General features: G+C 46.5%; 100 protein-coding genes, 1 tRNA gene and 1 pseudogene (2 of these 102 only partly in view). 24 read left to right on the top strand and 78 right to left on the bottom strand.

Translation table 11 applies throughout. From position 1 onward, the window contains the following. From ACJJIB_RS05685 to ACJJIB_RS05550, 28 genes are all read right to left on the bottom strand, one after another. Positions 1 to 876, bottom strand: the start of a protein-coding gene (locus ACJJIB_RS05685; protein ID WP_444888146.1) for a glycosyltransferase family protein. 1,281 nt of this gene lie to the left of the window's left edge; the window shows 876 of its 2,157 coding nt (coding positions 1-876); its start codon is at positions 874 to 876; its stop codon lies beyond the left edge, outside the window. Positions 877 to 878: 2 nt separating this feature from the next. Beyond that, positions 879 to 4,274, bottom strand: coding sequence for a glycosyltransferase (locus ACJJIB_RS05680; protein WP_444888145.1), 3,396 nt, complete (start codon positions 4,272 to 4,274; stop codon positions 879 to 881). A 70-nt stretch (positions 4,275 to 4,344) separates the two neighbouring features. After that, on the bottom strand, positions 4,345 to 5,625 hold the full coding sequence (wecC, locus tag ACJJIB_RS05675; protein WP_444888144.1) for a UDP-N-acetyl-D-mannosamine dehydrogenase: 1,281 nt from the start codon (positions 5,623 to 5,625) through the stop codon (positions 4,345 to 4,347). Between the two features lie 50 nt (positions 5,626 to 5,675). Next, on the bottom strand, positions 5,676 to 6,821 hold the full coding sequence (wecB, locus tag ACJJIB_RS05670) for a non-hydrolyzing UDP-N-acetylglucosamine 2-epimerase (protein WP_444888143.1): 1,146 nt from the start codon (positions 6,819 to 6,821) through the stop codon (positions 5,676 to 5,678). Positions 6,822 to 6,847: 26 nt separating this feature from the next. After that, positions 6,848 to 7,303, bottom strand: coding sequence for a hypothetical protein (locus ACJJIB_RS05665; protein ID WP_444888142.1), 456 nt, complete (start codon positions 7,301 to 7,303; stop codon positions 6,848 to 6,850). A gap of 633 nt (positions 7,304 to 7,936) precedes the next feature. Next, positions 7,937 to 8,845 (bottom strand): glucose-1-phosphate thymidylyltransferase RfbA, encoded by a 909-nt coding sequence (rfbA, locus tag ACJJIB_RS05660; RefSeq protein WP_444888141.1) that lies wholly within the window; start codon positions 8,843 to 8,845, stop codon positions 7,937 to 7,939. A 141-nt stretch (positions 8,846 to 8,986) separates the two neighbouring features. Then, positions 8,987 to 10,624: a polysaccharide biosynthesis/export family protein gene (locus ACJJIB_RS05655; RefSeq protein ID WP_444888140.1), complete on the bottom strand. Its 1,638-nt coding sequence runs from the start codon at positions 10,622 to 10,624 to the stop codon at positions 8,987 to 8,989. Positions 10,625 to 10,703: 79 nt separating this feature from the next. Continuing rightward, positions 10,704 to 11,939: a KpsE/RkpR family capsule polysaccharide export protein gene (locus tag ACJJIB_RS05650; protein ID WP_444888139.1), complete on the bottom strand. Its 1,236-nt coding sequence runs from the start codon at positions 11,937 to 11,939 to the stop codon at positions 10,704 to 10,706. Positions 11,940 to 11,950: 11 nt separating this feature from the next. Further along, positions 11,951 to 12,637 (bottom strand): ABC transporter ATP-binding protein, encoded by a 687-nt coding sequence (locus ACJJIB_RS05645; protein WP_444888138.1) that lies wholly within the window; start codon positions 12,635 to 12,637, stop codon positions 11,951 to 11,953. Beyond that, a complete protein-coding gene (locus ACJJIB_RS05640) occupies positions 12,634 to 13,425 on the bottom strand; it encodes an ABC transporter permease (protein ID WP_444888137.1) in 792 nt (263 codons plus the stop codon). The genes ACJJIB_RS05645 and ACJJIB_RS05640 overlap by 4 nt, the downstream gene beginning before the upstream one ends. A gap of 1,285 nt (positions 13,426 to 14,710) precedes the next feature. After that, positions 14,711 to 16,978: a glycosyltransferase family 2 protein gene (locus tag ACJJIB_RS05635; protein ID WP_444888136.1), complete on the bottom strand. Its 2,268-nt coding sequence runs from the start codon at positions 16,976 to 16,978 to the stop codon at positions 14,711 to 14,713. Between the two features lie 118 nt (positions 16,979 to 17,096). Next, positions 17,097 to 18,224 carry a glycosyltransferase family 2 protein gene (locus ACJJIB_RS05630; RefSeq protein ID WP_444888135.1) on the bottom strand — a complete coding sequence of 376 codons (1,128 nt, stop codon included), beginning with the start codon at positions 18,222 to 18,224 and terminating at the stop codon, positions 17,097 to 17,099. Between the two features lie 81 nt (positions 18,225 to 18,305). Further along, on the bottom strand, positions 18,306 to 19,247 hold the full coding sequence (locus ACJJIB_RS05625; protein WP_444888134.1) for a sulfotransferase family 2 domain-containing protein: 942 nt from the start codon (positions 19,245 to 19,247) through the stop codon (positions 18,306 to 18,308). A 517-nt stretch (positions 19,248 to 19,764) separates the two neighbouring features. Continuing rightward, the gene (galE, locus tag ACJJIB_RS05620; RefSeq protein WP_444888133.1) at positions 19,765 to 20,802 is read right to left on the bottom strand and encodes a UDP-glucose 4-epimerase GalE; all 1,038 of its coding nucleotides are present in this window, start codon (positions 20,800 to 20,802) and stop codon (positions 19,765 to 19,767) included. 17 nt (positions 20,803 to 20,819) lie between these two features. Continuing rightward, a complete protein-coding gene (gene galU, locus ACJJIB_RS05615) occupies positions 20,820 to 21,716 on the bottom strand; it encodes a UTP--glucose-1-phosphate uridylyltransferase GalU (protein ID WP_444888132.1) in 897 nt (298 codons plus the stop codon). An 84-nt stretch (positions 21,717 to 21,800) separates the two neighbouring features. Beyond that, positions 21,801 to 22,808, bottom strand: a complete 1,008-nt coding sequence (locus tag ACJJIB_RS05610) for a hypothetical protein (protein WP_444888131.1) — start codon at positions 22,806 to 22,808, stop codon at positions 21,801 to 21,803. 17 nt (positions 22,809 to 22,825) lie between these two features. Further along, positions 22,826 to 23,956: a polysaccharide pyruvyl transferase family protein gene (locus ACJJIB_RS05605; RefSeq protein ID WP_444888130.1), complete on the bottom strand. Its 1,131-nt coding sequence runs from the start codon at positions 23,954 to 23,956 to the stop codon at positions 22,826 to 22,828. A 220-nt stretch (positions 23,957 to 24,176) separates the two neighbouring features. Further along, positions 24,177 to 25,349: a glycosyltransferase gene (locus tag ACJJIB_RS05600; protein WP_444888129.1), complete on the bottom strand. Its 1,173-nt coding sequence runs from the start codon at positions 25,347 to 25,349 to the stop codon at positions 24,177 to 24,179. 76 nt (positions 25,350 to 25,425) lie between these two features. Further along, a complete protein-coding gene (locus ACJJIB_RS05595) occupies positions 25,426 to 27,294 on the bottom strand; it encodes a glycosyltransferase family 2 protein (RefSeq protein WP_444888128.1) in 1,869 nt (622 codons plus the stop codon). Continuing rightward, the gene (gene rfbB / locus ACJJIB_RS05590) at positions 27,294 to 28,418 is read right to left on the bottom strand and encodes a dTDP-glucose 4,6-dehydratase (RefSeq protein WP_444888127.1); all 1,125 of its coding nucleotides are present in this window, start codon (positions 28,416 to 28,418) and stop codon (positions 27,294 to 27,296) included. Before rfbB ends, ACJJIB_RS05595 begins: the two co-directional genes overlap by 1 nt. 175 nt (positions 28,419 to 28,593) lie before the next feature. Then, positions 28,594 to 29,466 (bottom strand): dTDP-4-dehydrorhamnose reductase, encoded by an 873-nt coding sequence (gene rfbD, locus ACJJIB_RS05585; RefSeq protein WP_444888126.1) that lies wholly within the window; start codon positions 29,464 to 29,466, stop codon positions 28,594 to 28,596. Positions 29,467 to 29,621: 155 nt separating this feature from the next. Further along, positions 29,622 to 30,170 carry a dTDP-4-dehydrorhamnose 3,5-epimerase gene (gene rfbC, locus ACJJIB_RS05580; RefSeq protein WP_444888125.1) on the bottom strand — a complete coding sequence of 183 codons (549 nt, stop codon included), beginning with the start codon at positions 30,168 to 30,170 and terminating at the stop codon, positions 29,622 to 29,624. A gap of 49 nt (positions 30,171 to 30,219) precedes the next feature. Continuing rightward, on the bottom strand, positions 30,220 to 31,158 hold the full coding sequence (rfbA, locus tag ACJJIB_RS05575; protein ID WP_444888124.1) for a glucose-1-phosphate thymidylyltransferase RfbA: 939 nt from the start codon (positions 31,156 to 31,158) through the stop codon (positions 30,220 to 30,222). Between the two features lie 98 nt (positions 31,159 to 31,256). Next, positions 31,257 to 32,891 carry a polysaccharide biosynthesis/export family protein gene (locus tag ACJJIB_RS05570; RefSeq protein WP_444888123.1) on the bottom strand — a complete coding sequence of 545 codons (1,635 nt, stop codon included), beginning with the start codon at positions 32,889 to 32,891 and terminating at the stop codon, positions 31,257 to 31,259. Positions 32,892 to 33,000: 109 nt separating this feature from the next. After that, complete coding sequence (locus ACJJIB_RS05565; protein ID WP_444888122.1) at positions 33,001 to 34,227, bottom strand: KpsE/RkpR family capsule polysaccharide export protein; 1,227 nt, start codon at positions 34,225 to 34,227, stop codon at positions 33,001 to 33,003. Between the two features lie 15 nt (positions 34,228 to 34,242). Further along, positions 34,243 to 34,953, bottom strand: a complete 711-nt coding sequence (locus ACJJIB_RS05560) for an ABC transporter ATP-binding protein (protein WP_444882629.1) — start codon at positions 34,951 to 34,953, stop codon at positions 34,243 to 34,245. Then, a complete protein-coding gene (locus tag ACJJIB_RS05555; protein ID WP_444882630.1) occupies positions 34,950 to 35,741 on the bottom strand; it encodes an ABC transporter permease in 792 nt (263 codons plus the stop codon). Before ACJJIB_RS05555 ends, ACJJIB_RS05560 begins: the two co-directional genes overlap by 4 nt. Positions 35,742 to 36,714: 973 nt before the next feature. Further along, a complete protein-coding gene (locus ACJJIB_RS05550) occupies positions 36,715 to 36,900 on the bottom strand; it encodes a hypothetical protein (RefSeq protein ID WP_444888121.1) in 186 nt (61 codons plus the stop codon). Positions 36,901 to 37,005: 105 nt separating this feature from the next. Between ACJJIB_RS05550 and ACJJIB_RS05545 the strand changes: the two genes are divergently transcribed. Continuing rightward, entirely contained in the window at positions 37,006 to 37,164 is a 159-nt protein-coding gene (locus ACJJIB_RS05545) for a hypothetical protein (RefSeq protein WP_444888120.1), read from the top strand. A gap of 596 nt (positions 37,165 to 37,760) precedes the next feature. Next, entirely contained in the window at positions 37,761 to 37,928 is a 168-nt protein-coding gene (locus ACJJIB_RS05540) for a hypothetical protein (protein ID WP_444888119.1), read from the top strand. A 929-nt stretch (positions 37,929 to 38,857) separates the two neighbouring features. On the opposite strand, the gene ACJJIB_RS05535 is transcribed toward ACJJIB_RS05540, so the two are convergent. Together ACJJIB_RS05535 and ACJJIB_RS05530 are read right to left on the bottom strand one after the other, a co-directional pair. Further along, positions 38,858 to 39,247: a LexA family protein gene (locus ACJJIB_RS05535; RefSeq protein WP_444888118.1), complete on the bottom strand. Its 390-nt coding sequence runs from the start codon at positions 39,245 to 39,247 to the stop codon at positions 38,858 to 38,860. Positions 39,248 to 39,364: 117 nt separating this feature from the next. Then, a complete protein-coding gene (locus ACJJIB_RS05530; RefSeq protein ID WP_444888117.1) occupies positions 39,365 to 39,562 on the bottom strand; it encodes a hypothetical protein in 198 nt (65 codons plus the stop codon). Positions 39,563 to 39,776: 214 nt separating this feature from the next. On the opposite strand from ACJJIB_RS05530, the gene ACJJIB_RS05525 reads away from it, so the two are divergent. Further along, positions 39,777 to 40,106: a helix-turn-helix domain-containing protein gene (locus ACJJIB_RS05525; RefSeq protein ID WP_444888116.1), complete on the top strand. Its 330-nt coding sequence runs from the start codon at positions 39,777 to 39,779 to the stop codon at positions 40,104 to 40,106. 82 nt (positions 40,107 to 40,188) lie between these two features. Here ACJJIB_RS05525 and ACJJIB_RS05520 read toward each other — a convergent pair whose 3' ends face one another. The 6 genes and pseudogenes from ACJJIB_RS05520 to ACJJIB_RS05495 all read right to left on the bottom strand — a co-directional run bounded on the left by ACJJIB_RS05520 (position 40,189) and on the right by ACJJIB_RS05495 (position 44,844). Further along, a complete protein-coding gene (locus tag ACJJIB_RS05520) occupies positions 40,189 to 40,689 on the bottom strand; it encodes a hypothetical protein (RefSeq protein WP_444888115.1) in 501 nt (166 codons plus the stop codon). A gap of 99 nt (positions 40,690 to 40,788) precedes the next feature. Next, complete coding sequence (locus ACJJIB_RS05515; RefSeq protein ID WP_444888114.1) at positions 40,789 to 41,412, bottom strand: LysE family translocator; 624 nt, start codon at positions 41,410 to 41,412, stop codon at positions 40,789 to 40,791. A gap of 91 nt (positions 41,413 to 41,503) precedes the next feature. After that, the gene (locus ACJJIB_RS05510) at positions 41,504 to 41,947 is read right to left on the bottom strand and encodes a hypothetical protein (protein ID WP_444888113.1); all 444 of its coding nucleotides are present in this window, start codon (positions 41,945 to 41,947) and stop codon (positions 41,504 to 41,506) included. Positions 41,948 to 42,036: 89 nt separating this feature from the next. Continuing rightward, complete coding sequence (locus tag ACJJIB_RS05505) at positions 42,037 to 42,270, bottom strand: hypothetical protein (RefSeq protein ID WP_444888112.1); 234 nt, start codon at positions 42,268 to 42,270, stop codon at positions 42,037 to 42,039. Between the two features lie 115 nt (positions 42,271 to 42,385). After that, a complete protein-coding gene (locus ACJJIB_RS05500) occupies positions 42,386 to 43,153 on the bottom strand; it encodes a hypothetical protein (protein WP_444888111.1) in 768 nt (255 codons plus the stop codon). A gap of 507 nt (positions 43,154 to 43,660) precedes the next feature. Beyond that, positions 43,661 to 44,844, bottom strand: a pseudogene (locus tag ACJJIB_RS05495) (IS3 family transposase). A gap of 296 nt (positions 44,845 to 45,140) precedes the next feature. On the opposite strand from ACJJIB_RS05495, the gene ACJJIB_RS05490 reads away from it, so the two are divergent. Beyond that, complete coding sequence (locus ACJJIB_RS05490) at positions 45,141 to 46,082, top strand: IS110 family RNA-guided transposase (protein ID WP_444888110.1); 942 nt, start codon at positions 45,141 to 45,143, stop codon at positions 46,080 to 46,082. Between the two features lie 21 nt (positions 46,083 to 46,103). On the opposite strand, the gene ACJJIB_RS05485 is transcribed toward ACJJIB_RS05490, so the two are convergent. The 6 genes from ACJJIB_RS05485 to ACJJIB_RS05460 all read right to left on the bottom strand — a co-directional run bounded on the left by ACJJIB_RS05485 (position 46,104) and on the right by ACJJIB_RS05460 (position 49,569). Beyond that, on the bottom strand, positions 46,104 to 46,484 hold the full coding sequence (locus ACJJIB_RS05485; RefSeq protein ID WP_444888109.1) for a hypothetical protein: 381 nt from the start codon (positions 46,482 to 46,484) through the stop codon (positions 46,104 to 46,106). 454 nt (positions 46,485 to 46,938) lie between these two features. Continuing rightward, positions 46,939 to 47,667, bottom strand: coding sequence for a hypothetical protein (locus ACJJIB_RS05480; protein ID WP_444888108.1), 729 nt, complete (start codon positions 47,665 to 47,667; stop codon positions 46,939 to 46,941). A 118-nt stretch (positions 47,668 to 47,785) separates the two neighbouring features. Next, positions 47,786 to 48,052 carry a hypothetical protein gene (locus ACJJIB_RS05475; protein ID WP_444888107.1) on the bottom strand — a complete coding sequence of 89 codons (267 nt, stop codon included), beginning with the start codon at positions 48,050 to 48,052 and terminating at the stop codon, positions 47,786 to 47,788. 119 nt (positions 48,053 to 48,171) lie between these two features. Further along, the gene (locus tag ACJJIB_RS05470) at positions 48,172 to 48,417 is read right to left on the bottom strand and encodes a hypothetical protein (RefSeq protein ID WP_252085005.1); all 246 of its coding nucleotides are present in this window, start codon (positions 48,415 to 48,417) and stop codon (positions 48,172 to 48,174) included. Positions 48,418 to 48,518: 101 nt separating this feature from the next. Next, the gene (locus ACJJIB_RS05465) at positions 48,519 to 48,854 is read right to left on the bottom strand and encodes a hypothetical protein (protein WP_444888106.1); all 336 of its coding nucleotides are present in this window, start codon (positions 48,852 to 48,854) and stop codon (positions 48,519 to 48,521) included. A gap of 121 nt (positions 48,855 to 48,975) precedes the next feature. Then, entirely contained in the window at positions 48,976 to 49,569 is a 594-nt protein-coding gene (locus ACJJIB_RS05460) for a hypothetical protein (protein WP_444888105.1), read from the bottom strand. Between the two features lie 340 nt (positions 49,570 to 49,909). On the opposite strand from ACJJIB_RS05460, the gene ACJJIB_RS05455 reads away from it, so the two are divergent. Further along, complete coding sequence (locus ACJJIB_RS05455; RefSeq protein ID WP_444886394.1) at positions 49,910 to 50,851, top strand: IS110 family RNA-guided transposase; 942 nt, start codon at positions 49,910 to 49,912, stop codon at positions 50,849 to 50,851. Positions 50,852 to 50,879: 28 nt separating this feature from the next. Here ACJJIB_RS05455 and ACJJIB_RS05450 read toward each other — a convergent pair whose 3' ends face one another. From ACJJIB_RS05450 to ACJJIB_RS05440, 3 genes are all read right to left on the bottom strand, one after another. After that, positions 50,880 to 51,188: an immunity 53 family protein gene (locus ACJJIB_RS05450; RefSeq protein ID WP_444888104.1), complete on the bottom strand. Its 309-nt coding sequence runs from the start codon at positions 51,186 to 51,188 to the stop codon at positions 50,880 to 50,882. Between the two features lie 750 nt (positions 51,189 to 51,938). Beyond that, a complete protein-coding gene (locus tag ACJJIB_RS05445) occupies positions 51,939 to 52,235 on the bottom strand; it encodes a head-tail joining protein (protein ID WP_444888103.1) in 297 nt (98 codons plus the stop codon). A gap of 7 nt (positions 52,236 to 52,242) precedes the next feature. Beyond that, positions 52,243 to 52,377 carry a hypothetical protein gene (locus tag ACJJIB_RS05440; RefSeq protein WP_444888102.1) on the bottom strand — a complete coding sequence of 45 codons (135 nt, stop codon included), beginning with the start codon at positions 52,375 to 52,377 and terminating at the stop codon, positions 52,243 to 52,245. A 233-nt stretch (positions 52,378 to 52,610) separates the two neighbouring features. On the opposite strand from ACJJIB_RS05440, the gene ACJJIB_RS05435 reads away from it, so the two are divergent. Continuing rightward, positions 52,611 to 53,459: a tyrosine-type recombinase/integrase gene (locus ACJJIB_RS05435; RefSeq protein WP_444888101.1), complete on the top strand. Its 849-nt coding sequence runs from the start codon at positions 52,611 to 52,613 to the stop codon at positions 53,457 to 53,459. 94 nt (positions 53,460 to 53,553) lie between these two features. Here ACJJIB_RS05435 and ACJJIB_RS05430 read toward each other — a convergent pair whose 3' ends face one another. The 3 genes from ACJJIB_RS05430 to gltX form a co-directional block, all read right to left on the bottom strand. After that, the gene (locus ACJJIB_RS05430; protein WP_444888100.1) at positions 53,554 to 54,306 is read right to left on the bottom strand and encodes a hypothetical protein; all 753 of its coding nucleotides are present in this window, start codon (positions 54,304 to 54,306) and stop codon (positions 53,554 to 53,556) included. A gap of 228 nt (positions 54,307 to 54,534) precedes the next feature. Then, positions 54,535 to 54,610 (bottom strand) — tRNA-Ala (locus ACJJIB_RS05425). 142 nt (positions 54,611 to 54,752) lie between these two features. Then, on the bottom strand, positions 54,753 to 56,228 hold the full coding sequence (gene gltX, locus ACJJIB_RS05420; protein ID WP_444883879.1) for a glutamate--tRNA ligase: 1,476 nt from the start codon (positions 56,226 to 56,228) through the stop codon (positions 54,753 to 54,755). Positions 56,229 to 56,503: 275 nt separating this feature from the next. Between gltX and ACJJIB_RS05415 the strand changes: the two genes are divergently transcribed. The 6 genes from ACJJIB_RS05415 to ACJJIB_RS05390 all read left to right on the top strand — a co-directional run bounded on the left by ACJJIB_RS05415 (position 56,504) and on the right by ACJJIB_RS05390 (position 64,950). After that, positions 56,504 to 57,031, top strand: coding sequence for a hypothetical protein (locus ACJJIB_RS05415; protein WP_444888099.1), 528 nt, complete (start codon positions 56,504 to 56,506; stop codon positions 57,029 to 57,031). Between the two features lie 48 nt (positions 57,032 to 57,079). Beyond that, entirely contained in the window at positions 57,080 to 59,596 is a 2,517-nt protein-coding gene (locus tag ACJJIB_RS05410) for a TcfC E-set like domain-containing protein (protein ID WP_444888098.1), read from the top strand. Continuing rightward, positions 59,583 to 60,533, top strand: a complete 951-nt coding sequence (locus tag ACJJIB_RS05405) for a hypothetical protein (protein WP_444888097.1) — start codon at positions 59,583 to 59,585, stop codon at positions 60,531 to 60,533. Before ACJJIB_RS05410 ends, ACJJIB_RS05405 begins: the two co-directional genes overlap by 14 nt. Positions 60,534 to 60,939: 406 nt before the next feature. After that, the gene (locus tag ACJJIB_RS05400; RefSeq protein ID WP_444888096.1) at positions 60,940 to 61,467 is read left to right on the top strand and encodes a hypothetical protein; all 528 of its coding nucleotides are present in this window, start codon (positions 60,940 to 60,942) and stop codon (positions 61,465 to 61,467) included. A 140-nt stretch (positions 61,468 to 61,607) separates the two neighbouring features. Further along, on the top strand, positions 61,608 to 64,037 hold the full coding sequence (locus tag ACJJIB_RS05395) for a TcfC E-set like domain-containing protein (protein ID WP_444888095.1): 2,430 nt from the start codon (positions 61,608 to 61,610) through the stop codon (positions 64,035 to 64,037). Next, entirely contained in the window at positions 63,979 to 64,950 is a 972-nt protein-coding gene (locus ACJJIB_RS05390; protein ID WP_444888094.1) for a hypothetical protein, read from the top strand. Before ACJJIB_RS05395 ends, ACJJIB_RS05390 begins: the two co-directional genes overlap by 59 nt. A gap of 273 nt (positions 64,951 to 65,223) precedes the next feature. Here the strand turns inward: ACJJIB_RS05390 and ACJJIB_RS05385 are convergent, their stop codons facing one another. Both ACJJIB_RS05385 and ACJJIB_RS05380 read right to left on the bottom strand, forming a co-directional pair. Beyond that, positions 65,224 to 65,907 (bottom strand): fimbria/pilus periplasmic chaperone, encoded by a 684-nt coding sequence (locus ACJJIB_RS05385; RefSeq protein WP_444888093.1) that lies wholly within the window; start codon positions 65,905 to 65,907, stop codon positions 65,224 to 65,226. Between the two features lie 182 nt (positions 65,908 to 66,089). Next, the gene (locus ACJJIB_RS05380; protein WP_444883871.1) at positions 66,090 to 66,413 is read right to left on the bottom strand and encodes a hypothetical protein; all 324 of its coding nucleotides are present in this window, start codon (positions 66,411 to 66,413) and stop codon (positions 66,090 to 66,092) included. A gap of 271 nt (positions 66,414 to 66,684) precedes the next feature. Here ACJJIB_RS05380 and ACJJIB_RS05375 point away from each other — a divergent pair, with 271 nt between their 5' ends. Both ACJJIB_RS05375 and ACJJIB_RS05370 read left to right on the top strand, forming a co-directional pair. Next, entirely contained in the window at positions 66,685 to 67,377 is a 693-nt protein-coding gene (locus ACJJIB_RS05375; protein ID WP_444883870.1) for a glycerophosphodiester phosphodiesterase family protein, read from the top strand. After that, the gene (locus tag ACJJIB_RS05370) at positions 67,361 to 68,569 is read left to right on the top strand and encodes a glycerol-3-phosphate dehydrogenase/oxidase (protein ID WP_444883869.1); all 1,209 of its coding nucleotides are present in this window, start codon (positions 67,361 to 67,363) and stop codon (positions 68,567 to 68,569) included. The genes ACJJIB_RS05375 and ACJJIB_RS05370 overlap by 17 nt, the downstream gene beginning before the upstream one ends. Before the next feature lie 45 nt (positions 68,570 to 68,614). Here ACJJIB_RS05370 and ACJJIB_RS05365 read toward each other — a convergent pair whose 3' ends face one another. Beyond that, the gene (locus ACJJIB_RS05365) at positions 68,615 to 69,043 is read right to left on the bottom strand and encodes a GNAT family N-acetyltransferase (protein ID WP_444888092.1); all 429 of its coding nucleotides are present in this window, start codon (positions 69,041 to 69,043) and stop codon (positions 68,615 to 68,617) included. A gap of 654 nt (positions 69,044 to 69,697) precedes the next feature. Here ACJJIB_RS05365 and dusA point away from each other — a divergent pair. The 3 genes from dusA to ACJJIB_RS05350 are packed head-to-tail and all read left to right on the top strand — an operon-like array spanning position 69,698 to position 72,165. After that, positions 69,698 to 70,675, top strand: a complete 978-nt coding sequence (dusA, locus tag ACJJIB_RS05360; protein ID WP_444888091.1) for a tRNA dihydrouridine(20/20a) synthase DusA — start codon at positions 69,698 to 69,700, stop codon at positions 70,673 to 70,675. A 55-nt stretch (positions 70,676 to 70,730) separates the two neighbouring features. Continuing rightward, positions 70,731 to 71,726, top strand: a complete 996-nt coding sequence (gene tal / locus ACJJIB_RS05355; RefSeq protein WP_444888090.1) for a transaldolase — start codon at positions 70,731 to 70,733, stop codon at positions 71,724 to 71,726. Then, the gene (locus ACJJIB_RS05350; RefSeq protein WP_252084695.1) at positions 71,707 to 72,165 is read left to right on the top strand and encodes a tellurite resistance TerB family protein; all 459 of its coding nucleotides are present in this window, start codon (positions 71,707 to 71,709) and stop codon (positions 72,163 to 72,165) included. Before tal ends, ACJJIB_RS05350 begins: the two co-directional genes overlap by 20 nt. A gap of 49 nt (positions 72,166 to 72,214) precedes the next feature. Here ACJJIB_RS05350 and ACJJIB_RS05345 read toward each other — a convergent pair whose 3' ends face one another. The 7 genes from ACJJIB_RS05345 to hrpA form a co-directional block, all read right to left on the bottom strand. Further along, positions 72,215 to 72,733: an STAS domain-containing protein gene (locus tag ACJJIB_RS05345; RefSeq protein ID WP_252084694.1), complete on the bottom strand. Its 519-nt coding sequence runs from the start codon at positions 72,731 to 72,733 to the stop codon at positions 72,215 to 72,217. A 205-nt stretch (positions 72,734 to 72,938) separates the two neighbouring features. Then, a complete protein-coding gene (locus ACJJIB_RS05340) occupies positions 72,939 to 74,117 on the bottom strand; it encodes a PP2C family protein-serine/threonine phosphatase (RefSeq protein ID WP_444888089.1) in 1,179 nt (392 codons plus the stop codon). Positions 74,118 to 74,155: 38 nt separating this feature from the next. Further along, positions 74,156 to 75,055 carry an MlaA family lipoprotein gene (locus ACJJIB_RS05335; protein ID WP_444883863.1) on the bottom strand — a complete coding sequence of 300 codons (900 nt, stop codon included), beginning with the start codon at positions 75,053 to 75,055 and terminating at the stop codon, positions 74,156 to 74,158. 173 nt (positions 75,056 to 75,228) lie between these two features. Continuing rightward, positions 75,229 to 76,011, bottom strand: coding sequence for an HvfC family RiPP maturation protein (locus ACJJIB_RS05330; RefSeq protein ID WP_444888088.1), 783 nt, complete (start codon positions 76,009 to 76,011; stop codon positions 75,229 to 75,231). Then, positions 75,992 to 76,837 carry an HvfB family MNIO-type RiPP peptide maturase gene (locus ACJJIB_RS05325; protein WP_444888087.1) on the bottom strand — a complete coding sequence of 282 codons (846 nt, stop codon included), beginning with the start codon at positions 76,835 to 76,837 and terminating at the stop codon, positions 75,992 to 75,994. The genes ACJJIB_RS05330 and ACJJIB_RS05325 overlap by 20 nt, the downstream gene beginning before the upstream one ends. 81 nt (positions 76,838 to 76,918) lie before the next feature. Further along, a complete protein-coding gene (locus tag ACJJIB_RS05320) occupies positions 76,919 to 77,257 on the bottom strand; it encodes an HvfA family oxazolone/thioamide-modified RiPP metallophore (protein ID WP_252084690.1) in 339 nt (112 codons plus the stop codon). Between the two features lie 233 nt (positions 77,258 to 77,490). Next, a complete protein-coding gene (hrpA, locus tag ACJJIB_RS05315; RefSeq protein ID WP_444888086.1) occupies positions 77,491 to 81,405 on the bottom strand; it encodes an ATP-dependent RNA helicase HrpA in 3,915 nt (1,304 codons plus the stop codon). A 167-nt stretch (positions 81,406 to 81,572) separates the two neighbouring features. Here hrpA and ACJJIB_RS05310 point away from each other — a divergent pair, with 167 nt between their 5' ends. Then, positions 81,573 to 83,066, top strand: coding sequence for a peptide MFS transporter (locus ACJJIB_RS05310; RefSeq protein WP_444888085.1), 1,494 nt, complete (start codon positions 81,573 to 81,575; stop codon positions 83,064 to 83,066). Positions 83,067 to 83,192: 126 nt separating this feature from the next. Here the strand turns inward: ACJJIB_RS05310 and ACJJIB_RS05305 are convergent, their stop codons facing one another. The 10 genes from ACJJIB_RS05305 to dnaX form a co-directional block, all read right to left on the bottom strand. After that, the gene (locus ACJJIB_RS05305; protein WP_444888084.1) at positions 83,193 to 84,374 is read right to left on the bottom strand and encodes a vWA domain-containing protein; all 1,182 of its coding nucleotides are present in this window, start codon (positions 84,372 to 84,374) and stop codon (positions 83,193 to 83,195) included. 100 nt (positions 84,375 to 84,474) lie between these two features. After that, a complete protein-coding gene (locus ACJJIB_RS05300) occupies positions 84,475 to 85,320 on the bottom strand; it encodes an AAA family ATPase (RefSeq protein WP_252084686.1) in 846 nt (281 codons plus the stop codon). 141 nt (positions 85,321 to 85,461) lie between these two features. Further along, the gene (locus tag ACJJIB_RS05295) at positions 85,462 to 86,142 is read right to left on the bottom strand and encodes a YEATS-associated helix-containing protein (RefSeq protein WP_252084685.1); all 681 of its coding nucleotides are present in this window, start codon (positions 86,140 to 86,142) and stop codon (positions 85,462 to 85,464) included. 363 nt (positions 86,143 to 86,505) lie between these two features. Next, positions 86,506 to 86,886, bottom strand: a complete 381-nt coding sequence (locus tag ACJJIB_RS05290) for a hypothetical protein (protein ID WP_252084684.1) — start codon at positions 86,884 to 86,886, stop codon at positions 86,506 to 86,508. 59 nt (positions 86,887 to 86,945) lie between these two features. Beyond that, positions 86,946 to 87,395, bottom strand: coding sequence for a YcgN family cysteine cluster protein (locus ACJJIB_RS05285; protein ID WP_252084683.1), 450 nt, complete (start codon positions 87,393 to 87,395; stop codon positions 86,946 to 86,948). Between the two features lie 9 nt (positions 87,396 to 87,404). Next, the gene (locus ACJJIB_RS05280) at positions 87,405 to 87,692 is read right to left on the bottom strand and encodes a YcgL domain-containing protein (protein ID WP_252084682.1); all 288 of its coding nucleotides are present in this window, start codon (positions 87,690 to 87,692) and stop codon (positions 87,405 to 87,407) included. Then, a complete protein-coding gene (gene rnd, locus ACJJIB_RS05275; RefSeq protein WP_444888083.1) occupies positions 87,689 to 88,819 on the bottom strand; it encodes a ribonuclease D in 1,131 nt (376 codons plus the stop codon). The genes ACJJIB_RS05280 and rnd overlap by 4 nt, the downstream gene beginning before the upstream one ends. Positions 88,820 to 88,824: 5 nt before the next feature. Next, on the bottom strand, positions 88,825 to 89,433 hold the full coding sequence (gene recR, locus ACJJIB_RS05270) for a recombination mediator RecR (RefSeq protein ID WP_444888082.1): 609 nt from the start codon (positions 89,431 to 89,433) through the stop codon (positions 88,825 to 88,827). A 28-nt stretch (positions 89,434 to 89,461) separates the two neighbouring features. Continuing rightward, positions 89,462 to 89,806: a YbaB/EbfC family nucleoid-associated protein gene (locus tag ACJJIB_RS05265; protein ID WP_152451685.1), complete on the bottom strand. Its 345-nt coding sequence runs from the start codon at positions 89,804 to 89,806 to the stop codon at positions 89,462 to 89,464. A gap of 61 nt (positions 89,807 to 89,867) precedes the next feature. After that, positions 89,868 to 91,862, bottom strand: a complete 1,995-nt coding sequence (dnaX, locus tag ACJJIB_RS05260) for a DNA polymerase III subunit gamma/tau (protein ID WP_444888081.1) — start codon at positions 91,860 to 91,862, stop codon at positions 89,868 to 89,870. Positions 91,863 to 92,097: 235 nt separating this feature from the next. Between dnaX and ACJJIB_RS05255 the strand changes: the two genes are divergently transcribed. The 5 genes from ACJJIB_RS05255 to ACJJIB_RS05235 all read left to right on the top strand — a co-directional run bounded on the left by ACJJIB_RS05255 (position 92,098) and on the right by ACJJIB_RS05235 (position 103,549). Beyond that, the gene (locus tag ACJJIB_RS05255) at positions 92,098 to 92,625 is read left to right on the top strand and encodes an RNA polymerase sigma factor (protein WP_252084678.1); all 528 of its coding nucleotides are present in this window, start codon (positions 92,098 to 92,100) and stop codon (positions 92,623 to 92,625) included. Between the two features lie 289 nt (positions 92,626 to 92,914). Then, positions 92,915 to 93,958, top strand: a complete 1,044-nt coding sequence (locus tag ACJJIB_RS05250) for a FecR domain-containing protein (RefSeq protein ID WP_444888080.1) — start codon at positions 92,915 to 92,917, stop codon at positions 93,956 to 93,958. A 112-nt stretch (positions 93,959 to 94,070) separates the two neighbouring features. Then, entirely contained in the window at positions 94,071 to 96,980 is a 2,910-nt protein-coding gene (locus ACJJIB_RS05245; protein WP_444888079.1) for a TonB-dependent receptor, read from the top strand. Between the two features lie 337 nt (positions 96,981 to 97,317). Then, on the top strand, positions 97,318 to 100,311 hold the full coding sequence (locus tag ACJJIB_RS05240) for a TonB-dependent receptor plug domain-containing protein (RefSeq protein WP_252084675.1): 2,994 nt from the start codon (positions 97,318 to 97,320) through the stop codon (positions 100,309 to 100,311). Positions 100,312 to 100,837: 526 nt separating this feature from the next. Then, positions 100,838 to 103,549, top strand: a complete 2,712-nt coding sequence (locus tag ACJJIB_RS05235) for a TonB-dependent receptor plug domain-containing protein (RefSeq protein ID WP_252084674.1) — start codon at positions 100,838 to 100,840, stop codon at positions 103,547 to 103,549. Between the two features lie 134 nt (positions 103,550 to 103,683). Here the strand turns inward: ACJJIB_RS05235 and ACJJIB_RS05230 are convergent, their stop codons facing one another. Further along, positions 103,684 to 104,817, bottom strand: coding sequence for a tetratricopeptide repeat protein (locus ACJJIB_RS05230; protein WP_444888078.1), 1,134 nt, complete (start codon positions 104,815 to 104,817; stop codon positions 103,684 to 103,686). A 241-nt stretch (positions 104,818 to 105,058) separates the two neighbouring features. On the opposite strand from ACJJIB_RS05230, the gene ACJJIB_RS05225 reads away from it, so the two are divergent. Continuing rightward, positions 105,059 to 106,840: a peptide MFS transporter gene (locus tag ACJJIB_RS05225; protein WP_252084672.1), complete on the top strand. Its 1,782-nt coding sequence runs from the start codon at positions 105,059 to 105,061 to the stop codon at positions 106,838 to 106,840. A 137-nt stretch (positions 106,841 to 106,977) separates the two neighbouring features. Here ACJJIB_RS05225 and ACJJIB_RS05220 read toward each other — a convergent pair whose 3' ends face one another. From ACJJIB_RS05220 to fabV, 9 genes are all read right to left on the bottom strand, one after another. After that, positions 106,978 to 107,802, bottom strand: coding sequence for a sulfite exporter TauE/SafE family protein (locus ACJJIB_RS05220; protein WP_444888077.1), 825 nt, complete (start codon positions 107,800 to 107,802; stop codon positions 106,978 to 106,980). A 132-nt stretch (positions 107,803 to 107,934) separates the two neighbouring features. Further along, positions 107,935 to 108,759 carry a sulfite exporter TauE/SafE family protein gene (locus ACJJIB_RS05215; RefSeq protein WP_444888076.1) on the bottom strand — a complete coding sequence of 275 codons (825 nt, stop codon included), beginning with the start codon at positions 108,757 to 108,759 and terminating at the stop codon, positions 107,935 to 107,937. Positions 108,760 to 108,865: 106 nt separating this feature from the next. Further along, positions 108,866 to 109,639 (bottom strand): MBL fold metallo-hydrolase, encoded by a 774-nt coding sequence (locus tag ACJJIB_RS05210; RefSeq protein ID WP_444883845.1) that lies wholly within the window; start codon positions 109,637 to 109,639, stop codon positions 108,866 to 108,868. A 2-nt stretch (positions 109,640 to 109,641) separates the two neighbouring features. Beyond that, positions 109,642 to 110,835, bottom strand: a complete 1,194-nt coding sequence (locus tag ACJJIB_RS05205; protein WP_252084668.1) for an NlpB/DapX family lipoprotein — start codon at positions 110,833 to 110,835, stop codon at positions 109,642 to 109,644. A 34-nt stretch (positions 110,836 to 110,869) separates the two neighbouring features. Then, entirely contained in the window at positions 110,870 to 111,745 is an 876-nt protein-coding gene (dapA, locus tag ACJJIB_RS05200) for a 4-hydroxy-tetrahydrodipicolinate synthase (protein ID WP_252084667.1), read from the bottom strand. A 92-nt stretch (positions 111,746 to 111,837) separates the two neighbouring features. Continuing rightward, the gene (gene lpxL, locus ACJJIB_RS05195; protein ID WP_252084666.1) at positions 111,838 to 112,803 is read right to left on the bottom strand and encodes an LpxL/LpxP family Kdo(2)-lipid IV(A) lauroyl/palmitoleoyl acyltransferase; all 966 of its coding nucleotides are present in this window, start codon (positions 112,801 to 112,803) and stop codon (positions 111,838 to 111,840) included. A 113-nt stretch (positions 112,804 to 112,916) separates the two neighbouring features. Further along, complete coding sequence (locus tag ACJJIB_RS05190) at positions 112,917 to 113,150, bottom strand: DUF2789 family protein (protein WP_252084665.1); 234 nt, start codon at positions 113,148 to 113,150, stop codon at positions 112,917 to 112,919. A 73-nt stretch (positions 113,151 to 113,223) separates the two neighbouring features. Next, positions 113,224 to 114,267 carry an NADP(H)-dependent aldo-keto reductase gene (locus ACJJIB_RS05185; RefSeq protein WP_444888075.1) on the bottom strand — a complete coding sequence of 348 codons (1,044 nt, stop codon included), beginning with the start codon at positions 114,265 to 114,267 and terminating at the stop codon, positions 113,224 to 113,226. Positions 114,268 to 114,452: 185 nt separating this feature from the next. Further along, positions 114,453 to 115,343 carry the 3' portion of an enoyl-ACP reductase FabV gene (gene fabV / locus ACJJIB_RS05180; RefSeq protein ID WP_444888074.1) on the bottom strand. The gene runs 288 nt beyond the window's last position, so the window shows 891 of its 1,179 coding nt (coding positions 289-1,179); the start codon falls outside the window, past its right edge — the gene reads right to left on this strand; the stop codon is at positions 114,453 to 114,455.

Below are 115,343 nucleotides of genomic sequence, written 5' to 3'. Positions count from 1 at the left end.
TGCCTCAGTCATTTTTCTTAAGCTTTCCAAGTAGCTTATAGTTCCATTGAAACTAACTACCCCCTCCAGTCCATAATCTTCTGCGGCTTCAATATAACGATCATTTGCACCATAGAACTCTAAAGCAAAACGACCTCTAAGTTCAGGATGCTTTAGCAGCAGACGTTGTGCACCAAGTATAAATGGCTCAGAAGTACGTTTGAATTTATACAACATCCCAACATGCATAAATTTGAATACTTTAGATTCACTTTTTCTATAGTGAATTAAGTCAGCTTGGTACATACGCTCATCATAACAGTGAGGCAATACATAAAATTTTTCATCATCTAACGGATTTTCTAATGATCTATTTACTAATTTTTTTTGGTAAGAATTAGTGATAACAATGCGGTCTGCCTGTTGTAAGACGAGCGCCTCTATTTGACTATCTTCTTTAAGTAGAGGGAACTGATAAAACTCATTATAAGGATTAGCAGCAATAGGGTCGCCAAAAGAAGCGACCCAGCGTAATTTTGGATTTAACTTCTTGATTGCCATCGCAGCCATATGTGAAGCAATCTCATGCGAATGAGAAACCATTACTGAGTAATGATTATGACATTTTAAACAATTGTAGTAATCGAGTACTTTTTCAACATACAGAGTTCGTGCTTCTCCATCACGAGCGTTTTCAATAGGTACCTCAATTTCATAACGATTAAACTTACTCGCTGCATACTTAAACATACCTACGTTATCAGGTTGTTGCTTTCTTTTGATCTGAAGCACATCGTATTCATACCCAGTATCTTTTAATCTCTTGAACAAATTAAATGCAGATGAACTCTTGTATGGTGGGAAATGCCAGGATACTAATAAGACTTTCTTATTCATGGTTATTCATCTCCCCAATAAATAAAATCTTCTAATGCTTCATCATATAGATCATCATTAATTTTGCATTTTAAAACTCTTTCGTCACCATAATATTCTTTCTTGTTCTTATAAAATTCTTTAGCTATTTCCATACCAAAAGTGATGTCACTGTTGGATTCATTTAAAAACTTGTAGGCTGTACTAAAATTTCTTAATTCAATGAATAGATGTTTTTTTTCTGCTGTTTGTATACTATAAATATGCTTAGCTCTTTGAATATCCTCTTCAGTGTTAGCAGTTATTGCAAGGGTTGCGCCAGGTAAAGCTATATCTATCTCAATACCTAATAGATGACAAAGTGTCTTTAATCTATGGCCATAAGTATGTGCACGCATTACTTTCCTAACACCACGACGCGCAAGCGTTTGATAGTCAGAAGGAGAGTTCTCTAAATCTCTTATTCTATCAGCAATACAATTTTTATCTTCTGGCATGATTACAACATCACCAAATAATTCCTTCATTCCTTTTGAAGCATTACTGATAATAGGCGTTCCAGAAGCTAGTGACTCATATACTCTCCTTGCAAACATGGTTGAGGAATTCTGTACAGAATTCATATTGATCTGATATTTATAACCTCGATGTACTTTCCAGATATCTTTTGCAGGAAGATTACCAACAATATCAGCTTGATAATTTTCTGGGAAATTAAACTTTTCAATACCCTTTTTATAGTTACGATCAAAAATATCATATTTTAATCCGGCTTGATCAAGCTGATTCATAACAAAGTTAAAGTCTATGCAACGTTTTGGCTTGTCGCCATAATAAGACCCTGCGAACACCGCTTTGTCAGAACGAGGAAAGATTAATGATGGATTATGGATTTTTGGTTGGGCTGCAAAAGAAAGTGGATAAGCATCAATTCCAAAATCCTTTTTGTACCGGGGAACCATGTTAACGTCACTAGTTATTGCTAAATCAAAAAGTTTTGCGATAGGTCCAAATTTTTCGTAGTGTGGAGGGTCTTCCTTGTTCCAGAAAACTGTCGGAATAGCTTCTCTTTTACAGTATTTTATGAGCCCTCCTAGCTTTCTTCCACCACCACTACCTTTACTTATTGCTCCCCAGCTTCCATCATTTCCATTCCAACAACTTTCAACTAATAGAAAGTCTGGTTTGATTTTATCTAATTCAAAATGCCAATTTTCTTGAGTCAACTTTACTAAAGTTACTTCATGTGAAAGACATTCAGATGTAAATTCATCTAATATACATGCAATTGTTAAGTCTGAAGTTAATCGACGCTTACTATTATCATGTACTAAGGCAGTTGGCAGTGGCTTATACTTGAGTAACTCAAGTTTATGAATTCTTTCAGATTCCTCATCAAAACAACGGCCTGAAATAACCAGTTTAACCTGTTCTTCTGGCATTAGACCGAGTCCGGCAACTTCAATTACAACATCTGTGACATCTTTGGGTAGCTTTAACTTGAAGATTTCTTTCAGCTCACCATTTAGCGTTTTGCTATTTTCATTTAGATATCTAAAATGCTTTTTGAACGTTGCAGCAACCCCTATTCCAGAAACTGTATTTTTTTTCCTACCGAGCTTGTCCAAGAAATCAAATAGAACAACAGCTTTCCGAGCACTATGTGAATTGTTTAACTCATAAACAATCAAAGAGGAAAGCTCTAGAGTGGCTCCAGATGTTGGGACTTTAAACTTCGTATAACTCAGTTTATTACTTCCTTTTATAGTGAGATTTTTTCGCTCCAAGAAATCTTCTTTTAGTTGTTGATTTAAAGATGATTGCTGCTCAAAATTTTTATTTTTGTTAGAAATTATCTTATTTGCACTCTCAATTTTGTCATTTTTATATTTTTTTTGCTCTATTGGTTTTTTCTCATCTATGAGAACTTCATCTTCAATGGTAACATTCTTTAATTCTGTTAATGGTTTTTTATTTCGGATATCAGTATCTATGTTATTCAGAAGCCAAGGTATATTTGTTACAGAATGTTCAGATTTGTTTTTCCATATGTTTTCGGCCCAACTTTCTGAAATCTTCGTTTCGGCGCCGCTGTTTACACTACCCTTAGCATTGTCAAATAAATTCCCGGAACTTTCCAAGGTCTTTTTAGTAATTTTATTATAGTCTATTGATTTTCCATACAGAACTTCTATCAATTCATTTACACAATCCTTCATTTGTATTATTTTATTTTCGCTCCTCGCAACAATATTGAGCGAGACTGAAATACAGTTCATAAGATCATCGGAATCTTCACTTTTAAAAGTAGTGACATTTTTATATTCACTGGAAATCTCCACTAGTGGAACAACATCTGAGACAATCAATTTTTTCCCATATGCTAGTGCTTCAACAGCCTTCATTGGTGAAACTAGTTCGCACACTGATTGTTTCTTACGAGGAATTACTACTGTATCAATCAGAGCATAGTAATCAGCAACCTGTTCATGTGGGACGCGTCCTAATTGGACTAACCAAGGCTGATCCGTAAGCTTCTTTTCTGGATGCATTAACCTATTAACCGGTTGATCATCTCCCACTAGTAGTAACTTAAAGTTTTTTATACCCTCGCTTAGCTTTGTACATGCATCAATAAGAGTATCTAATCCTTCATAGGGTGTGAAGCTACCGATATATCCCACTACTCGGTCTTCAGGATTAATACCAAGCTTTTGCCTTAATATCGATTCAATACATTTTGCCTTTGGTAGTTCACCGACACCATTTGGTATAATACTAATCTTATTAATATTTAATCCTCGATTCACCAGCTCATTCTTCATTTGTTGGCTAAGGGTAAATACTTTTAATGCTTGCTTACTAACAAATGTGTTACGGTTCGCTTCCAACTTATAGGCTTTTGTTTTTTCGTAACCTGGCTCTCGTGCTTCTCGAGAAAGTTCCCAGAAACCACGGACCTCACTATAAAAAGGTAAACCCAGAGCTTTTGCAGCAACAAATGCAGGTAGTCCAATCGTGTAATCTGATGCTGCTAATACAACTGCGGGGCGATATATTTTAAAAAGCTCAATAAAGCGTGCGGCACATATTTCTAAATTGGCTCTCTCTCCATCAGGCGGTGAATCATTTAACCAGCGGCTATGGATATATCTAACACCATTAACTACTTCCTCAGGGTGTACGCTATTTTTTTTTATACCTAATTCCCAAGGTCTACCAGGTCGAACAAAACAAAGGGTATCGAATCCATATTCATTAAGTGCTTTGGCTATTGCTTGTGTTCTTATCGAATAACCATTACTTGCATAACTTTGTCCGTGACATACCATGTAAGCTATACGTTCACGAATCGGGGAATACACATCATTTACGGAATGATCGACAAGATCTTCTACGTGTTTTAACAAAACATCCATAGTAAGCTCTGCCTAGTAATTAAATATTATCGATTATAAGTTAATATAAACAACACTCAAGATATTCAAGTTAGCCAAGGAGACCTACGGAATCAATGACAATATTTTTAGACTGAATTAATCGTATCTTATTAGAAAATTCGTTGTGTTTAACCAATACACAAACTATATCTGATTTTTCTAATGCCTTTTCCAAAGGGACAAGATTAACGTTTATATCATCAAGTGTGTTTGGTAGCGAATCAATGTTCGGTTCAACAACTTGTACTTGACAACCAAGTCCAGAAATTGCTGTTGCAATATTTAAAGCAGGACTTTCTCTTAGATCATCAATATTCGGCTTAAAGGAAATTCCCAAGCAGGCTATAGTGATGTCACGACTAGTGTAACCAGGAGTTTCATCACAAATCTGCTTTAGAGACTCCTTAACCTGATCTAATATCCATTCAGGTTTGTGATCGTTGACTTCACGAGCTTTACTAATTAATTGTGCTTCACCTGGACATGAATCAACAATAAACCATGGATCTACTGCAATACAATGACCGCCTACACCCGCCCCTGGCTGTAGGATGTCAACACGTGGATGACGATTGGAAAGAGAAATGAGTTCCCAGACGTTAATGCCTAGCTTGTTACAAATCATAGACAGCTCATTTGCAAAGGCGATATTAACATCCCGAAAACTATTTTCGGTAAGTTTTGTCATTTCTGCTGTCCGTGTAGTGGTCACTAAGCATTCACCCTCAACAAATACTTGATAGAGAGATTTCGCAAAGTCTGAGCATTTCCGTGTCATTCCTCCAATCACACGGTCATTTTCAACGAGCTCTCGAATGACATGTCCAGGGAGAACCCGTTCAGGGCAATAAGCAATACGTATATCAGAAAGCTCTCCATGTGTTTGCGGAAAAGTCAAATCAGGACGAGTATCAGCAAGCCACTCCGACATTTTTTCTGTAGTTCCTACAGGTGATGTAGATTCAAGTACAACGAGATTGCCTGGCTTTAATACTGGTGCTAAAGATTTACATGCAGTCTGAATAAAATCTAAATTAGCCTTAGGGTATTTTCCCTGCTCTCCTGTTGTGAAAGGGGTAGGAACTGCTATCATAAAAGCATCTGCAGGTTGTGGATTAGTTGTTGCTTGTAGATAACCTTCCGTTACTGCTGCATGTACAATTATATCTAATTCGGGCTCCACTATATGTATATTGCCCTTGTTTATCGTCTCAACAGCTTCCTTGTTTACATCTACACCGATTACCTTTTTTCGTCTTGAAGCGATTACAGCAGCTGTCGGTAATCCAATATAGCCTAATCCAATAACAGAAATAGTTTCAAGCTTCATAAATATCCCTATCTACTCTTTAAACTTATCCCAAAAAAGATTAATAATGTTTATATATTTTTAATACCTTTTAGGTCTTGAAAACTGACTAAAGCATTTAATATCCTGTCACATGCTTCACCATCACCATAGGGATTATGTGCATAGCTCATATTCTTATAAGCCTCATTTTCTGTAAGTAAAGTAGTTAATTCTTTGGTAATCCTATCAACTTCGGTTCCTACTAATTTTACTGTCCCAGCTGAGACTGCTTCGGGTCGCTCGGTAGTATCCCGCATCACAAGTACAGGCTTTCCTAATGAAGGAGCTTCTTCTTGTATACCACCTGAATCAGTCAAAATTACATTAGATTTGTTCATCAAGTATACAAATGGAAGATAATCCAGAGGATCGATAAGATAAATATTGCTTATATTTTTTAAAAGACTATTCACTGGATCCTGGACATTAGGATTTAAATGAACAGGATATATAATTTGGCAATTTGGATGGGCTTTTGCGATAACAGCTAGAGCTTGACAAATTCGTTTAAAACCATCCCCGAAACTTTCTCTTCTATGCCCTGTCACTAAAATTAATTTCTTACTCTTATCAATGAAGGAAAATTTTTCATCTAATTTTTTGAAAAGTAACTCATCGTTATCCAGTTTACGTACTACTCCCAATAGAGCATCTATTACAGTGTTCCCTGTAACAAAAACCCTATCTTCACTTACTCCCTCTTCTAGCAAGTTTTTTTTAGAAGTCTCAGTAGGTGAAAAATGAAGGGTAGCCAGCGCTCCTGTTAGCTTCCTATTTGCTTCTTCAGGCCAAGGTGAATATAAGTTACCGGTACGTAATCCAGCCTCTACATGACCAATAGGGATTTGTTTATAATAAGAAGCTAAAGTTGCAGCAAACGTTGTTGCTGTATCACCATGTACCAAAACAATATCTGGTTTCGCCTCTTCGAGAATCTCACGCATTCCCCTCAATATAGCTACGCTTATATCTGTTAGGTCCTGGCCAGGCTTCATTAGATTTAAATCATAAGTAGGAACCAAGTTAAAAAGAGTTAGTACCTGATCTAACATTTCCCTATGTTGTGCCGTTACACAGACTTGTACAGAAAATCTAAGGTCTCCCTGTAGTTTCAAAACCAAAGGAGCCATTTTTATTGCTTCAGGACGAGTACCAAATACAACGAGCACATTCATATAATGTATTCCTTTACAAAAAAAACCTATCCTTTTTTATCCATAATTTGATATTCAAATTCATGGCAACGGCGAACATACTTTTCTAGAAGACGCTGTGTCTCATCTAGTTGTTTAACTATAGTATTGGTCACTTTTACATCATCAACATCATAAGAGAGTAAAGTTTCGAAAAAAATCTTCTTCGAGATATTTATATTTTTATTTTTGACCGGCTTTATTACACGTCCTTCACGTCTACCAAAAAGCAAATAATGCACAAGAGGATTTACCTTACTCTGCTTCACATCAGGATATCTTTCTAGATAACTATCACCACAAAATAATTCTGAAGGACCTCTTCCCATCCTCCATCCATAGCGAAGGTAATGTTGTTCGGGAGAGAGCTTTACAGCTTCTACATCAGAATGCTGAGAAAGATACCAATCTGCATCAAACAGAGAGGATTCCTTAATCAATTGAACTTGATATTTCTCATCCATTACAGTTCACGCCGCGAGTTAAAAGAGTAATTTTGATCCTACTTGCAAAGTAGAAAACAGTGTCTGCTATGAGTTAATTCACTATTTTCCTAACCGCCATTTTAATCAGTATAAGTCAATTGATTTTCATTCTTTTGGCATTCATAATCACTTCTTTTCAATATTAATCTTATATATGCCATTTTGTATGCACATTCAATTATTGGTATATAGCTTTTACTTTACACCAAGTAAGAAAAATTGGATTCTTCTACTTCTTAATCAAAAGGACCACTAATTTAAAACTACCAATTTTTGGCGGCTAAGTCAGTCGTAATTGTTTTGCCTGTAAATATAATTATTAATCTCAGGAAATCTTTTCAATTCATACAGATAATTTAATTTGACAGTAAACCAATTTGAATCAAAAATTCCAAGGTAAAAATGCGCCAATTCAAACTTATTTCCGGCAGCGGTCAAATTTTATGCAAGTTAAAAATGTCAGATCAATATCGTTAGAAAATCGCACTAGTAAATTTTATTACCAAGAAAGAAATATTCTGCTTTCATGTCTCTTTGGAGTCTGAGCTTGTAATGAAAGATTTAAACGATACCGATTAAATATTAGTAATTTTTCAGTATATTATATTGTTATCAGCGCTCAAATACATGATCTCTAACAGATTCGTCAAGCAGCCTCATCAAGTATTCTCCATAGCCACTTTTCAGCAAAAGCCTTGCTTGGACCTCGAGCTCATCTTCAGTAATAAATCCTTTACGAAAAGCAACTTCTTCAGGGCATGCAATTTTTAAACCCTGACGTCTTTCTATTGTTTGTACGAAATGCGCAGCAGCTAATAAGTTATCATGGGTGCCAGTATCAAGCCAAGTAGATCCACGTCCCATTAGCTCAAGATTAAGTTCACCCCGATCGAGATATATTCGATTCAGATCGGTAATTTCTAATTCACCTCGACTACTTGACCTGATTTCCCTAACTAGTTCACAGACTTGGTTATCATAAAAGTATAAACCTGTAATCGCATAGTTAGATTTTGGCTCCAGTGGTTTTTCTTCGACACTGATAACTTTACCATCAGTATTAAACTCTGCTACACCATATGCCCCAGGATCAGCAACTCTATAGCCAAAAATTGTTGCACCCTGCAGCCTTGCATTAGCTCTTTTTAACAAATCACTAAATTGGTGAGCATAAAAAATATTATCGCCTAAAATCAGGGCACTTGAATAATTACCAATATGGTTTCGTCCAATAATAAATGCCTCAGCTAAACCATTTGGGGAGGTCTGTTTTGCATAAGTGAGGTTTACGCCCCATTGAGAACCATCTCTTAATAGTGTCTGAAATAGACATTGATCTTGTGGTGTGGTGATAATGAGAATGTCTCGAATCCCCGCCAACATCAAAGTAGTTAGAGGGTAATAAATCATTGGCTTATCATAAACTGGTACCAGCTGTTTACATACGGCTTTTGTCAATGGATATAGCCGTGTACCAGTTCCACCAGCAAGAATGATTCCTCTACGACCCGTATCAGACATACCCTCAATTCCTCCCTGGGCTTACGTGAGTAGCTAAATTAGTCTAAGGCAATCCATAGTTAAAATATTTTAAAATCAATGTACATTTAAATTGTAAATCCTCTAGCATTTTGGGATCACATTTCAATTAATAATCCTATTTTAAAAAGAAAGAACTGCTGCAGCTCCTATGGCTATACGATATAAAATTTCCGTAACATCTTTAGTTACCTGAAGTTCACTAGAATTAAATTCTGGCATTACCATAATTTCATCGCCTGGACGAAGTTCATCTCCTAATCGAGTATCAAAGTCTTTTTTATTAATACGATTGATGGTTCCATCGAGATGCAATATAACTAGTTCATCTTGATTGGCATTGTTAGCAAAACCTCCTGCTAACTCAATATAATTCTCTAAAGTAAGTTTTTTGTTATAAACTAAAGATGTAGGAAATATTACTTCTCCGACTACAGAGACTGTCGAAGATTTTACTGGCACTACTAATTTATCACCATCTTCAAGTAGCATTTCTGATGAGTTAGGATTATTAGCAATCACCACCTGCCCCCTAGGTTCTACTTTACGGGCCTGCTTAATAAAACTTTGAATCATAATGGCACTATCTTTCTGTGTGCTTTTTTCTAAGTCTGTATTTGGTTGACGCGTTAATACCTCCATCTGAAGCGCGTCTAATGAACGATCAAGTGCCGTACGCTGTTTTTCAGCTACACTTTTACGGTATAGCTGTATCGACTCTTGATCAGCATCTTTCCTATAACGTAATTGAGCTAATAAATCGTTCAATTTTGAGCCGAAAGGTAGTATGTATGTTTCCGGGCCATCTAATTCACCAACAACTTGAACAGAAATGCTATGTACATCGTTATCGCGGACTAGTTCAATCATCGCCCCAGGATATAGTTGAGTTGTCATTGCCTCATCTAGGGGTAAGTAACTTGCTTCTTGAATGCCATCTTTAACTTGAGTTATACGGGCAAAATTTGCTTGTGGGTCAGGTTTACTTACAAGTAACATTTCACCCAGTTGGGTATAAGGGCCTGTAAACTCCATTTGAGCTGCCTTTTGAACAGCCCCTTCAACTGTTACTGATCCTTTGCGTGCACCTACCACAATTACATCTCCACTACGCAGTTGCAGTGCAGGCATTATCCCATCTACTAAAAAGTTATAAAGGTTTACATCCTGTATTAAGTTTCCTTGACGAGTAACTTTAATATCAACAAAACTTCCACTTTTTGGATCAATACCATCTGCACTATCTAAGTAGTAAAGTATAGAATCAGAACTATATCCATTATACAGACCTGGATTATTTACATATCCTGTGACAAAAACCTTAACCGGCTGACTGGCCTCTAGATTTGCATACGCGCGCACATTATTTTTAAAGACTCTTTTAACTTGATTCAATACAACGTCATTCAACTCTCCATTCTTGACACCAGCAATATGTACTGGACCAACTTCAGGAATGAAAATATTTCCTTTAGGATCAACAGGCAAAGTGGCACTGAAACTGTAAGCGCCCCAAAGCTGTAAATTAATCTGATCACCTATTGTTATACGATAATCCGGATTAAACCCATTAAATGGTTGATCTTTAAAAGCACCCTGAAATAATGACTGTCCAAATACCGGTACTGTGGGCTGAATCCTATCAATAGAGGAATCGACATTTTCTAAAATCTGTGTTTCCAACGTTAAAGCTTCACTACAGAAGAATATTGATAGCAGGCAAATTTTTAGTACTAGTCTTCTTATGGTTCCAGTATTCATAATTAAATTTTGACTAAGTAAAATGTCTGGATAAGGTTTTTAATGTCACATTGGTTGAGTAAGTTCAAAATATTGAATTTCATGCTCGATGATCTCGAATACTTGCATCTAGCATCACCCCAATGCCGTACAACAATAACAAGACAATGGTTAAGCTGATCAGATTATAGAGCCTATGTGGATATTCGGCCTCCTCAGCTAAAGAAGGTTGTGTAACAACCATAAGATGTTTTAACTGCCCTGATGCTTCCATTCGTGCTGTTTCCAATGCTTTAAGGGACGCTGCATAAGCGTCTGTAGCAAATTGCAAATCTAGCTCAAGATTCTGGAAGCGTGATCCTAAAGTATTGAGACGCTGTTCACCTTCTTCATCACCAATGCCTACCAGCCTGATTTTTTCTTGTTCAATTTGTTTTTGTAAAGCACCTATTTCAGCTTGCATAGAGACTATTTGAGAAGAATCTGCATTTAAATAACTTTTGGCAGCCGTAAGCTTTGCACGTTGCTCAGCCAAACGAGCCTCTAAATTTTGAATAATACTACTTATCCCTTTTGTTAACTCTTCAGGACTAACTACATTATTATTGTTTTGAAAGTCTAGGATAGATTGTTTTGTAACGCGTAGCTTTTCCTGTGCGATATCAACTTCACTCTTAACAAATGCAACCTGTTTTTCTGCGAGCTGGTTACTTACCGAATTTACAAAATCCTCTGCTTTTTGAGTCACAGTCTCAACAAGTAAACGTGCAAAAGAAGGGTCAAAAGCTTGCATTTCTATAGTGATAATTCCAGTTGTTTCATCATGTGCAACCACTATATGCTCTCGATAATATTTAAGATAATCCTCTTGAGTAGCATCTTTATCTAAACGAGAAAACATATCAAGATGAGCACCCTGATAGTAATCCACTAATTTTAACTCTCTATTCAAATATTGGGCCATATCTAATGACTGAATATAATTCACCACCAAAAAAGTATCCTGATTATCAACTTTCATTCCAGGAATTAAAAAACTCATTGATGAAGAGGAAACTTGGGAAGATGCAGTATCTTTAACAATTAGTTGTGTATTACTTACATAACGTTCTGAAACGAAAAATATGTAATATATGCCAACAAGCGATAGTGGAAAAATTACAAAAATTAGGAACAAAAGATACCGTTTAAAAAATGGCAGTAAACGGTTCACATTTATGAAGCTTGCCGTAAAGGGAATTACATTTCTTATCCAACTGGATATGGCCAATATAGAAGAAATCCAAATTTGATTCTTTTTTAACATAATTGAATTGCTTATAGCATCAATATTCATAGTTAACACATTCACTTCGATTTTATATTTGTTAAGTTTGGCATCGAAGATTGGTACAAGTTAATAGCTTCGTGAATCGACTGGCAGACTCTTACCTGACCATTTTCTATATGGATACCTGCATCACAGTTTTTTTCTAAGATAGGCATTGTATGAGCCACAATAATGAAATTAGACGTTCTGCGTTTTTCTGCAATAATCGCTTCACATTTTTTACGAAAATGTGCATCTCCAACTGACATTACTTCATCTACCAAATAAACATCGAAATCAACCGCAACACTTAGACCAAATGCCAACCTCGATCTCATTCCAGAGGAATAATCTTTAATTGGTAAATCAAAGTTGTCATTAATTTCAGAGAATTCTCTTACCCGATCCATTACCTTACGTTTGCTTGCTCCCCAAATACCATGTATTCCGCAAACAAATGCGACATTTTCTCTTCCTGTCATACTTCCCTGGAAACCTCCTGACAGCCCCATAGGCCAGGATATTCTTTGATCTGTTTCAACTCTTCCTGTATCTGGATAATCAATACCTCCCATAATTTTTAAAAGAGTAGATTTTCCAGCGCCATTACGGCCTAAAATACCGATATTTTTACCTTCGGGAAATATAGCACTCACATTTTCGAATAGTATCTTACGTCCATTAGGAGTACGAAAAGACTTAGTTAGAGCTTCAAGTTTAATCATTGACTGCGTATCAAATCTCGCCAATTAGCACGGTAAACTAAAAGTCCGAGAGCAAGCATCCCTATCGATGTAAATATGAAATATTTAAAATCGGAGAACTTCCCCTCATAACTTGCGAATAGACCTTCCCTAGTTAATTCAATAACATGTACCAATGGATTCCAGATTAAATATTTATGATATTCAGTCGGTATTTGCTCTAATGAATAAAACACTCCAGAAATAAAATATAAAGGCCTCACACTTAGTGAGAGAACTTTTGAAAATTCGGGAAGTCTCTCACCTACAACACACATAGCCAGGCTAAGACCAAATGCAAAACAAAAGAAAAGTATATTTACTTTAACAAGTAATAAAAAATCTCCAAAAGCTACTTTGACATCGAACCAAGCTAAAATAGCCAACAGCGTTATCATGCACAATATATAGATAAAGAATTCTAATAACACCCTACTAAGAACAGCATCAAAAGGGCGTAACTGACGATAATTAAACAAACCACGATTAGATGATACTGCTGCCAAACCTTTTTGAAAGCAATGACTAAAAAATAAGAATGGTGCTATTCCACCCAACATAAATAACGTGGTTGGAATTCCAGGATAAAATTCTCTGCCACGAAAATTGAAAATCATCGCCAGCATCATTATGTGTAATGCTGGCTCAAGCAATACCCACGCATATCCTAACCGCCACTTACCGAAACGGGTCTTCATCTCACGCACAAGTAATGCATAGATGACATCTCTTTGTATTTGCCAAATAGTGCGTGTAACTGAGGGTCTCATAGTAACATCTTATTAATTATTCACTTTTTTATTGAAAACGATGCTAAAGCTAGCATTAGTTATAGCTAATTTTATTGGTAATGCCACATTATTCTCAAAATGGCGCAATTTCTCCCCATACTATGTCGTGTAATTTAACCCATAGCTTTATGATTTAATCTTAAGGACCATATTTCTTTTTCATTCCTTTTTTACTTGGTACGATATTAACATTTTTAATGATTTGCCTAACCTAGTACTTGAATTACATTCTCAAGTTCGCTTCATGAAAATGACTGTACAATTGGCGCCACAATCATGCTCAAGGCACTGAACCGTCCTATATGCTGCTTAGAGGTTATCTCTAAAAAATCGTTTATTTCGATCTGGCCTAAGAATGTTTTCTACGCCTAATAATATATGAACCCAATTCATCCTCGTACATAACACATCTCCTTTTCAACTCCAGATATACTTCTTGTCATTTTTTGGGAATAGGTTTTTCAAAATTTTCATATGAAATAATAGAGGATAGATCGGCAATAGTAGGTCGATTAAAGCCTTAATAAACTTGTGATCAATTGAAGTTGATCGAGCTATGTCTTTCAAATCTAAGACGAAGAATAGAAGTTCAAACACCAATTAATAATCTAATATACTTTGAAAGTATTAAATATATTTTGCAAACCGGATCAGGATTGAAATATTTTACGTCACACTTACCTTTATTAGCTTTTTATTGAAAAGACTTTGATTTCAGGAGGTTGGATCCAAGGAACCTCATTGCAAGTATATAGAAAATTTCTAGTGTAACTAGAATACAGACCTTTCAGGTTTCATCTACGAATTAAATACAAAAGGGTCTTTGAGCGAAAAACCTAAGTCACTTAAAGAATCAAAGCGGGAGGTGGTAATAGATGTGAACAAATGTCAATTAGAAACACTACTGCCTAGGATCCCCTGTGAAAGTAGAATTATCTTACTTACTAATATTTAGCATGCATAATATTTAAAGATTTAGCGTATGACAATATAATTAACTATGACCTCTAAAAGATACCATGGAAAGTTGAAAACCCTTTTCAATTTTTGCATAAGAATAAAAGCCTTAGAGAAGAATAGTAGAAAGCACAGAGAGTATACTCTGTGCAAGATTGGCAAACTGAATTACATATATCTTTAAAGTTTCTATCCTTTGATAATTAGGTTAAGCAGCATGTTAGTTCGAGCCCAACTAATTTAATTATTCCTTATAAATAATTGGTGTTAAATTTTTAACTAATATCAGATCCTGATACTGCTAAATTTAGGCTAACGAAAAATCTTCATGCACAAGCGTCAGGTTTGGGTTGTAGGCCGGATCTGTATCCAATTGATCTCCCCAGCGATCACGCATATATTCCGCTTCTTTCTGGGCTCGACGCCGCTTAGTGAGCGTGTTGTCCGCTCCACGGGATACTGACTCATGATGATAGAGTTCTGCATAAGGAGTCCACAAATTCCTATAACCTGCTTCTCGAACCTTTAAACATAAATCTACATCATTAAAGGATACCGCCAGATTTTTTTCATCTAACCCACCGACTTGCTCAAATACTTCTTTACGCAGAAGAAGACAAGCCGCTGTTACCGCTGAAAGGTTTTGTACCAAATGCAAGCGTGAAAAGTAACCATATTCATTGCGACTGAAATATTTATGTGAGTGACCAGCCACACCACCAATTCCCAGAATTACACCGGCATGTTGAATCGTATCGTTAGGGTAATAGAGTTTGGCACCTACACAACCAATTTCAGGCCTCACTGCCTGACTCACCATCTCAGTCAACCAAAGGACATTGATAGGCTCTATATCATTATTGATTAATCCTATAATTTCCCCTTTAGCTAAACTTACACCATAATTATTAATGGCTGAATAATTAAATGGGTGATCCCACCGATGAACAGATACACGTGAATCTGTGTTTCTGATTTCATCAAGGAATTGTAACGTTTCCTTGCAGCGACTTTGGTTATCTAAAATGATTAGTTCAAAATTGGAGTAATTGGTTTTGCAAAGAATTGCCTCAACACAAGGCCTAAGGATATCAATGCCGTCTCTTGTCGGTACCAGAAGACTCACTAACGGAGCTGGCTCAGGAATAGACCAGCGGACCCGATAGCTATTTGGTGCAGTTCCAGGCTCGGCCGTTGCACTTAGCTTTTCTCGTTTTAGGTAATCAGAGACGGCTTGTAAACCCGCAGTAGCTGCATAACCTTTTGCATTACTTTCTTGTGCTGTTGATCCGCTAATGGCTCTCCAGTGGTAGAGTATCTCTGGGATATGTACCACATTGCTGGAATCAAGATGTGGCATACAACGCAACAGTAGATCATGATCCTGACTGCCTTCCACACCTACCCGATAGCCACCAATTTGATTTATAAAGCCCGTCTTGAGCACAGTAAGATGGCAAATATAATTCTGTGAAAGTAAAAGATCAGGATTCCAACCTGGTTTTAGGTGAGGATCAAAACGTTCACCATATTCATCAATTTTGTCTTCATCACTATAAAACAGTAGAGCCTGTGGATTTTGCGAAATCGCTTCTACTATCCTTTGTAAAGCATTAGACGCCAGAACATCATCATGATCAAGCAATGCAATATAGTCTCCCTTCACTAAAGATAAAGCACTATTACTCGCTGCAGAAATATGTCCATTTTCGGTTCGGAAGGAGACTCTAATACGATTATCTTGTTGTTGATAACTCTCTAAGCACTCCTTTACTTCTTTTTTCCGAGAAGAATCATCGGCAATACATAGCTGCCAGTTGTTATAACTTTGCCCAATTACGGATTCAATACAGTCCCTCAATAGGCGAATATCAGTATCGTAGACAGGAAGTATGATTGAGATCAAGGGATGATTGGCATCTACCGTTACATTGTGAAAATTTTCACATGAATGAAGATTTTTTATTTCTTTTTTTTCAATCCACTCGGAATAATCATAAGTCTGACGTTTTTTAATAAATGTTTTTTCATAGTAGTTGAGAGCAATATCCTGCCAGGTGCAAGACTTCTCACGGGCTTCAGCATTAATCTTCTTTAGGACATCACTCTTATTTATATTCCTGAATTTAAAGTGCATGTTCGCTAAGCGTTGTGACAGCCTGTCTTTTGCAAATTGAGGGAAGAGTTTTACCAAATGAAAATGCCTCACAGAAAACATTCCCGTGCTTTCCAGCGGATCAAATCTGAGAGCGCGTGTGCGCGACGTGAAATATATGAGTCGCTTCGTAATCCGTCCAAATTTTATCGGGATGAAAAAGCTATCTGCCTCATTAAATCCATTTCCATAATCAACATATAATTTGGAATCTATGCTAGCCTGGTTATGGCTCAGTACAATTTCGACCATGTACCAACCAGAGCTCAGCGTAGAGCCTTCGATAAAAAATTGTGGGTCGTTATTTATAGATTGCCACTCAAAATTTTTATCCGATTTTTTAATACACTCAATCCCTATTCCAGGCTTAAGCTTAGGAGCCAAATCAGAATGAAACCACGATTTAATTAACTTGAGCACCACAAATAATCCACTTAGACAACTGAGTAACTTATAATTTGAATATTCAGTATTCAATTAGCAGTTCAGCGAGAATAATTTTTAGAACCGACTTTTACATCAATTCTTCCCAAAAGACTCAATGAAAGTTAACTTTTGCTTCTACATTTGTTCCATAGATGTATGCTTCAATCTTATCTTCTGAAGTAATAACTTTAGCGGGTTTATAACTGAAGCCACATTGCAATTTTTTAGAAAGCCCTTTACGGACAACATCTGGACGACTTCGATTTACCTCTACAAGGTATTCCACACCATTGATCAATAAACGAATCTTTATCGGGCCATCATATTCAGTAACAGCCCATCCGGTAATCAACTCTGGCTTTACATCAACAAAAGCTTTTCCGTAACAGAGAAATGGTGTCTCTGTAGTAATACGGCCCCTAAGCTCTGCAATACCTTTTTTTACATCACTCGCATAACTGAGTAGTGCTTCGTCAACTACATCATTTAAGTCATGTGCATTGAAATAGGCTTCCCCTTTCTTTCTACCCGCACTACCTGCTCCGGAACCCTTATGTTCTTTCTTCATAATATGTTCATGACGGGACTTAACAACATAGTGGTTAATTCTAATTCCACTATATGAAACCTTATTGGTTCTGGGCTCACATGGCTCACCATTTTCAAATACAGCGGGTCTGAGATCCCCGGTGTAATAGCGGCCTGATTTTAAAATGCACTCATGAACATGCATTCTATCCACCATATTGGGCTTCAGGATAGTCTTAATATGCCGATTGAAATCATGGTCTTGTATAGAGGCACAAGTGAATCGTTCTATTACCAAGCCCTCTTCTTTAAACTTATAACCTGAGGAACCGAAATTTCGCCAATTTAATGCAAGTGCACCCGCATCTTCGAGCTTATGAAAATCAGATAAAATACTTTTTAATTCGCAGTTATTCTCACTAACAAGAAATTCATCGGCGTCGATAAAACACAATAAATCAACTTCAGCACCGAAGTCGTTTAAAATATAATTATATGCTGGCATCTGTGGCCCACAGTCACCCCTTCTGGGGAAGTGCACTCTATTGATCACTCCCAGGCTATCTAGTGCCTCTAATAGCTGGGAAGAGCCATCATCACTGATATTATCCGCGATATAAAAAGCATCTACACCAATTATTTGATGGTATACGATCCACTCAAGAATATAGTCATATTCATTTTTAAAAATTGCGGCAATTCCAAACTTCACATGCACTTCCAAAAACTAATCGCAAACTCTAAATAATTAGACATTCTGTATAGACCCAAAGGCCCGTGCTAGCTCTAACCTTTAACTAACATTATTTAATAAAGGCTGCCCGGTAGCTGCCACAACACACTCTACAGTATTTATTTTTATGTCTCTATCTATCTCTAGAGAGAAACCAACAAAGCCGCCTCGCCCCTGTTCTTGAGCTTTAAAGTAGGGGCGGTATTCATTGGCTTTACATTCGGCAATCACATTACCTCCCATCCTTGCTTGTATTAATACTGCTTCATGCAAATTCTCTGCAATAGCCCAACCTTTTAGCTTACCAGCCTCAAAACTAGTTACAGAACCAGAAACATAACCTACTTTGGCATTAATAAGACGAAGACGCCAATCAAACTGAAATCTAGCACGATTATAAAACTCTAGTTCTTCGGCATTGAGGCTATTTAACTCTTCTATTTGTCCTATGGATAACATGCATGATTCCACAGTCTTATTCTTATTGATATTTTTATGTAGATAAGGAATATTAATGTTAAACTTTCTATTGAGCAAACGAAGAGATTCCTTATATGACTCTACGAAACCAATAAAACCAAACTCAGCCCAACTTTTACGCCCTACGAGACGAAGTTGTCTATTAATATTTTCTGGGCGACGATAGAAACTCTGAAAGCTCTCCTCGTGATCACTATTTTTTACCAGATGATTATATTCAGAGACGACTCTTTGTACCGGATCACGCAAGAAAGTGATCATTCTGCCAACACCAAATATATTAGCGTATTTTGTTGAATGGAAATGACCCGTTAATAATTGATAACCCTGTCTATTAAAGGCATTAGCAAAATGCCATCCATCCCTCTCGCTTTCGACCCAGCTTTTAACAATACTGCTTGTTTTTGCTGAATTCACCCCATAATCTAGGCATATTTTCTTCTTGCCAAAAAAATAATCTAGCCCTTGACGAAAACTGGTGCCCGCTGTTTTGGGGATATGTACAAAAACAATAGGTTTCAAAACAATATGCCACTATTAATATACAACTTGGTCACCCATTTCATCAGCCAACACGCATAAATCTGTATGTTGATAAAATCTATCATTTCTCTATACGCGACATTGGATACGTTTTATGCAAAATAATGCAAGAACTCTACTTGCATTGGGTTAATTGTGACTACTTATCCACCGTTAAAGTAATGGCATTTTGTATTAAATAAAAGAACCCAGGACCTGCCTGGGTTGACTCTTGAAAATCTTTACTTTTCAACACTGTATCAGCCTTACCCGTCAGAAGTATCTAGATGCAAAAAAACCTCACTCTCAAGGCTTTAGTAGTAGGACTTATGAAAATTATGTAACTTGAAGGGGAGCCCTCCTCAAGTTTACCCCATCCATCTGGGTCAGCCCAATATACTTCTATGTGAAGGCGCGTCCAGTAAACAATATTGTTACATTCAATAACTACACAGCGAGTTTACCGGATTTAGTACATACCTGGTTAGTAGAACAAGCTTTCACTCTATTACTTTGTTTATCTATCATTGGTGGCAATGCCGTAGCCATGGGGATTGTTTGTCTGCCAGTGCCATGTATCAACCATCATTTGATCTAGCCCCAATCTTGCCACCCAGCCCAGATCCTGCTTCGCCTTGGAGGCATCAGCCCAAAAAGCTGGTAAATCACCTGCTCTCCGAGGCGCCACTCTATAGGGGATGGATACACCTGAGGCCTGTTCAAAAGCCCGCACTATATCTAGAACAGATGTACCCTTTCCTGTTCCAAGGTTGAAGGCTATAGTACCAGTTTTACCTTCAAGCCACTCCAGGGCGCAAACATGCCCCTCCGCTAAATCCATCACATGTAAGTAATCCCTCAGGCAGGTACCATCCGGTGTGGGATAGTCATCACCAAATACCGATAACTCTTTGCGTTTACCCACTGCAACCTGAGCAATGTACGGTAACAAATTGTTAGGTATACCCTGGGGATCTTCTCCGATTAGACCTGAGGGGTGCGCGCCAACGGGATTAAAGTATCGAAGGAGTGCTACAGAAAGCTCTGGGTTGGCGAGGGCCGCATCCTTTAAAACCTGCTCCACCATCCATTTGCTGGTACCGTACGGGTTGCTGGTACTACCGGTTTGTAGTGTTTCCACATAAGGCACAGGAGCCTCACTACCGTAGACAGTCGCCGATGAGCTGAATACCAGCTGCTTAACTCCATACGCCTGTATTGCCTCCAGCAACACAAGACTTCCAGTAACATTACTCTGGTAGTAGTCGATCGGCTTCTGCGAAGATTCACCTACAGCCTTCAATCCCGCAAAGTGGATCACAGCATGGATTGAATTCTCAGTAAAAATTTGCTCTAACAGGGCGCGATCTCTAATATCACCATGGTAGAAACGCACCGATGTACCGGTGATCATCTGTACACGCTGTAGCGCTATTTCAGAGCTGTTGCAGAGGGAGTCGATGACTACCACCTCAAAACCAGCCTCTTGCAACGCAACCAAAGTATGGCTGCCTATGTACCCAGCTCCCCCGGTAACCAATACTCTTCTACCCATTGCTCACTCAACCTCCGTTATGCAACAGCATCTTGTGAAATCTGGTTCTGAGTTTCGGAAATCTTATTCTCAGATAGAATCAACGTATTTAGATAAGCTCTGTAATCGTTAGCTAAATTGGGATGACGCAAACCATACTCAACATTTGCCTTCAAGTATCCGAGCTTTGAGCCGCAGTCATGGCTCTTGCCCACCATACGATAGGCTTCAACACTTTCTTTAGTCATTAAATCAGCGATTGCATCTGTGAGCTGAATTTCATTACCAGCACCTGGTAACGTTTGTTCAAGGAGTGGCCACAGCTTGCGAGAAAGTACATAACGTCCAACCACTGCCATATTCGACGGCGCCTCTGCTACAGGAGGCTTCTCCACAATAGCCGTCATTGGCTGCGAGGTATTTGGAGACAATGCGGCCCCCTGGCAATCCGCCACACCGTATTGATGTACCTCCTCATGCGGCACCGGCTCCACCATCACCTGGCTGACACCGGTTTGATCGAACCGAGATAACATTTGCGCTAAATTATCTCGGCTAAGATCTGAGGCCGTATCATCGATAATCACATCTGGCAGTAACACTGCAAAGTCCTCATCACCCACCAATGGTTGGGCGCACAAAATCGCATGACCCAGGCCTTTCGCTTCCCCCTGCCGTACGTGCATGATAGTGACGTCTTTCGGACAGATGGACCGCACCTCGTCCAGCAGCTGGCGCTTGACCCTGGCCTCTAAGGTCGCCTCCAACTCAAAACTGGTATCAAAGTGATTTTCGATAGAGTTCTTACTGGAATGAGTAACCAGTACGATATGCTTGATACCGGCAGCCACCGCTTCATTGACCACATATTGAATAAGCGGTTTATCAACGATAGGCAGCATTTCTTTGGGAATAGCCTTTGTTGCTGGCAGCATACGAGTTCCCAAGCCAGCAACGGGTAAAATTGCTTTCATATTTAATTTAAAAACTCAACGAGCAGAAACCCTGCACAAAGAAAATTAATCACAATCACTTATATATTTCACTAAAACATCTGAAATATCTTCTATTTCGAGTGCACTTGGCTTTTCCCAAGAAGAATTCAAACTTGGTTCAGAATCAAAAAAAAGCTCTCCAGAGCTTCTTCCTAGATATTCAGTAGCTAACGAATAATTAGATTGTTTATAGCTATCCAATAAACATCGCACCTGCTCTGGAGATATCAGAGGATTTCGATCGTCTTCAAAATATCTGGACAGCTTATCAAGAACTTTGTAACGACGATTATTTAAATTATCACCAAAACATCCCAAATTAACCAAGCGAGCAAATTCAAGATATCTTGCAGGCCATGAAAAATTATCATCTACAACATCAAAGTTAAACTCTTCGTGTAATTCTACATCAATTAAATTACAAAACTCTGAAAACAACCCGTCTTTCATTTGGCCTTTCTCAAAGACCCCTAATTTAATAGATTCCTTACCAAAATAAGAAGCCCATATATTTACCAAATTATAATAATCAAAAAACCATTTATCTGATTTTCTTGACTCAAAAGCCTCATCAAATGTTAGGGTACCACCTGCTTTAATATGAGTACTGTACCAAGACTGAAAATACTTGTCTTGCCGACGTACAAATATTACAATCTCAACTTCAATATCCTCACCTAACCACCCAATAGTCTCTTTCAAGGCTGAAATTCCTCGATGCTTCAACCTTGAGCTAAAGTGTTCAGCACTAATTAAGACCTTCGCATGACTATTGCCGTTGAATATTTTCTTTATTCGATCCCACTCTTTCTCTGCCACGTATTTCTTCTTCGGGGCGAATTCTAGCTCTCTTCCCCCATTATCAAGAGAATGGAATGGTGCAACCAGAGAAAAGTGTGCAAAATCGCAAAAACCCACTTCTGGATAAATTAAGCCTTGCTCCTTCAGAAGCAATCTATTTTCGGCACAAAAATGCTGAATTGATGTTGTACCAGTTTTTTCAGTACCAATATGGATAATTAGCTTCTTCATAAAACACAATGTGGACACTAAAAATTAGAAAAATGCTTAGAGCGAATCAAACCTACCGCCTGAAAAATACTATTATAGTCCTTAGCTATAGTAGTCCGATTATCCTCAAAATCATCACCTTTGAACTTCACGCTGGAGAATATATCTCTCAAAGAGCACCGCACCCTGAGGAATTCCTCACTCGATAAATTTGGAACCATCAATTTTTTTGATAGTTCTCTAGTTCTAGTATCATGAGTTATACAAACAGAGGGAACCCCCGAAGAGAGAGGGAGAATTGTTCCATGAATTCTACTTCCAATGGCATGAGAATAGGTTTTCAAGTAAGCTAACCATGCATTTGCATCTGTGAAGTATAAGGCAGAACGCCTTATCTCTTGCAGAAACTCACCATAGTCTAAATCGGGATAACAAAACTTTGCGAATTTTTTAGTGTATTCTTCTTGAGAAGCTGTTAGCACTTCTCTATTTAATATCTGAATTAGCTCAGGTGGACGCTGCAAAATGTATTTTCCATTATACAGCTTGACATACCTAACAAATTCACGCTCAACCTCTCTAATCTGTTCTTTTAAGCAGGCAGCATGGACAACAACCTTAGAAATCGGCTCTAAAAACCTCTTTTCCAACCTAAATCCCAACTCCCTATCACCATTAATAAATATAGAAGGGCAGCCAACAACTTTTACATTGTCTACACCGTATCTCCTACAAACTTTCTCGGTGAAATCTCCACGTACACCAATAAAGGGGGTCCTGCTTGACACCTCATTTAAAAAGTCAACCGTGCCAGATTTTAGTTTAGGGATAATATTCTCTGATTCAGACTGTGCGCCCAGACCAAAAATCAAGCATGGTAAGTCACACTCTTTGATTAAATTAGCAAGAATCGATAAATCATTCTGCTCACTTAAAAAGTTAGCAGCTGGAATAAAAATCAAATCTATCTTCTGTCTTAATTTTTGAGGATTCTCATTCCACCTAAAGGGAACAACATCGTGATCAAACAATCTACGTGCAGAAAACCAAAAAGCAAGATTTCCAGTATTTTGGCCGGTATTAGCCATTACTTGCTGTGCCGTCATTGAAAACGATTCAGCTACGGATCCTATATTTGGAGCCAGAAAACCAACACGTAATTTTTTCATAAATTCAACCAATAGCTTTTATATACTCATTCTTTGACATCAGAGATTTGAGACACACAAACAAAGTTGCTTTAAGAGCCCATAACAAGTATCGCTAGCAAGCCTTCAAAATATTCTTCTTAAAAAGTATCGCGCCATTAACTAACAGCATAAGACAACCATCTAAAGGCTCTGACATATGGCAGATACCTCTTATAAATACTTTTTATTAATCTTTTGCTTATCCAAGGGAAATCTCCAAATGCTTTTTTGCACAGTCATTTATAGTCAAAGGCTGTAAAATTTCTTTAGTAATAACTTCCCAGCATTCCTCGCCCTTAAATGCTTTTAGGATTGCATCTTTAAGAGAATTACTACTTCCACTACGAAAATTGTAGCCATTAACGCCATCGGTAATTTTTTCAACCATTCCGCCAATATCACTTCCGATCAACGGGCGTCCATGGTTAAAGGCTTCCTGAATCACCATTGGTGAATTCTCCCACCACACCGAGGGAATAATCACCCAGTCTGCCTGCTCCATTAAACGACTCATCTCATGGGACTCGTAAGAGCCATGCAATGTAACCAAATCACCGAGCTCTTCCAGCAAAGCATGGATTTTTTCCTGAAACGCCTCTGTTTGCCCTTGCAAATTAGCGCCGTGAATATCCAGATGAACTTTATCCCGAATATCTTCCGGCAGTAGTTTAAAGGCCTCCAGTAATACATCTACACCTTTGAAAGGATTAATCTGACCAAAGAAAGCAAAACGGCCGCGCCCTTCTCCTTTTGCTAACGGGCGAGGTGCTAGCGTTTCGATCTCCGGTTGACCATTTTCGATCATCACCATTTTTTCTTCAGGGATTCCCCAGGCTTTATAGCGTTCAATCAAAAAATGGCTAGGCGAGACAAACATATCCACTAAATTAAAAATGGATTTTATATATTTCTCTCTGAGGAAAAAGTCTGCAGCTGAGCGCTCAGGGAAACAGCGAGCACAGTCAGTTGGAGATGATTTATAGCACAGCTTCATCTGTTTGCCCGGCTTAACCATTTGGCCGTTATTAGCACAGATGGCTAAGTATTCATGCAGTGTTACAACAATACGTGCATCCGGCAGTGTGTTTCTTACCTCACGTATTAATTCCAAGCCCATATGTATATAGTGATGGAAATGTATCACTGTTGGCTTAAAGCGCTTTAATAATGCGCGAAATTCTTGCCATACATGCTTTTTACAACCGGACTGGAATAGGAAAAAATCGGACATATGGGTATGAAAAAGAATTTCTTTATCCGAATTAATCGTAGAAAAGGCGGAGCCTCCATGAGAAGGCTGATCGGTACGAGCCAGAAAAACCGTATCTAAACCCAGCCGCTCATATTCCTTAAATAAATTATAGGCAGCCACTTCTGCACCGCCTTTGCTGTGATCGGGGTGACCGTGGGAAACAATCAGTATTCTGTGTTCAGTCATCGATAATTCCTTAACGAACCAGCTGTTCTATCAGGCTTCCCCAGCGCTCAGTATGTTGCCAGGCATTGTAAAGTGTGATTTTAAATTTCCAGTCACGGTTTTCGAATAAATTTTGTGACATTCTCTCTAAATGGTAGAGCTTTTCATCGGTGAGTACATAGTGTCGATAGCCCGCTTTTCTTAACTGCAGACAGAGATCAGAATCCTCAAAGTCTCCAAGTACATAGGTTTCATCCAGGCCACCCACAGAATCGTACAAGGCTTTGCTGATAAACATGCAGGCACCCGTAACCGCAGGTGATTCCATTACAGAATCAATATCAATCAGCCATTCAGGATTTCCCTTTCCTGGATGTTCATTCAGCCATAAATTACCAAATTGCACACTTTTGGAGAAACTCATCCCAATATGTTGAATTGTGCCATCATCAAAAACCAACTTCGGTGCAACTACGCCAACATCCTCCAATGAAGATGCTTGCTTTTCAATTCGTGATATCCAGCCGCTGCTACTTGGAATAATATCTGAGTTAAGCAATACCAACTTATCGGCACTGGCATGACGCGCCCCCAGATTATTAGCCCCGGCATAACCTAAATTACGGCCACCGTAAATTACCTTGAAGCTTACAGGGAACAATCTACTGGTGTCATAGCAGAAAGGTATAAATGCATCATAGAGTCTGGGATCATCCAGAACGTAAATCAGCTCTGTCTCGGCAAAATCAGCATCTTCTGTAAATTGTGCTATCTGGTGTAACAGAAAATCATAGCGCCCATAGAGGGGCACTATAACACTGCGTTTGGGCTCTTTAATTTCTTGACCGAACTGTATTACTTCTACTTGGGGTTCTTCGAGTAGATAGCGTCTATTCGTCCAAAGCGCTGAGAGCGCCGGACCTATAAATTTTCGCATGTTCTTCTGGTATTCACGACCATCGACATTGAAGTTCACCAGCACCTGCTGACTTGCATGGGTAATATCCCCACGAATATTGGTCTGCTGAATCGGGACAACTCCCAGGCGGCCCTCTTTAGTGAAGAAGAGCAGCTCCAAGCGGGCTTTCTCTATCAAATGCGGCATAGGCACCCAAGTGAAGAAACCCGCTTTATAATTAGCTTCCGCTCTGCCTGGAAAGGCTTCCAAAACATCCGTGCGGGTAAACCGAGCAGATTCCTCAAGCAAATTTTTGCTGTAGCTACCATCGGTAGTGCGCAACACTAAACTTGCCAGATCCAGCTGACCGTCAAGTAGCCAACCAGAAAGGAATAGTCCATGGCCAGGTACTGCCAAAATACTGTCCCAGTGCCAGTTGACCAAGGTCTTGAGTTGTTCTTCCTCCAGTTTCTTTAAGCCTGGAATCTCAAAAACTCCATTGCCCATGCTCTTAAACATCGCATTAAGCAATTCGGCTTTTTCACTAGTCCGCCAAGTCATGCAGTGGCCAAATAAGGCTTCGCCACTCAATTCCACGAATGGCTTTAGCTCAACCTCTTTGGTCTGACCGTCAACCCTTACGGTCATACGCAGGGAACTATTTTCTATTGCAATATCATAGGGCCACTCCACCAAAAGGCTGTAACCCCAACGACTATTTCCTTCGAAATTGAAGTGCTTATTTACATCCAGCCTAGTAGTACGCAGGGTACTATAATTTATCTTGTCGATACTTTCCGTATCAGTATCTTCATCACTGCCGATATACTCGAGTTGAAAATCCAGAGATTCGTGCTCAGGGTGAAATGCCCAGCCTTGGATCAAAAGGTGTCGCCCGGCGATAACTCCGCAAATATCCACCCATACCTGTACCTGTTCGGAGAACGTCTTCTCCGCTGTGCTGCGGGCAGCCTTAAAACGCCTTCTAATATTAATTCCCATTATCTATCTCCCACTTGCTCAGCAGTGCTGTATTGCTGGTCTATCCACTGACGATAGCTGCCATCCATCACTGCCTGCCACCAGCTGTCATTCTCTAGATACCACTGCAGCGTTTTACGAATTCCGCTAGCAAAACTCTCCTGTGGTTGATAATCAAGTTCACTATTGGACTTCTGGGGATCTATGGCATAGCGACGATCATGTCCGGCCCTATCCTTTACAAAGGTAACCAGACTCTGTGCTTTCCCTGCTATTGCAGACACCGCTTTGGGGTACTTATTAGTGAGTTCCGGATTCTCAGCAAATTCTGAGTTCATTAGTTCACAAATCAGCTTAACGATGTCGAGATTTGCCCATTCATTAATACCACCAATGTTGTAACATTCTCCCAAGTGGCCTTTTTTAATTACTAAATCGATGCCTCGTGCATGGTCCTCTACATACAGCCAGTCGCGAATCTGCTGACCATCACCATAAATCGGTAGTGGTTTATCCTGCAGGATATTAGTGATTACCAGTGGTATCAGTTTTTCTGGAAAGTGGTAAGGGCCGTAATTATTGGAGCAATTACTGGTGGTAACCTTCAGTCCATAAGTATGGTGATATGCACGCACCAAGTGATCTGATGCAGCCTTACTAGCTGAATAGGGGCTATTGGGTGCATAGGGTGTGGTTTCGCTGAAGGCGGGATCCTCAGGGCCTAGGGTTCCATATACTTCATCAGTGGAAACATGATGAAAGCGGTGATTGTCTTTATTAACCCCGTCATCCAGCCAGACTTTTTTGGCGGCCTTAAGCAGGCTATGAGTACCGATAATATTGGTTTCAATAAATGCGTCTGGGCCACTGATAGACCTATCGACATGACTTTCCGCTGCAAAGTGCACCAATGTGTCAATTCTGTGCTCTTTGAGCAGCGTTTCTACCAAGTGCGTATCGCAAATATTTCCTTGGCAAAAATAAAAATTAGCATTTTCCGCTACCGGCTCCAAGTTAGCCTTGTTACCAGCATAAGTTAATGCATCTAGAACGACTACCTTATCTTGTGGGTAAGTGCTCATCCAATAGTGGATAAAGTTTGCGCCTATAAAACCAGCACCGCCGGTTACCAGTAAATTACTCATTTTTTTGACAATTCTTTTTTGGATGTTTAGAAAACTAAAAGCGTATCTTTACAAGATTAAATTTTTAGTTCTTCAGTAGTTTCTGGTGTCTATTCAGTACATGCGCCTTTCTCGCGTGTGTCACTTCATGCATATGGATGTCTACTAACATAAAGGACAGCATGATCTGAATTTTTTATGACGCAGTCTTTTCCTGTAAAACTTTGCGTAAAACCCTGCGCCAATGCTGTGGTTCAAGATTCAGATCATTCACCAATTTAGACTTATCCAGAACACTATAAGCCGGCCTAGCTGCGGGAGTAGGGTAATCTGAGGTATTGATTGGCCTAATTTCTACATTTTTCGCTTCTGCTAGTAGCCCAAGCTCCTTGGCTTCTTCATAGATTGCGACAGCAAAATCATACCAACTAGCGGTGCCAGCATCCGTACAATGGTAGATTCCGCATAAATCGGGCTTGCCCATCAATGTGAAGATTGTCTCAGCCAATGTTTGGGTGCTCGTAGGTGTACCTATCTGATCCGCCACTACACCCAATTGATTACGTTCACGCATAAGCCGAAGCATGGTGTTGGAAAAATTAGCTCCGTGGGCACTATAAACCCAGGCAGTCCGTAGAATGATTGCTTGTGGCAATACACTTTGCACGGCAACTTCACCGGCAGCCTTACTTTCTCCATAGATACCCAGTGGGCACATCGAATCCTGGGGCTGGTATGGGGTGGAGCTTTGACCATCAAATACAAAATCTGTGGAGATATGTATTAAACGAGCCCCCATTTCGCGACAAGCTTTCGCCAAGTTTTCTGGACCTGTCGCATTAGTGGCGAAAGCTTGCTCTCTCTCTGATTCCGCCTTGTCTACCGCTGTGTAGGCAGCAGCATTGATGAGAGTATCTGGTTGGTACTTATTAACAGCTTGCATAACCTGGTCACTATCTGTGATATCCAGATCGTTGCGATCTAGCGCTATCAGATCAATACCGGCTGGTTTGCGTTTTTGCAATTCCCTTGCCAGCTGGCCATTCTTACCGGTTACTAGGATTCTCATTCACTTATTCACATTGAATTAGGTTAGGCCAGTGGTACCCGGCCCTAATAGTGGAAACTAGCGGCGATAAAGCCTGGCATTCAGAATTATATACCGGGCCCCACTGATAGTTTATGGCTATACCTTTAGGTATAGGTCTCGTCTGCAACGAGCCGTTACTGGAAAACAATCGCGTCTTTTAGATGTTTCCCCTCAGCATCTTTCGCTGAGAGCTTGGGCGCTTGGCCATTAATCAAGGGCCATTCGATCGCCAGATCAGGATCATCCCAACAAATGGAATGTTCATACTCAGGTGCGTAGTAATCAGTACATTTGTAAACGAACTCTGCCTCAGCACTAGTAACATAGAAGCCATGGGCGAAGCCTTCCGGTACCCAAAGTTGACGTTTATTTTCTGCTGAAAGCGTCACACCAACCCACTGGCCGAAAGTTGAGGAGCTTTTACGCAAATCGACCGCAACATCAAAGACCTCACCTTTGGTAACGCGCACTAACTTACCTTGTGTTTGCTTGGTTTGATAATGCAGACCACGTAGTATGCCCAAGGTAGACTTACTATGGTTATCCTGGACAAAGACTCTATCTGCACATTCCTGACTGAATAAATCTTGCCGAAAAGATTCGAAAAAGAAACCACGCTCATCACCAAAAACCTTTGGCTCCAGGATTTTCACATCAGTTATTGCAGTTTCTATCACTTTCATACTGTGTATTTCTTGATTATTAACAAGGCAAAGGAAAAAGGATGTTGTGCTAGAGAACAGCGGTCAATCGATGCTGAGTTAGAGCAGAGGTCTCTCCAGATTCTAGCAACAAGCTCATTAAATATTCGCCATAACCGCTCTTCAAGAGTGGCTGAGCCTGCTTTTCCAATTGCTCGGCACAAATAAAACCTTTGCGATATGCCACTTCCTCAGGGCAGGCAATTTTCAGCCCCTGACGCCGCTCCATGGTTTGAACAAAATGCGCAGCCTCAAGCAGGTTGTCATGGGTTCCGGTATCCAACCAAGCACTGCCACGGCCCAATAACTCAACATTCAGTTCATCGCGCTTAAGGTAGATATTGTTGATATCAGTAATCTCTAATTCACCTCGCGGGCTAGGTTGAACCTCCCTGGCCAAGTCGCAAACCTGATTATCATAAAAATACAAGCCTGTTACTGCGTAGTTAGATTTTGGACGGGTCGGTTTCTCTTCTAAGCTAACGGCTTTGCCTACCTTATCAAATTCTACGACGCCATAGGCTCTTGCATCGGCAACACGGTATCCGAAGACTGTAGCGCCTTCTTCCCGCTCATCTGCACGCTGCAAGATCTGACTAAAGTGCTGGGTATAGAAAATGTTATCTCCCAGTACCAGAGCACTTTTGTTGTTACCCACATGCTCACGACCAATAATAAAAGCTTGCGCGAGACCATCTGGGCTCGGTTGTATCGCGTAGCTGATATTAATTCCCCATTGAGAACCATCTTCCAGTAAGCGTTGATAAAGATATTGCTCTTCTGGAGTGGTAATGATCAATATGTCTCGGATTCCCGCCAACATCAGAGTTGTCAGCGGGTAATAAATCATCGGCTTGTCATAGACCCCCATCAACTGCTTACTGACTCCCCTGGTAAGAGGATACAGACGGGTACCGGAACCTCCAGCCAGAATAATCCCCTTTCTGGTTGAACTTCCCTTCGTGATCATCTTTTTCTCCTTGGAGCTATATATTGCTCACTACTTTCGCCTCCTCCTCTTCCTTTTTTATCTAAAAGTTATAAAAAAGAGGAGTTATCCGATTCACCTTAGAAAGACAGTACTGCAGCTGTGCCCACTGCTATACGATAAAGAATTTCTGTGACATCTTTAGTCACCTGTAGCTCACTGGAGCGCACCTCTGGCATCACCATTATTTCATCGCCAGGGCGCAAGATATCTTTCAGACGGTTATCGAACTTCCTTTTTTTAACCCGGCTGATAGTGCCATCCAGGTGTAGGATCACCAGTTCATCTTGATTGGCGTTATTGGAGAAACCGCCGGCCATTTCAATATAATTTTCCAGTGTGTGACGCGCATTAAATACCAGTGATGTGGGAAAAATCACTTCACCTACCACTGAAACTGTTGAGTTCTTCAGGGGCACCACCAGCCTGTCACCATCTTCAAGCAACATGGTTCCAGCATTGGGATTGTTAGCCAGTACCACTTGACCACGGGGTTGTGCTTTTCGTGCCTCAGCAATAAATTTTTGAATCATCGCCGCATTTTCAGACTGAGCGCCTTTTTCTAACTCAGTGTTTGGTTGGCGGGTAAGAACTTCCATCTGAAGTGCATCAAGGGAGCGTTCTAGTGCTGCACGTTGCTTCTTAGCCACGCTCTTACGATATAACTGCACTGCAGATTGATCGGCATTACCGCGATACTGGAGCTGCGACAAGAGATCTTCCAGGGTTGCGCCGTAAGGAAGCACATAGCTGGCAGGGCCATCCAATTCACCACTTACGCTAACGGATATCGATTTGATGTCGTTATCTCTAACCAACTCAACTCTGGCCCCAGGATAAAGCGCTGTATTCAGAGCTTCCTCTAGAGGTAAATAGCTGGCTTGCTGCTGATCATCGATCACTTGGGTAATACGGGCAAAATTAGCCTGAGGATCTGGCTTGGTAACCAGTAACATCTCCCCTAATTGGGTGTAAGGACCGTTAAACTCAATTTGTGCGGCCTGTTGCACCGCGCCTTCGATAGAAACGGCTCCGTTACGTGCTCCAATAACAATGGCATCACCATTACGCAGCTGCAATGCGGGCATGCTGCCCTCGGTAAGGAAGTTATACAGATTGACGCTTTGCAACAGCTGATCACCACGTACGACTTTAACATCTATAAAGCTGCCACTATCGCGATCAATACCACCGGCACTATCCAGATAGTAGAGGATGGAGTCAGAAGAGTATCCATTATATAAGCCTGGATTTTTCACATAGCCAGTTACAAATACTTTGACTGGCTGACTCGCTTCCAGATTGGCATAGGCGCGCACATTTTTCTTAAATACGCCTTTAACCTGGCGCAGAACAAAATCATTGAGTTCGCCATTTTTCACGCCGGCGACATGTACAGGCCCAACCTCAGGCACAAAAATATTACCCTGGGGGTCCACGGCCAGGGTTGCGCTAAAACTATAGGCACCCCACAGCTGTAGGTTAATCTGATCACCTACGGTAATACGATAGTCTGGGTTAAAGCCACTAAAGGGCTGATCTTTAAAAGCACCTTGGAATAGGGACTGACCAAAGACCGGCACATTGGATTTGGGAATCTCTGTAGATTCATTCTTATCCAATAGTTGGGTTTCCAGGGCCTGGGCATTTGGCAAGGCAACGCCAGTCAGTAAACCCAGTAACACCCCTAGAGTTTTTAGTTTTTTTACGATCATTTTTTCGATCTTTTAGTTTGAGTCTCTATGTATAAAGTCTAGATTTTCTTTTCAATAATCCAGCTTTTTTTGCTTATCCCCGGCACCTCACCGAGAGGCAATAAACTTTCTAGATCCTGTGGTCGCGAATACTGGATACCAACATTTTCACAATGCCATAAATTAATAGCAGGATAATTGCCAGGCTAGCGAGGTTATAAAGTTTGCGTGGATATTCCGCTTTCTCAGTCAACGACGGCTGGCTGACAACCATTAAGTGCTTCAGCCTTCCGGAGGCCTCCATTCGCGCGGTCTCCAAGGCTTTAAGGGATGCGGCGTAAGCATCGGTGGCAAACTGAAGATTCAATTCCAAATTCTGAAAGTGTGCACTCAAGCTGTTGAGGCGCTGTTCTCCCTGAGCGTCTGATACACCTACGAGGCGTTCCTTTTCTGCAGCTATCTGCCCTTCCAGGGCATTAATTTCAGCTTGCATAGAGACAACCTGAGAGGAATCAGGATTAAGGTAGGTTTTGGCCGCAGTCAGCTTGGCACGCTGCTCAGCAAGTTTCGCCTCCAATCCTTGAATAATGCCGCTGATGCCTTTGGTCAGCTCTTCCGGGCTGACTACCTTATTGCGGTTTTGAAAATCGAGAATCTCCTGCTTGGAAGCGCGGAGTTTATTCTGCGCTAACTCCAGCTCACTACGAACAAAAGCCACTTGCTTGTCAGCCAGCTGATTGCTGATAGCATTTACGAAATCTTCAGATTTCTGGGTAACAATCTCAACTAACCTACGCGCAAATTCAGGCTCAAAAGCCTGCATTTCGATTGTAATAATGCCCGTCGACTCATCGTAACCAACCGCAATATGTTCGCGGTAGTATTTCAAGTAATCTTCCTGGGTTGCCTCCGAGCCGAGACGTGAAAAGATGTCGTAACGATCGCTCTTGTAGTAATCACTCAACTGTAATGTCTTATCCAGATATACCGCCATATCCAGAGACTGGATATAGTTAACCACTAGGAAGGCATCCTGATTATCTGCTCCTGTCCCTGGTAACAAGAAACCGAGAGAAGATGACATTCCCTGGCTGGAACCATTGTCTTTTACAATAAGCTGGGTACTACTGACATAGCGATCCGATACAAAGAAGAGATAATAGGCGGATACAAGAAGTAGCGGCAGACCAACACAAAGCAGTAATCCACGCCAAGGGCTCATGCGCGAGCGGCCTGCTCTAGGTTGCGGCTGCGGTTCATTCGCAGCAAAACCTGTAAACAAGTCTTTTACAACCTCGGCGGTTCTTTTTAGTGCGCCACTATCGGGCTTAGTCTTTTGCTCTGTATCGAGCTGCATATTTGTTTCCATTGTCTATGCCTTAAGTGCCTGTGCGGCCCTGCTCTGTTGTTGCACCTTGGGCTTGGGGATTCCCTGCTGATAAACCTCTATGGCTTCGTCTACGGTATCGTATATCCGCAGCCCTTCCGGCCCGAGATAGATACCAACGTCGCAATTCTTTTTCAGTTGCGGCATTGCATGGGCCACAATAATAAAATTGGCTGATTTGCGTTTCTCGGCAATCACCTGTTCACACTTATGTTTGAAGTGCGCATCACCGACTGACATCACCTCATCTACCAGGTAACAATCGAAATCCACAGAAATACTCAGGCCAAACGCCAAGCGGGAGCGCATGCCAGAGGAGTAAGTCTTGACTGGCGCATTAAAGTAGTCGCCTATCTCGGCAAAGTCCTGAACCCTTTCCAGTACCTTCTGCCGGCCCCTTCCCCAAATTCCATGGATTCCGCAGATAAACTCGGCATTCTCTCGCCCTGTCATACTGCCCTGGAAACCACTTGCCAACCCCATAGGCCAAGAGATGCGCTCGTTGGTTATAACCCGCCCATAATCTGGATAATCAATGCCGCCCATAATCCGCAACAGGGTTGATTTGCCGGCACCATTACGCCCAAGGATGCCGATATTCTTGCCCTCCGGGAAAACAGCATTCACATCTTTGAACAGCACCTTACGACCATTCGGCGTGCGAAAAGACTTGGTCAGATTGCGCAACTCAATCATTTACTGCGCACCAAGTCTTGCCACTGACTGCGGTAGACCAGCAAGCCAAAGCCGAGCATGACTAACGAACTGAAAGCCAGGTATGGCAAGTTGGCAAACATGCCGTGGTAGCTGCTGAACAATCCTTCACGGGTTAGCTCGATCACATGAAGCAAGGGGTTCCAGACGAGATAGGGGTGGTATTGCTCAGGTATCTGCTCGAGAGAGAAGAATACCCCTGACATAAAGTAGAGTGGTCGTTGGATCAAGGAACCAAATTTTGACATCTCAGGATATTTTGCACCGGTCACGCAGAGCGCCAGACTCATGCCTAAGCAAAAACACAAATAGAGAATGTTCACAACAACTAACAAGAGGAAATTGTTAAAGGTCGCAGATATACCAACCCAAGCCAGTACCCCTAGCAGCGCAACCAAGCTTACCAGGTAGATTACAAACTCTAGCATCACCCGGCTTAAAACCGCATCAAAGGGTCGCAGCTGGCGATAGTTGAACAACCCCCGGTTTGAGTCCACAGCTGCCATAGACTTACCAAAGCAGTGGGAAAAAAATAGAAACGGGGCGATACCAGCGAGCATAAACAACATGGTGGGAATGCCGGGATAGAATTCTCGCCCAAGGAAGCTAAAGATTGCCGCCAGAACCATGATATGCATGGCAGGCTCTAACAACACCCAGGCATAGCCCAGTTTCAACTTGCCGAAGCGGGTTTTCATCTCGCGCACAAGCAGTGCGTAGATCACATCCCGCTGGATCTGCCAGACAGTACGCGAAGTTGTTGGGCTCATAGCAGCTTTCTTGAATAACTGTGAACCAGTCCCCCTCTCACAAGCGTGGAACTGAGATAATGATTACAAATCCGTTTGGAAGGATTTACTTCAAATAGCCGAGTGATACCTGATAGAACTTCACTCATCTTAAGTATGCGAGCGGCATAGCTTACACAATTAGATGATGACTCCTCCTGAGTGCATCAGCAGCCTTATTTGTCAGCGCGGCATGTTAACGCGGCGATTGATCTACGTCACACTAAATTAATTACGCGCCATTACGTGAATCCCGCCTGATAACTTGCTTTCTTACAATCCGCAGAACTTACACAGATTAAAAACCACTCTCAATGTGCGTCTGGTGCCTGTCATCAATGGGCAAACGAGTAGTCCTCCCTTAACTTACTTTGTGAGCACTTACTCCCCTCTATGGCCACAACGAAAAGATAGTATTATTTTTATACGAATCGAGCTGATTTTATACACATCACAAATGTGATACGAGCAAGCACCTAAGGGTTTACCCCCAAACTTGCAAGGTAATTTTTGAAAATCGCACCCAAAAAATAGTGGAATACCTCAGTATCCAAGACCTGCTCTGAACATTCCTAGAAAAATGTAACTTGCACTACAAGCAAATATGAAAGGGAGTAGGGTAGCGCTTAAGAGGTTCGTTAGCACTCACCACCAACTTAAAATCATGCTGATCTCATATGCCCGCAAGTAATCAGTACGGAAATCCTCCTATCGATTAAGGAGCAAGGTTTACAGACATAACTCATTTCCGGAAGTGACTTGAAACTGTTGTACAGTTTTCATGAGGTGGGTAGGCCAAGCACCTTGAACTTGGCCATAGTTTGCAAAGGCATCTCAGCCTGCTATCAAAATTATGAATGTAAAAACGTACTCATCTAGCAACTGAGGAACTTCGGAATACGTTATGAGCACATGAGGATCAAATCTTATAGCTCTTTCATACTCTGCTCCTACCTTAACAGCTGGCTCCACTGATACTTACCCCCAATAAAGTCAAACCCTCAATAAAGAAGTCACTGTTGATTTCTAAAAAGTATGTGTCGATGACATAAAAAGCACGGCTCAAATCTTTCATAGATTCAATTTTCAACAGCTGCCATCCACAAAGAATCAACGCTTCTAACCACCAGGGTAGAGACATACGGCCAACTTTGACCAACCCATAAGCCAGCTAAACCTGCTGGCAGGCTGAGAGCAGGTAAAGCAGTCGTCAGGTAATGAGATAGCCAGACCAAAGAAGCGCCGCATGGAGGGTGACACAGATTTGCCGGACAATCTCTACCCGGACCCGCGCCACCGGGGAAACTACTGGCTCAATCGTTGTAACGCTCTAAAGCGCTTTGGCGAAGACTTCGAAGCCATCTCTATACATAAAGCTAAATTGTCTGACCTTCGCAAATGGTGAGAATCCCTTACCTATCATCAACAGCACACACGCCGCGCCGAGTTTAATAAATTCTTTAATTACTAAATGGCAGAAGGGTTGTACAAGCTCGATAGCATCCCGTTTACCCACCGCCGGTGGCTGACTGCGCCTACTGAAGCCCAGCAAAAAAGCGTCAACACTTAACCCTGGAAGCTAACTGGACCATCTATGAAAAGGTCGGGGAATTAGGCTGTGAGGCACTACAGATTGCTATGGGCATTAGTATGCACTGCGCTGATATTTGCGTGCTGAACTTTGTGGAACACCTACGCAAAACAATCAATAAATCTGAAGCAAAATGGGTCAGTTTCGCCGCCAACCATCTAAGTTTTAATTTACAAAAACTTGGTAAACTTATTAGCCGTGCAAGGGAACTCAGCCTAAGAAATTACCGCCGCCCCTACATACTGAGCCACACACCTAAGCAACGGCGCACCGGAAAAACTAAAGAGTATGTTTACCAGGTAAGCCCCGGCCGACTGAGCGATATGTTTACAAAAGCTCGCAACGCTACTGGACTTTATATCGGCTTACCCAAAAACTAAACTCCACCCAGTTTCCATGAAGTACGCAGCTTGGCCTCTGAGCGGTTTAAGCGATTAGGATACGACGTAAAATCAGTACAACAACTGATGGCGCATACTGATGAGCGGGTTACTCAGTCTTATCAAGCGGGACACGGTATTGATTATGAGGAGATTAGTATCTATTTGGATAAGCAAGCAATAGGAAGGGAGTTTTAATAGGGGAAATTTTTAACACTAAGATAAATACTAGTCCAGTACCTAGACTGGACTAGCTAGAGTTATAATAAACTTACTTAAGCTCTATTCTACCCAAAGTTACAATCATCTACCCCTTGAAATAAGCCTACTTTTCCTGAGGCATAAAGAGTCAACAGGCTAGAGTACATTTGCTTTCCCTGATCATCAGATATATCCAATACATATTCCCAGCTGGGGTTTGAGTGGCACTCAATAGGGGAGGCTTGGTGTCGATCAAGCTGTATAAATAATTTCCCAGGTTAGAGGCGATCTTGCATTAGCCTTTTTACTGTTGCCGAATCTATCTCTGAAGACTGTACAGTTGAGGCCGAAAACAGTACTAGCGACTTGAACTTCATTTATCCCTCTATACTATTTCCAATAGTGCATTGAAAATAATTCTTCAATATACCATATTCACAATCTCTCTTGCCTTGAAGCCCAAAAGCAACCTGAATTTTCAGAATATATTTATTATTTTTCGCTAAGATATACAGAAAACCCTAACTCTCTGGTATTTCGCAATAACTAAAAACACTGGAAGCTCCATCAATAAATGAACTAAAAAACTTTTGATCCTACTTGGCACGATAAAGAGCCTGATGCCACACATGAGAAGAAATCACTTTTTATTTTTTGAATAAGCGAGGAGCTGAAAGGATATTTGTGAGGGGGATATTTCAGGCGAAAAAAAAGAACCCTAAAGGCTCTTTTTTCTTTCTTGCGAGTTTTTGTTCACCGGATACGAGGTCGTTACCCTCTTCTCGCAACCCATTGAAATACAAGGGGAAATTTGGTGGAGCTAAGCGGGATTGAACCGCTGACCTCAACACTGCCAGTCTTCAGCACACAAAAATGCAAGTTACTGAATTTTAAAGGGAAACAGCTGTTTTCCAGCCACAACCCTCTCACTCTCCTCGATGATAGCGCACTGACGCTTTAACCACCCCCTCCACAATCAACTCTTGCCCTTCCCAAATTGGAATATGAGCATATTTATCATTTGCTGATATCAGCCCTCCTCGACGTCGACCCAGAATCTTGCACGTTAGCTGACCGTCCAGGGCCACCACAACCACATCACCGTGCTTAGGGGTTAGCGATCGATCGACAACCAATAGATCACCATTATGGATACCGACATTTACCATTGAGTCGTCATTGGCGCGGACAATGTAAGTTGACGCTGGCCTTGTGATCAGATGGTCATCCAGGCTAAGGGCCGCCTCCTTGTGGTCATCGGCGGAAGAGGGAAAGCCACAGGCGACGCTGTGACCATAGAATGTGGAAAGCTTCATAATGGAATATCTAAATACTGTATGTATGTACAGCTTGTTACTATAGCTATCCAACAAACAAGGGGAATGAGTGACTATGAGGCCGGCACCACTCACGGCACCGGCTTTACAAAGCAGTCAGTCAGCCTCTTCAAATGCAGATCTTCCCTCTGGGATCTTTTGCTCATAGGCGCAAATCACGAACCCTACCTCATCGCTAATAAGCTGCAGCAAGGCTTTACGGGTCAGCTGACTCGAACAATCCGCAACCCATTCCAGGCCGGCACATAGATTGTTGACGTGGTGAAGTTGTTGAATGTGAGCAGTCATTGGCATAGTCCACCTCCTGTAGGAACTACAAATCCTCACTAATACCGCCGATCGAATTCAGCACTTTATTCGAGCGTTTGGCGACAAACACCGGGACACTACTAACTATTTCTCAGTGTATAAATGAATATTCTGGATTATTTCTAATCTAGAAATGCAAAATGCGGTTTTATTTCGAAAATCGAAAATTTGTTATTACGGGAGTACCTGATACGGCTAGATGTTTGAGGCCGGAACACTAGGCAAACGCCTGCGCAACGCACGGAAATTGGAGGAGAAGACGATCGCACAGTTGGCCAACCAGCTGGGACTAGCGCCATCTCAAGTTTCGAAAATGGAAACAGGAAGTCAGAAGCTGCCGGAGGAACTGTGTGAGGCGGTGGGGATTACGTTGGCCGAGGTGTACGGGGCCGAGTACCGGCACCACTTTACTCAGATCCCCTTCCCGCAGTTAATAGCCCGAATGTACGCAAAATTGCCGCAGGAGTTTCGCCGGTATATTCACCGGGTGGTTGAGAGTAGTTACCAGCTTTGGAAAGGAAGGCGATAACGCCTACCAACACGGGCCGGAGGCGCGATAACGCCGGAGGTCCAGCAAATGCTTGCATTTGCGATCGTGCTTGGCCTTGTTACTAACCAAGCGTCCGAATCAATCCAAATTTTGAATTAAGAACCTCTTGAAGTGCTGACTTCAATTCAATTAACCAGTCCCCAATGAATTTAATATCTTCTACTTTTCCTTCTAACGAAGAACCTTCCGTAATCTCAGACAGGTTATCTAAAGCTGTTGCCACTTGCTCGTAGGTGATTATTGCTATAGGGCCAAAACCAAAATCCACACCATCTCCACAATCTTCTCCAAATTGGTAGCTAAGTTGCTCTAGAGATTTGATTATTCTGGGATATCTTGAATCTAAAACTTCCTTAACCCAATCAACAGTTTTAATATTCCAGTCATCAATTAAAACTGACCCTTCTCTGCTACTAACCTTAAAGTCCGCAGGAGGCACTTCACCAGTTTCCTCTTCGTAACACTCACTATCCTCTAATAGCAACCAATAAAGAAATTCATTTCCCCTAATCTTCTCGATGTTTTCTGGGCTTATTGGATGAAAGGTATAATTTGTACTCACTAGTCTAAATTCCTCAACTTACTCGAATTAATGTATGTTTAGTAACGCATGGCTCAAGTGCGCCGTAGGCGCCACTTGCAACCACTTGCTAGCTACCGATTACCTTGATGCTGATGCCAATATACAACCGGCACCGATGAATGTTGAGCCAAATACTTTACCTGCAATAGGACCTGAAAATATTTTGGCTGTTTTGTTCTTTGCTCTCCGTGCCAGATACGAATATGTAGATAGACAGACAAACGATGAACACATAAAGCTTAAAACCAGCACAGTGAACTGTGGAAGTAATGACTCTGAAACTACTATGAATTGTGGGAATAATGCTGTTGTAAAAACAATCGCCTTAGGATTTGTAACGGAAACCAAAATACCCTGTAAATATAGACTGATAGTATGCTTCTTACCTTTTTTTGTTTGCTTTAATTCCATTGGTGTTATGCCTTTCCTCCATAGATTTACACCCATGTAGATAAGGTAAATTGCACCTGCGATTTTTAATACAGTAAAAGCAATAGCCGAATTGAGAACAATTGCACTCAAGCCTAAAACAGAAAAGCTGGACATAAGAAGTAGTCCAGAAATATTACCCAAAACCGTGATCAATGATTTTTTGAAACCATACATCAAACTGTTTGTTGATACCAACAAAGTTGCTGGTCCGGGAGTTGCTGTTGCCAACAAAGCAATCGAACAGAATGCTAACCAACTTTCTATTTGCATTAAACTCTCCATAGGAAGCTAACGCCGCCAACAAAGGCCGAGCGGTAGCGAGGTCCAGCCGCGCTTTTCGCGGCGATTTTACTTGGCTTTGTTAAGCATTTGGTCTTGCTCCCCGCACAAACTCTCCCGGCCCACTTGATTGATTTTTAAGCCATTCAGCTGGTGAGTAGCCCAACTCTTCCCAACGGCTATAAAAATATTCTACAAGAGGGTTAGTTTTATTAAACCCGACATGTATATCAGAGTCATTACAGAAACGAAATTCCAAGTCTACGACTTCAACGAAAACATCATTATTGCCAAATTCACCTAAACCACGTGCTTCAAGTTCAGTGATCTTCGTTTCTAATTCTTCAAGTGACAACATTTCAGGTAGCCATTCATTACCAGGGTAGTACTCGATACCCCAAGCGAAGCCAAATAACACTGAGCAATCTTTAATGCCTCTTTTCGAAAAATACTCTACGAAATTACGAAATTCAGCCCAAAACTGCTCTTTCGATAGTGGATATGTAAGTATCTCTCTTTTCTTCATCTTGATGCTTAACGCAAAGCTAAAAGGCCGGAGGTGTTTTTTGCCGGAGATCCAGCCCATGTTTTTGGGGGCGAATTTTCAGCGTTTTGTTAAAACGTCTCATCTGACCTCTCTGATACAGAAAGGCTTTTTCTAAGTAGCAGCGAGACCAAATATATAATTGCCAGCGGAGGTAATAATGCCATAAATCCACCAACTACAACCGCTTGTTTAACCTTTAAAGTTTTTTTGATAGCTAGCATATAGCTAAGAACTAATACAACACAAAACCATAGCAATATACCCAGGGCTTCGATGTTGGAAATATTAAACAGCTCATACATTACGCATGATCCATTAAGGAGCTATAACGTCGCGCTAACGGGCTGGCGCTGCGCCGCAGTGACAGTCCAAGACTAGCGAAGCTGGGCTGAGTGTTGAGTGCCTTGTTAAATGCGGCTAACACGGTGCTACCGATAGTGTAGAGCCTACTGCATTAAAAAAAGCGTTTATGATCTCACTTGTTACCCTGGCTTGATTAAATGTGACATCCATAAGAAAGCCAAAAATGACACTCACATAAACTAGATAACCGAACCCCATGTAATCGTTGTATAGGATCGTATAGAAACAGTCTTGACCGAACAGGTAAATGGCCGAAGATGCGGTCGTAGCAGATAACAAAAAGATACCCGGAAGGAACAAGTGCGCCATGGCTTTTGGTTTCTGGAATGAGACCAGCAGCAAGATCATAAACATTACAGTGTTACTGCCTAAGAAAATTCGAAGGTCCGTTCTTAAGCTTTCAACAATGGTCATGTATTTATTTTTGATGATCTCGCCGAGCTTTTCTTGTGCAACCTGTAAGTTAGCAATGCGTTCCATGTATCCAGCTGCGATAGATTTAGTGAGGCTTTTCTTTTTTTCGCAATCATAGCCACATAGAGAGGCGATAACACTAGCGATTTTTTCGGGTAGCTTGTTGTTGAGATCTGCTCTAATTTTGCTTTCTTCGTATCCTAGGCGTGAGGCAATAGATAGTGCTTTATCAGATAACGAGGACACCTTGCTGTCTTGGTACTTCTCCTCGATTTCACTCTCAATTTGCATTGCAACGAAATCCTTTGCAGATTTCTCAACGGCCGTAGGCATACCGAAAGTTACGCTGAAAAGCGTACCAAAGAGCAGCAACCCAAAAACCCCTATTGCTCTAAGCGTAACTCTCATATCTCTCCTAGACATTTAACGCCCGGCTTTGGGGCTGACTTGGAGCTGCAAAGCAGCGGAAAGGCAGTTCCAGCCCCGCAGGGGCAACAACAGCCGCTTGTTATGTGATGGCATCTACTTCACTCTTCTCTTTCGCTCCCAAAAGAGGTTGCACCATATATACCGCAGAAGAATGCCGATGCAAAAGCATAGTACCTAGCAGACCCATTCCATAGGCTTCGATACAACTCGAGCTCATTTACTTTCTCACAAAGTTCGAGCGATTCAATTATGCAACTCTCTAGTCCTGACATAACCCGTTCTGCATAACTTATTTGATAGCCAAGCATAGAAATACACCACACGGCTACTCCGATGCTAAATACGGAAAGTACCTTTCTGTTACGGCTTAGTTGCTTGAACATTTTGAGCTTACTCTTTTAGTCACATAACGCCTAGCTGCACCGGAAAAATACGAGCGTAGCGAGTAATTTTGATCTTGCCCCGATAAAACGGACACACTACTTTTCATACTGCTATTCGCTCATATTCCATTGGCGATCGATAGCCTAGAGCTGAATGCAGCCGCCTACGGTTGTAAAAATCATTAATATATCGAGCCAAAGCATACTTTAGATGGCTCATTGTCTGGAATCTAGTTTCTCTAATCAGTTCAGCTTTTAAGCTATGGAAGAACGACTCCATATGGGCATTATCCGTACATTTACCCGCTCTACTCAAGCTATGCTGGATTCCATATTTTCTCAACTCTTTTTGATACTCGGACCCTCTGTACTCTACACCTCTGTCCGTGTGTAATATTAATCCCGGTTTTGATCCTCTTTTCCTTACAGCATTCATCAGGGTTCTTCGGGTTAATTCTGTTGTTCTTTTCGTATCTAAACTCCAACCGATTACTCGGCGAGAATACAAATCCATCACCACTGACAAGTACTGCCATTGACCCTTAACCTTAAGGTAGGTTATGTCAGCAACCCAAACTTGATTCTTGCTTTTAGGCACAGCTCCATCCGGTCTAAGATTCTCCCCAGAGGCTAGGAAACGCTTTATGCCTGGTGCCCTACGTGTCACTCTCGTAACTCTGGCTACGACTCCTAATTCCTGCATCAGCCGGGCTACGCGCTTACGGCTAACTTCATATCCCTTGGTCAGCAGGGCTTTCCAAATTCTTGGACTACCATAGCGCCCTGCAGAGTCATCCGAAATCTTTTGAATCTGAACCTTTAGATCATCATCTTGGTGTTTTCGGTGCGATCGCTGCCTCTTCAGCCAATCATAATAGCCACTGCGCGATACTCCCAGCCACTGACAAGTTCTTTTGATACCTAGTTCTGATCCGAACCTCTGGATGAATCGATATCTTGCTGATGTTCCTCCGCAAGAAACCGTTGCCACTTTTTTAACAAATCAAGCTCCTACTTTAATTTACGATTCTCCGCCTCTAAACGCTTTACCCTAGAAAGTTCTTTCTCTGCTTTAGAGACTACACCAGTAAGCTTTCTTCGTTTATCTGCCACAATCTTCCCCTCCTGAAACTCTTTTCGCCATCGTGACAGCATGAAAGGGTGAATGTCGAGAGTTTCGGCCACTTCCTTAACTTGAACACCCTCTATCAAGCTAAGCATTACCGCTTTCACTTTGAATTCGTTTGAATACTGCCAAGTCTTTCTAGGTTTGTTGTATTTCGGCATAAGACACCTCGTCTGTTTGACTTTGGTGTCCGTTAAAACGGGGCAAGATCAGGTCGTGCTGCAATGCCTTGTATGGTTGTTCTTGCCCGATTCTGATGTTGAAAACCCTTTTCGCTAACGGGTAAATTGAGACCCACCTTCGGCGGCCACCGAAGGCCTTGTTTATCACAGTTCGCTGCCTGGCCGGTTCGTAAAAGACCGATAACAAGTATGAACGTGATAAGCACTCACTAGGCATAACTCGAATAGTCATGTGGGCCTCGAGCCCGAATAGCAAGGCGGAGATAGCTTATCTTATGGAACCTCAAGAGATCAATGTCGGTATCGATACCAGCAGTAAACAACTCGATATTTATGTGAGACCTACTGGCCAATTCTTTAGTGTTACCAATGATAAAAATGGTATTAAGGATGCCATTAAACAACTACAACCTCTTAAACCTGAAAGAGTATTGATCGAGTCCACAGGAAGGCTAGAATTAGAATTTGTCTGTGCTGCTCATAAAGCGGGACTGCCGATAGTTGTTTGCAATCCTTCACAAGTAAGAAACTTTGCAAAATCAGCGGGGCGGCTCGCAAAAACAGATAAGCTGGATGCAATTGATATCGCACATTTTGGTGAAGCAATGAAGCCAAGATTGTCATCGATCAAACCTGAAAAACTAAGAAATATCAGTGATTTGCTGACGGTCAGGAACCAGTGCTTAGAAATGAGCACAATGCAAAAGAATCGCCTCAAGAGAATGCCTAAGTCTGTTCACAAGCCCATTCAGGCTATCTTAAAGGCCATCAAAAAAGAGCTAGAAGGAGTCGATAAGCAACTTGATAAACTTGTTAACAGCGTTGCCGAGTGGCGACAAAAACGCGATCTCTTATTAAGCGCTAAAGGAATCGGCAATGTACTGGCTTACACGCTAATGAGCGAACTTCCTGAGCTGGGCAAGCTGAACCGCAAAGAGATTGCGGCACTTGTGGGTATCGCCCCGATGAATCGTGATAGCGGCAGCTTCCAGGGTAAGCGCTATATTCGAGGTGGGCGACATCGTGTACGCACGGTTTTGTTTGTTTCTATGATGTCGGCAATACAATGCCACCCTAAATTAAAGCCAATGTATGAGCGCCTGGTCGCTGCTGGTAAACCAAAGAAAGTCGCCCTTATCGCATGTATGAGGAAGCAACTTACCATTCTAAATACAATGGTAAAAAACAACACTTACTGGGATGAGAAAATGGCTTAAATACTTGACAAAGGACCATAGTCACTTGTTATGTGCATTTTTTATTAATATTACAATGCCAGCTACAACAGGTGAGAAAACTGCTAAAAATAGCCCTCTAAACATATTAGGTTCTGTAAAATATATTACACAAGTAAAAATACAACCAAGGATCATCCCAATAGAAATAAGTGCTTTATATTTATCTGGCTTTAGCAACTCAAGCCAGAAGCCTAAGACTCCAAATAGAGCAAAACTATAAAACAATAACCATAACGGGATATTGACAATATTATTAAATAAGCCAAAAGACCAATATGACCCAAGCAAGAACCAACATGTTGCAGGAGCTACTCCAGTGATAAAGATAAATATTTTATGAAATAATCCGATTTTAATTTCCTTGCACATAACGCCGTGCACACGGGCGCCGCTTGCGGCGTCCGAGCGGCGAAGCCGCGTTGTGCTGCACCTGGTTATGTGGTTGATTTGACGGGTTTTGATTTTGCATATTTGTAAACCACAAAAATGGAAAAACACCATGCGACTGCTTTAATACTGACAACAAAAGAGAACCAAGCCGGGCGTGTGCTGAACGAAACCACACCTGCAACCCGTAGGTCTTGAATCTCTAAATTTACTGCTGCCCAATACAATTGGCTTCCAAGCCATATAGCTAGGAATATGGCTATTAAAAATCACAACAAACTATCTGTAATACTCGAACCTTTAGGTTTCATACCCTTCCCATGACATATAACGCCGCAATCAGCCGCGGCAAACTTTGTACGCATTTTGCGTAATAATGGGAGCGGAGCGACCGCGCAACAATGTGCACAAAGTTGGCCGTCGGCTGCATTGCTTGGTTATGCAGTTATCATGGAACCACATTTGAAAGATACCTATCTGCAACAGCCTTTGAATATTCAACAACACCTTCTTTCATTGAATTTAGTTCAACTGGTGAAATACTCTTAATATTTTGTGCCTCAATCACCCGAACATTATTTGGGAATGGCAAATATACTTGCCCTGCAAAATCATAGTTTTTAGTATCGATTGTGACAAATGCTGTTGTTGTTATTTTTGGCGGATCATCTACGGCCCTACCAGTATAATAATTGACCGGGCAATAAATGTTGTTATAGCCCTTTCCTATTTTTTCTCTTACTTCTTGAGAGCTAGGTCCGTTGTAGACTAAAAACATCAAGTAATCCAAATCGCTATTTTTTATAATATCTGAAACTAGATCATGATATTTTGGATTGAGCTTCTGCGCTGTTGAACTTTTTTCGGAAGAAACAAGTAGATCGCCTCTATCAACTGGACTGAGTTTAGAAAAATCGATTCTTTTAAGATACACGTCTTTTTCTTTAAAGGACTGAGTGTACCCTTCATAAAATAATTCATTTAGTGAATATTCCAAGTCATAAACAGCTTCAACATTCTGGAAAACAGTAAAACCTACATGAACATGGCATAAGGCATTTGGACTGTCTATAAATATTCCGAATCGATCGCTACTATTGAACTCTGGGGATTTTGCTCTAGGTATACTACAACTAGCTATCAAAAATACTGTACAAAAAAATGGAATTGCTCTCATCTATAAACGCTCCTTTTGGATTGCATAACGACTACAACAGGGGCGGCCGGAGCGTAGCGTAGGCTGTCCCGCGAAGGGCCACAGGCCCGCAGCAACCTGCTTGTACTTGTTAAATGTATTAGTCACTCACTACCTCATACTTCCAACGATAGGAGCTATACAGATACTCTCCACCGCCTTCTCTATCAGTTAGTTTCGCCTGGAGTAAAAACTTAGTGCCTACAGGGTAATCACGACTCAACTTTTTTGCACATTCCACTTGAAGTGACGAGCTGTACTTACCGCCTGCCACAGGCCGAATGTGAACTTTTCCGTGTTTTCCAGATGTATTGGAAGGGATATAGCTTTCAACAAGCACTTCTTCATACGGTGATATTTTTGCCATGACCATACGTCCTTATACATTTAACGCCCGGCTTAGGGGCGGGTTTGTAGCTGCAAAGCAGCGGAAAAGCTGTCCCAGCCCCGAAGGGGCAACTACAGCCGCTTGTTATGTGCTTTGACTTAGCCATTACTATCAAAGAGCTTGCGCTGATTCTTTAGCTCATTGAAAACACTTATATAGTCATACAACTGAGCTGGATCAGTGCTGGAGCCATCGCCGCAAACACCTAGAGAGCCAAGGAGCCATGATGTATCCACCTCTCCACGCTTATGTATCTCTAGAACAAACTGATACATCAATTCGTATGAGTCTCTTAAAGATATTTTCTCAGAGAACTTATCGTCTTTTAACTCTAAGTAGCTCACATTCACCTTCCTTTAAGGCACATAACGCCTAAAGCACCTGCGTCAAAACCAAAGCGAAGCGGCGGTTTTGGCGTCGGGTGCCTTTACTTGTTATAAGTTGACTACTCACTAATTAGAATCTCGATATCTGGTTTAACAGAGAGCGTGACCTCGATACCAGTTTTGCTTATGAACGAAAGATAACCCTCTTGGTTGGGAGCAGAGTTATGACGCGCGAACTTGCACCCCATTATTTGATATTCGAACAAGACATGATTCTGATTTTCTCGGAACAACCTGAATCGAACGTCCTCCTCAAAAGGAAATATTGTAAGTTCTAGTTCAAGGCCGTTCTCCTGGACTCTGAAAACATAAAACGGTCCACCGCCTTCATCCTCGACAACCTCAGGGATTACTTCCAAAATCCCAACATATTCTGTTTCATCCCATTGAAGCACGATACTTCCTATGACTTATAACGCCTTGCTCAGCTGCGCATTGAACTTAGGGTGATTTTGCGCATCAGCGCGAAATTCAAACTAAGTTCAAGGTGTCAGCTGCAGCAATTTGTTAGGTATTTTATTTTTTCCTACCAAGATATTCCAATAAATATTCTTTAGTAATCCATTTACAGTTTTCCCAGCTGTAACATATTTCCCTTTCTGTTTCTAAAAGTTTTTCAGGTGTATTGATATCCACATAACGAGTAGGAAGTAATATGGCATCCTTGTATCCATTTTCGCTTGGGCGCTCTAACTTTCTAATACCATAACCACTGTGCATGACAATCAAATCAGGAAAACTTGATAGACAATTTTTCCGTAATTCTGCCTCAGCTGCTTGCGAAGTAGAATTCGTACTCATTAAAGGTCTAAAGACACTTTCTTTCCTATTTAGAAATACAAGATAATAATTACCTAAACCGTGGCCAATAAAATAACCGAACTCTATATATTCACCTACTTTTGAATTTTTTATAGGATTGATTACCTTTGCCTTGTAAGAAACTCCACATGGCTTCTCTTCAGTTCCTAATGTACTACCATTTTCTATTCTAACAATAGCAGTAACATCTGACCGATCTAGCAGCTCACCAATTTCAACCCTCGGCAAAGTAGTACCGGCCGATACAACTGGAAGAAAAAGTAAAATCAATAAAATAAACCTATTCATACTCTCCCCGAACCTAACGCCGTATTCAGCCGCCGCCGAAGCTGGGCGGATTTTGTGGTAAAAGCGCGGCGACCACAAAAACTGCGTAGCTTTGGCGGTCGTGCTGCAATGCCTTGTATGGTTGTTCTTGTCCGATTCTGATGTTGAAAATCCTTTTCGCTAACGGGTAAATTGAGACCCACCTTCGGCGGCCACCGAAGGCCTTGTTTGTCACAGTTCGTTGCTGCGCCGGTTCATAAAGACCGTTAACAAGTATGAACGTGACAGACACTCACTAGGCATAACTCGAATAGTCATGTGGGCCTCGAGCCCGAATAGCAAGGCGGAGATAGCTTATCTTATGGAACCTCAAGAGATCAATGTCGGTGTCGATACCAGCAGTAAACAACTCGATATTTATGTGAGACCTACTGGCCAGTTCTTTAGTGTTAGCAATAACAAAGAGGGTATTAAAGACGCCATTAAACAACTACAACCGCTTAAACCGCAAAGAGTATTAATTGAGTCCACAGGAAGACTAGAATTAGAATTCGTTTGTGCTGCTCATAAAGCGGGACTGCCGATAGTTGTTTGCAATCCTGCGCAAGTAAGAAACTTTGCAAAGTCAGCGGGACGGCTTGCCAAAACAGATAAGCTGGATGCAATTGATATCGCACATTTTGGTGAAGCTATGAAGCCAAGATTGTCATCAATCAAACCAGAAAAACTAAGAAATATTAGTGATTTGCTGACGGTCAGGAACCAGTGCTTAGAGATGAGCACAATGCAAAAGAATCGCCTCAAGAGAATGCCCAAGTCTGTTCACAGGCCCATTCAGGCTATCTTAAAAGCCATCAAGAAAGAGCTAGAAGGAGTCGATAAGCAACTTGATAAACTTGTTAATAGTGTTGCCGAGTGGCGACAAAAACGCGATCTCTTATTAAGCGCTAAAGGAGTCGGCAATGTACTGGCTTACACGCTAATGAGCGAACTTCCTGAGCTGGGCAAGTTGAACCGCAAAGAGATTGCGGCACTTGTGGGTATCGCCCCGATGAATCGTGATAGCGGCAGCTTCCAGGGTAAGCGCTATATTCGAGGTGGGCGACATCGTGTACGCACGGTTTTGTTTGTTTCTATGATGTCGGCAATACAATGCCACCCTAAATTAAAGCCAATGTATGAGCGCCTGGTCGCTGCTGGTAAACCAAAGAAAGTAGCCCTTATCGCATGTATGAGGAAGCAACTTACCATTCTAAATACGATGGTAAAAAACAACACTTACTGGGATGAAAAAATGGCTTAAATACTTGACAAAGGACCATAGTCACTTGTTAAGCATTTTTTCCCCACTTTAGAAAGAGCTTTATCAGCTCGCTTAGTTTGTGAGGGCCGCCATAGCCAACAAACTTACCGCCTTCTAGTTTTGTAATAATCCAGTCGTTCCCACTCGCTTCGGCGTCATCACCTACACCGTAGGAAAAACCTTCATAATTCTTTTCTTCTATATCTGTATCGGTGATGTCTACCTTTAGAAACCAGCCTGGATTATCAAGAGTACCGATTTCAATGCCATAGGTATGTTCCCAGTCCTCATTGCACTGAGAAAAATACCATTCTTCAAGTTCTTTGAGAGCTTCCATGTTTTTGATGCTTAACGCTCTGCGCACAGGCGAGCGAAACGTAGTGTAGCGAGTCCAGCCCGCGCTTTTTGCGGGCGATTGTGCCGTAGTTTGTTATAAGCTTTTGCCACGATGCTTCTTCCTTAACGCTCTAGCACTAACTGGCTTTAGTGGGCAGTATTTTGCAAAAATAAACTCAGCTAAAAACGGACCCGCTAGTAGTAAGGAGCCAAAAACCAGTAAACTTTCAAATCTCAACCCCAAGGAAATAGCAAAGACAGGTATAAACGCCCATCCGAATGCTATTACCCTCTTAGATAAGGCTGTATATTCATACTGGAAAAAGCATTTATCACAATGCATTCTACTTGAGAAAGATAACATCTTTACCTTTACAGTTTTTCCATTACATTTTGGGCATTTTCTCAACATGACTTATAACAGTTAATTCAAAAGAAGCTTCTTTATATCACCCTGCTCTATATTTCTAAGCCCCATTTCCTTCGAAGAGGAAAAAAACTTAGCAAACCAATAAGCTATCTGCACTTGGCGCAAATGTACAAAAAAAGATATAAAGCAGCGTCTTTATAATTCTGTATTTTCTCTGCTTTATATCACTTTTGGAACCCTTTAAGTATCAATGGGTTACAGAGTTTCACCTAGAAATAGGAGCAGCTGCTGCTGATCTTTGTTATAAAATGCACAGCTGTACATTTTTCGACCACCCTTAACGTACATAAAGGTCTTAATCCTATAACTCGACTTTTTGTGCTACCCATCCACCAACGCCCGCCAAACAACCCTATCATCCGACAGCCGCTTGCGCACCAGATACTCCAAACCGCCAAGGGTAATCACCGCCTCAGAACTGTAAGCCCCTACTTCGCTCACCAGCAGACTCAACTCGATACGCGGTACCCGCACACGCTCATCATCTTCGAACTCGTCGATCTCTTGATCTTTAATCACACGGCAATCTACAGACTCAGCCCCGCTACCGTCTGTATAGGTAGCGGGCTTGCCCCATTTACGAAACGCGCGCTCTGCGGCTCGTTGGTCCAGATCCATGCTTCACCTAGGCCTTCACGGTTCCCGGCACGCCGGTAAATTTGACCGCTAGGCTGGTAACGCCAGCGGCCTCTGCGGCAAAGGCGGTGGGGCCAGTGATATTGCCGGTTGCGGCTGGCGTGGTGGGGGTAGTTTTCGGCATGGCTTGCGCCTCCTGGCTATGGGTTTGGTTTGGATTACCTGCAACCGCAGACGGGAATCTAAATTCAGAGGGCCTCTGCATAACCAATGCACTAATGGCTTGAGGGGTATTTTTGAACTGGTTTAAGTGATCAACATTGAAGCTTGCGGCCATTTCCATTGCTGCGGTAGTGTCGGTGGCAAAGTCTGTGTAACGCCTTAAAATGCTTTGGCGAGGACTTTGACTCCATCCCAGTGCACAAAGCGAAGCTAGCGGATCTGCGTAAATGGTGGGAATCCCTTACCTTTCACCAGCAACATGCACGGCGCGCAGAATTTAATAAATTCTTTAATTTCTTAATGGCAGAGGGGTTGTGTAAACTGGAAAGCAACCCATTTACCACCGCCGATGATCGCCCACGTCTACTGGAAAAAGGCAGACCCAACAAGAGGCGGCAGCGCCTCAGCCTGGAAGCCTACTGGGTTATTTATGAAAAGGCCGGTGAGCTGGGCTATGAAGCACTGCAAATTGCTATGGGCATCAGTATGCTCACAACTATGCACCGCGCTGATATTTGCGAGCTGAACTTTGGGAAACACCTACAAGGCGACTACCTACGCAAAACAATCAACAAATCCGAAGCGCAACGGGATAGCCTCGCCGCCAGCCATTTGAGTTTTAATTTAAAAACCCACCAACAACTTGGCAAACTTATAAACCGCGCAAGAGAACTCAGCCTAAGAAATTACCGCTGCCCCTACATACTGAGCCATACACCTAAACAACGGCGAACGGGAAAAATTAAAGAGCATGTTTGCCAGGTAATCCCCGACCGGTTGAGCGATATGTTTACCGAAGCCCGCAATGCTACCGGGCTCTATATCGGCTTACCTAAAAACCAAACGCCACCCAGCTTCCATGAAGTGCGCAGCCTAGCCTCAGACCGGTTTAAGCGAATGGGGTATGACGTGAAGTCCGTGCAACAATTGATGGCGCACACAGATGAGCGGGTTACTCAGTCTTATCAGGCGGGACACGGCATTGATTATGAGGAGATTAGTATCTATTTGGATGAGCAGGCAATTGGGAGGGAGTTTTATTAACGTGTCTTGAGCAATCAAAACAATGAATAAACCTCAATCACCATAAATACTCCTGAGCTAGGACAGGTAAAACCATTCTGTGCACTTAGGCCCTTTATGAAGAAAGAAGCATGAAAATTGCATAAGACGCAAGAACAATGGGAAAAGCAAAATCAAAAACTATCCATCTTATATTTTGTGTATGCAGAAAAAACTTATATCTCCGCTCAAAAACCTTCAGCGGCCCCGAAATATTATCTACTGAGATGGCTTTACGAATTACCCTAATAAAACTTTGTATAGAATCCCACTTCGTATTATTTTTATGAAGTAAAGCAGGAATATTTTCAGCGTCACTTGTTAACTCAACACCTTCTTTTTTTAGCTTATTTATTGTTTCTTCAATTTTTGTTTTACTTTCAATAGCAGACAATACAGCTTCTTCTATAGATCCTATCTTTTCTGCCTGTGTCGACCACCAATGGTAAAGCGATGCATTCCGTGGGTCGGAGGGATAATTTTCTTCATAAGTATCTTCAGCAGTCCCCCTAGCTCCATAGGCTCCTTTAGTTCCAGTTACACGAACCTCCCACTCTTGCAGGGCCTCATAGATACTCCACAAAAAATGAGCTAAAAAATAGAAAATAATTATTAACAACCCGGTATAAATAAGATCATTACTCAAACCGGTGAACTTCAAACCAAAAAAAGTGGACTTAGGGTCTATTTTTACGCCACCCAAGGTCATAAACAGTGATATGAAGCTAACTAATACAACGTTCGACCTAATCTTCTTGACTGAATCTTGCAGCTCAACCAAGACCGGCTCTTGAAAAACTTTTGAGATTCTCTCGCTGTTATCACTCATTACTCAGACTCCCTCCTTAGAATCAATAACATCGACAAAAGATAAAAACCTTTCTCGCCCTAGGGCAAGAGAAATTCATCTATGGAACAACTGACAAACGAATAAGGGCAGGAATTTCAGACGAAAAAAAAGGGCCTGAAGGCCCTTTTTTCATCCCCGCAAGTTTTTGTGCGGGTTTTTGTGCAGTTTTTGTGCACCTGGATCCTTCATTGCTGAAGGCCCCGTATTTGGTGGAGCTAAGCGGGATCGAACCGCTGACCTCAACACTGCCAGTGTTGCGCTCTCCCAGCTGAGCTATAGCCCCAAATCCTTTTTGCTTAACGTTTCCGTTGAAAGCGAGGCGCATTTTAGCAAGGTTTAGACGCCTGTCAACAGAAAAAATAACTTTTTAATCAATTAGTTAGCAACTTAGCCGGCACAGCCCCCTAGCGGGGGCTGTGGGGTACTTAGGGGAGTGAGGCGTACTCTTTCTCCCAACGTTTGAGGACTTTTTTCCCGGCGCCGCCCAGGGCGTCGATGGCCTGGCGCAGGCGGGCGCGGCTGAGGTCTGGGCCCAGTAGTACCATGGCGTCCATCACAGAGAAGGAGGCGGTGGTACCACTGATGGCGACAAACAGGGGCGCGTTGAAGTCCTTGAGCTTAATCTCCATGGACGTGGATAGAGTCTTCACCGCCTGGAAAATACTGTCGCGGTCCCAGGCACGCAGGGCTTCCAGACGCCACAGGGCGAATTGCAGCAATTTCTTCTGCTCATCCAGCTCCAACTTATTGCCACTGAAGCTCTCCTCGGTGAGCGGCAGCTTACCGGAGGCAAGGAAGCTCACCAGCGGTGCGAAATCGCCGAAGGTCTCCATACGCTCTTTGGCATGGGGCAGTACCTTGAGCAGGTTCTCGCGGTTAAACATCCAGTCCATAAGGCGGTCGGCAAGCTGCTCATTTTCCAGCTCGCGAATCCACAGGCCGTTCAGCCAGGACAGTTTCTCTACATCGAACACCGGGCCGCCCAGAGAAACGCGGTGGATATCGAAATGCTCAAGCATTTCTTCCAGAGAAAACTTTTCGCGCTCATCCGGCATGGACCAACCCATACGGCCCAGATAGTTGAGCAGCGCTTCGGGCATAAAACCGGCGCGCTGGTAATAAAGAATAGAGGTGGGATTTTTGCGCTTGGACAGCTTAGTTTTATCCGGGTTGCGCAGCAGCGGCAGGTGGCAGAGCACCGGCATTTCCCAACCGAAGTATTCATATAGCAACTGGTGCTTGGGTGCGGAGTTAATCCATTCCTCACCGCGCAGCACATGGGTGATCTCCATCAGGTGATCATCCACCACGTTGGCCAGGTGGTAAGTAGGCATGCCATCGGACTTGAGCAGAATCTGCGCATCGACCTGGGCCCAGTCGATCTCAATAGTACCGCGCAGCAGATCTTCCACTACACAGGTACCGCTCTCCGGTACGTTCATGCGCACTACATAGGGGGCTCCGGCGGCGCGACGCTTCTCTACTTCCTCTTCCGACAGCGCCAGGTCACTGGGCTTCAGTGAGGTGCGGCCGGCTTCGCGCAGTTCTTCGCGCAGCTGCTCCAGCTCTTCGGCGGTGCGGTAACAGTGGAAGGCATGGCCTTTCTGCACCAGTTCATCGCAGTAAGTTTTGTAGATATCACCGCGCTCACTCTGCCGATAGGGGCCGTGGGGACCGCCTACGTCTGGACCTTCCTGCCAGTCCAATCCGAGCCAACGCAGGCTATCGAGAATCGCCTGCTCGGATTCCGGGGTGCTGCGCTGCTGGTCAGTATCTTCGATACGCAACACAAACTGGCCGCCCTGGGCGCGGGCAAAACACTGATTAAACAGGGCAATATAGGCGGTACCAACGTGGGGATCACCGGTTGGAGACGGTGCGATTCGGGTTCTTACGGTCATGACAAACCTGATTGAAGATAAATAAAGGACTCTAAAGGCGCGGGATTATAGCGCTGGCCGCGCGTCGGGCACAGACACAGGCTGGTCGCCAATAAGATCTTTTAGGCGCCATAAATCGAAAATTACCTGCAAATGACGTGACTTGCATCACAAAAAAAGTATGATCCCCGCCATAAAGATGGAATAGCTTGACTAACGCATTACCCCTGACAAGTGCAGGATCTTCGCGAGCGGCTTTTCACAGAACGATAACCAACGGCTCAGGAAGATACGCCATGCACAAAAATGTAGTTCGTTCACTGGCCTCTGCTCTCGCAGCAGGCATGCTTTTCAGCGCTTCGGCCGCCACCGTGGCAGCCACCAATAGTGCCAGTAGTGATATCACCCTTACCTTTAACCCGAGCATTGTAATTGCCGATGTCGGCGATATCACAATTACCAACCCTGCCCTGGATACCGATGCCGTTGCCAGCGATGACTTTTGTATCGGCGGTTTTGGCTTTCCCACCTTTAGCATTACCTTTGAAAGCAATGATGGCAATAACGATACGGCTTTCAGCCTCTCCGGCAACGGCCTAGACGTTCCCTACAGCGTCGGCTTCGACAACAGCACTAACGGTTCCTTTACTGTGGTTAATGAGGGTGAGCCACTAACTGGACTAGATCGTAACGCCGCTTCTTGCAGTGGTTCCGACAATGCCAGATTCCAAATCACTGTTGCCAATAGCGCTTGGCAGACCAATGATGTGCTGGATGGCACCAGCTACACCGATACGCTGCTGATCACTGTAGCCTCAGAATAATTTTGTGGCGTGGCCGGATAGGATTTCCAGCCAAACCCATCGCAGTTTATGGCAGGACGTCTTAACCAATGGCATGCGCTGGCATTTTGTCTGGCGCAGGCCATTCACGCCGATTGCTTTGCAGCAACAGCAGCCACTTTTCTGCTGGAGACCTCTGCACCGGAAGGGTTTGATTCACTGACCGAACCACAGCAGTTATTGGCAGACCTCTACTATGGCGGCCGCCAAATAGGCGCAGCGCCAATTACTGTTAACCCCACCCATATCCAATTCGACGAGCCAGAGCAATTGCTCCCTCTTCTACCTAAATTATTAGATAGAGAGACCGTAATAGCGGCGCTGGCCGAGCCTTTGCCCAGAAATTCACAGTATCTCTGTCGTTCAAGCTGGCAGCGAAAGTGTGGCTATCTAGTGCCTGAGCAGGTGGCGGTCATTTACGATGAAAACCGCTATCGGCTCGATTTATTTTTCTCCGCAAAGTTACTGCCACAAGAAGCCGCCATCAGCGACCCCTATCTCCCGGCCTCCACCAGTGAATTTTCCATTGTTCAAAACCTCAGTGGCGCCTGGAGTGGTGTGGAGAGTAATCTCGGTAAAAACAGTCAGAACGCCACTTTGAATGGCAACACCATTATCAGCTTTGGCGAGAGCGCCCTACACGCCCAGTGGTCGGCTGCCACTGCGCAGCACAATCAGATTAGCGCCTTACACTGGTCCAGGGATTATCGTGGAAAAGCCTATTCGATTGGCTTACTACAACCCCAAGGGGGCTGGCACTATTTCGGTAACCACAGCAGCCTGTATGGGTTAGAGATGCGCAGCTCCCAGCTCAGCCGTACAGACATTAAATATCGGCAGGGCAGCCCACTGGAAATCAATATGCCGGTACGCGGGCGTGTGGAAATTTACCGGGATCAGCGGCTGATCCACACAGAAATGCTGGAGGCCGGTAACCGGTTGCTAAACACCAGCACCCTGCCGCATGGTTCCTACGAAATTGAGGTGCGAACTTTTGATGAAATGGGGCGCTCGCTGCACAGCCACTCAGAGTTCTTTACCAAAGACTCCCTGCTACCGGCCCCAGGGGAATGGTCCTGGAATTTTTATGCAGGGCAACCCGCGCACAATTACAGTAACTATCAGACGCTACCCGAGCGCTACGAGGATGTGCTGGCTCAGGGATCTATAGCTCGACGCTTAAGTGGCAATCTGGGGTTCTTTGCCTCGGCAGCCTCAACCCGTGAGCAACAACTTTACGAGATTGGCGCCCGCTGGATAGGTGGCTTCTTCGAAGTTTCGCCGAGCATAGTGACTAACAAGGGTGGGCGCAGTGGTCACAGGGTCCAGGCGCTGTTGAAAACCCCATTCGCCACACTGAGTGCTATTGATACCAGGCTGGATGACGCTGCCGATTTTGATCAAACCAAGGGTCTGCAACTGCTACCACTAGGTTACTCGCAGCGCAGCCTGGCTCTACAGAGCAATCTACTGGGAGGGCAACTCTCTCTGCGCTTGCGTGAGCGAGACAGCGGGTATCGCTTGTTGCCCGGAGAGCAAGTCGACAAATTAGATAATGCGAGTAAGCTCACCAGCCTCTCTTTCAAACGCAACTTCTTACAAAGTGCTAAGTGGCTGGGCAGTGCCACTTTCTCACACCATAAGGCCGACGGGCAGCAGTATACCGGCCTGGAGATAGAACTCCGACGCCGCGCCAAACACTGGCAGCACAGCGCCAATCTACACAGTGAGCGCAGTAATCACAGCGATCGCGAACAGCGCTTGCTCCTGGAGAGTCGCTGGCACGATAGGGACCTATGGGCAGCGGAATTTGAGCAACAAATCACTGCAGAAAAAAGCACGCATGGCCGTTATCTTGAGAGCAGCAGCCATCTCGCCGGCCACTTCGGATATTTAAACAGCACTCTCAGCTTTAATAACGTTAACCATAGCAAGGCTTTCAATTATCTGGGTGGCTTCAATACCAACCTAATTGTTGCAGAAAATACCTTCGCCTGGGGTGGTGAACGCGCACTGGAAAGTGCTGTAGTTATTGAAATCGATGGCAGCGACCAACAGAATTTTGAAGTATTAGTTGATGGCAACCGGCGCGGCTATGCCAAAGGCGGTGATAGGTCTGTAATCAACTTGCCGGCATTTCAGAGTTATGACTTGTCTCTGCGCCCATTGGATAATGGTTTCTTTGATTACCGCGAACAAAGTAAAACCTTCACCCTATATCCCGGTAATGTTAGTTCCACAACTTATCAGATAGAGCAACAGCTGCTTATTTTGGGGCGTCTAACCGATATGGGTGAGGGATTGCCTAATACCCGATTATTTATCGGTGAACACAGTACCACCACCGATCGGTACGGCGTTTTCCAATTAGGTATAAATACCAACAAGAAGAGCCTGCTTACTCAAGCATTAACTTGGGATCACTGTCAGGTTCCCATAAAAATTCTATCTTCTGGGGATAGCTGGTTGAATCTAGGCAGCATTGAACAATCCAAGGCCAACTGCCACATCGAAACTACTGCGGGGTTAACCAGTGCGCAGCATTAAACACTTAATTGGAAAACTCCTTTGGCTGGGTGTTCTTTTTTTACATTGTCATAATCCGGCCAAGGCACAAAGCTGCTCCAGCAATGACAGCTTGCGCACCTGTAATCTGGGCGACACACACACCCTAAATTACCAGTCCAATAGCCAAGTAGTTCCCTTCACCTTGCGCAGTCGCAGCGCATTCAGTGGCCGCGCCCTAGCTTACTACGCGGAGCTCACTCCTTTAAGTGGTAGCACTTACTCTCTAACTGCCGACAATGGCGACACTTTGGATATCTCCTTTATATTAAACCCTAGCAATAGTGATGCACAGCTACTCACACTGAACAATCTCGCTGGCCCCTTTAATGGTAGTAGCAATGATGTCAACGCCTCCTTAACCCTGAACATAGACGATACTAAAACGCCCTCCTCCAATCGCTACAATGGTAGTTTTCAAATCACCCTAGAGCAGTACTTCCTTATTTTCCTGGTTGATAGCGAAACAGTAGAGTTTGATATTGTTTTGCAGGTAGAGCCCCGTATTGCAATTCGTAACCTGGGGGACATTAATCTCAGCAACTCGGGTATTTCCTTCGGCCAGGCGATTGAAGGACAGGAAGATTTCTGTATTGGCGGCATTGGGTTTGACCGCTATACCGTAAATCTATCTAGCAGTAATGGAAGCACAGGTGGAACTGGGAATCAGCCTTTTTCCCTTAAAGGTGTTAATGAAAATATTACCTATTCGGTTGGCTTTAGTAATACGTTAAACAGCAACACGTTCAATAGTCCTAATAGTCAGGGTGATATCGCGGGGTCATTTACTAGACAGTCAGATGAAGCTTGTACTACTGATAACGCCAGAGTATATATCTCAGTTGCTCCCTCAGATTGGGAACAGGTCGGGGAACCTGTATATACTGATGTACTGACAATTACGGTTAGTAGCCAATAATAACTTTTACAACTTCTTACTGACCGCCAGCTTTGTAAAACAACTTTAGTATTAAATAAAATAATTACGCCAACCAAAAAAACTCCATTAGCTGGCGCTAATCCTTCAAAACTCTTATACACCTCCCTCATTAGCGTCTCTATGGGAATCGCTCTGCTAACACCTATCTCAAATTCCATGGGCGCCGCATAAGAACTCTTGTTTCCTATAAAACGGCATTTTAAATACTCTAAAAACTCCACAAATCCAGGCAAACAAATATTACGACAATTCAGGCGCACTATTTATCCATAAATAAGAAATTATCACTAATTTCTACCGACCCACTGGGAAATTTTCCCTATTCTTTTAGCCGCAAGATCAACTATACCCTTCTCCGCTCACACTTAACAAAAGGACACCAATAATGAAGCACATGTTAAGAGGTTGTGTCATCCCTGTGGCGATGGCTGCTATATCCACCGTTGGGGCACAATTTGCCCTAGCAGCCACTGATCAGGCCAATACAGAAATAATGCTAAAGTTTAATGAGTCGATTGATATAAATGGCCTCGAAAACCTCACCTTTGAAGACCCCGCCCCAAGTACTGATGCCGAGGGCTGGGTGGATTTTTGTATTCGAGGCATAGGATTCACAAACTTCGAGATTCAATTTGACAGCCTCAATGGAGACGGTGCATACATACTAAGTAATGGCTCCACGGATATCCCCTACCAAGTTAGCTTTAGAAATGTTTCGGGAGGAAGCTTTTCTCCCACAAATGAAGGTGTAGCCCTGAACGGACAAATTCTTCAAAATCCTGGCAACTGTAATGGAGCTCCAGATAACTCCACCTTTGAAGTATTAATTCCAAATGCAAATTGGGAAAATCCCAATGTTTTAAGCGGCACTATATATACCGACGTTTTGACAGTGACAGTTACGTCAGAATAACCAACAGAAATAATAAAATATAATTTTGGTCAGGGAACAACCTCCCTATGGTAATGGTAAATAAAAGCAACGTCGGGAAGTTTCCCTGGATGCTCTTACCGCTATGGCTCTGGCATACAACTGCAGTATCAACAGAACCAATGCATCTCGTAAACACAGATGTACCTGCAGGTTTTGCAGATCTAACCAAGCCCCAAAGGATTGTGGCAGACCTGTACTATGGCGGGCGCAGTTTGGGCTCGGCGCTAATTATTGCCGAGCCTGAATTCGTGCGTTTTGTAGAACCTGAGGAGGCAATCAAGCTTCTCCCTGTCAGCCTTAACCCCGAGCGCCTGCTGCTTTCATTACAGGCTTCACTGAAAAAAAATAGTGATCGAATTTGTCGTGATAACTCCCAAACAGATTGTGGATTTATAAATCCAGAATACTTCGCAGTAATCTATGACGAAGAGAGGTATCGACTGGATGTCTTTTTCTCACCAGAGCTACTTCCTCAACAAGAGGCCCTGACCGACCGATACTTGCCCCCAGCCAGCAATAGTTTTTCCATTGTGCAAAATATCAGTGGTTCCTGGTCGGGAGCACAAAGCGATGAAGTAGACAGCAACACACAAACTACTTTATCTGCTACCAGCATTATTGGATTTGGTGAGAGTGCTATTTACGGGGATTGGTACACAGCCAACGAAATTGGTACCCGTGTCAGTAGCCTGCATTGGGAAAGGGACTTCCGCGGAAAAGCCTATAGCCTGGGATTACTGCAACCAAAAGGAAATTTCAGTACTTTCCAATCATTACACCGTCTCTACGGATTTGAGCTCCGTGACTCTCAGTACAGCCGCACAGACATCGGTTATCAACACTCCGCCCTGGTAGAAATAAACATGCCAGTGCGTGGCCGGGTGGAACTGTACCGAGATGGTCGTATGATTCACTCCGATTTGATGGAAGCTGGAAATCACTTACTGGATACCACCACCTTACCACATGGCGCTTACAACATAGAAATTCGTATTTACGACGAAGCTGGCAGATTAATTAATAATACTACTGAATTTTTTACCAAGGATTCACAACTCCCCGCACCGGGTGAGTGGCGCTGGAGCCTGCAGGGAGGAATGCCAGTAAAACCTGAAATATCCTCCGGAATGCCGGATCATTATCAGCAAGAGTTACTGCAAGGATATATTGCCCGCCGCCTTTCAAAAAATTTTGGCGTTTTCTCTACACTAGCAGCCACAGAAGGTCAGCAATTTATGGAGGTTGGTGGCCGTTGGGTAAGCTCTTATTTAGAACTCTCTCCCTCTATGGCTAGGGAGTCCAATGGTCTAGACGCCTATAAATTACAGGCTCTGATAAAAACGCCCTATGCAATGCTGAGCGCCTATCGGATCAAGATTGATGAGCAGAGAAATGATGTAAAGCCCGATAGATATACCCTGCTAAGCAATAGGTTGTCTCAAAGCAGTATTAGCCTGAGAACCCCACTTTTTGGTGGAAACCTAACACTAAGGCGCAGTAAGCGCAATCGAAGTCCGGGAAATTACACTGACTCACTCTCTCTGGACAGTCAATTCAGTGAAGCCCAAGAACTTAGGACCTTGGAATATCGAAGGAATATATTTCGAGGAAGAAAATGGCAAGCTACAGCCAATCTGGCCTATAGTGACGCTGACGGAGAAAAATATACACTACTGAGTATTGAACTTCTTCAAACCAATAAAAACTGGCAAAACTCATTTAACCTACGTGGTGAGCGCCAACAAGGAAGCGGTGACAACCAATATCTAGAAGTCCAAACTCGCTGGCGTGATGCCGACCGCTGGGCAGCAGAAGTAAACCAGGAGTTCACTATAGAAGCAACGCCGGAAGATTACTATTTAAGAAGCTATAGTCGACTTGCTGGACAATATGGTTTTATCAGCTCCACCATTAGTCATAGTGACGTTAACAATAGCCGCTCTACAAATTATATTGGGAGTTTTAACACCAATATCATTGCCACAAAGGAGCATATAGCCTGGGGCGGTGAACGCTCATTGGAAAGTGCCATCATTGTAGATATTGAAGGCAGCCAACGGGAAAACTTTGAAGTATTAATCGACGGTAGCCGCCAAGGTTATGCGAAAGGCGATAGTAGGTCCGTGATCAATCTTCACCCATTTAAAAGCTACGATATATCACTTCGTCCTCTAGGGGATGGTTTCTTTCGCTACCGTGAAAATACCGATCAAGTGACGCTTTATCCTGGCAGTGTGACCACCGCTACTTACAAGATTCAACCTGTCTATCTGACCATAGGTCGAGTTATGGCTAAGGGTCAGGGGTTAGACAATGTGTTAATTTCCATTGAAGGAGAGTCAACACTCACAGATAGCTTTGGTGTTTTTCAATTGGAAATACCTCTTTCTGACGAGCCCCCTTCACATCTCGAAGTCACCTGGCTTGATTGTAATGCCAAAGTTGAGGTTGTGGAGTCCAGTGAAGATTGGTTAAACCTCGGGGTTATTGATGAAAGTTCAGCCAACTGTCAAATCTCACAGACTGCTAAAACAAATGACACCCAATAAAAAATCAAGAAAATTTATTAATAATTTTTTAATAGTTATTTTTTTACTCTACCTGTCAAATAGCAGCCTTGCAAACTGTCTAGGTGACTCCCATCTACGTGTCTGCAATCTATCTGGATGGCACACAATACATGGAAAAGGGAAGCATCAGGATATCCATTTTACTTTTCGCAGTCAGAAGCACAGCTCAGCCACTCCCTTTTCACTGGAAATTCAACCCGAGCGTGAGGGATTCTATAGGTTATATGCAGAAAATGGAGAAGCTGTTGATATAATTTTGGCCTTATCAGCGCCACATCACAGATCCTTTACATTCAACCCCGGTACAGTTTATCAAGACATTCCGGGTAGTAATAACGATGCCAATGCAGACTTGAGAGTAAAGCTAGTTAGACCTAGAAATTTTTCTTCTAATAGCTATCAAGGAAACTTCCAATTATTGATAGCGCAGACAGAGTCTGGAAAAACTCAAAAAATAGATTTTTCGATAGCATTAAAAATTCAACCCAAAATTTATATCAAGCAACTCGACGATATATTTCTTAGTAATATGGGGGTATCACCCGGGCAAGATATTGTTGGCCATGAAGACTTTTGTGTTGGTGGCAGCGGCTTTAGTCAGTACTCCGTATCCCTGTCAAGTAGTGGGGGGATCAGTGCGGGAGCCTTTGTACTTACTGGTATCAGTGAACACATGCCCTATATAGCCAGTTTCTCAGATAATATTCACCGAAGTCCTCCCTCAATACCCGGTGCATCCGGGCGCATTCCAGGTCTTTTCAACCGCTCAGCGCCAGAAGAATGCCTCAGCAATAATGCCAGAATCACGATTACGGTACCTTCGCCCTTCTGGGAAAGGGCAAATGAATCGAAATACACCGATGTTCTCACCGTGACAGTTACTAGTCAGTAATCATTATTAATAGCCATGTGTAATGAGGACTTCGGTTTTCTATACCAACAGACCTCAGCCAACAGTACATTTAGATTTTGAATGATTGGCTTAGATTAAACCCCAGACATAAAACAACAATGAGCTTCCTTCTTAAAGCTGAAAAAAAATCATTGCTCTGAATCAGATATACACTTTCGATATTATAAGAGGGATACCAAACCAGGCCTTAGATATCCCCTTATCGTATTTAATCTATATCACCAAGTCAGTAAAATCTTAGCTAACTGACTCTTAACCACCCAAGGGAAGGCGCACTCGCTCGCTATCACGCCCTCTGAGTAAGACCTCCAACTCACCTTCGGTGGGAAGGCCCTCTAACGTCAGGCTTGTTCCAGCATAAAGGCGACCTGAAATATCAAGCTTTTGACACTCACCCTCGCTTGGGCAATGGCGAGCCTCAACCACTTCAACATTGATATTTCCGGTATTCTTTAAGTAACGTTGACTCCCATCGGCCTGTAACTCCAGCTGGTAACTTCCATCCTCAGGCTGCACAAATACTAATGCCTGGTAGGCCACAAGAATTTTCAGTGCGGTTTGCTCCGATTTAACCTCCCCAACTACCGGCTTGAAAGTAACACGATAGACCTTCTCTTCCTTTAAATCTCTATCCAACGCCATTAGACGAAAACGTTTCCGCTCTCCTGGCGCCAATATGGCCTTGGCCGGACTCACCAACAACCTGAATTCATCCGGGTTAATCACTCGAATGCGCTCTTCGTTCTCTAGCCCGGGATTATCTACCCGAAATATTTCTGTCTGAACATACAGGGTCTCTTTATCCGGATTAGTGATAACCACGTCATCACGCGCATTGGGAGCATCATCAAGATAGAAAATTATTTTATCCAGGGACATGGCTGCCAGTGCGGGCTGCCCCAATAGCAACAAGAAAGAGAGCAGTATTTTTTTCATCGCTCTATCATCCACCTAAATTAACCATTATTTTAAAAACTGCATTCATCGAATTTATATGGCTGTTTGTAATACTCTTGCCATATTTCTGTTCCAACTCAGGGAGTCCTACAGAAATTCACCCCCATACAAAAGAATTAACTTAGAGCCAGTCATTCAAAAATGATTTGTTCTTGAAATGATTACTCCGCTGAAATCATCACTCCCGAAAAGTTCTCAATGGACTTTGTTTCCAGGCACTTATCAGCACCTGAATAATATACACGCTGCTCAGAGGAAGACAGCAGAGCTTCGCTTGTTAAACGAAAATGTTTGGCCGGTATGTTGCGTAGACAAAACCTTGCCGATTCCCTGCTTCGCTCATAACGCCACTGCACCTGAGGTGTAAAACTCAGCACTATCTGTGAAGTTGCCTGGGCAGTCTGTCCTGCAGACTGTACATGCTCCGCTAACGCTAGCACAGTGGTGGAAATTGCCAAAAGCAGAATACGTCTTTTACTACTCACGGGGGCTATATACCTCTTTAACAGCGCAGTTATGCCACAGCTGCACAGACATCTAAAGGGCACACCTTAAGTTTAGCTGGCTATTCCCTAGTCTTGAGGAATGCACTTGAGCATTGAAATTTCCGCCCAACTCTACTTGCAACAACCTCTCCAGGGTCTATTTTTCCTGTAAGACCCAATTCCAGCCTGGGTCATTTGACCCTTGGGTTACAGAGCGCCTAAGCGCCTATATCCACTCGACAATAACGCCTGCTTTCCGGATTTGACTCACATGCTAATCGCGCACCGAGGCGACAAAACCCGCCACCCGGAGAATACCATCGCCGCCTTCGAGGCGGCCCATAATCTGGGCGCCTGCGCCATTCAGTGCGATGTCCGTTTTAGCTTGGATGGCACTCCCTGGTGCTACCATAGCGATACACTGCCTATGCCAAGTGATAAGCGCCAACATTTCTTCCACGACCTAAGGGACTCCCAACTCAACCGCTTACCTATCGACTCCTTTATAAAATTGGTGGACTGGGCCAGCTGTCACCGGCACCTGGATTGGTTTGTAGGCATCTCCGCAGCCAATATCACCAACATGGGTTTTACAGCCGTGGTAAAGAAGCTCATGGAGTTAATGCGTAACGAACGCGAGTCCTTCGCGCTGCTCACAAAAGACTGTCGCAGTCTTCGGGCCGCCCGCAGCATGGGCTGGCATAGGGTGGCCTTGCAAATCAACAGCGTTCCACGCTGCCTGTCTGCCGATATCGTCACTCTCGCCCCGGAGTTTCTGCTGATTCGCGACAGCTTCGTCGATTGCGAAGAATTACCCCCTGGCCCCTGGCAGTGGGTTGTCTATGAAATTAACTCTGCTGAAGAAGCTGTACTCTGGCGAAAGCGAGGTGCGCACCATATCCTCACCGGTAACCTGCCACTATTGATGCGCTCCTGGGAAGCGAGTGATGTCTACGGATTTTGATGTACTGGTAGTTGGCGCGGGAATTCTTGGCGCAGGCACCGCAGAGGCCCTGGCCAAGGAACGGCATTCAGTTGTGATTCTGGAACAGCTCGGTATCGCCGCAGCCACCTCCTCACGCTCATCCAAGCTTATCCATGGGGGCCTGCGCTACCTCGAGAGCGGTCAATTCCGACTTGTCTATGAGTGCCTGCGCGAACGTCACTGGCTGCTGGAAAATAAACCGCAGTTGGTGCGTATGGTGCCCTTCTACATTCCTATTTACCGTGACAGCAAACGACCACCATGGATGGTCAGACTGGGGCTTAGCCTTTACGCGCTCCTCTCGGGTATCGGCAGTGAGGCCTCGCGCTTTCGCGCTTTACCCAAATCCGAATGGGATACCCTACCTGGCCTCAAGCAGGAGGATCTACTCGCAGTATTTCGCTATTATGATGCGCAAACTGACGATGCCGCCCTAACCCGTGATGTAGTCGCCTCAGCAATTGCGCATGGTGCGCAAATCATCTGTCCCGGCAGTTTAGTTGGGGCTGAAGTTACCGAGGAGGGGGTGCGGGTTGATTACGTTGCCGACGGCAAACTCAATACTCTACACACCCGCGCCCTGGTTAATTGCAGCGGCCCCTGGGTAGCGACCACCAACGCGCGCTGTTCTCCCTCTGTAACCCTACCTCCTATAGACCTTGTCGCTGGCACCCACATATTGTTGCCACTGTCGCTCGGCAATAAGATCTTCTATGTGGAAGCCGAGGATCATCGAGCGGTCTTCGTAATGCCGTGGCAAGACAAAACCTTAGTTGGCACCACAGAGCGCCCCTTCTTCGGCGATCCACGGGAAGTGGTTCCCACCATGGAAGAGGAGGCTTATTTGCTACGTACGGTACAGCAGTATTTTTCCCAGACACGCAGCCTACAGGTGGAGGATATATGTGATAGCTATGCTGGATTGCGGGTTCTACCGGAAGCGGAAAAAAGTCCTTTCGCCCGCTCGCGGGAATCCATGATTTGCTGTGATAATGAGCGCAAGCCTCGTATTCTCGCGGTTGCCGGCGGCAAGCTTACCAGCTACCGCGCCACCGCACGCAAGCTGGCTAAAAAATTACAAGCCACCCTGCAAGGTAAGGGCCCCCCAAGCGAAAACTATTCCTCACACATTAATACGTCCAGCACCTCAGAAAGGGAGCGCAATCTTTAAAATTATCTAAACAGCATTTAGAAGTCTGTAAATACCTAGATCCATTTATAGTGTTTTAGATAAATAATGCGATGCTTGCCCTTTGGGGCGACCGGACAAGGTTGCCATGTGCTCATAGCCATTTTTTTCATAAAATGGCTTTGCCTGCCAGCTTGTTGTCTCAACCAATGCTTTCTCACACCCTTTCTCTCTAGCGAAAAGTTCAGCGTTTTTTACAAGTTCCGCACCAACACCTTGACCTCGGCACTCTTCCGAAAGCCAAAGCAACTCAATATGCAAAGTATTCCAATAACAAGAAGCACGGATACCACCAATTATCTCATTAGAGGAATTTCTAGCAAAAACTGTAAATTTAACCTCATCTTCATTTCGCTCAAGCCCAGGAACACTTGCTTGGTTAAAGTCGATAATACCTTGACTTAATATATTGGAATCATCTTTAGATGGTGACGTTGTAATATCTATACTGAACATTTTTCACTCTTATACTTAACAACCAATAAAGCTGGACCAATACCAACTTTCACTTTTTAATTTGCATAAAAAATTGACCATCGAAGATGGTATGGTTTCCACTGTTGCAACCAAGACTTTTAATCACTTGAACTTAGTCTAATTATTATTTTTCTGCTAATACCAATTACTCCCTGAAGCACTACTACAATAAGTAACAAGAGGTAACACTCACAAGTGCGATATGGTTGAAATTTACATGACCAATTATTAACCCACCTCGCACCAAAGTACAAAAAATCCACTCTTTAGAGATTTAAGTCAAGTGTTATATATGACTGTTTATCAACGCTGTCACGAGAAGATAAAACCCATTAATTTCTAAAGGTACAAATCGATAAGCAACTGGAAGAAAATATTAAATACGAATTTACAGAATTATGATATTGATTGAATTACTCCTACCAACTCCCAATTACCTTGTTTTTTCTCTCTGAGGGCGAGCTAACTTTGTCACTCAGTTTTTATAAAGCATTCAAGTATATTGAGCCACCCTCTAGCCCACTTCTGCCCCCTCTCTTTTATGCAATGTACCCTAACACTATGGGGTCTTTGTTTTACATCCCATATAATGGCGGGCTACTCTGTTTTTATTAGTCTTTTACATCGTAGTTTATGTCTGATTACAGTCCCCACCGCTTTTGCACCGCGCCACTACTCGATTGGAGTGACCGTCACTGCCGCTATATGTGGCGCCTACTGAGTAAACGCGCCCGCCTTTATAGCGAAATGGTGACCACTGGGGCAATTTTGCACGGAGATCGCCAGCGCCACCTGCAATTTGACGCTGGCGAACTGCCTGTCGCCCTACAACTTGGCGGAAGCGACCCGCGCGAGCTGGCGAAGTGCGCACGAATTGCCGAGGAGTGGGGGTATGCGGAAATCAACCTCAACTGCGGCTGCCCCAGTGACCGGGTTCAGTCTGGACGTTTTGGCGCCTGTCTGATGGCGGAACCAGATGTTGTAGCTGCCGGCTTATCTGCGATGCGTGACGCAGTGTCTATTCCGGTCACAGTCAAACACCGTATCGGTATAGACGATATGGAAGACTACCCTGGCCTGACCCGTTTTGTGGAGGCACAGGCAGCCATCGGCACAGAGACATTTATCGTCCATGCCCGCAAAGCCTGGCTACAGGGCCTCAGCCCAAAGGAAAACCGCGAAATCCCACCGCTTAACTACGATATGGTTTACCAGCTGAAAGAGGATTACCCACAGCTGCAAGTCATCATTAACGGTGGCATTAATTCTCTGGAAGAATGCCAGCAACATTTACAGCGGGTAGATGGTGTTATGCTCGGTCGCGCCGCCTATCAGACCCCAGCGCTTCTTTCGCAGGTGGACAGTGTGTTGTTTGGAGAAAATGAAGGACCCGATGCCGCGCAAGTGGTCGAGCAGATGTTGCCCTATATCGAGCGAGAACTGGCAAGTGGTCAACGCCTCAACCATATTACCCGGCATATGCTCGGGCTCTTTCAGGGCCTGCCCGGAGCACGCCGTTTCCGTCGTCATCTAAGTGAAAATGCTCACAAGAAAGGGGCAGGGCCTGAGGTTGTGGAGCAAGCTTTGTCACTGGTCACCCAAGCGGCTTAACTTGGAAGGCCAGTATTTCATAGGAAGGGAAGCCAAATACTATCGAGGGATCACGATGAATAAACTGGATCAACTCAAACAGCGCAGCCAGGTGGTAGCAGATACTGGCGATATTGATGCCATACGCCGCTATCGCCCCCAGGATGCCACCACCAATCCCTCTTTACTCTTTAAGGCTGCCCAGCTGCCTCAATACAAGGGCCTGATCCAAGAGTCACTGGACTGGGCAACTCACCACCACAGTGGCGCCAATTCCTCTGAAACAGCGCGGCTGGCTGCAATCAAGCTGGCTGTCAGTATCGGCAGTGAAATATTGCAATTGATCCCTGGGGTAGTCTCTACCGAGGTAGACGCGCGCCTGTCTTTCGATACCCGCGCCACTATTGATTACGCCAGACACCTTGTGGCCCTGTACGAGCGAGAAGGCGTAGCCCGGGAGCGAGTACTAATTAAAGTCGCCGCCACCTGGGAGGGAATAGCAGCAGCAGAGATACTGGAACGGGAGGGCATTCACTGCAACCTCACCCTGTTGTTCTGTTTGAGCCAAGCGATTGCCTGCGCCGAAGCTGGAGTGACACTGATCTCTCCCTTTGTTGGCCGCATCCTCGACTGGCATTTAGCCAATGGGGACCGCAAAGCCTTTAGCGGTGAAGAGGATCCCGGTGTACTGTCGGTACGCAATATCTATCATTACTATAAGTCGCGCGACTACTCCACCATTGTGATGGGCGCCAGCTTCCGCAACACGGAGGAGATCGAAGCGCTGGCCGGATGCGATCGCCTAACCATCAGCCCTCAGCTGCTCCAGTCTCTGGAAGAGAGCGAGGGTTTATTGGTTGGTGGACTTCCCACGGTCAACGAACCGCTGTCACGCCCTGAGGGGCGACTCTGCGAAGCGGCATTCCGCTACCAACTCAACAGTGATGCCATGGCCACAGAAAAGCTCGCCGAGGGTATCCGTAATTTTGTCAAAGATCAGGAGCGGCTCGAAATGCTGCTGCAGAGCCAAGTGATGGGACGCCGGGAAACTGATGCTGCAACAAATCCGTAAGCTGTTTGAACAGATTGGCAACAGTGCCGATGTCGAAATGCACGATGAAAAAGACGTGCGAATGATCAGTGCCGCCTTACTGGTTGAGGTGGCTACTGTGGATCAAAAGCTAGACCCGCGCGAACGTAACACTTTGATCGAACTACTTTGCCAACACTACGCACTGAGCAGCCATGCGGCGGCAGAGATTATTGATGAAGCCATAGAGCAAAGGGAGCGAGCCACTTCCCTGTTTGAGTTTACCCAGGCCGTCAATGACCAGTTCAGCGAGCGAGACAAGTACCTGCTGGTTCGGCAGATGTGGCAGGTGGCTTTTTCCGACGATGTGATCGAGGCTTTTGAAGAACATCTAATCCGCCGGGTTTCCGAGTTAATTTACCTTCCCCACGGACTCTTTACCCGCGCACGGGCGGAAGCTAGAGACATGCGGAGTAGCTGAAAAGTTTTGCCGGGGCGTTAAAACTTTGAAGGAGGGTGTTTGTTAAATCTCAGTGCAGGTGCGCGGAGGACTTGCTGTGGGAGCCACATTCTAGCTCGAGGGTATGGACCAGATCGCGAAAAGTTTCCGCATTTTGCTCGTTCATACTCATCAGCACCCGGTGTGCCTCTAGTACCTTCTCCCGAGCAGCACATTCATCCGGGGTTTTACAGACCAACGGAGTTGTCTCCACGGAGAAATCACGTTTCTCATCGCTGATTTCCATCAGGGAATCGAACCCCATCGCATCTAGCAGGTGTTGAATACCCCTATCGGCAAGGAATACCAAGGGCTTCTGGCAGCCGCGCTCCTGGGCGCGAATCGCGATCTTGGCCATCAGCCCCAGGGTTGTGCTATCCACACCCTCGGCACCGTGTAGGTCAAAGGCCACACCGGCAAAGTCACTGCTTGCAAACATATTATCGATAAAACTATCGAAAGAAGTGCATAGGTTGAGGCGAACATCGCCCATCAATTTAATGATGTAAACGCCCTGGTGGGCCCCAACCATAATTTGCCCGGACTGCATAACAACCCCTGGCTCACCCGAACACACTCAGTGGATTAAAGTGTACTGGATGGCGAAAGTTCACTGGTAGAGCAAAAATGCTTGCGGCGGTTTTGCCGCCTCGGCACTTTTGTGCATAGGATGGGCGGAGCTTACTCCTGACTGCTGGGACTGACAAGAGTGCTAGGGCATGAAATTCGACTATTTAGTCGCAGAAATGCCACCTCTAAACGTGGGCAAGGGTAAGAATTGTAATGTCATCGGGTAATGCACCAAAAGTATCCACTTTCAGGCTCTCACACAGTACTCCCAACTCACCGCCCGTAGCGCTTATCAACTCTAGTAACCGCTCTTCTTTTTGCAGTAAATCGCCTTCGAGTAACTCCAGTACACCATCGGAGCAGGCCACCAACCGCCAACTGCTGGGCAGCTCGGCACACATTACCTGCCAGTCACCCCGCTCAAAAATGCCCAAGGGCCGCCCCTTGCCCGGCAGCCAGTCGGCGTCAGCGGCACTGGCAAGCGCCGGCATGGGAATCTGTCCGGCGACAGCATAATGCAGTTGGCTAGCGGCGGTATCTACCACACCGATAAACATGCTGGCGTGTTTACCCATACCTGTGGATAAGAGCTCGCGGTTAATCAACTCCAAAACTTCCAACAAGTCGGAGTCCAGGGACTCCAGTTGGGAAAACAAAGGGCGCTCACGCAGGCGATGCATCACGCTGTTTTTGATCAGTGCCGTAACCAGTGCGGAGGACACCCCATGCCCTGAGACATCCACCAGATAAAACGCCACAAAGCGCTCGCCGAACAAACCGTAATCGACAAAATCGCCGCTGAGATACAGAGAGGGGATCAGGCGGTAGGCGGCCTCAACGCCGCTGGGATAAAAATAGGGACTGCGTGGCAACAGGTGCTGCTGCAGCAAGCGACCGGCCTCCTGATCACGGCGCAATACTTCTACGTGCTCGCGCAGCTCGCTATTGCGCTGCTCCAGGGTGTTGCGGTACTCAATATTCTGCTGGGCGAGGTTTTCCGCGTCGGTGATACGGCAGATTACTTTATCGATCAATGCAGCCTGTTGAATGGGTTTGATTAGATAATCGCAGGCCCCCAGACGCATGGCCTGTAATACTTCGTGAAGCTCACCCTGCTCGGCAATCATTACAACCGCCGTCGCCGGGGAGCGGAGCTTGATTTTGCGCAGTACCTCCAACCCATCCATATCGGGCAGGAGTAGATCGACGATAACCAGCTGAAACAGTTCGGGAGTAAATTGTTCTATGCCTTGCTGGCCACTATCAGCTACAGCAACTGAAAGCCCTTGACGCGAAAGCGCTCCACGCAAGAAATTGCGGGAGCGCTCATCATCGGTCAGTAACAGGCTACTGGGGCCGGCCATGGCAGGCTCTTTTGGAAAGGGGTTTAATTAGCTGTTGCTCAGTAGTCACTGGACTCTTCGACTTCCCCCTGATCGATTGCCTCGGCAGCTTCGGTCGCGGTATCCACATCCACTTCACCATCCACAATCAAGAAATCGCGGCGCTGCAGGTAGGCGTCGCGCAGCAGAATATAGCGATCACCCTGCAGAAGGGATTCAGCCTTCAGCAGGCTAGCGCGACTCTGGATAATATCGGTAGCCTTAAGCGTATAGCGAGTGGGATCGTGCTCCACATAGGTCAGAGGATTGGTGTAGTAATCCACCACTCTAGCTGGCGTATCCCGCACCGTGGAGGGCCCTAGCAGTGGCAACACCAGGTAGGGACCAGAGGGTACCCCCCAAACCGCTAGAGTTTGGCCAAAGTCCTCACCGTCACCTTTCTCCAAGCCCATATGCTTGGCAACATCAAAAAGACCGGCAATACCAATGGTGGTATTGATTAGCAGACGACCGGCGTCATTACCCGCCTGGCCCCACTTGCCCTGTAACACACCATTGAAGGTATTGGTCACTTCAGCCAGATTACTGAAAAAGTTGCTTACACCTTGCTGTACAAATATCGGGGTAATCTGCCGATAACTCACAGCCGCCGGTTTTAGCACATAGCGATCCGCACCGTCATTGAAGCTGAATATGGCGCGGTTAAATCCCTCCCAGGGATCGCGAAGAGAAAAGTCTTCACCTTCCTCACTCTCAAATTCTTCCGCGGGGTCAAAGCCATACTCATCCAGTAGTGAACCATTGGATTCACCACTAACGTCATTCTGCTCTACCGCCTCAGGCTGGGCTGAGGGAGTGGCGGCGTCACCAAATGGGTCCTGTGTCGCCAAAGCGCCCATGGGGGAGATGGCCAGTATTGCGGCCATCAACCAGGGCGATAAATCTCTGCGTCCTAGCAAAACCCTGCTCCTCTTCTAACAAATTTCAAGGTCAAGGATTCTAACGCCCCCGCAAACTGTAAACCACCCTCGGCAGCATAGCAGCTGGTATTCATCAAAGATGCCGCAGTTTCAGGCAAGCACACGCTGTCACAGAAAGGTAAATTGCGCCAGAAATCCTAGGCCCGGCCGATCTACTCTGTCGCCAGAGGCCGCAAACCAGCGATCACTCCGTTATCCAGTAATTTCTGGAGTAACTCAATACCGAAGCCGAAAAGGGCTTCGCTATCGACTTGCGGTAGCTCGGCAGCAATTTGTGCCAACAACTGCTCCCCTGTGACATCACCCTCTGAGGCCAACTGCAATAGTCGTGCGGTTACTGCATTGATTTCCATAAAGCTGACTTCATCGCTAAGGTCGCGATAGACCAGCAAGAAGGTGGGAGAATCAGCTGGCTCCTGGGGCTGATAGGTAGGACCGATACGGTGCACCGGGAAACGGTAACTGAGACTCCACACCAGTGGTGACACCACCGGAATAGAGGTCAATAAATCTCCCTGGCGATCCAGGTCGGTGGGAATCTCCTCAGTACTCACATCCAGCGCCAGCTCCACCCACTCATAATGAGCCAGCTCCAATAGAAACGCTGGGTCTTCCTCCCGCTGTTCCCTCTCCTGTTGCAGGTAAGTGAGAAACTCCTCACTAATCTGCAGAAAGTAGGGGCTCTTGGAAGTGTGGTGCTGAACAAAATCACGCACCATTTTGTGCCAGTGCTCATCACTGTAGAGGCTGCGTAATACAGGGAAACCACTGGCAATAAAAGATTCGATATTGTTGTAAATCAGGTCCCGATATATGGCAACTCGCCGGTCCTCAATATCCTCTGGCGCCTCAACTTGATCAGGGGCGCGTAGGTGATTGGCTAAAGCCCGCTGTAAGCCTTGGAACCTGGCTGTCTTATCGGCGACTGATGACATAGCTCTCTTCTTCTCGGTGACAGGCCTGAATGCTCTTGATCTGTTCCACTTCCTGAAACAATTGCGGTAGCGGTGGGATATTGAAATCGCGCTCCAGCAAGGTCGGCATGACACCGTGTATCTCGTAGGCTTTGTTCAACAACTGCCACACGGGATCAATCACTGCAGCACCGTGTGTATCCACTTTCAGATCATCCGCCTCATCGTAATGCCCGGCTACATGTACATAACGCATACGCTCGGAGGGAAGCCCGCGCAAAAACTCCAGGGGGTCATAGCGATGATTGATTGAATTCACATAGATATTATTTACGTCGAGCAGAAGGTCGCAGTCCGCCTCTTGCAGGACCGCCTGCAAAAATGCCAGCTCACTCATCTCCTGACCCGGCGCCGCATAATAGGAGACATTCTCCATGGCAATACGTTGCTCCAGGGTATCCTGCACAATGCGTATTCGCTCGGCGACATACATTACCGCTTCTTCGGTAAAGGGGATGGGTAATAAATCGTAGAGATGGCCCTTATCTGAGCAGTAGCTCAAGTGCTCGCTGTAAAGACGGATATTGTGATCGCGGATAAACTGCTTGATCGAAGCAAGCAGGTCCATATCCAGCGGGTCAGACGAGCCAATAGATAGAGACAGGCCATGTAGGATAAATGGATATCGTTCGCTGAGCTGGTGAAACCAGCGGCCATAGCGCCCGCCGACGCCAATCCAATTCTCCGGCGCCACCTCAAAGAAATCCACCGCACCCGATGAAAGTTCTTCACCCATCATAGAGCGACGCAGCCCGAGACCGGCACCCTCCACTGGATAATTACGCACCGCTATTTGCCTCTAGTGATAGTGAAAAGTACTTGGGGCGGCCCTTAACACAGTGCCGCCCCAATCGCGCGTGTTGGGGTATTAGTTACCGCATTTCCCCTCGCCGCACTTACCTTCTTTCTTTTTACCTTCTCCACACTTACCTTCGCCGCATTTACCTTCTTTCTTTTTGCCTTCGCCGCATTTACCTTCTTTCTTTTTGCCTTCGCCGCATTTACCTTCTTTATTCTTGCCGTGGCCGCACTTGCCTTCTTTCTCCTTGTCATCGTGATCGGCCAGAGCCAAGTTATAACCGGAGGTGAGCTCAGCAGCGGCAAACGGGTTAGCTTCAGCGGTGGATGCAGATACATTCATCGCAGCAGTTGCAATAAAAGCAGCACCAACAGCAGCTGCTACAGGGGAAAGATGCTTCTTGTTCATAATGAATCTCCTAACTAATACCCAATGTAATATAACTCTCTATGACTTTTTCTATGTCCCGCAACAGTATAATGATGCGCACTGAAAAACCGTCATATTGTGAAACCGGCTCACAGCCATCACATATTTAATGATGCCGCGTATGCTTACCGACTCTCATTCATCTGTCGGGCCAGTTTGGGAAATATTACACAAGGCCACAAATTTTTTTGTGAACTATGGCTAAGCAGTACTCAACCGAGCAGCTCCATGCCATCAATTTCTATCCAAACTTTGTGTAGGCGCTTGGCGGAGATCGGCATCAGAGTCTTTAACGTCTGTGCAAACAGGCTCACACGGAATTCCTCAAGCATCCAGCGATACTCTACCAGCGCAGGCTCTGATGCCAGCTCTCTCCTCGAAAACTTCTCTATCTGATTATCGAAAGACTCGGCAGCCTTGTGGTACTCCACTTGCAACTTGCGGTCGCGGTTTGGATCGAGGGCCGCCTTTTCCAGACGCACAGAAATCGCCTTGAGATAACGGCCATACTGGCGCAACCATTGCAGAGGGGTATCAAACAAGACACCCCGGTAGAAAAGTCCTGCCAATTGCTGCTGGATATCCCCCACCGCCATAGCGACTGCCAGGTTCTTTTGCTGTTTGATCTGCTTGCGCAGGGGGACCAATTGCCCCAGGGCTTTGACCAAAAGGTCGCCAATTTCCTGAGCCACTCCCACCAAATCACCCTCTTTCTCCAGTGCAGATAGAAATTCAGCTTCACTGCGTGGCCAGTTTTCATCTCCCCAGAAGACTTCACGCGCGGCAGCCATCAGAATATCGTCTGCCACTTCTTCGCGACGCCCCAGATCTGCGGCGGAAAGCCCCAACTCTTTGCCACGCAACAGCTCTTTACGTAAATATTTCACCTTCTCGGGCAAGTGCAACAGAGCCAGGCGGCAGATCCCAGCACGACTCAGGCGTCGCGCTTCAGCGGGATTATCCAGCAATTTCAGGGAAACACTTTCCTTAGCTTCTACGAGCGCCGGATAGGCGCGTACCTTGAGCCCTCCCTGATCGAGTGTGTGAGTTTCCGGCAGTTCACCAAAATCCCAGCTGGTAATATCATCCCGCTCGAAGCTATCGCCCGCATTTGCCAGTCCCTGCTGTACCCGGTCGCGATAGCGTGCCTGCAATAGCGAGAGATCGCGATCCTGATCCAGCAATTTTCCTGACTCATCCAACACCTGGATATTAAAGCGGTAGAAATCTTCCAAGGAATGTTCCGCAGATTCCCAGGCATCTTCAGGCAGCTGCTGAGCGGTCTGACGTTGCAGCTCCAAGGCCAGCGACTGCCATAGGGGAGTATTGTCTGCGCGCAGTCGCGGCAGGGCCTTATCCACAGCCGCCGGTACCGGTACAAAATATTTGCGCCACTGTTTCGGCAGGGCTTTTATTAGGGCGATACATTTATCTCGTAAAATTCCAGGTACCAACCAGGAGAGTCGAGCGGCAGGCACCTGATGTAACGCCCCAACGGGCACCTGGATACTGACGCCATCATCCACACTGCCGGGCTCGAAGTGATAACGGAGTGGGTAAACAATACCCCCAGCCTGCAGTTCGTTAGGGAATTGCGCCTCACCCACGTGATCAGCACTCTGCTGCATCAACAACTCACGGGGGATAAACAGCAACTGCGGATCACTGGTTTCAGCTTTCTTGCGCCAATGCTCAAACCCGGCCAGGTTGACGACATCTGCGGGAACTAGTTCATCGAAAAAGCGATAAACCACTTCATCGTCCACCAAAATATCCCGGCGACGGGACTTGGCTTCCAACTCTTCCAGGGACTTCAACAGATCAGTGTAGTGCTTATAAAAACGACCCTTGCCGCGATAACGCTGTTCCACTAATGCTTGGCGAATAAATACTTCCCGGGCGATTTGCGGGTCCAACTTGCCATAGGGGATACGGCGTTTTTCTACCAGTACCAAGCCGTACAGAGAGACTTTTTCAAAAGCCATTACTTGCCCAGAGCGGACATCGTAGTGGGGCTCAAAATAATTGCGTTTTACCAGGTGCTTAGACGCAGCCAACACCCAGTCCGGTTCTATTTTCGCAACAGTATGGGCGAACAAGCGGCTGGTTTCTAATAACTGAGCGGAAACCACCCAGCGCGGAGGTTTTTTAAACTGGCCGGAGCCGGGGAAAATATGGAAGCGACGATTACGACAACCGATAAATTCCTTATTCTCATCTCGAGCGCCAATATTACCGAGTAAACCCACGACAATGGCCCGGTGTATTGCCTCGTACTCCGCAGGTTCTTTGTTTTCTTTGACTTCGAGGTCCCGGCAAGCCACACGCAATTGGTGGTGAATATCTCTCCACTCACGCATACGCAGCCAGGATAAGAAGTTTTTCTGGCACCATTTGCGCAGCTGGTTTTGGCTCAGTTCCTGACGCTGAGTCTCGAAGGCATCCCATAGCTGCACAAAGGATAGAAAATCCGATTGCTCATGCTGCCACTGTCGGTGCTTTTCATCCGCCGCTTGGCGCTTTTCCGCCGGGCGTTCGCGCGGGTCCTGCACGGCCAGGGCGGCGACAATAATTAATAATTCGCGCGCACTGCCATTGTCCGCACCGGCCAGCAACATTCGACTCAATCGTGGGTCCAGCGGCAAACGTGAAAGTGCGCGGCCCAGTTTGGTTACTCTGCCCTGGTCATCGACTGCCTGTAATTCCTGCAACAATTTATAGCCGTCATTGATCAGGCGCGGATCGGGCGGATCGACAAAGGGAAACTCACGGATATCGCCGATACGCAGCTGCAACATTTGCAGGATTACCGCTGCCAGATTAGTGCGCAGAATTTCCGCATCGGTAAATTCTGCACGCTGAGCAAAGTCCCGCTCTTCGTACAAACGCACACAGACACCGGCACTGACACGACCACAGCGGCCAGCGCGCTGGTTGGCACTGGCCTGTGAAACCGGCTCAATGGGCAATCGTTGGATTTTACTGCGATAGCTGTAACGGCTGACACGCGCAGTACCCGGGTCAATCACATAGCGAATTCCCGGCACCGTAATGGAGGTCTCCGCCACATTGGTGGCTAGAACAATACGGCGACCTTTATGACCGTGAAAGACCTTAGCCTGTTCTGCCAGACTTAATCGCGCATATAAGGGCAGTATCTCTAACTGAGCTATCTGCGCATCCCGCAAAGCCTTGGCACACTCGCGGATTTCCCGTTCACCACTCATAAATACCAGGATGTCCCCGCCGCGCCGGCTGCTGGACTTTTCCTCATGCAGTAACTCTTCAACTGCTGCGACAACCTGCTCATTGAGGTCGGCATCGCTATCTGCCGTCGGGCGATAGTGAATTTCCACCGGGTAGGTGCGACCAGATACTTCGATAATCGGTGCGTCATCAAAGTGCTGAGAGAATTTTTCTAGATCAATCGTAGCTGAGGTAATAATCAGTTTTAAATCTGGGCGCTTGGGCAGAATGGTTTTTAAATAGCCCAGTAGAAAATCAATATTGAGGCTGCGTTCATGGGCCTCGTCGATAATCAACGTATCGTATTTATTCAAGAACGGGTCACGCTGAATTTCAGCCAGCAGAATACCGTCAGTCATCAATTTGACATGAGTGTGCTCAGTACTGTGGTCGGTAAAACGCACTTGGTAACCGACTGATTCCCCCAAAGGTTGCTGCAATTCTTCAGCAATTCGATTGGCCACTGTGCGCGCGGCAATTCTACGTGGCTGTGTATGCCCAATCTGGCCATAAATACCCCGCCCCAGGGACAGGCAGATTTTGGGTAACTGGGTGGTTTTACCGGAGCCGGTTTCACCAGCGATAACAACAACCTGATGCTTTTCGATCAGCTCGGCGATTTCCTCACGCCGCGCCACTACAGGTAACGACTCCGGCCACTGCACTTCGGGCAATTTGCCCCGGCGCTCTTCTGCCAGAGACTGGGAAACCTGCAGCTGCTGCTCCAGCTGGGCCAACATACGATCGACCGGCTTGCCCTCTTTCTGGCGCCGGCGCACATTTTTAACCGTTCGATACAGCTGGAAGCGGTCCTGCCCCATACAGCCGGAGATTCGGGCCTGTAAAGCGCCCAGGCTTTTATCTGCTTCGGTGTGACTCATAATTCATACAGAATTGGTAAACGGGAGATTATACCCGCACTTTGCTAAGGGGCAGAAAATCCCTTGGTGGCGCTCAACTATACTGGTCCAGATAGTGATTTTTTTCACAGGCGCACTGCTTTTGGTGGCAGTGCTGCGCCTTAGGGTCACACCTTGCGAGCAGTACTATGCAAGAGATCAAGCCCAAGCCCCCCGCCAGCGCCGGACAGCTGTTTGGCCACCCCAAAGGGTTGTTTCTGCTGTTTGGCACCGAGATGTGGGAACGTCTCAGCTACTACGGCATGCGCGGTATTTTTGTCTTTTACCTGACTTCCACTGCCACTGCCGCAGTCTTCGGCTGGGAACAGCTCACCGATACTGAATTGCAGTCCAAAGCCCTGAGCTATCTGGGCTGGTACGCCATGTTGGTGTACCTGACCCCCATTATCGGTGGCTGGATGGCTGACAACCGCTGGGGGCAGCGCCGTTGCATCATGTTTGGCGGTACCCTGATGATGCTGGGGCAATTCTCCCTGGGTTTTCCTCATACCTGGCTACCAGACGGTAGTGAGATTTACATGCTGTGGCTGGGGCTGGCCCTACTGATTATCGGCAATGGTTTCTTTAAACCGAACATCTCCACTATGGTCGGGGATCTCTACGAAGAGGGGGACCACCGCCGCGATACCGCATTTACTATTTTCTATATGGGGATCAACCTGGGCTCAATTCTCGGTTATTTGGTCGTAGGCTGGATTGGGGAAAAGGTGGACTACCAGCTCGCCTTTATTGTTGCAGGCATTGGTATGTTGCTGGGCCTGATTCTGCAAATGACTCAAGCCAAACGCTACTTGGGAGAAATAGGCGTAGAACCCTCCGCTCATCTGGAACTGAAAAATAAAAAAGACGAGGAGGAAAATAAACACCGCCCCCTCACACAGGAAGAGCGGGATCGCATTAAAGTCATTCTGGTTCTGGGTGTGTTTATCGTGGTTTTTTGGGCTGGTTTTGAGCAAGCTGCCGGGTCAATGAATCTATTTGCCAAGTACCGCACCGACCTGAATATCTTTGGATGGGAAATTCCTGCCAGCTGGCTACAAATGGTCAATCCCCTGTTTATTATTATCCTCGCACCGATTATGGCCTCTATCTGGGTAGGTATGGGAGATCGCGAGCCGAGTTCACCCGCTAAATTCAGCTTGGGGTTAGTTTTTCTCGGAATCGGCTTTCTCTCTATGTGCGGCGCGGCACTACAAATCGGCGACTCCGAGACCATTAAAGCAAGCATCTGGTGGCTGATTTTCGCCTACATTTTTCACACCATTGGTGAACTTTGCCTGTCACCTATCGGACTTTCTGTGGTGACCAAATTATCTCCCCTGCGTTATTTATCCCTGATGATGGGACTCTGGTTTGCCTTTATTGGTATCGCCAACAAAGGGGCAGCAGAGATCGGTAAATTAGTGGGGGTTTCTGGACCACTCGCCACTTTCGGCGGTGTCGCACTAACTGCCATAGTGGCCGGTTTTATTCTATATTTGATTCGTGAAAGACTAGTAGATTGGATGCACGGTGCAGAAGAGGTGCATGTTACAGTGGGCGAAACCACCAGAGAAGAAATCAGTATTACTGCTGATCACGAGGGAACGCCACCCAAACACTTCAGCGGTAATAAAGAGTAGTACTTGATTAACTCTAAAATTATCTATCGGGTAGTTCGGCACAGGAGTGTGCCGCCTGCGGATAATTCCTTGCCTAAAACTCCTTAGATTAGAGCTTCTTGCAAGGAACCTTCATTGACGCCGCTATTAGCGGCCTTTGACTAAATAGGCAATCGCCCGATCCAATCCCTCAAGGGTCATCGGATACATATGGCCATCCACTAGACGCTGGGTCATGCCGATACTGGGCGTAAACTGCCAATACTCCTCATCAACCGGATTTAGCCAGATCAGATTGTGGTAAATATCGGTGATACGTTCCATCCAGGCTGCACCCGGCTCTTCATTCATATGCTCAACACTGCCGAAACGGCTGGTAATTTCGTAGGGTGCCATAGAGGCATCACCGACAAAGATTACCTTGTAGTCCTTGCCATAGGTACGCAGTACTTCCAACAGAGACGTATTCTCGCTATAGCGCCGCTGGTTGTCTTTCCACACATGTTCATAGACAAAGTTGTGAAAATAAAAATACTCCAAATGCTTAAATTCTGAGCGGCAGGCAGAGAATAACTCTTCACACACACGCACATAAGGGTCCATAGAACCGCCCACATCGAAAAAGATCAGCACTTTTATTGCGTTGTGCCGCTCTGGCACCATCTTAATATCCAACAAACCCGCATTGCGCGCAGTGGAAGAAATGGTGTTATTCAAATCCAGTTCTTCTGCTGCGCCAGTGCGGGCAAATTTACGCAACTTGCGCAGAGCCACTTGGATATTGCGGGTTCCCAGGCTGATACTGTCATCCAGATTTTTAAATTGGCGCTTCTCCCAAACCTTGGATGCCGAGCGATTACGTCCCTGCCCTCCCACCCGAATACCCCCCGGGTGATAGCCACTGTTACCAAAGGGGCTGGTGCCACCGGTACCTATCCAGCGATTGCCGCCACTGTGGCGCTTTTTCTGCTCTTCGAGACGCTTTTTGAACTCCTCCAGCAACTTTTCCAAACCACCCAGGCTTTGGACTTTGGCCTTTTCCTCTTCGCTTAACTGCTTGAGAAATTCCGCTCTGAGCCAATCTTCCGGGATCATTTGCTCAACGATATCGTCGAGGGTTTCCAAATCTTTGAAATAGGCCTCGAAAGCGCGGTCGAACTTATCGAAATGTTTTTCATCCTTCACCAGACAGACACGAGCGAGGAAATAAAATTCCTCCAGATCTGCAAAAACCAGGCGCTGTTGTACAGCCTCCAGCAAGGCCAACAACTCGGTGATGGATACCGGTAATTTATAGCGACGTAAATTCAGGAAAAAGCCAATCAGCATAGTAATTCGCAGTCAGCAATGGGAAAAAATGCTCAGTGGTACCGAGCGGAACATCATCAGGGGCAGAAGTTTACCCCTAATGAAAGGCAACAAGGCTTGCTCAGCGGTTGTCACGACGTGCCATAAACGCCAGGCGTTCGAGCATATGCACATCTTGCTCATTTTTCAGCAAGGCGCCATACAGTGGAGGAATGGCACTGCTGTTATCGCGATTCTTGAGTACTTCTTCCGGAATATCATCGGCCATCAACAACTTCAACCAATCAATCAGCTCTGAGGTGGAAGGCTTCTTCTTTAAACCCGGTACTTCGCGCAACTGGAAGAAAATATCCATCGCTTCTGCGACCAGTTGTCCTTTAATTTCCGGGTAATGGACATCGACAATTTTGCGCATGGTATCGCGGTCGGGAAAGCTGATGTAATGAAAGAAGCAGCGGCGCAGGAAGGCATCCGGCAGTTCTTTTTCATTATTCGAAGTAATAATGACAATGGGGCGGTGCTTGGCCTTGATAGTTTCTCCGGTTTCGTAAACGAAGAATTCCATGCGATCCAGCTCCACCAACAAGTCGTTGGGGAATTCGATATCCGCTTTGTCAATCTCATCGATCAGCAGTACCACACGCTCTTCCGCAGCAAAGGATTCCCACAGCTTGCCGCGCTTGATGTAATTGGCAATATTGTGAACCTTATCCACCCCCAACTGGGAGTCGCGCAGGCGGGATACCGCATCGTACTCGTAAAGTCCCTGCTGGGCCTTAGTGGTAGATTTGATATGCCATTGGATCAATTTCATTCCAAGGCTCTCGGCAACCTGTTCCGCGAGCAGTGTTTTGCCGGTGCCCGGTTCGCCTTTGATCAACAAAGGGCGCTGTAAGGTGACGGCTGCGTTCACCGCCATCTGCAGGTCTTCGGTAGCTACATAGCTATCGGTACCGGTAAATTTCATGCTTACTCCAATCCTGTCATCACGCTATCTTCAGATCCAGCGAATGATAATTGAACAGCGGGGCGGGTGGCGAGGCGGGAACGATCAAATTGGATGACCAGCCCGAGTAGAGACTAAATGAAGGGGGTTATCGACTATGGCTCAAGCCATCTGAGTGCTACGGCGGTGTACTACTTGGCGCCCCTTACCGGTGATATACCAGCGAATCCCCAGGTGACTGTGGATTTTGCCCACCATTTCTAATACAAGCAGGCTGTTAAGGGCACGGGCAATAGAATTGGTCTCCATACCACTATCTTGCACCATGCCACTTAGGGAGCGGAATACACACTCACCGTCATTTAGCAGATTGAGTACCTGCAGGGCATTGTCGTCCAGCTTGCGAATTTGGTTGAAATCCAGCACCGGTCCCTGCTCCAGATCCCCTTCTATCTCATGTTCCAGCAAAGGCATCATTTCCAATTGCATAGTGCGCAGTTCCTGCTCCATATTTTCCACTCGAGCACGGGCGATACTGGCATCGCGCAGCTGGCGACGCGCAGCATTAAACACGAACATGCGGGAAGCTATAGCGGCAAGCAGACAATAACCGGTAAAAATCAAAAGCCGCGAAGGGTCGCCTTGGATTTCGATCAATAAATCGCTTTGGGTAAACTTCAGGAAGATTGGCACCATTAAGGCACCACATAATCCCATAATCAGGCAGCGAGCAAGGCCGGCGGGATCCTCCTCCGTAAACAGCATTTGATAATAGTTCACCAGCCCACCGAGAATGCCCGATACCAGCATTACTGCAGTGAGAATCAGCAGGTGGTCGAGCATCAGGGTTCCTCAGCCATCTGGCAACCTGCGCCATAACTATGGGCGAAAATCTACGCCAAGGGCAATTTATAAACTTTATCTGTCGTGAGTCTGGCTTACCAATAAGTAACCCACTCTACTGGGATATTCAGAAATGCAATCCATGATTTCCCAATAGGGGCTTGTTTATTGGTCTTTATCAGTACGCCGGCTCGTCTGGCCTCACGCCAAGTGCGTAAGCAGCCTAATAGATATAGCAGCTGTCACCATCCACAGAGAGGCTAGAGAAAGGAAGGAACGCCTTTGATAAGCAAGGGGAGAAAAGTAAGTGGGCCCAGTTGCGATGAGCCCTGTGATAAGGGAAGATCTGGATGAAAAATCCCGTTACTGTTCCTTGAAGTATGGGTCTTCGTCGAAACGACGGCGGCGACTGCGGCGAAACTTAGATAATAGTGAAACCAGTCCCCACACAATCATCACCGCTAAAGCACCACCTGCAGCAAATACCAAATTTGCTGTCACTTCCGGTGCTGCCCCATTTTCTTCAAATAATACCTGGTAGAGATACAGGGGTAGCACGGGCATGGCTACTGACTCGGCCACCGGTATTTTTACCGGCAGCAGTAGTACACCAGCCAAGACCAATAACAAGGTGCGGCGCAGCCAGCTCCAGCGCCAATTGCGCATAAACCACCAGCCGGCAGCTAGTAAAACCAGTGTCGAGCCGGTATATACCAACCAGGCAAGTTGAAAATCTTCAGACATTTTTTATTTACTCTATGTTTCCCGCCCAGTTCAGGAACGAGTGACTATGCCTCACTAGCTCAACCGGCTTCCACCCAGGTGACGATGTGCTCCTCCATATCATCCGGGTGAACCAGCTCCTCACTGATGACACTGCCGCGCACAGACATACCCGCTTTGTGTACAGACTGGCTATCTCCACTCACAAGCGGATGCCACTCCGGCAACGGGTGCCCTTCGGCCAAGCGACGGTAGGCACAGGTGCTCGGAAGCCAGGTGTATTGGTCTATATCCTCTACCCGCAACTGCACACATCCAGGCACCAATTCTTTTCGCCTTGAATACTGGCTACAGCGACAGGAATCTGTATCCAGCAAACGGCAGGCGACATTGGTGTTGTAAAGCTCACCAGTTTCCTCATCTTCCAGGCTGTGCAGGCAGCAGCGTCCACAACCATCACACAGAGCTTCCCATTCAGGTTCACTCATTTGCGCTAGAGTTTTACGTCGCCAAAAAGGCAATTGTGCCATTAATCTAACTCAGCGCTGCAGTTTGCTGTTTTTCAATGCGATCTCACGCATTTCAGAATCGGCCACCGGCGGCATCTGCAAATAGTAACCTTGCACACGTACCTCTTGCAGGACTTTGTCGGCATTTGCACGCGCCAGTTTGCGCTCTGGAGTCATTAGCATGGTAGTGACGTGCTGGGGGCTGCCAAACAACTCCAATAAATTTTTAGGTACTCGCGCAGTCCCCTCACGCTTATCGACGTACAAATACATTTCTTCTTTTTTGGGACTGCGATAAATATCACACAAGACTTTCACTTCATTTCCTCTTTGCGTAAATGTCGCAGAGCTTTAAGCAGGGGCCAACCAACCACTTCGGCGCGCCAACCACAGAGGCGCCCCTGCAACTGGGGGTCGCGAGCAAGGACCAGGGCTTCCAACTCTTTTTTGCGAATTAGGATTTCTGCAGGCAGCTTTTCACGCTCTGCAATACTCGCGACCTCTTTACGCAGTAACTTCAGTAACTCCCCCTGTTGTCGGTTGAGCGGCTGCGGTAAACGCGTCGGCAAATCGCTGCGCTCCAGGGCGCGAGAAATCAACTGCAACAACCTATCACCGTGTTCTCGCAGGGCACGGCCCTCGAGACCAGCCTGGCTCAAGGCGCCTTTATGCCGCGGCAACTGCTGGGCCATGGTCATACAGAGATTCTCCTTGAGCAGGTGGTTGCGCGGCATATTTCGGGTTCGCGCCTCACATTCCCGCCAAGTACAAAGGTCCTGTAACACGGCCAAATGTTTACCGCGCAGGCGCCAGGCACCTTTCACTTTCTGGTAATAGAACTCAGGGGGTTGTGGGCTTCGCGCAGTTGCCACCAAAGTTGCACAGTCTTCAACTAGCCAAGTTTCCCGCTGCTGCTCCTGCAACCGCTTTAGCAAGGCACCATAGAGAACCGGCAGCCAAGCCACATCGAGTGCGGCGTAGGTTTTCTGGGCATCACTGAGAGGGCGCTGCAACCAATCCGAGCGGGTCTCGCTCTTCGGCAGTTCAATACTCAATAGCTCGCGCACGGTAGCGGCGTAACCGAGGCCTGCCCCCATACCACTAATCGCCGCGGCGATCTGAGTGTCAAAAATGGGCTCGGGGATCACCCCCAGCAGCCGCTCCAGAGTCTCCAAATCCTCGCTGCAGCTGTGCATGATTTTTGTAACAGCCGTATCCAGCAGCAGATCACGCAACGGTTGCAGGTCTTCAATGGCGAGATTATCGATGAGGTAGCAGTGCCTGCCATCCCCAACCTGCACTAGGGCCGGCTGAGGATAAAAGGTGCGACTGCGCATAAACTCGGTATCCAGAGCCACAGCGCGCTGCTGTCGCCACTGTGCGCACAAAGCCGCCAACTGCTCGCAGGAGTCCACCCAGCGCGGAGTAGTATCTATTTCAACCATCGGTATTACTCTGCTGGGGAGAAGAAGGCAGTGCGACTATTGAAGGCGTGCGCCAGGGTACCGCCGTCGATATATTCCAGCTCACCGCCGATGGGAACGCCATGGGCGATACGACTGACAGTTACTCCCTGCGCTTTGGCGCGCTCAGCAATGTACTGGGCTGTCGCCTCCCCCTCTACTGTGGGATTGGTGGCGACGATCAACTCCTGTAATGGCTCACTGGCCAACCTGCACTCCAGCAGGTCCATTCCAAGATCTGCGGGGCCGATACCATCAATCGGAGACAAGTGACCATGCAGCACAAAGTAGCGGCCATGGTAGTTACCAGCCTGCTCAATCGCCAGCACATCGGCGGGAGTTTCAACAACACAGAGAGAGGTTTGTTCGCGGCGTCTGTTGTTGCACAGGGTGCATACGGCTTCTTCGGTCAATGTACGGCACTGCTGACAACGACCGACCTTCTCCACAGCCTGCGCCAGGCTGCGCGCCAGTAATTCTGCAGCGTCGCGATCCTTTTCCAACAAGTACATCGCCATGCGCTGGGCCGACTTGGGGCCCACACTGGGCAGGCAGCGCAGCGCGCGAATCAACTCTTCGATTAAGGGACTAAACATATAAGGCTAAACAACCGGGCTCTGCCCCTTAAAATGGAAACTTGAAGCCTTCCGGCAGATTCATGCCAGAAGCGAGGTTACCCACCTGCTGCTTTTGTAACTCCTGGGCCTTCTCCTCAGCTCGGCGCACAGCATCGTTCACTGCCGCGGCCAAGAGATCTTCCAACATCTCTTTGTCTTCGGACAGCAGGGAAGGGTCGATTTCCACAGAGATAACATCGTGCCGGCCATTCATGGTGACCTTAACCATACCCGCGCCGGATTCACCGCACACCCGTAGCTCATTTAACTCCTGCTGTACCTTCTGCATTTTTTCCTGCATGTCGGCCTGCATTTTCTGGGCCTGTTGCATCAGATCGCCCAAACCTTTCATAGGTAACCTCTATCTCTATTATGTGTGAGCCCGGTTAGACGCCGGGTAACCAAAAACTCTATCAATCCGCCTTCGCCAGGGATTCAACAGTATCTGACACTAACTCAGCGCCCAGCTCGGACTGAAGTTCCTGAACCAGGGGGTCTGAGGTAAGGGCATCCCGCGCTGCTGCTAGGCGCGCATCGCGAGTCGCCGCAGCCAAACGTGCCGGCGTACTGCCTTGTACCTGCCCCACCTGAATCTGTGCAATAACCGGCTGCTGGAAAAAGTCTCCCAGCAAGTCCCCCAGGCGCCGCTGATGCACCTCGTCATAGAGGCTGCTAAAAGATTCGTCCAGGGTAAAGGAAAGTATATTGTCCTGGCGCCCCACTAGCTCCAGATGCTGCGCGATCGAGTGTAATATGCCGCTGACTCCCAACTGCTTATAGAGTGCCGGCCAACTACCTGGTGTGAGGGCATCAAAGCGTGCCGGCGGCGCTTCAGCAATCTGAGCAACCGCTTCCGTTCTCGTGGGGGTCTGGTTTTCTACCGCAGGGGGAGAGGCCTCGACTTCCGCTACGCGTTGGCGAAGTTCAGCTAGAACCCCCTCCCGCGAGCCAGAGGGTTGAGCGCTGGGTACCTCTAGTGGCCGCTCAACTATTGCAGTCTGGGCATCCAGTACTAACTCGCCGGCTTGTTCTGCATGGTATGGAGGCTGCTGGGGCGCGGGTTCTTCAAGTTTAGGAGGCATATCCCCTCTAGCCGGCACCGAGTTCTGAACCGGGCTTTCATTCTGCGCAGCCGCTATCGCTTCGGCATGAAGCCCTGGAGTTGGCACGGCCTCGGCACTCTCAGAGTGCTGAGGCACCACAGCTTCAGACTTTTTTTCGTCGGCATTCTCCTGCTCGATAGGCGCCTGCTCTCTAAGCGCCGTCTGAGTTTGCGCACTAGCAGTTGTTTCAGGCAGTTCTGCCCTTGGAATTGTCGCTACGCCCTGCGGACGGAACGCCAGCATGCGCAACAGCGCCATTTCAAAGCCGCTACGGGGATCTGGGGCCAGGGGCAGGTCACGGCGAGCGTGCAGTGTCATTTGATAGTAGAGCTGTATATTCTCTGGGGCTATACGACTGGCAAGCTGCCTTAGCCGTTCACCATCGCCCAGGGCGTTATCTATCGACTGGGGCAAAATCTGGGCGACCGCCAGACGATGTAAGTTATCGGAGAGCTCTGCCAGGGTGGCGCCAAAGTCTGGAGCCTGTTGAGCCAGCTCAGCAACAGTAGCAAACAACGTCGCCGCATCTTCTTCTGCCAAGGCATGTAGCAGTTTCCACACCAAGCCGGTATCGATGCTACCAAGCATGCCACGCACTTCGGCTTCGCTGATTTTGCCACCGCCAAAAGCGATAGCCTGGTCGGTGAGACTCATACCATCGCGCATACTGCCGTCTGCCGCGCGGCCTAGCTGCCAAAGGGCGCCTTCTTCAAAAGGCACCTGTTCCTCCCCCAATACAAAGCGCAGATGCTCGACAATCCGCTCGGGGCTCATATTCTTAAGCTTGAACTGCAAGCAGCGGGACAAAACAGTTACTGGCAGCTTCTGTGGGTCTGTAGTGGCAAGCAGGAATTTCACATGAGGCGGCGGCTCCTCCAGGGTCTTCAGCAGGGCATTGAAGGAACTGTTCGAGAGCATATGCACTTCGTCGATCAGATAGACCTTGTAGCGACCTCTGGTCGGAGCATACTGAACATTTTCCAGCAGCTCCCGGGTATCCTCCACCTTGGTGCGGGATGCCGCATCCACCTCAATCAGATCGACAAAACGGCCATCGGCTATCTCATTGCAGGCATTGCACTGTCCGCAGGGCTCAGAGCTGACACCCTCCTCACAGTTCAGGCATTTGGCCAGAATTCGGGCAATTGTGGTCTTTCCCACTCCCCGAGTACCAGCAAACAGGTAGGCGTGGTGCAGCCGGCCGTTATCCAAGGCATTGATAAGTGCCTGAAGCACGTGCTCCTGCCCCACCATCTCTTTAAAAAGACGCGGGCGCCATTTACGTGCCAGTACTTGATAGCTCATCCAGTCTCCGGTGCTCGGCACACCTCTGCCAACTTATATCTCAACGCCTTTGGCGCGGGCGCCATTATACCGGCATAGACGACGAGGCATAGCGAATAGCAGGCTATCATCCCAAGAGATCGTTTCGCGCCACTCGTAGCCCAAGCCAACCTTGTGATATAACTGCGCCAGCTCGCACTAAGAACAAACAATTCACAACGATAAAGCGAGCCTGGGACGGGGAAAGCAATACGCAATGAATAAAGCCAGGAAGACACTTCTGGAGAGGCTATTTGCCGAGCACGGCCAAGCCTTGGTGCGCTTTGTCGCACGTATTGTCAAAAGCCCAGACGATGCCGAGGATATTGCTCAGCATGCCTACCTGCGCCTACAAAAACTCAGCGATGAAAAGGAGTTGGAAAACCCTCGCGCCTACCTCTACCAAATCGCAAACAATCTGGCTGTTGACCAACTACGTCGAGGCAAGCTGCATGTGGAGTACCTCAACCAGCAAGTCTCATTAGAGGGGGAGACTCACGGTAACGACCATACCGATCACCAGTCCCCAGAACGGGTTCTCGCTGCACGCCAACAGTTACAGTCCATCTATGAGGCAATGGATAAACTGCCACTGAAGTGCCGACAAGCCTTTCTGCTGCATAGAACTCGCGGACTCTCTTATAGTGAAATCGCCCATGAAATGAACATCTCAGTGAGCAGTGTGGAGAAATATATTCTACAGGCACTAAAGGCCTGCCGGCGCAAAGTGGACTCCTCCCCGTAAACCCGAAGCTTCCATTCAGTCTCCTCACTAATTTTTGTTGAGGGGGGCACCTTCTCAGCCGTCTCAGTGTGCATGAGTGGAGCTTAAATCCTGACAAAACCTGAAAAGTGAGGCACTTTCAGAATTATTTGCTGCTAAATGAGGCAGTTGCGTTGCGATTATTCTGTAGAAAGACCTTTACCTTCACCGGCATCGCAAAAGTCGGGCGGTTTTGAGTAAGATGCACTGAATTTTGAGACCAAAGTCCCACTCTTAAAGCGTTATTTAACCCTTAACTACCAGAGCAAATATGAACAGCAACCCCCAAAGTCAAACAAGCGATGAGAGCCTGGACCAGGCCTGTGCTTGGGTTGCTCGCTTACGCTCAGAGGCCATGAGTAGCGCGGAAAAGCATGAATTCGAAGCCTGGCTGTCGGCTTCTGAAGCTCATCGCCAGGCTTTCGATGAGGTGGTCGAGCTCTGGGGCGACCTGGGTGCCCTCGCCCATATGCCAATCGATCAACTGTTCCCTGAGAGTGTACCCAGCCCCCACACCCAAAATGGAAAAACTCAAGCAAAGAAAAGAGTACAACCTATTCATTGGGGACTACCGCAATGGTTCATCGGTGGCGGACTCGCCACCTGTGGTGTATTCCTCGCTGTCTGGGTTGGCCTGCAATGGCTAGGAAACAGCAAGACTGATCAACAAATTTATATCACCCAGCTAGGTGAGATTCGCACCATCAGCCTGCCTGATGGGTCCGAAGTAAAGCTGAACTCTAATAGTGAATTTCGCGTCAGCTTTAGCCGCAAGGAAAGACAAACGCAACTCCTTCGTGGAGAGGCCTTTTTTGACGTCGCTCGCCAAACTGCCCGCCCTTTCACCGTTGCCGCCGGCAGTGCAAGTATCCGTGTACTGGGAACCGAATTTAATGTAGAGCTGAACCCAAAGAATACCCGAGTATCGGTCACCGAAGGTAAAGTCTCTGTCAGTGAAACAGAGAAAACACCAGGCCTAACCCCCGACTCCGTTACGCTAATCAAGAACCAAAAGGTCAGCGTATCTGACCAAGGCCTCACCCAAGTCCAGCGCACCTCACCGGAAGAGGCGACAGATTGGACTCGCGGTATCCTGGTATTTGAAAGAACTCCCCTCAAAGAGGCCTTGCAAGAGCTAAACCGCTACTTAGCCACCCCTGTTGTCGCTGCACCACAAATCGAGGGGCGCCTAGTATCTGGTACTTTTGCCATATCCGACCCAGATAACACACTCGAAGCCATTACCACGGCCCTGGACCTTCAGCAGGACCGCAGTAACAATAACCTGACTATCTTGTCTCCCAAGCACAACTAGGTTATAACCGTCTCAAATGGCGGTCGTTTATTAAGCAAATAACCAACTCCCCGCCCACAAACACAATAGATACACCCGCTCAGTTAAATTCAAACTGCTGGGCGCAATAAAAATGGGCAATTTCTTGACGGTAAAGCACTGGGTTACAGCTTTTTTAGCACTCATGCTGTCGGCAAATAGTGCGGCCGATGCACTGTGCCCAAAGCCCAGAATCGAGCTTCCAGCGAGCTCTCTGCCAGAGGCCCTCATTTCTTTGGGAAGGCAGTGCCAAGTCTCTATTCTGGTACCAACCTCCTCAGCTTCGTTATATCAACTACCTAAGCAGACACTGAGTACAGGGCAAAACCCATTTGAAGCAACAATTGAACAACTACTAGAAGGCCTTCCATTTTCCTATCACCGTATAGGCCCGACCTCCTTCGCGGTGACTCCAAATAAGGAGTCACCGCCTCGATCTGAACAGCAATCCAGCAAAGCACCTGAAGAAATCACAGTTACCGGCCAAAGCCTTACCGGCAGCCATTTGCGCCATTATCAGCTAGACGGCTATGCTCCTATCGACAGACTAACCCGGGAGCAGCTTGAACTTACCGGAGCGCAAACTGTTGCCGATGTACTCAAGTTTCTCCCAGCCATTTCGGGAAATTCCACCAGTACCTCAGTCAGCCAACAGGATGACGGCACAGCCACCGTCTCTCTCCGTTACCTTCCTGCCAGCAACACACTGGTCTTGATCAACGGCCGCCGCATAATTGGGGATGGTTACAACGGAGAGGCTACTGACCTCAACACAATTCCTTTATCTTTAGTCGAGCGTGTCGAAATCCTAAAAGACGGGGCTTCTGCAGTTTATGGATCGGATGCCATTGCTGGAGTGATCAACATTATCCTCCGTAAGGACTTCGAGGGCCTATCTATAGATAACTACTATGGGCAATCAGGTGCTGGCGATCGCGAAACCGAATCCCACCATTTAACCTGGGGGAGACACGGCGAGCGGGGTCATATCATGCTCAACCTGGCACAATACACCCAAGGCTCAATAATGAGCCGCGACCGCAACTTATCTGAGTCTGCAGACAGCCGAAATTTTGGTGGCACAGATAAACGCTCATCAGCCACCCCCGAAGGATTTATCGCGCTTGATAACGGTGCCACTCTGACCAGCCAAACCTCCAATAATTATCGGGACTGGTCCCTAGAAGATCGCTACAACTATAACGACTACACCTCTGCCATCACACCATTCAAAAGTAACTCTGCTTACCTATCTGCTAATTTTGACCTTTCAGACAACCTCCTTTTATTTGCCGAGGCAATGGGTCTACATACCTCTGCAGAGTCGACCAAAGCACCCTCCCCAGTCTTCACACGCTTCGATAACGGTGATTTGACAATAGCAGCAGATAACATCTACAACCCCTTTAACCAAACAATTACAGATGTTAGGAAGCGCATTACGGAACTAGGTCCACGCATTCAAAAAAACCGCACAGCCACCTGGAGACTCAATACAGGAATCAAAGGGGTCTACAACCAGTGGCATTGGGAACTGAATACCTCCCTGCAAAGGGCAAAAAAATCTGAAAAACTCAGCAACCTTATTAACCCCCTAGCGCTCTCTCAAGGCTTGAAGGGGCCCACCAGCTGCAATTCAAGCAACGACTGCACCCCTATCAATCTCCTCGGCCCCAGCGGCAGTATCCCTCAGGAACAGCTGGAGTTTATTCGAGGAACAAGCACTACCAACAGCCGCACGAGAATGGAATCTCTCACCTTTATCTCAGACGGATCCCTAGGGGAAACCAGAGCCGGAGAAATTTTAGCGGCAGCAGGATTCGAGATTAGACATGAAACTCTGACCAGCGACTCGAATGACCTAAACGGCCTTTCCTATATTGGTGGGCACTCCCCAGGAGCGACTCGAGGCTCACGCACCATTAAAGAAACTTTCGCCGAGGTCTCAATCCCAATTCAGGAAGAAAAACTCTGGCTCGATGGGGCCGTCCGCTTATCCAGCTATAGCGACTTTGGTAATACCTACAACCCCAAGCTCGCCATACGCTGGCAGGTTTTGGAAGACTTAAATCTACGGGTCAGCTATGCCAGCGGTTTCAGGGCCCCCACTCTTACTGATATGTATCAACAGGGCTATCAAAGTCAGGAGTTTATCTTTGACCCCTGTACCAGTAAGAGCGCAAGCACTTTAACTGGCTGCCCAGGGCAATCAGACAGCGCACGAATTCAGTATCTTACCGAGTTTGGAGGCAACCCCAACCTCACGCCTGAAACTTCAAAAACCCTTACAGCTAGCCTTGCCTGGACACCAGAGCATATAGAAGGGTTAAGCTCTGCAGTCGAATTTTTTAACATTCAACAGGAAGATGTCATTGGCAGTAACCCTCAGTTCCTGGTTGAGCAAAATGCCTATGCTGGGCTATTCAGCGATAGAGTATTGAGAGACGAGCAAGGTGAAATCACCAAAATTCTCGCAACAAGAATCAATAAAGGTCGCAGAACCATCCGTGGTTACGATGTTGCGCTTCGCTACGATCTACCCGAGGATGAGCATGGGCAGTTCAAGTTGGCTATGAACATAAGCCATATGCTGGACTACCTCAACCAGGGAGCCGCAGGACTGCCTGAAGAAGAACTGTCAGGCACTTTTGTAGACATCACAACTGGCGGGGCAGGCTCACTGCCAGAATTTAAAGCCAATGCGGGGATTTATTGGAGCAGCAACCGCTGGAAAGCTGGCTACACCGTACATTTCGTCGGTCGCACTAAGGAAACCTACGCTCTTAACGATAGAATCGTCACCAACGATATAGGCAGCTGGTTTAGCCATGATGCACAACTCGCCTTCAATCCCTCTAGCAGATTTCGATTCTCAATAGGAGTCAACAACCTGCTTAACACTCCACCTCCTCTTGCTGTAACGGCGACAGAAAATAACTTTGACCACCGCACTTACGACCTGACTGGACGGTACTGGTATAGCAGTTTCTCATTCAGTTTATAAGCTAACAAGTCAAGCCTACATACAAAAAATCGCTCTCCTCCTAACTGTCCATATCTCACCCCCCTAAAAAACTGCACTTAACCTCCATCTAGCTTCAACATCCCCCCATAGATACGGATTACCTCTCTCGCTGAAGTCAATTGAAAACGCCCGTACAACCTGGCAGAACTGACATTGCGAATTATTGGAAAAAAAATGTGATTTTTATGGAGGGGTTCTTGATGCCAACCGTCTTTGAGTATGTTGGGAGAGAAGCGGCTACTTGGGGGTACCCGTTTCTAACGATCGCCATTCATGGCAAAAGACTATAAATCCAACGATCAAGAGAGGATTGACAATGAAAAAGAACCTCCTATCCGCAGCCGTAAAAGGGGCGCTGGGCCTCACCGTGGCAGCGATCATGGTTCCGACTATGCCAGCTTTCGCCCAAGAAGACGCGGAAATGGTAGAAGAAGTAATCGTAACCGGATCGCGCATTAAGCGTGCTGACCTGGACAGCTCCAGCCCGGTTACTGTACTTACTGCAGAAGATATGCAGGCTACCGGCATTACTGACGTTGGCGACCTGCTACAACGCTTGCCCGCCATGTCTGGCTCCCCAATTGGTACTACCACTAACAATGGCGGTTCTGGTGCAGTAAACGTTGACCTGAGAGGCCTGGGCGTAGTTCGCACTTTAACCCTGGTTAATGGCAAGCGCACCGTTGATGGTGGTGACTACCAAACCATCCCTGCGGCGATGATCGAGCGTGTTGAAATCCTCAAAGATGGTGCATCTGCAGCCTATGGCGCTGACGCCGTTGCCGGTGTTGTCAACATTATCACCAAAAAGGACTTTGAAGGGGTTCAACTCGACATTCAGTCCTCTGACTCATTTGAAGCTGATGCTGGTGGTCAGCAGTCCTTTAGCTTCCTTGCCGGCAAGTCATTTGATGGCGGCAACGTAGTCTTCGGGGCTGAGTACGTTAAGCAGAAAGAAATTTACCAGTCAGATGTACCCTGGGATTACTTCCAGAATTCATACTACATTCTGGATGGTGACGAGTTTGAGGCAAATGGGGCAACCAGTGGCTTCCCCCTTGGCTCCTCCCGTATCCCTGAAGGTCGCCTGCAGCGAGGCAATTTGACTCAGAGATTCTTTGACCTCAATGGGGATGGTACCGCTAATACAGCTCGATTAGTGGATCACGCAGGAAATATTAATTACATAACTAACGATGATGGCGATCTTGTTGCAAACAGCAAGTTTGTAGCCTCCCAAGGTAATCCTACCTTTGATCATGCCGACGTATTTATGAATGCGGGCAATGGCGTCGTTGAGTTTGACGGCCGTAGCTATAATTATGCCCCGGTAAACTATATTCAGACTCCTTATGAGCGAGTGAATATCTTTACTGAAGCTAACTTCGATCTTACAGATAACGTCAAGTTCTACTCTGAGTTCCGCGCAAATCTACGCACTTCAGCACAGCAGCTTGCTCCTCAACCTTACGCTTCAGGCGGCGATCCAGGCTACAATGGCTTCTATACTCTAGTTGACCCTCTCACCGGAAACCCACTTCGCGAAGTGAATGTTGGTACCGATGACGATCCAAACTGGGTTTACACTGACGACCAAAGTGCCGGCCGTGAGGTTGAAGCCTCATCCTATATCGGAATCTCTGAGGATAACTTTTACAATCCTTTTGACATGCCCATTATCGATGCTCGCCGCCGGGTAGTTGAATCCGACCGTCGTTTCGAGCAGGAAATTTCTCAATTCCAAGCCATCGCAGGCCTGACCGGCTCTATCCAAGAGTGGGACTGGGAAGTTAGCTACAACAAGGGATACCGCCAACGATCAGATCAGGATTTTGGTCAGTTTTATGGGCCTAATCTATCTAAAGCAATGGGTCCTTCCGCCGACCTTGACGGAGATGGGACTCCAGAATGCTATACAGATATTAACAACCCACAAACTCTGATTGAGGGCTGTGTACCAATCGATTTATTTGGTGGTGCTGGCTCACTCACTGACGAGATGCTGGCGTATGTGGGCACTGTAGTCGTCGACAAGACCACTACCGAGCAAGATCAATTCATGGCCTCAATTACTGGCGATTTGTTCGAACTGCCAGCAGGTACCTTGGGCTCCGCATTTGGTTATGAGTATCGTCGCGAACATTACGCGTACCAGCCAGATTCAGCGAAAGTAGCTGATGAAGTAACGGGTAATACTGGAGCCGGAACTGAAGGTGGTTACAATGTTAACTCCTTGTTTGCAGAATTCTTTGCCCCTCTGTACGACAATGGTACTCAGTCTCTCGACATGACCTTAGGGGTTCGCTGGGATGACTACAGCACCTTCGGCGCTAACACTGTTTATCAAGTTGGCCTGGAAGCTCAGATTATCGATGGTCTAAAATTCCGAGCCACTCAGGGTGAAGTATTCCGTGCTCCAAGTATCATAGAACTCTACCGCGGCGTAACCGACTCCTTCCCCTCATATGATGACCCTTGTAACTCTGCCAATGTTGGTAAGTCTCCCGGCTGTGCCCAAACCGCACCTCAGACTGACACTCAAGTACTGGCGCGTGTAGGTGGCAACGAGAACCTCGATCCAGAAACTGGTGATACATTTACCGTTGGTTTTGTATGGACGCCTGAACTCCCCTACGGTGATATGTCTCTTACCCTGGATTACTGGCAGACCGAACTCGACGACATGATCGATAATCTTGGCGCTCAGTTCATTCTGGATGATTGCTATCAGAACGGAAACTCCGATGCTTGCTCATTGATTGTCCGCAATAATGATTACAGCATTGCATACCTTGAAGATACCTACCTCAATGTGGCCTCTCTGACTGCAAAGGGTGTAGATACTGAGATTCGCTACGGCTTCGATACAGACTTTGGCCGCTTCGAAACCTCTTTACTGTGGGTTCGCCAGCTGGAAAACAGCCGTGTGGCCTTTGCTGGAGCAGATACCGAAGACTACGTTGGTACAATGAACTCCGATTCAGAGACCTACGCAGAAGACAAAGCTAACTATGCCGTAAACTGGTACTGGAATGACCTTTCAGTTTCTTATCTAGGTGAATACATCAGCGGTATTAAAGCGGATGCTTCATACTCTGATTACACCCAGAAAATTGACTACCAGCTGTATCACGACTTAGCGGCTTCGTATAACTTCTCCCAAACTAATACACGCGTTTCTTTCGGTATCACTAACCTGACCAACGAAGAACCTCCGTATATTGATGCAGGCTTCAACGCAAGCACTGACCCCTCCGTCTACCGCTTGTTCGGCCGTTCCTACTATCTGCGCCTCTCTCAGGAATTCTAATTTCCTGATAACTGTGTACAGTTAGTACTAAGCCCCCAAGGCTTAGATGAAAAGCCCCGCTTTTGCGGGGCTTTTTTTTCCACATGTACCAGTTAGCCACTCAACTAGTAAACTGCTGCATCACCACTCATCTAGATGAAAGCCCCCTCCCTAAACCCACTAACTGAACAAAACAGAACTTAGCTAGCCACCTGCCAACCTCAATTAACAATGTAATGTACTTACACAAACATGACTTACATCTGGCTGGTCAAGATTAATCTTAAAAAAATTAATTTATTAGCGATAAGCCAGGGAGAGCAACGAACTTACAAAAAACAACCACAAAGCGATATATCGAGCCTAACAAGATCAAAATTCAGCCAAAATGATCAGTGGCTGATGCTGTCAATTCATGCTAAATCGGACTAGTAAGCTGTCACAATAGTTCCATATTGCAGGATTTTCATTTAAAGTCATATTTGACAGGTTATCTTAATTAAAACTTATAGCCATAAAAGCACCTTAAGTATAAAAAGGTTCCACTATGATCAAGACCAAACTGAGCGTTGCCATTGCAGCACTGGGCACCATCGCCAGCTCTGGCGTTTTCGCCCAGGAATCTATTCCCGGACCAGAGGTTGAGGAAGTAGTTGTTACTGGTTCCCGCATTGCTCGTGACCCACTATCCACTACCGGCCCCATTACCCTGGTTGACTCTGAAGCTATCCAGCGCTCTGGTGTAGGCACCATTGATGAGCTGCTCAACCAGCTGCCATCCATGGGAACAACAGGTATCAATGCCAACGACAACAACGGTGGTGCTGGTCTGTCATTTGTGGACCTGCGTAACCTGGGTTCTGCCCGTACCCTAGTGCTGGTTAATGGTCGCCGTTTCGTATCTTCTAGCTCTGGTGTCGCTTCTGCCGTAGATATGAACAATATCCCGGTTGATATGATCGACCGCATCGAAGTTCTTACCGACGGAGCCTCCGCTGTATACGGCTCTGATGCGGTTGCCGGTGTAATCAACGTTGTTCTAAAAGATTCTTTCGACGGTGTTCGCATTAACGCCCGTGCAGGTGCCACTGAAGCCGGCGGCGGTGAGAATGGTGAGCTGTCTATTACCTTTGGTAAAGAATTCGATCGCGGGCAATTTATCGGTAACATTACCCATAGCAAACGCGATGAAATCACATTTAAAGACCGTGACTGGGCTGGATTAGAAAGCTCCATGTCACCAACCGGCAACATCTATACCGACTATGGTAAATTTGGTGTAGATAGTGATGGGAAGACATTAGGGGCCTTCTCCTACTATGATATCGGCCAGTACATGTGGCTATCCGGAGCCATGGAACGCACCAGTTTTACTGGCAGCGGTACCTTCTCCATTACAGATGCAATTGAATTTTATGGTGAGGGTTCCTATACCAGCAAGACTACCAATCAGCAGCTGGCAGCCCAGCCCATGTACAATAGCAATGGGCTAAAAATAACTTCTGATAACTTACCTGCCGAAGTTCAGGCCCAACTTGCTGATGCTTGGCAGGAAGCTGAGGACGCCTATCAAATTGAATTGGCCGCCTATAACGCCGCGCTTGCTGAGTGGAAATCTCAGGGCAGCCCGAAAGATCTGGAGCCTAGTGAACCGGAGGCATCTCATGGTGACTCTTGGCAAGCAGGACTAACCGATGTCCGCTTGCGTCCGGTTGCAGGTGGCACCCGAGACTCTGAACAGCAGACAGAAACCTATCGTATTCTTGGCGGCCTTCGCGGCGACCTAGCTAATGGCTGGGGCTGGGATACTTTCGTGAGCTACGGCAAGAACGAAGGGGAGAATACTGTTGGTAACTCCATCAATAAAACGCTGATGCAGCAGATCCTTGATGGCACGAGCGGTATTGCTGAAGAAAATATTCAGCTCCTCGGTGGAATGAGTGATGAAGTCATCGATTACATCAGCTACACCGACCGTGAAGATAATGAATATGAAATGCTCAATTTTGGCGCCAGCTTAACTGGTGATATTGAAGCAATTCAATTTCAAGGTGGTGCTTTAGGTTTTGCTAGTGGCATTGAATACCGTAAAGAATCTGGTGAGTTCAATCCAAGTGCTGAAACCCAAAGTGGCGCGACCTACAGCAATCAGCAGGATGCTACTTCTGGCGACTTTGCAGTTACCGAGGTATTTGCTGAGTTCAACCTGCCGATCTTATCTGGTGCTAAGTACGCAGACGAATTATCTGTTGATGCAGCTGTGCGTTACTCTGACTACGATACTTTTGGTGGTCAAGCAACCTACAAGTTAGGCGCAGTTTACGCACCAACTGAAAATCTGCGCTTCCGTTCCAGCTTGTCCACGGCCTTCCGTGCACCGGGCATTTATGAACTTTATAGCGGCACCGCACAAAGCTACGAAACTCTAATTGACCCCTGTGACACCAGTAAAAGCAACACTAAGGGACAAGGAGACCACTGCGGCGATCTCAGTTCCAGCTTCCTACAGGCAGGTAACCAGATCGCTACCAATATCGGCGGAAATCAGGACCTACAGCCGGAAGAATCTACCAGCTTTACCGCAGGTGTTGTCTGGACTCCGGCCTTTACTGAAGATTTGTCCATTACTTTGGACTACTTCAATGTAGAGATCAAAGATGCAATCACCTCTACAGATCTCCAACAGCTGCTTGATGACTGCTATCGCTCAGGTATAGCCGCTGCATGTAGCGAAGATCTGGTACGACGTGATAGCACCGGTCAAATTGTCCACCTGGAAGGCTCTCTGCAGAATATTGGCGAAATCAATACCAGTGGTATAGATATCGATATCGTCCAGAACTTCCACTACGATACTGGCAAGCTGGCTTTGCGTGCTCAAGCAACACACTTGCTTGAGTACGATGTATACGACTCCCAAACCAAACAAACTACAGATAACGTAGATTACATTGGTACAACTGGTGATGCATACACCAAGTGGCGTGGCCTTGCCAGTGCAACCTGGTATGCCGATAACTGGGACTTCGGTGCTGACGTTCAGTATATTGGCGACGGCCACAGCCCTTATCTGGACATGCCTTCCCACACCTACCTGAACCTGAAGGCCGGCTGGGATGTGAACGAGGCTATGCGTTTGACTGCCGGTATTGATAACGTAACTGACCGTGAGCCAGCCACTACTTCTGGTAGCAACTGGAACGCCACTTACGACTATCAGGGCCGCTATGCCTGGGCTGGTGTTACTTACCAGTTCTAATTAGCGAATCTCGCAAGTCAATAAATAAGAAAGGGGCCAATCTGGCCCCTTTCTTTATTTAGCAATTTAGCAATTTAGCATTGAATTTTAGTACGCCCTTGTACTTAACACTTAATTACAAGTAACAAAAACCCTCACTCACTCTGCATTATCAGATGCAATTTTCGCTGATAGGCGTTGACTGTTGAGGGACTAGTCACCAACGAGAAGGCCTCTTCAAAGCTCTCCCTTGATGCCGCCATCTCCCCAAGCTGATATCTGGCCAACCCGAGCAGAAAGTGGAAGCGATGATCACCCTCATAACGCGATACAGCCTTGCGCAAACGATGTTCGGCACGCTTAAAGTCTCCCTGCTCATAGGCCTCCCGTGCCTGGTAGAAGAGATAATAGGGATTGCGTTCCCGGTGGTAGCGGGCACGCTTGGCATATTCATCGGCAAGTGCTTGCTGGCCGTTGTATCGATAGAGGCGCTCCAGATTGCTGATTGCAACAAGGTTGCTGCTTTCTAAATGCAGAGCTTGCTGGTAACTATGCTGCGCCTCGGTTAGAAAGCCGTAGTGGCTGTACATGGCTCCCAGATTAGCCCATAAATCACTCCTCTGTGGACGCAGCTCCAGCGCCTTGCGCAGATATAAGAAAGCTTGCTCTCTCTCCCCTTCACGCATCAACTCAACTCCGCGATTACTGTAGAAGAGAGCAAAAGCCGTCGTATCATCCAGGATGTGCTGATCGTAAGCAGGGTCATAAACGGCAAGGTTGAAGTCGACTACACGACGACCGCGGGAGCTTTCCGATACCATATTCACATGTCTGTAAACGACGAAGGTCTCAGCCTCATCGTGGCTCCAGACGGGAGGCACTTCTACCTGATTGAAGGAAGCCTCAGCCCCTAATTCCCTTGCCATCGCCACCATCATCAGAGTGAAGGCTAAGCAGTTACCCCGTGCCAGCCGATAGGTTTCCATGGCTGTTAAGGTAGCGCTTTCATCATACTCCACAGTGAAGTCGCGCAGCTCAAAGGCCCGTATCAGGGCTGCCAAACGACTTTGCGGGCTGGCATTTGGAGCTAACTCTTTCAAATAAGCGCGTATATCTGAGTCTAACCCCAGAAGATCTTCTTGCGGCAACTCCTCCATGGAGACCGCTCTGCCCAGCAAAGCCTCACCGCTCAAGGCATTTTCCAAGTCAATTGGCTGAATATGACCAGACGGTAGCCTCGCACATGCACTCAAGAACAGGAGCAGACTTAGCAGCAATAGGGTTTTCATTGTTATTTTCCCCTTAAAATTCCATGTTACGCAGGATTTACCACTTATCACGCTGCGATGGAAGCACCTGATTACCATTTCTCTAAATTGTTCCACAACGGTTCGCCTGCAATTTAGACAGCTGGTAAACTCTGTCGGCTGTACTGGAAGCTCTGGAAGCAGCCCAATCAATCCCGCCCCTTATTCCGGGAGAGTGGCTAGCGGAGGTTCCCCAATAACTATTACAGACAGAGGAACTTCTATGTCTTCTAATGTCGCGGACGTCACAACGGCGGCCTCTCCGAGCTCGGGCGAATTGCTCGGCCACCCGAAAGGGCTCTATATCTGTTTTGCTACAGAGCTTTGGGAGCGATTCTCCTTCTATGGGATGAAGTACTTACTCCTACTCTACCTCACCAAGTATCACCTTTTTACCGATAGCGCGGGTTACGACGTACTCGGCGCCTATGCCGGCCTGGTATACGCCCTGCCCCTGATCGGTGGTCTGCTGGCCGACCGCTACCTGGGTATGCGCAAGGCCGTACTATTTGGCGGTGTGCTGCTGTGTCTAGGCCACTTGTTAATGGCTGTGGAAGGCCATCAGGCTATCTCCTATGCGGCAGGTACAGTTCTTTCAGAAGCCATTACTTTGAATGATGGCAGCGTGATTGCGGCAGGGACCACCCTGACTGAAAACGTAATTATTCAGGATGTGGTGGCCCTCAAAGTCTTCTTTATGGCCCTGGCACTGATCACCGTGGGAGTCGGCTTCTTGAAGCCCAATATTTCCACCATTGTCGGCCAACTCTATCCGAAAAATGATTCCCGCCGCGATGCCGGCTTTACCATCTTTTATATGGGCATCAACGTAGGTTCCTTTATTGCTACCCTGCTGTGCGGTTGGCTGGGAGAAACTTACGGTTGGGGCTATGGATTTGGTCTTGCCGGTATCGGTATGGTCTTCGGCCTGATCACCTTTGTTTGGGGCCAAAAATACCTTGACGGCCTGGCAGAACCGAGCCGTCCGGAAGTACTGAAAGAAAAGGCGCTTGGTCCGATCAATAAAGAGTGGGCTGTTTACCTCGGCGCCATCCTGTCTCTTGGTTTGGTTTGGTACCTGGTACAGAGTGAGCCCATGGTGCACCTGGCTCAGAACAGCCTCTTGATCGTCGCAATCGTCGGCCTAATCCTGTTCTCCATGCTGTACAAAGACAATAAGAGTAAAGATGTTGTCGCCATTGGTATGGCAGCTCTCTCTGCCGGCCTTGGCCTGATTTGGGCCTTCAATGGCGACGACCTGTGGTTGGGCGGCATGTTGCTGGCTCTGGTAGCCTTTATTGGTTACGGCTTTGTCCGCCACTATAGTGAGGAGTTCTCACGCACCGTTGTACTGATGGTCCTTATTACTTCTACTATCGTCTTCTGGGCATTGTTCGAACAGTCCGCAGGTTCTATGACCCTGTATGCAGACCGTGTACTGGACCGCTCCATCGGCGACGGTGAAGTACGCGCCTCCATGTTTGGCTCACTCAACGCAGGCTTTATCATGCTGCTGGCCATTCCCTTCGCAACCCTGTGGGTTTGGCTGGGCAAGCGCGGATGGGAACCAAGTACACCGGTGAAATTCGGTTTGGGCATTATCCAAGCTGGCTTGGGCTTCGGCGCCTTGGTGCTAGGTGCTGCATACCCCACAGAGGCCGGTAAAGTAGCAATGATCTGGCTGGTGCTCGCCTACCTGTTGCACACCTCTGGTGAGCTGTGCCTCTCCCCTGTTGGTCTGTCCGCCGTGACCAAGCTGTCCATTGGCAAAGTGGTCAGTGTGAGTATGGGCACTTGGTTCCTGGCAACAGCCCTGTCAGAAACCGTTGCAACCCGTATCGGTAAGATGGCAGCTGTTCCCCAGGATGGAGCAACTGATCTCGCCTCCACTCTGGCGACTTATACCAACCTGTATGAGTATCTGATGTGGTGGGGCCTGGGTGTCGGTGCATTGATGATTGTTATCTCACCGCTGCTGAAAAAAGGCATGTGTGGTATCCGCTAAGAAGAACCACCATAGCACCAAAAGGCCGCTGTTTTACAGCGGCCTTTTTATTTTTGGCCTCCCTCCTCTCTGGGATAAATAAAGCTTGGCGAACCTAATTGGCGCCGAGCCAGGCAATCAATACGCAGTCAGTAGCTTTAGCTCAGCCCAATTAATAAATTGAAGTTCTGCCAAATAAATCGAATACCGATAATGCAGAGCAATAAGGCAAAGCAAAGTTTCAATCGCTTGGCAGATATCTTATGCGCCAGGTTAGCCCCAAGCTTGGCAAAGAGCACGCTGGTAAGAACAATCCCTAAAAAAGCCGGCCAATAGATGTAACCACTGCTCCAGTCCGGCAATAACTTATTACCCCACCCCTGAACAACAAAGCTCAGCGAACCAGAGATGGCAATAGGCAAACCAAAAGCCGCTGAGGTACCCACTGCCCGCTGCATTTTGACAGCAAAGTGCGACAGATAGGGGACAATCAGCGCCCCCCCGCCAATACCAAAAATGGCCGCGAGCCAACCAATTACCCCCCCCGAACAAATCAGCGGGAGTGAGCCAGGTAAGCGGTCATCACTCTCCTTCTGGGAAGCTGTACGCAAGCCACTCACGCCCATACGCACAGCCATAATTATGGCGAAGACACCGATCAGGAGTTGTAGCCAGGCTCCAGGCAATAGGTCCGCAGTCACGCCGCCCAACCAAGATCCCACAAGTATCCCAGGGGTCATAACCCAAAATAGATGCCAGTCGACCGCGCCCTTAGCATTGTGAGCCCATACCGAGCTTATTGAAGTAATAACAATGGTTGCTAGAGAAGTACCCACAGCCATATGGGTCAGCACTTCGGGAGAAATACCCGTCGCGGAAAAGATCAGCACCAGAGCAGGAACAATGATCAGCCCCCCACCAATCCCCAAGAGGCCTGCCGCGGTACCTGCAACAGCACCGAGTAATAAATAAACAAGCAACATTTCCATGTTGCTTCAGTTTAGTCACCCTGTGTGACTAGGATGGGTTACGGGCAACAGGGAGAGTACAAAGCACCCACCCCATAACTGCGCTTTGCCAAAAGCTCAGATCAATATGACCTGAGCAACCTTACTTCACAGAGCCAGTAAGCCACTATTCAGCCAAATGAAACGTCCACCAATAACGCAAAGCAACACTGCAAATCCATGCTTCAACCACTTTGCCGGTAGGCGGTGGGCCAGATTAGCGCCGAAGCGAGCAAAGATCGTACTGGTCGCAACAATCCCCAAAAAGGCAGGCCAGTAGATAAATCCACTGCTCCAGTCTGGCAGTAGAGTGTTCCCCCAACCCTGCACCGCAAAGCTGAGAGCTCCCGCAATGGCGATGGGCAAACCGCAAGCTGCGGATGTAGCAACGGCTCTCTGCATCCGCACCTTGCAACGGGACAGAAATGGCACGGTGAGCGAACCACCACCAATGCCAAAGATTGCCGAAACCCAACCAATCACTGCACCTGCGCCAGCTAATATGGGGGCTGCCGGTAAAATACCGGCACCCTCCTCCGCCCCACTGTGCCGCAAGCCACTCAGCCACATGCGAATGGCGATAACGATAGCAAAGACGCCAATTAACAGCTGTAACCAGGCCCCAGACAACCAATCTGCTGTCATTCCGCCAAGCCAGGAGCCAATAAGAATCCCCGGAGTCATCATTCCAAACAAGCGCCAGTCCACCGCACCTTTTTTATTATGTGCGCGCACTGAGCTGATAGAAGTAATGATGATGGTTGCGAGAGATGTCCCCACCGCCATATGAGTAAGGATGTCCGGGGAGATACCCATGGCAGTAAAAACCAGCACTAGGGCCGGCACGATAATTAAACCACCGCCCACCCCAAAGAGGCCGGCAATAGTCCCTGCCGCAGCCCCCACTAACAAGTAAATAAGTAAGGTTTCCATCCAGTCACTATCCTTTAAACAACCGTTAGCACTGACCGCAGCGCCCTTGGGCCTGTGAGTTATCACTATTTTTTGAGAGGAAATTTAGGTGGCACCCGAGTGCCGATTACTCACGGGCTTCAACGGTGAGCCAGTCAAACCCTTCCTGCTGACAGGCGAAAATGCAGTTCTCGACACTCTCCACCATTTCTGCCAGAGCCGAACGAGCAAGTTCGAGAGTATTGTTTTTTTCGCTAATATGCGCGACCACCAGATGCTGCAGCTGCTCATAACCCACACGCTGTAAAAATCCCGCAGCCTGCTGGTTACTCAGGTGCCCATAGGCACCACCTACACGCCGCTTCAGAGAGGGGGGGTAGGGCCCCTGGGCCAGCATCTGTGGGTCGTGGTTGGCTTCCAGAACCAGTGCATCGCAACCTGCAAAATGGGATTCCACATGGGGCGTTACTGTGCCCAAGTCGGTCAATAAGCCCAAACTACTCCCTCGACTGCGGAATACATACTGTGCAGCTTCTCTGGCATCGTGCGGCACGGCGACAGGTGTCACCTGAATATCCCCAATCAGGAAAGGCTGATGCCCTTCGATCAAGTGCACCTGTGGTAACTTGCCGATATCACGGGCGCGAAGAGTCCCTGGAGTCAGGTAAATCGGCAGGCCATACTTGCGCGCAAGCGGGGCGACACCGGAGAGATGGTCGCTGTGCTCGTGGGTTACCAGTATCGCAGCGAGGTCAGCCGGAGACATACCGAGCCGAGACATACGTCGCTCGGTTTCCTTGATGGTAAAGCCGCAGTCCACTAACAGACATTGGTCGCCACTGGCGACCAATGTACCGTTTCCTTTACTGCCGCTTCCCAGTGAGGCGAAGCGCAGACCCATTATTAAATCAGGTTCTGCTGAATAGAGAGCAGTAGCTGGGAGGCCTTGTTACGCGAGAGAGGCTGACCGCGGGTATCGCGGATACGCACTTCGATCTCATCGTCACCACCCCGAATCACAATTAAGTAGCCAGGGAAGCCGCCCTCAGGAATTGAGCCGACACCCAAGCCTTTGATTTCCTTGAACAACGCAGGCTCACTACCCTCAGAGGTATCGATACCGGCAAGGATCTGCTGCAGGGTTATCTGGTCAGCATTTTCGGCCAGCTCATCGTCCTGCTTGGACTTCTTTCCCCAGGAGAACCAGCCACCATCATCCTCTTCACTCTCCGCCAACTCGCGCTCTTCATCGTAGGTAACGTAGAAAAGACCGATATCGGAATCCTCGCGATGCAGACGATAAGCGCCGGCATTCACAGCGTGGGCAACGGTAGCCCAAGCACGTTCCATCTCGAGCCCCATGGAAATATAGGGTTCGTGACCTACGGGTTCACGCAGTTGCACCTTTACAGAGCTACCACCTATGGCCTGGGCCACCAGAGAGGCCGAAGCTCCGGAGGCATCTGTGGCCAGGGCGGTGGACATCTCATCGATCATCCAGCCCTCGCGCTCCGGGCTGCTTGAGAGTTGTGGCCAGTTGACCGTTCCCCCCACAGGAGCATCCACCGCAACAGATAAGTGGCGCACGTGGACCTCGGTGGTGTCCGGCTGAACACCAGTCTCTATCTGCAGGCGATATTTATCCTTGGTATCGGGGCTCTCATTAAATGTCATCCAGGCGGTTTCCATAATACCGGCACTGGCGTCAGACATCTCCACGGTCAGCCCGGAAGTGCGCAGGAAATAGTGCAGCTGGGGCCAAACCTCTTCGGGGGGTTGGGAAATCAATACCCAGCGGCTGTTGCCCAGCTTCTGAATTTTTACCCGCTCCAGCCCCGCATTGACCGATAGTGCCTGTGGACGAGGCACTTCAAAGTCCCCATCCTCTAAGCCATTTCCGGCGATCTGTGGAATCTCGTAGAGTTCTTCCTGGTGTTTGGCGTTGATACCCTCTGGAATCTGCAGCGGCGCCAGGCTGTCCGCCTGCTGGTAATCGTTACTGCGATCGCGAAAATAGCCATCGTTGCCGAACACACCACAACCCGCCAGGCTGAGACTAGAAATACAAAGCGCGACTCCAACGGTCAATTTGTTCATTAAAGCTTTCCTGGTTAATTCACGATTCGCAGGTTTATAGTACGCCGGCACTGCGAAGAGCCTCGCGCACTGTAGCATGATGCTCGGGCGAGAGACTGGTCAGCGGCAGGCGGATGCCACCATCGATACGACCCATCTCCCGCAAAGCCCACTTCACCGGTATCGGGTTGGACTCCAAAAACAAAACTTTGTGCAATATTTGAATACGCTGGTCTATTGCCCGTGCAGTCACGGCGTCTCCAGCCAGTGCGGCCTCACACATCTGAGCCACTGCCGCTGGGGCCACATTGGCAGTGACACTGATATTACCTTGGCCGCCCATCAACATCAGTTCCATGGCAGTACTATCATCACCAGAGTAGAGTGCAAAGCCCTCTGGCAAGGTATCCAATAAAACTTTAGCGCGCTCCAGGTCACCGGTGGCCTCTTTAATCCCAACGATATTACCAATTGATGCCAGGCGCTGAACTGTCTCTGGCAACATATCGACGGCTGTGCGACCAGGCACGTTGTATAGAATCTGAGGAATCGGCACAGCCTTGGCGATAGCGCGGTGATGTTGATATAAACCTTCTTGGCTCGGCTTGTTGTAATAGGGCGTCACCAACAGACAGGCATCGGCACCACAGCGGGCGGCACCTTCAGTTAGATCGATCGCCTCTGCGGTAGAGTTGGCGCCAGTACCGGCAATTACCGGAATACGCCCCGCGACCTGATCAACAACCCGACGGATAATCTCAACATGCTCATTAACGTCGAGGGTTGCGGACTCTCCTGTGGTACCCACGGCCACCAGTGCACGTGTACCCTGTTCAATATGCCAGTCAACTAGGTTACGCAAACTGTCCCAGTCCAAGCTTCCGTCTGCAAACATTGGGGTGACCAGGGCCACCATACTGCCGGTAAACATCCTCTCTCCTTATTTATTGCGCTCGGCCTGGAATAGCACCGCCAAAGTCGAACTGGTATGTTACTTAGGGCGCAGAATCTATGCCAGTGCCACTAGCTCGCTACCTTCCTGCGCTTCTTTTTCTTCTTGCGCACACCTTCATAGACATTGGTTGCGCCCTCTGGACGGGTCTTAAAGCGGCGGTGAACCCACATATACTGCTCGGGCGCCTCGCGGATACGCGCTTCGATGAAGCGGTTGACCAGAATCGCGTCCTGTAGTTCATCACCGGAAGGAATTTCATCGATGGGATCGTACACCTTGAGGCGATAACCGGAGTTGTCATCCAGGCGGGTAAGCACGTAAGGCACAACCCTAGCGCGCCCCACACGGGCAAATCGCGAAGTCCCTGTGACGGTCGCTGCAGGTACACCAAACAAAGGCGCAAAAACACCCTGCTTAATCCCATAGTCCTGATCCGGAGCATACCAGACCGCCCGACCATGTTGCAGGGCGCGCAATACTCCACGCACATCCTTACGCTGATAAACGCTGCCACCGCCTGTATGGCGCTCGCGTCCTTTGCGTTGCATATAGTCATAAACCGGATTTTTATGGGGCCGGTACATGCCATCCAGGGTAATACTCATACCCATCAGGGCCGCCCCCATCTCCAGAGTGGTGAAGTGCATGGCCATCAACAACACACCCTGCCCCTGAGACTGGATTTGCTGTAACTGCTCAAGGCCCTCGAAAGTACATCGCTTTCGCAACCAGCGCGCTGAGCGAAACCAGGCCATACCGGTTTCCATTAACGCGATGCCACTGGATTCAAAATTGCGGATAAGTAAGTTTGCCCGCTCGGTATCACCGAGCTCGGGAAAACACAGGGCCAGGTTGCGCTCGGCTATGGTGCGGCGGCTCTTGGCCATTCTGAGCATTGCTCGGCCAAAACTGCGTCCCATTGCCAGCTGCCAGCGATAGGGCAGTTGAGCCACCAGGAACCAAAGACCGAACAACAACCAGGTCGGCCAATATCGGGGGTGCAGCAGGGCCGCTCGAAAACGAGGTTTTTCCATCGGGTATCGCTACGCGGCCGGGGGAGTTCCCCCGGCTTAATCGGTTGAATTCGGCGTAGTATAACCTATGGGATACAGCGCAGGGGTGGACAACTGGCCAGTGACACGGCGGATTAATGACGCAGCAGTGAGTCCAGCTCATCGACTGCGACGCACCAGTCAGAATCTTCTTCTATGGCACTCTCGAGAAATTGTCGCTGCCCCTCGGTCCAGAAAGATGCTGCGGACAATTTCTCATGCCGATGCAGGTAATGAGTGATCAGAAACTCATGTATTTCCGCATCCTCTGAAGCCAGCCCCAGCTGGGCGAACAAATCATTGAGAGTGTGATGCCCGGTGGTCTCCATAAAAGCTCCCTAAAATTTTCCCTTACCGGTTACGCAATTTTCTCTCCCAATTATAGATATCTCCACCCGCGCTCTAAGGTGCAGGGTTAGGGTTTTCGCTATGGATTGCCTCAATTGCGGCCAGCACTTCCTCATCGAGCTTCAAATCAAGGCTGGCAATATTTTGGCGCAACTGCTCCATGGTTGTGGCGCCGATAATATTAGAGGTCACAAACGGTTGCTGATTGACGAAGGCCAGGGCCATCTGTGCGGGGTTTAGATCAAATTGATGCGCCAATTTCACATAGGCCTCGGTAGCTGCACCAGTGCGCCCCCCCGTATAGCGCTGGAAGCGATCATATAGTGTCAAGCGTGCGCCGACGGGCTTTTCCCCTCCCAGATACTTCCCGGAGAGGACCCCAAAGGCCAGTGGCGAGTAAGCCAATAATCCACATCGCTCGCGCAGGGACATCTCGGCACAACCAATCTCAAAAGTACGGTTCAAAAGGTTGTAGGGATTTTGGATCGAGACGATGCGCGGCTTGCCTAAAATCACCGACTCCCTTAGATACTCATGCATACCCCAAGGGGTCTCATTGGAAATGCCAATGTGGCGCACCTTACCCACCTTGACCAGCTCCTCCAAGGCATCGAGAGTCTCGGCAATAGCGATGCCATCATCCCCTCCGTGCTGATAGCCGAGACGGCCAAAAAAATTGGTCAGGCGCTCAGGCCAATGCACCTGGTATAGGTCGATATAGTCGGTAGCCAGCCGTTTGAGGGAGTGGTCACAGGCCTCCAGTATCTGCGCACGACTCAGCCGCGGGCCCGAGCGCAGATGCCCAACGCCGGAGTTTGCCTCCCCACGCCCAGCTACCTTGGTGGCGATAATCACCTTGTCGCGCCCACCGCGGGCCGAGAGCCACCTGCCGATAAACTCTTCCGTCCGCCCCTGGGTTTCTGGCCGAGGTGGCACCGGGTACATTTCGGCGCAATCAATAAAATTCACCCCTTGCTCGAGGGCATAATTCAGCTGTTCGGCGGCATCATCGGCGCTATTTTGCTCGCCAAAAGTCATGGTGCCCAGGCAGATCTGGCTCACTTTGAGATTGCTGGTACCGAGCTGGCGGTATTCCATGAAGTCCTCCCCGCAAAAACAAAAAGGGAATTATGACCCCTTGCCGCAGGTAGAAAACAGGGAAATGAAGAAGTAATTAGGGAATAAGAGAAAATGCCATGCAAACCTTAACGGTGAGGCAAAATAAAGGGGAGTAGCGACACAACTCCCCGTGGATAGGGGCTCTAACTTGAGCCCCGCAAAAATCAACGGAACTCCGCCTCTACCAATGGGCTGGTATCCGCCTCATAGTCAACACTCTCAGTGCCAAAACCAAACAGCTTGAGAAAATCCGCCTGATAGCCGCTGTAATCAGTCAACTCAAACAAATTTTCCGCCGTTACCTGAGGCCACAGGTTTTCAATCTTAGCCTGGGTCTCCGGGCGCAGCTCTTTATCATCCATACGCAGGCGATTCTCTTCATCGAGGCGCGGCGTATCGGTATAGAGCCCTTCGGTGTAAAGACGATACAACTGCTCAATACAGCCCTCGTGAGTGCCCTCTTCTTTCATCACCTTGTAGACCAGGGAGATATAGAGCGGCATTACCGGGATCGCGGAGCTGGACTGGGTAACCAGAGCCTTGAGCACCGCAACATTAGCGTTTGCCTTACCGCTCTCGGTAATCGCCTTAGCGGCGCGATCCAGGTCTTCTTTGGCCTTGCCGATGGTGGCGTGGCCATAAATCGGCCAGGTGAGCTTTTCACCGATATAGGTGTAAGCCACCGTCTTGCAGTTATCGGCCAGAACCCCAGCTTCGCCCAGGGCCTGCATCCATAGTTCCCAGTCCTCACCGCCCATCACCTTCACAGTGTTGGCAATCTCTTCCTCGCTGGCGGGGTCGACAGTGATATCGGAAATTTCCAGTTTGTCGGTATTCAGGTTTTTGGCGGTATAGGATTCACCGATGGGCTTTAATACGGAGCTGTAGAGTTCACCGGTCTTGGGATCTGTACGGCGGGGTGAGGCGAGACTGTAGACCACAAGGTCTACTTGCCCCAGGTCCTCTTTTATCAATTCAACAGCCTGGGCTTTTACTGTGTCGGAAAAGGCATCGCCATTGATACTCTTAGCATAAAGGCCGGCCTTATGCGCCTC

Source organism: Microbulbifer mixtoriginis (SeqCode) (assembly GCF_052467705.1).
Note: the sequence above shows the minus strand (reverse complement) of the source record. Positions and strands in the feature narration are given on the sequence as shown.

Bases quoted from the DNA above. Each gene is read 5' to 3' on its own strand.
- ACJJIB_RS05640 (WP_444888137.1), bottom strand. From the start codon at position 13,425: ATGAGACCCTCAGTTACACGCACTATTTGGCAAATACAAAGAGATGTC.
- ACJJIB_RS05430 (WP_444888100.1), bottom strand. From the start codon at position 54,306: ATGAGTGATAACAGCGAGAGAATCTCAAAAGTTTTTCAAGAGCCGGTC.
- gltX (WP_444883879.1), bottom strand. From the start codon at position 56,228: ATGACCGTAAGAACCCGAATCGCACCGTCTCCAACCGGTGATCCCCAC.
- ACJJIB_RS05230 (WP_444888078.1), bottom strand. From the start codon at position 104,817: ATGAAAACCCTATTGCTGCTAAGTCTGCTCCTGTTCTTGAGTGCATGT.
- wecC (WP_444888144.1), bottom strand. From the start codon at position 5,625: ATGAAGCTTGAAACTATTTCTGTTATTGGATTAGGCTATATTGGATTA.
- galE (WP_444888133.1), bottom strand. From the start codon at position 20,802: ATGGGTAGAAGAGTATTGGTTACCGGGGGAGCTGGGTACATAGGCAGC.
- lpxL (WP_252084666.1), bottom strand. From the start codon at position 112,803: ATGGAAAAACCTCGTTTTCGAGCGGCCCTGCTGCACCCCCGATATTGG.
- ACJJIB_RS05250 (WP_444888080.1), top strand. From the start codon at position 92,915: ATGAACAGCAACCCCCAAAGTCAAACAAGCGATGAGAGCCTGGACCAG.
- ACJJIB_RS05215 (WP_444888076.1), bottom strand. From the start codon at position 108,759: ATGGAAACCTTACTTATTTACTTGTTAGTGGGGGCTGCGGCAGGGACT.
- ACJJIB_RS05510 (WP_444888113.1), bottom strand. From the start codon at position 41,947: ATGAAGAAAAGAGAGATACTTACATATCCACTATCGAAAGAGCAGTTT.
- ACJJIB_RS05460 (WP_444888105.1), bottom strand. From the start codon at position 49,569: ATGAATAGGTTTATTTTATTGATTTTACTTTTTCTTCCAGTTGTATCG.
- ACJJIB_RS05240 (WP_252084675.1), top strand. From the start codon at position 97,318: ATGAAAAAGAACCTCCTATCCGCAGCCGTAAAAGGGGCGCTGGGCCTC.
- ACJJIB_RS05490 (WP_444888110.1), top strand. From the start codon at position 45,141: ATGGAACCTCAAGAGATCAATGTCGGTATCGATACCAGCAGTAAACAA.
- ACJJIB_RS05385 (WP_444888093.1), bottom strand. From the start codon at position 65,907: ATGAAAAAAATACTGCTCTCTTTCTTGTTGCTATTGGGGCAGCCCGCA.
- ACJJIB_RS05245 (WP_444888079.1), top strand. From the start codon at position 94,071: ATGGGCAATTTCTTGACGGTAAAGCACTGGGTTACAGCTTTTTTAGCA.
- ACJJIB_RS05565 (WP_444888122.1), bottom strand. From the start codon at position 34,227: ATGCAGCTCGATACAGAGCAAAAGACTAAGCCCGATAGTGGCGCACTA.
- ACJJIB_RS05285 (WP_252084683.1), bottom strand. From the start codon at position 87,395: ATGGCACAATTGCCTTTTTGGCGACGTAAAACTCTAGCGCAAATGAGT.
- rnd (WP_444888083.1), bottom strand. From the start codon at position 88,819: ATGGTTGAAATAGATACTACTCCGCGCTGGGTGGACTCCTGCGAGCAG.
- ACJJIB_RS05185 (WP_444888075.1), bottom strand. From the start codon at position 114,267: ATGGAATACCGCCAGCTCGGTACCAGCAATCTCAAAGTGAGCCAGATC.
- ACJJIB_RS05500 (WP_444888111.1), bottom strand. From the start codon at position 43,153: ATGAGAGTTACGCTTAGAGCAATAGGGGTTTTTGGGTTGCTGCTCTTT.
- rfbD (WP_444888126.1), bottom strand. From the start codon at position 29,466: ATGAGAATCCTAGTAACCGGTAAGAATGGCCAGCTGGCAAGGGAATTG.
- ACJJIB_RS05410 (WP_444888098.1), top strand. From the start codon at position 57,080: ATGGCAGGACGTCTTAACCAATGGCATGCGCTGGCATTTTGTCTGGCG.
- ACJJIB_RS05390 (WP_444888094.1), top strand. From the start codon at position 63,979: ATGAAAGTTCAGCCAACTGTCAAATCTCACAGACTGCTAAAACAAATG.
- ACJJIB_RS05320 (WP_252084690.1), bottom strand. From the start codon at position 77,257: ATGAACAAGAAGCATCTTTCCCCTGTAGCAGCTGCTGTTGGTGCTGCT.
- ACJJIB_RS05515 (WP_444888114.1), bottom strand. From the start codon at position 41,412: ATGCAAATAGAAAGTTGGTTAGCATTCTGTTCGATTGCTTTGTTGGCA.
- wecB (WP_444888143.1), bottom strand. From the start codon at position 6,821: ATGAATGTGCTCGTTGTATTTGGTACTCGTCCTGAAGCAATAAAAATG.
- ACJJIB_RS05480 (WP_444888108.1), bottom strand. From the start codon at position 47,667: ATGAGAGCAATTCCATTTTTTTGTACAGTATTTTTGATAGCTAGTTGT.
- ACJJIB_RS05345 (WP_252084694.1), bottom strand. From the start codon at position 72,733: ATGCAGTCCGGGCAAATTATGGTTGGGGCCCACCAGGGCGTTTACATC.
- ACJJIB_RS05450 (WP_444888104.1), bottom strand. From the start codon at position 51,188: ATGGAAGCTCTCAAAGAACTTGAAGAATGGTATTTTTCTCAGTGCAAT.
- hrpA (WP_444888086.1), bottom strand. From the start codon at position 81,405: ATGAGTCACACCGAAGCAGATAAAAGCCTGGGCGCTTTACAGGCCCGA.
- ACJJIB_RS05610 (WP_444888131.1), bottom strand. From the start codon at position 22,808: ATGAAGAAGCTAATTATCCATATTGGTACTGAAAAAACTGGTACAACA.
- ACJJIB_RS05595 (WP_444888128.1), bottom strand. From the start codon at position 27,294: ATGGGAATTAATATTAGAAGGCGTTTTAAGGCTGCCCGCAGCACAGCG.
- ACJJIB_RS05505 (WP_444888112.1), bottom strand. From the start codon at position 42,270: ATGTATGAGCTGTTTAATATTTCCAACATCGAAGCCCTGGGTATATTG.
- ACJJIB_RS05255 (WP_252084678.1), top strand. From the start codon at position 92,098: ATGAATAAAGCCAGGAAGACACTTCTGGAGAGGCTATTTGCCGAGCAC.
- ACJJIB_RS05340 (WP_444888089.1), bottom strand. From the start codon at position 74,117: ATGGCCGGCCCCAGTAGCCTGTTACTGACCGATGATGAGCGCTCCCGC.
- rfbA (WP_444888141.1), bottom strand. From the start codon at position 8,845: ATGTCTGATACGGGTCGTAGAGGAATCATTCTTGCTGGTGGAACTGGT.
- ACJJIB_RS05300 (WP_252084686.1), bottom strand. From the start codon at position 85,320: ATGAAATTTACCGGTACCGATAGCTATGTAGCTACCGAAGACCTGCAG.
- ACJJIB_RS05395 (WP_444888095.1), top strand. From the start codon at position 61,608: ATGCATCTCGTAAACACAGATGTACCTGCAGGTTTTGCAGATCTAACC.
- ACJJIB_RS05525 (WP_444888116.1), top strand. From the start codon at position 39,777: ATGTTTGAGGCCGGAACACTAGGCAAACGCCTGCGCAACGCACGGAAA.
- ACJJIB_RS05370 (WP_444883869.1), top strand. From the start codon at position 67,361: ATGTCTACGGATTTTGATGTACTGGTAGTTGGCGCGGGAATTCTTGGC.
- ACJJIB_RS05305 (WP_444888084.1), bottom strand. From the start codon at position 84,374: ATGCTGATTGGCTTTTTCCTGAATTTACGTCGCTATAAATTACCGGTA.
- ACJJIB_RS05375 (WP_444883870.1), top strand. From the start codon at position 66,685: ATGCTAATCGCGCACCGAGGCGACAAAACCCGCCACCCGGAGAATACC.
- ACJJIB_RS05560 (WP_444882629.1), bottom strand. From the start codon at position 34,953: ATGATTGAGTTGCGCAATCTGACCAAGTCTTTTCGCACGCCGAATGGT.
- ACJJIB_RS05190 (WP_252084665.1), bottom strand. From the start codon at position 113,150: ATGGAGACCACCGGGCATCACACTCTCAATGATTTGTTCGCCCAGCTG.
- galU (WP_444888132.1), bottom strand. From the start codon at position 21,716: ATGCTGCCAGCAACAAAGGCTATTCCCAAAGAAATGCTGCCTATCGTT.
- ACJJIB_RS05680 (WP_444888145.1), bottom strand. From the start codon at position 4,274: ATGGATGTTTTGTTAAAACACGTAGAAGATCTTGTCGATCATTCCGTA.
- ACJJIB_RS05650 (WP_444888139.1), bottom strand. From the start codon at position 11,939: ATGAATATTGATGCTATAAGCAATTCAATTATGTTAAAAAAGAATCAA.
- ACJJIB_RS05265 (WP_152451685.1), bottom strand. From the start codon at position 89,806: ATGAAAGGTTTGGGCGATCTGATGCAACAGGCCCAGAAAATGCAGGCC.
- ACJJIB_RS05440 (WP_444888102.1), bottom strand. From the start codon at position 52,377: ATGCCGAAAACTACCCCCACCACGCCAGCCGCAACCGGCAATATCACT.
- ACJJIB_RS05235 (WP_252084674.1), top strand. From the start codon at position 100,838: ATGATCAAGACCAAACTGAGCGTTGCCATTGCAGCACTGGGCACCATC.
- tal (WP_444888090.1), top strand. From the start codon at position 70,731: ATGAATAAACTGGATCAACTCAAACAGCGCAGCCAGGTGGTAGCAGAT.
- rfbA (WP_444888124.1), bottom strand. From the start codon at position 31,158: ATGATCACGAAGGGAAGTTCAACCAGAAAGGGGATTATTCTGGCTGGA.
- ACJJIB_RS05530 (WP_444888117.1), bottom strand. From the start codon at position 39,562: ATGCCAATGACTGCTCACATTCAACAACTTCACCACGTCAACAATCTA.
- ACJJIB_RS05210 (WP_444883845.1), bottom strand. From the start codon at position 109,639: ATGGGTCTGCGCTTCGCCTCACTGGGAAGCGGCAGTAAAGGAAACGGT.
- ACJJIB_RS05225 (WP_252084672.1), top strand. From the start codon at position 105,059: ATGTCTTCTAATGTCGCGGACGTCACAACGGCGGCCTCTCCGAGCTCG.
- ACJJIB_RS05220 (WP_444888077.1), bottom strand. From the start codon at position 107,802: ATGTTGCTTGTTTATTTATTACTCGGTGCTGTTGCAGGTACCGCGGCA.
- rfbC (WP_444888125.1), bottom strand. From the start codon at position 30,170: ATGAAAGTGATAGAAACTGCAATAACTGATGTGAAAATCCTGGAGCCA.
- ACJJIB_RS05445 (WP_444888103.1), bottom strand. From the start codon at position 52,235: ATGGATCTGGACCAACGAGCCGCAGAGCGCGCGTTTCGTAAATGGGGC.
- ACJJIB_RS05535 (WP_444888118.1), bottom strand. From the start codon at position 39,247: ATGAAGCTTTCCACATTCTATGGTCACAGCGTCGCCTGTGGCTTTCCC.
- ACJJIB_RS05665 (WP_444888142.1), bottom strand. From the start codon at position 7,303: ATGGATGAGAAATATCAAGTTCAATTGATTAAGGAATCCTCTCTGTTT.
- ACJJIB_RS05310 (WP_444888085.1), top strand. From the start codon at position 81,573: ATGCAAGAGATCAAGCCCAAGCCCCCCGCCAGCGCCGGACAGCTGTTT.
- ACJJIB_RS05415 (WP_444888099.1), top strand. From the start codon at position 56,504: ATGCACAAAAATGTAGTTCGTTCACTGGCCTCTGCTCTCGCAGCAGGC.
- dapA (WP_252084667.1), bottom strand. From the start codon at position 111,745: ATGTTTACCGGCAGTATGGTGGCCCTGGTCACCCCAATGTTTGCAGAC.
- dnaX (WP_444888081.1), bottom strand. From the start codon at position 91,862: ATGAGCTATCAAGTACTGGCACGTAAATGGCGCCCGCGTCTTTTTAAA.
- ACJJIB_RS05475 (WP_444888107.1), bottom strand. From the start codon at position 48,052: ATGGCAAAAATATCACCGTATGAAGAAGTGCTTGTTGAAAGCTATATC.
- ACJJIB_RS05330 (WP_444888088.1), bottom strand. From the start codon at position 76,011: ATGTCATCAGTCGCCGATAAGACAGCCAGGTTCCAAGGCTTACAGCGG.
- ACJJIB_RS05655 (WP_444888140.1), bottom strand. From the start codon at position 10,624: ATGAATACTGGAACCATAAGAAGACTAGTACTAAAAATTTGCCTGCTA.
- ACJJIB_RS05350 (WP_252084695.1), top strand. From the start codon at position 71,707: ATGCTGCAACAAATCCGTAAGCTGTTTGAACAGATTGGCAACAGTGCC.
- ACJJIB_RS05605 (WP_444888130.1), bottom strand. From the start codon at position 23,956: ATGAAAAAATTACGTGTTGGTTTTCTGGCTCCAAATATAGGATCCGTA.
- ACJJIB_RS05645 (WP_444888138.1), bottom strand. From the start codon at position 12,637: ATGATTAAACTTGAAGCTCTAACTAAGTCTTTTCGTACTCCTAATGGA.
- ACJJIB_RS05550 (WP_444888121.1), bottom strand. From the start codon at position 36,900: ATGTCTCTACCCTGGTGGTTAGAAGCGTTGATTCTTTGTGGATGGCAG.
- ACJJIB_RS05290 (WP_252084684.1), bottom strand. From the start codon at position 86,886: ATGTCTGAAGATTTTCAACTTGCCTGGTTGGTATATACCGGCTCGACA.
- dusA (WP_444888091.1), top strand. From the start codon at position 69,698: ATGTCTGATTACAGTCCCCACCGCTTTTGCACCGCGCCACTACTCGAT.
- ACJJIB_RS05555 (WP_444882630.1), bottom strand. From the start codon at position 35,741: ATGAGCCCAACAACTTCGCGTACTGTCTGGCAGATCCAGCGGGATGTG.
- recR (WP_444888082.1), bottom strand. From the start codon at position 89,433: ATGTTTAGTCCCTTAATCGAAGAGTTGATTCGCGCGCTGCGCTGCCTG.
- ACJJIB_RS05295 (WP_252084685.1), bottom strand. From the start codon at position 86,142: ATGCTCGACCACCTGCTGATTCTCACTGCAGTAATGCTGGTATCGGGC.
- ACJJIB_RS05455 (WP_444886394.1), top strand. From the start codon at position 49,910: ATGGAACCTCAAGAGATCAATGTCGGTGTCGATACCAGCAGTAAACAA.
- ACJJIB_RS05570 (WP_444888123.1), bottom strand. From the start codon at position 32,891: ATGATCGTAAAAAAACTAAAAACTCTAGGGGTGTTACTGGGTTTACTG.
- ACJJIB_RS05205 (WP_252084668.1), bottom strand. From the start codon at position 110,835: ATGAACAAATTGACCGTTGGAGTCGCGCTTTGTATTTCTAGTCTCAGC.
- ACJJIB_RS05400 (WP_444888096.1), top strand. From the start codon at position 60,940: ATGAAGCACATGTTAAGAGGTTGTGTCATCCCTGTGGCGATGGCTGCT.
- rfbB (WP_444888127.1), bottom strand. From the start codon at position 28,418: ATGAGTAATTTACTGGTAACCGGCGGTGCTGGTTTTATAGGCGCAAAC.
- ACJJIB_RS05365 (WP_444888092.1), bottom strand. From the start codon at position 69,043: ATGTTCAGTATAGATATTACAACGTCACCATCTAAAGATGATTCCAAT.
- ACJJIB_RS05545 (WP_444888120.1), top strand. From the start codon at position 37,006: ATGGAGGGTGACACAGATTTGCCGGACAATCTCTACCCGGACCCGCGC.